This window comes from Vibrio rhodolitus, from assembly GCF_003350325.1.
Taxonomy (GTDB): Bacteria; Pseudomonadota; Gammaproteobacteria; order Enterobacterales; family Vibrionaceae; genus Vibrio; species Vibrio rhodolitus.
The window spans coordinates 171,853-287,195 of sequence record NZ_QLYZ01000003.1 but is presented as its reverse complement, the minus strand read 5'-3'; the positions used below and the strand labels follow the sequence as shown (position 1 = coordinate 287,195).

The window sequence follows — 115,343 nt, the reverse complement described above, 5'->3', positions numbered from 1 at the left end:
CCGCACTAGAAAGCAAACTCGGAGTAAAACTACTCACTCGCAGCAGTCGCGACCATGCATTGACGCCTGCGGGGGCGCAATACTACGAAACTTGCGTATTGATCCTTAACGAACTGGATGAAGCGGAAGCTAAAGCACGCTCCGAAGTGGCTTTACCACAGGGTACCATCCGTATTGCTGCCCCTATCGCTTTCGGACGTTTAGTGATTGCCCCAATCATTGCGGAGTTCTTCGAACGCTATCCAGATATCCAAGTTGATCTCTCTCTGAGCGACAAACACATCGATATGATTAGCGAAGGTATTGATGTTGCCATCCGAGCGAAACAGTTAGAAGATTCCTCATTGGTGGCTCGACATCTATTTGAGAACCGCATGTTGCTTATAGCAAGCCCTGAATATCTCGCTAAATGGGGAGAACCAAGCAAACCTGATCAACTTAAACTGCACAACTGCTTGGTCTATTCTCGTCTGCAATCGCTCAACGTCTGGCATTTTGAACGCCAAGGCAAAACCTACTCCGTGCCAGTCAGTGGCAATTTTAAGAGTGATAATGGTGACGTGTTGCTGGAAGTGGCATTAAACCATATGGGGATTGTACAGATGCCGATTTGGATGGTTGAGCAACACCTAGCCGACGGGCGACTTAAACAAGTATTAGCAGACTACAATGGGCAAAATTTACCTTTCAACGCCATCTACCCTCGTAGCCGATATGTGCCACTTAAAGTGCGCTGTTTTATTGATTTCTTAAAGGAAAAACTCACCAACAATTGAGCCTTTCAATCTCTGCGATATACGGGTCTTTTATAGCCTTATAGAATGGTGCATAATTGCGTGATTTCGCTCTTGTCCCTTGTTGCAAGCGGTTCTCTTTTGTCTAAATTCACCTAGAATTTAAACAAGGATCGACAACGCAATTGCAGGATCGGATGAAGAAGCAGCTCACTATCGCGATTTTAAGTGCCTTGGCATGCTCATCAGCATACGCCAGTTGGGGTAAGGTCACCGCAACCTTTGACACCTTAACCGATACCATCACAGATGGTGCCAAAGACGCTTGGGACAGCACCAAAGAGTTTTCTCAACAAGCCTGGCAAGACCTGTCTGAATGGTCCGCTGATGCCATTGATACCATCGGTGAATGGACCGATGCCAGCGTCGCAAAGAGCAAAGAGTGGCTCAGCGCCGCAGAGAAAAAAATTGATGAACTGATCCAAGGCGATACACCTGAAGAGGCGCGCCAAGCTATCGACTTAATGGCAGAAACCGCTTTGGTAAAACTGTTTAACCAAGATGCCAGTGCCAAGACTCTCTTTGATCAAGCCTATGGCTATGCCGTGTTTGACTCACGTAAATTTTCACTCATGTTCCATACCAATGCCGGATCTGGTGTCGCGGTCGAGCGCCAAAGCGATAAGCGCACTTACATGCGTATGTTTGGTCTTGGTGTTGCGCTTGGTATTGGTGGTAAGTTCTACCAACAAGTGGTCTTGTTTGATACCCAACGTGATTTTGATAACTTCGTTGAAAAAGGCTGGGAAGCCGCCAGCGAAGCGTCTGTTGTGGCAGGAGATGAAGGCGAAGAGCTCAGCGCGCACTTTAATGGCGGAGTGGCGGTTTATCAGCTTGATCCCAAAGGCTTACTGATTGATGCCAATATCTCAGGCTCGAAATATTGGGTTAATGAGGAGCTGACCAACTCTCAAGCTCCGAAAACCATCAGCCCCTAATAGTTATAAGCCTCGTTTTAGGTATAACGTCGGTTAGATTTACCAGCCAAGGTTAAATTGGCTGGTAAGTGTCTTTTAGTTGAATCAAACACTCAAAATGCTGTGCGAGTTGATTCGCTAAGTCTGTAGCATTCTCTCGCACAAAGTAGCCATTAACCTCTGAAAACGTCCCTTGGTATGAGCCATCGAATTTCTCAAACTTATCAATGTGAATTGCCTCGTAGACAAACTGCGTCAGGGTGAAATTACCGGTTGAGATAATCACATCATCATCCACAACAATAAATTTCAAATGCACATCTTGGTTGAAATAATACTCACATGGCACAGCTTGTTTGAGGCTGGCGATAAACGATTTAAAGCTTTTCGGGTTTGCAGGGACGCGCGTTTTCTCCGCTTTTCCGGCAACTAAAACCGTATGGTCTGGGTAACGAGTACCGTTGGGCTGCTCTTGGTGCGTCTCATCAATATAAGTTTGAGAAAGCAGCTTTACCTTAACCGCCCCTCGTGTTGATGCAATCGCCTGCTTCAACTCGGCATCAAAGGTGTTGATATGCTGCGCGCACAGTAACACCCGCCTTTTCGCAGAGGCAATCTTGTGTCTAATGCGATCTTCAATCTCTTGATTAGAATGGGCAAAAAAAGGCGCGGTAAAGAAAAACTGCTCCTTGCCTGATACCAAGCGCCCCTCAATTGGATTAAACGGCTGGCGGTAATGGGAATAGTCACGCTCCTTTTGCAAATCAACATCGCTAATCTGCTTGGAATGCTCAATTAGGCGGCGATAAAAGGCTCGACTGTAGACAAGATCATCGGCAGTGTTTTTGACAATCAAACACAGCTCTTCTTTCAATGTATCTCTTAACGCCAAGTTAGATGAAGTCAGCACGCTAAAACTGCTGCCATCGCGCATCTCAATCAGCATACTTTTGATATGCAGACTAAATGGCACCCTGCCACGAGAAAAGCGATTCACCCTTGGTGAGCGCAAATAGACATGTTCAAACTGATGTAAGCTGTAATCACCGCTCTGTTGTAGGTAACGATAAATCCGCTCTGCAAAGTCATATTTACTGCGCGACTCACCAATATGTGGGCAATCCTCATCAGTAAAATAGGAATTAAACCCCTCGCAACGAGCAGGCTGAGTATCATAGCCTTCAAGCGGTATGGAAATCACATTTACTTTGACGCCTTGCTTGGCAAGCCTTCGCACCTGATTGGCAAACTGAAGGTTATTGAACAGATAGTTGGCTAAGGTGATCTCAGTAATATCCCCTTTCCGCCGCTCTAAAAAACTAACCAGTTGGCGAAAAATATTAGGGCTCGAACCCTCCGCATAAAATTCGTAGCGACGCTTCGATTGATTACGATGAAGTCCATCAAATATAAGATGCGCAGAGTTGTCCATATTGCCCTTCACTTAACGAAAACGTATTGAAGCCATTATGCGCAGCTCACCATAGGCAATAAAAGCCAATCCATGCTTTTAGCTAGATTATTGTTTTAGCGTGTGATTAGCCTCATAACTCACCCTGTTTACCTAAGTTTGAGCAGACACAAAAAAGGCCAGTAACTAACGTTACTGACCTTTTCAATCGACTTCAAAAATCGCAGTTTAGTGAATAAAGGCGATAAAGCCTTGCAGGATCACTAAGTTGACAATATCGATAAAGAAAGCACCAACAATTGGCACTACCATAAAGGCTTGTGGCGATGGACCATGGCGGTTAACGATAGAGCCCATGTTCATTACAGCCGTTGGCGTTGCGCCCAAACCAAAACCACAGTGACCACTTGCCATCACTGCCGCATCGTAGTTTCTGCCCATCAATGTGAAGGTCACAAAGTAAGAGAACAGCGCTAGAATAACCGACTGAATCACCAAAATGATCAGGAATGGGATCGCAAGATCGAAGATGTTCCACAGTTTGAGGCTCATTAGCGCCATTGCCAAGAACAGCGACAGAGACACTGTACCCAATACATCTACCGTTTCCAGATCCAGCTTGCGTACCTTGGTCACTTCTAAAATATTCGTGATCACCACACCGATAAACAGCGCATAAACGAAGTCAGGGATCATCAACCATTTAATGCCAAGTGAGCTCACAAAGCCTTCAAGATAACCAGCACCAGTTACACACAGCATGATTAAAGCCAAACCTTCAATCACTTTACGAGCGGTTACGCGGTCTTCTTCGTCTTCGTTGTAGTTCACCAATTCAGGGAACTCTTTATGGCTTTGGCTGGTACTGCCGTAAAAAGACACTAGCTTGCGCTTTTCAATCAAACGCTGCGCCACTGGGCTACCGATAATACCACCCGCAATCAGGCCGAATGTAGCAGAAGCCATCGCGATCTCTAGAACGTTATCTAAACCGTACACATCTTGGAATGTTTGCGACCATGCCGCGCCCGTACCGTGACCACCAGAAAGCGTAATTGAGCCGGCAATCAAGCCCATGAGCGGGTCTAAGCCCAGAATACTCGCCAGCGAAACACCAACGACGTTTTGGATCAAAATATAAACCGACGCAATCGCCAAAAACAGGAACACTTTCGCGCCGCCTTTGACTAATTGGGTGTAGTTAGCCGCCAAACCAACCGTGGCGAAAAACATCAACATAAAGGTGTTTTGTAGCGGCAAATCGAATGTCAGTTCTACACCGCTAAAATGCATCATGGTGATCGCACAAGCGACAATCAAACCACCAACAATGGGTTCAGGAATATTGAATTTTTTAAGAATAGGTAACTTTGAATTGATAAATTGACCTAAAAACAATACACAAATCGCGACTAAAAATGACTCCTGTGGGCCAACAGATATAACCTGACTCATAAATCCTCTTGTTCCTTTTCTCACAATTAGAGCTTCGAACTCAAACTGTGAGTTATTTCTCTAATAATCAGGTTGCCTGTTACAGAGTTACATTACCAGAATCAATCAGCTATAAATTCTCACTTAACAAGAATTAAATACATATTAGGCGCTTATAATTTTCACATAACGAGAAAATCAATTTTCAACTGGCACTTGACAAGTGCAACTAAATGACTATTTTTCGTGATCATCAAGCAGAAAAAATGCACAAATCTCAACGATTTGCTCATAAACCAAACTGAAAATTATAAAAATTCGCCATCGAAATAGAGGCAAAATTAGCGTTTTGAAACTGGTTTACACAAAACAAAAAACCAAGCCGTTGATAGCTTGGTCTTTTAGTTAGAGTTCAAATCGTTACTAAATGCTAGCGACGATTGAAACGACCTCTTGACGAGCGCGCTTTAAACGCAGATGCTGCTTTAGCTTGTGATAGCTGAATTGACTCAACCGTCAATTCCATTGGTTCACGTGGCTTTAAACCATGTGGGAAGGTACGTGCGCGTGGTGGCAGGTTGTACTCATATTCTGACGCTTTAGGCATACGCTTAAAACGGTACAGGTAGAAGTTCTCAACGCGCTCTCTTGCCCATTCTGTTTTCTTCAAATACTTCACACTACTTGCGACACTTGGCTTAGTGTTAAAGCAGTTCATGCGCATCGCGGCATCAAGAATTTCCCAACCATAGTGATCCACTAATTGCTGGATCATGTCTTCAATTTTAAGACCATGTAGCGGGTTATTCTTTTGTAGTTCGATTCTTAGTTCATCTGACATCATAGGTTCAGTCATAAAACTTTCCTTTTTGTTGGGGGCTGAACAAAGGCTCAACCTCCCGAAATCAATTTGATAGGGTCGCTATGTCGCTGCGACCAGAGATATTATGCTGCGCTAAGCATTTTTTGCTGATGGTCCATGTACTCATCAAAAGTACCATGGAAGCTCACAAGCTGGTTGTCTTTTACATCAATAATCGATGTTGCCAGCGACGAAACAAATTCACGGTCATGGCTCACAAAAATCAGCGTGCCTTGGTAGTTTTTCAGCGCGCTGTTTAGCGCTTCAATCGCTTCCATGTCCATGTGGTTCGTTGGTTCATCCATGATCAGTACGTTAATATCTTGCATCATCAACTTACCAAACAATAGACGGTTTTTCTCACCACCTGAGCAATTTTTCGCTTTCTTATTGGCATCATCAGCGGTAAACAACAAACGACCAAGAATCGCACGCACCATCAAATCATTGTGCTTAACTGTGCGCCACTGTGAAATCCACTCAAAGATAGTTAGGTCATTATCAAAATCAGCGGTGCTGTCTTGTGGACAGTAACCAATCGACGCATTCTCAGACCATTTCACCACACCTTGAGTCTGTTCAAGCTCGCCAACTAGGCAGCGTAATAAGGTGGTTTTACCGACACCGTTTTCACCGATGATCGCTAAACGCGTACCCGCTTCCAGCAGCAAATTACCACCCGAGAACAGGGTTTCACCATCAAAGCCATGACCTAGCTCTTGCAGTTCTAGCGCCAAACGATGCAGCTTTTTACCTTCACCAAAGTCAATCGATGGGCTAATACGGCTACTTGCTTTTACTTCATCAAGCTGGATTTTATCCATACGCTTAGCGCGTGAGCTTGCCAGTTTTGCTTTTGATGCGTTGGCACCGAAACGGTTAACAAACTCTTGCAGCTCACTAATCTCTGCCGCTTTCTTTGCGTTTGAAGCAAGTAATTGCTCACGGCGTAGACCCGATGCTTCCAGGAAGTACTCATAGTTACCCGGGTAAATGCGCAGCTCACCATAGTCGATGTCTGCCATGTGGGTACAAACCGAGTTAAGGAAGTGGCGGTCGTGCGAGATAATGATCATCGTACATTTACGCTGATTAAGCTCTTCTGCCAGCCAGTTGATGGTATGGATATCCAAGTTGTTGGTTGGTTCGTCCAGCAGCAGAATATCAGGGTTAGCAAACAGCGCCTGCGCCAATAGCACACGCAGTTTCCAACCCGGTGCTACTTGCTGCATTAAGCCGAAGTGGAATTCTTCTTCAATACCCGCTTGCAGTAGGATATCGCCTGCGCGAGCCTCTGCGGTGTAACCATCCATCTCAGCAAATTCGCTTTCAAGTTCCGCTACTTTCATGCCATCTTCTTCACTCATTTCAGGCAAAGAGTAGATGCGGTCACGCTCTTGTTTGACTTCCCACAGTTTGCGGTCACCCATGATCACAGCGTCAATCACGCTGTACTGTTCAAAGGCGAACTGATCTTGGCTCAAAACGCCCAGTTTTAGTCCTGGTGTAATCGAAACGTTTCCTGAGCTTGGCATCAACGCGCCACTTAGGATCTTCATAAACGTCGACTTACCGCAACCATTGGCGCCAATCAGACCATAGCGGTTGCCATTGCCGAATTTCGCCGAAATATTTTCAAATAGCGGCTCAGCACCAAACTGCATGGTGATGTTATTTGTACTAATCACAACTGTATCCTCGAGGTAAATTTGCCTTCAACAACAAGCTCTTAATTCACTTTCGAGATACTGTTTGAAAAGGTCTATTTGAGTGGGTGCGCTATTCTATAGCTAAAGGTGATAGAGATCACTAAAAAGCGCATCACAAGGCTGACAAGCGTGGGCTGCAATAACGTTCAATAATTCCCCAACCGCTTCGCTTACTCTTGCTTTTAACAAGAGGAGATACGTTATGTTAAGCCAGCTCATCGCGATGATGATCTTTGCCATCGTCGGCGCGGTTACCCCAGGACCGGTTAACCTAATTGCCACCAGCACCGCAATGAACCAAGGGATGCGCACCGCGCTACTTTATGTCACTGGGGCATCAGTTGCCTACGCGTTAGTAGTGTTTTTATCAGGCTCTCTGATGCATTCAATCACCGCAGCCTTACCTAAGCTACAGTTGGTGATGCAATCGTTAGGTAGTGTATTTATTCTCTACCTCGCCTATAAGATCTTCACTGCACCGGCAGCTAATATGCGTACTGAGAACGACAAACTGGCAGGTTTTTGGAGCGGCGCGGTCACGCAGATCATTAATCCAAAAGCGTGGTTAGTTGCCATCTCTGGTGTCAGCTTGTATGTGATTGGTCAACACAACCAAGACTGGATGCTGACCTCATTTACCACCATCTCGCTATTTGCTTGCCTATTAGGCGTTGGCTTATGGGCTGCGCTGGGACGCTTGTTAACTAATTTTTTACAAAACTCGACGAACCAGCTGCAATTTAATAAAGTAATGGCAGGTTTATTAGCCGCGTCCGTAAGCATGATTTGGCTGTAGCTTACCTGCGTTTATCAGAGTGATTCTTTTGGCAAAAGACGCCTTGTAAGGAAAGAAACAGCGAGTTACAAAGGATTATGAAAGCAGACAACACCGTCACGTTTAAAAAAAGTACCCTACTGCCGTGGATCGAGTTGCGAATCGCCGATCAAAGTAACGCCTGTTACGAAGCCCACTCACACGATGAGTTCTCGTTTGGCATTATTGATAGCGGCAATGCCAGCTACTTCAATCAGCAGCGGAGCAACCAAATCCGTCAAGGCGATGTTGTCACTATCAATCCGGTTGATATCCATTCCTGCAACCCTGAGCAAAGCGCAGATGGCGCAAGCAAATGGTCATATCGGATGTTATTTGTCGATGCCTTAGAGATGGCGAAATTCCAGCGCGAAGTCCTACCTAAACAAGATTTTGATTACACGCCTTTTAAAGCTGACTTCGAACGCTCAGCGCAGTTTGCTAAGCAATTTAACCAATTATTCGCCTCGCTCCACAGCGAGGAAACACCATTAGAAGCGCAGACGCAGTTTTTGCAGTTCGTAGAGCTTTGCTTTGCCCAGCCATCAACTCGTATTCCATCCCCAACGAGCGCTAACCTAAAACTTGCCCATGAGATGCTATTAGATGATGTCACCAACAGCCATCAACTAGATGACCTTGCGCAGCAAGTGGGATTGAGTCGTTATCAATTGGTGCGCGCGTTTAAACAACAATACGGCTTACCGCCACACGCCTACTTAATGAATGAGAAAATTAAGCGCTCAAAGCATATGCTCAAGCGAGGAGATACAATATCAGAGGTGGCACTTGAACTGGGCTTCTCTGATCAAGCGCACTTTCAGCGCCACTTTAAGCGTAAGCTCTGCGTGACGCCAAAATTCTATCAATCGCACTTTATTGATTAAGCCAAAAATGAACTAGCAAAGCTCACTTGAAGCGCGCCAACCAGCTTCATCTGACAATGCTGCGGGTTTAGCCGCAGTCCACTTGTCTATCACTAATGACGCAATCAAGTCTCCTTCAACATTCACCGCGGTGCGGAAGGTATCTAACGGGCGTTCAATAATGAGCAAAATCGCAATCGCTTCAAGCGGGATACCCGCAGCCAGCAACACCATTTGCATGCCAGACATAGAGCCTGAAGGCATGCCAGGCGCACCGATTGATGACACCATCGCCATAATGAAAATCATCACCAAGCCCGAGGTGGTCAAATCCACGCCAAATAACTGAGCTAAGAATATCGCCGCCACACCTTCAAACAGCGCGGTACCATCCATATTCATTACCGCGCCAAGAGGCAGTACCATACTGCTGGTGCTTTGCGATACACCGAGTTCATTCTCTGCGGTTTGCATTGAGAGTGGCAATGTTGCTGAACTAGATGAAGTTGCAAACGCCATCGCCATTGGTGCTGATAACGCTTTAAACAAACGGCGAATACTGATGCCGGTAGCAAGTTTTGCGATACTTGGTAGCACAATGGCACCGTGAATTACGGTGAGTACAAACACGAGGAGCGCAAACATCAACAACTGCTGAAATAAGCCATCGTTCCCCGCAACCGAAAACTCAAACACAATCGAAAATACCGCCAGCGGTGCTAAGCGAACAATTGCACTCACGGCTTTGTTGACTCCGCTATTAAGCCCAGACAGCACCTCAAACAAAGGGTGTTTTTCTGGCAAAGCAGAAAGTAGAGCTACCCCAAGGATTATCGAAAACACCACAATCGCCAGCAGATTACCTTGTGCTAGCGCAGCAACAGGGTTAACCAACGCCATATCAAGCAATTTGCTCGCAATTGCACCGCCACCAGCGGCATCTGAGCTAATTAGTGTGACTCCTTCTGCCACTTCTACCGGTGCAGCTAATGGTTGCCAAGCTGGCAGCAGCAATGCCGAGCCAAGCCCTAAACCTATCGCCAAAACGCTGGTGAAGCTATAAAACATAATCGTGGTATAGCCAATCTTCTTTAAGCGCATGGTTGAGCCGATACTAGTAATGCCTTGCAGTAGAGACAGCATCACCACAATACCCACCACCATTTTGAGTAGCCCCAAGTAGAGCGTTTTACCGAGAGTAATGAACTCAAACCAAGCTTGGTTTGCGACATCACCACCGTTAGTGAACAAGTTCGAGGCGAGCCAAGCTGCCAAAGCTGCAACGACCAACTGAAGTGGTAAAGATGAGCGTAATTTATTCCACATGGTTGTTTGTTCCGAAGTTATGTTGTTCCGGATGGAACGAGAAAGCAGAGAGCTGACAACTCAACTCTCTTTAAGATCAATGCAAACTGATTTACCCAAACAACTTGAAGGTCGCGTCAATATAGCCAGCCGCTTTAAACGACCATTAATGCCCACGCCACTTCAAGAACCAAGAGTATAACGATTACGAAATATTGTGTTTGTAGAAAGAATTCAACGAACCTTTGACACGTTTAAGTACCACCAACGCCGTCACTCGACCCCAGCCGAACAAAATGCGCTGATGAAGGCGGAAGATGGTGTCATACAAATTACGAACCAGACGACCTCGCAAAACAAGTTTGTTGTTTAGTAGCGCACCAACCGCATAGTCATGCCCTACCGCAATCACCATACCACCATCATGAAAGACAAATGGCTTAATCGTCTTACCTTTTAGCAGGCGCTTAAGCTGCGTAGCAAGATGCCCTGCCGCCTGATTGGCAGCCTGCGCGCGTGGCGGCACAAAACTACCATCCGCTTGTGGACACTCTGCGCTGTCACCAATCACAAACACGGCATCATCAAGCGTTGTGCGCAAGGTCGCATCAACTTTGAGTTGGTTTAAGCGGTTGGTTTCCAAACCATCAAGCTGACTTAGCCAAGGCGCGCATTTAATGCCAGCCGCCCAAAGTTGCAGATCCGAACCAATCACTTCGCCCTCAGAAGTGATCAACTTGCCTTGCTCAGCTCGGTTAATACGCACATTGGTGCGAACATTAACGCCAAGTTTGGTCAACGCCTTAAGCACCTTAGCAGACATGCACTCAGGACCAGCTGGCAATACGCGCTCAGCCGCTTCAATCAAAGTGATATTAAGTTTATTGTTCTGGCGATAGCGGGCTAATTTCGCGCTCACTTTGGCAAGCTCTGCCGCCAGTTCAACGCCAGTTGCCCCTGCGCCTACAATCGAAACATGCTGCTCACCATGGCGTCTTAAAAGCGGATTGATCTGATCCCAAGCCTGTTTTGCTTGCTCAGCCGAATCAAGGAACAAACAATGCTCGCCCACACCTTGGGTTTTAAAGTCATTACTCACTGCACCGACAGCGATAACCAGGTAGTCGTAACTTAGGTTCGAGCTCTCACCGTCAACATTGCGGATTTGAATGGTTTTATCTTGGCGATTTAAGGATGTCATTGCCGCTTGTACATACTCATATTGGTTGCAATATGAGTGTTGCAAATAACTAACAGCATCGAGCTCATCATCAAAAGTACCCGCAGCAATCTCATGCAAACGCGGTTTCCAATAGTGGTGGCTCGCTGGTTCAACTAAAACCACTTGGTGTTGATTACGACGCGCAAAACTCTTCCCAAGACGGGTAACTAACTCAAGACCTGCCGCACCGCCTCCGACAACAACGATTTTTGACATCGTACTCTCCCCATTCTGTCTACACAGATAAAATAGAATGCGCCCCGAAAATACGCAGGGTCGCTAAATTTGAATGAGGGCATTATATTGATGACGTAGAAAATGATAATCGACTAAAATTACAAATAACTATTACGCATTTGTAATAATAAGCGGAGCTCAAATTTGGTTTATTCTCAGAGATAGAGAATTATTACTGCTGCAGCCAAAGGTTTTTTGTTGCCTATTTCTGTCTAAATCGCCAAAGTAGCGGCAGATCTCTTAATGATGCATTTTCAATCATGTTTAATAAATATAACCATTTGATGTCCGAACAATCCAAAGGCGTTTCGGCATCTATTTTATGCTCGCTGCTGTTTGCCTTAATCCCGGCGTACGTTCAACTGCAACCAGATATGGCGCCGAGTCTAATTGCTGGCGGTGACAGTCATTGGTTGGCGGTACAACGTATTTTCTGGAGTACCTTGCTGTTTGGTGCGCTGCTTTTGCTTACCAAGCGCTTACCTTTGCTTATCGAGGCGTTAAAAGAGCGCAAACAGTGGGGCAGATACCTACTCTCTGCCATTTTGGTCGCACCGCAATATTGGCTGTTTGTGTGGGCACCCGCTAACGGCGAGACGTTAAACCTTGCACTGGGTTACTTCACCCTGCCGATAGTAATGGTTTTGGTGGGGCGTTTTGTTTATCAAGAGAGCCTGACTCGGCTACAAAAAGTAGCGTGTCTATTCGCACTGCTCGGCACCATTTGGGCCTACGCACTTTCATCCGGTGTCTCTTGGGTAGTACTTGTAGTGGCGCTGGGTTACCCGCTCTATTTTATCAACCGCAAATCAATTCCACTGGCAGCCGATGTTGGCTTGGCGGTTGACCATATTATCCTGCTGCCCTTTGCCATCGCGGGTATGTTCTTCCTCTACCCAGTCGAATATTTCTTACATTTACCAGTAAGTACTTACTTCTACTATGTTGGTTTGGCTGTCGTGGCGGTAACGCCAATGCTGCTCTATTTATACGCTTATTCTAAGCTCACCGTGTCGCTATTTGGTCTGCTAGGTTATGTCGAGCCGACGTTTATTTTTATTGTTGGTTTACTGATTGGTGACACCATTGCGCTAAACGAAATGCCAACCTATCTATTTATCATTTTTGCGCTGGTTGCTCTGGTTGCCGATGGCTATAAACGCATGAGAAGTAGCCGTGCCTTACGTACATAAATGGGAAAAATAGAAATAACCGGTGCTTATAAACAGCGCCACTAATGCCTCAAAACACGCTGACTTATTTCACTTAATCATCCCTTCCCTCGCCGACCGTTCTGGAGCGGCGAGGAAAAATCCAATTTACATCACACCGTACGATTTGATCAAAATCATGTTTGCTTTCAAAGGGTAGATTTCTACCACTTTAGGGTAAAAAACTACCTTTTGACCATTTACCGAATGCTGAATATTAGCGCTGAAATTTAAGTAGGACGTTATTCATGATCAGCAGTAAATGGCTTGAACTTTACCAATACCTCAATAGCCACATCGCTTCCCTTCCATCAATCGAAACCATTGAGCCAAAGCTCAACGACCGCTTGATGTTTCTCTCAGCTCAATTTGCCAAAGCGGATGAAAAACCTGATCACAATAAAACCGATTGGCTCGAGCATGAAAGCTTTACGCTGGTACTCAGTGAGCAGTTAGAAAACCTTGAGCTTGCGAAACCTCAAGTGCAGTTTCTGTTTGAAACCCTTATGGCAGCTCAGATGTGCCAGCTTGCCATGGTCGTGACCAACCAATTTAAGTCGCAGCTGACTGAAGATGATTTTAAAACCAAATGTGGTTTGGTCTATCAGCAGCTTGGTGACTATGAGATGGCAAAGTCGATGCTTGAAGAAGCGATTGCCATTAACGCTCACAACCCAATGCTGCACTGTCACCTTGGCTTCAACCACCTTTTCACTGGCGAAAGTGACATCGCGGTTGAACACTTTAAACAAGCCATAGAGATCGACCCTAAGTTTGTCGGCGGTTACCAAAACCTTGCCGGTCTTTACTATCAAGAAAGCAATTTTGAACTGGCAGCCGAATACGCAGAGCAAGCTTTTGCCTGCGATAAATCGTTAGTCTCCACCTACATTACGGCTGTCAGTTCATACCTCGCATTGGGCAACAAAGAAAAAGCCGAGCAGTGGATCAACGCTGCTTTTGAACACCAAGTGTCATCAATTGAACTGGTGCGTTTAGCGGGCATTTCTGCCCACCAGAACGGTCGCTTAGAAGAAGCCCTTGAAGCGCTAAACCACTACCTCACAATTAACCCATCGAGCTATGACGTGATTAGCATTCGTGCCCGCGTTAAAGCAGAGCTTGGTCTCTATGGTGAGCTTGAAGATGACATCAAACAGCTACTGATTTTTGAACCTCACGACGAGTGGTGCCTAGAGCAATTGTTCCTGTGTTATTTCCATGCAGAGCAATGGGCTGATGCACAGCTTGTGATGGTCGACCTTAACCGCTTAGCCGGTCACTACAAAATTACCTACCGCGAGCAGCTCAACACCATCAACAAGAAACTGAGCCTCGATGTAGTCGAAATTAAATAAAAATAAATCTGGGAGTTAATGTGAAAGATCAAGTTGAATCAGGCGTAGCCGATACGTCTCGGCGCGATTTTCTCAAGTTAGGTGGCGTTGCAGCAGCAACTGCGACCATAGGTGCCGCGGCAGGTGCTGGCTTTGTACTAGGTCGCGATCCTGACGCTAACGTGGGTTGGGGTCGTACCGAGTCAGGTCATGATATGTACTTCAACCGCGAACCGTTTCGCGTTGATGTGGCTCCAACTATGGAAGTGGCTGGCGAGCTTATTCGCCCAGAGTGGAGTGATTTCCTTTTCCACCGCACTCGCGTACTTGGCGCTGAAATGAAAAAAGGTTGGATTCCAACCAAAGACTGGCGTGATATTCCTAACGAACGTGTACGTGAATACTACTCACGTTACCCAGAGCGTTGGGACGACATGTACCAATCGTTTGAAGAGAAAGCGGAGCACTCACAAAACTTTGAGCGTCACCGTTCACGCTTCGCGATTGGCTGGGCATACTCAGCAGCTTACATGCGCGGTGTGTACAGTGACTTCCCACCAAAACCACAAGGTCACCCAGACGAAGTGGACTTCCAGTGGGTTAAACGCACTAAGCAAGAATTTAAATCTCCAAAACACGCTTCTGAGCTAATCAAGAAGATGGCGTTTAAATTCGGCATGAGCATCGTGGGTATCACTAAGCTCGATCCGAACTTCGTGTTTAAAAACACCATGCGCGGCATGCCAGATTGGGATGAAAGCATTCCGAAACACTGGAAGAACGTGATCATCTTCGGTACGCCAATGAACTGGGACCCAATGTACGCCGCAATCGGCTACTCAACCTCATACGATGGCTACTTCCGTGCCAAAAACGCGGCGGGTTTGATGGCAGCCTTCCTTGGTGAGCTTGGCTATGCGGCTCGTCCACAATGGCCAGGTTCAGACTATGAAATCGTTGTACCACCACTGGCTATCCAAGCAGGTATGGGTGAAGCGGCGCGTAACGGTATTTTGCTTACGCCTGAGCTTGGTCCAAACATTCGTTTGGCCGCGGTGATCACTGAGCTTGATCTGGAAGCGGATAAACCGATCGACACCAAGGTTAAGCACTTCTGTGAAGAATGTAAGATCTGTGCCGACTCTTGCCCAAGTGGCTCAATCAGTAAAGCCGATAAGCCGGATGATATCGTGCGCGGTTACCGCAAGTTTGCCTTTAACCAAGACAGCTGCTGGACCATGTGGCGTCAAGGTCCAACTGAAACGGCAATGGGTTGTCGTGTTTGTATTGCTGTGTGTCCTTACACGCGTAAAAACAACTGGATCCACGCGCTGGTGAAAGAAACCGACCCACGCGATCCAACCGGCATGACGCGTAAAACACTGCTCGCGATGCAACACAACTTCTTCTACTACCCAGAAGCAGAAGCCTACCACGGCGACTGGAATGGCGGTCGCTTTGCTGGCTACCACCAACCGCCAGAGTGGATGCGCAGCGAGAACTACCTCGCGGTAGAGAAAACTTGGGAATACGACGGTAACTGGGAGGGATTCTAATGTTTCCACAATCGACTGTACTCGACCCGCTATTTTGGATGGCATTTGGCGCGCTGCAAGTGCTGGTGTTTGCTGGCGCAAACCAATGGGCTAAACAGTTCCAACTCGGCATGAACTGGTGGAAATGGGCATTGGTTGGCGGTTGGTGGGCATCACTGGTGCTAACCGTCGCGGGCGCCTTTACCCTACTGGGTGAAAACGAAGGTATGGCAGGCTGGTACTTCCTCGGCTTCGTTGGCACAGGCTTAATCATTGGTGGTGCTATCTTGCTACGAGTGCTTATCGCACTTAAGCCAAAGACAGCAAACTAATCGGTGTTTTAGAATAAGTTAAGGAGCAAGCCACAAGGTCAGTATTCACTTGTGGCTTGTTATACCAATCAGCATAAGTCTTTGATCATTCTTGCTGATTAAAATCGCTGATAACGTTGTTGCAGATTTTGTAATTAGAATAACTAGTTAGCGGCAATCTGCGCCTAGTTCTAAGCGATTTTCCTTGCGCAATTTTCTGACCACTTACTTATCCTGTTTGGTATTAGTTTTATGGCTGAACGAAAACAAAAAACAAATCGAAATAAAAACCTAGAGAAGATCGCCAGCATCGCATCTATTTTGCTGCTGATTTTGGCTTGGTACTTGGGCGGTCTACGCACCAACAACTCACAAGCGCAATTCTTTCAACACATTTCCACTGCGGGCAGTGAACTGGTTGAAGTCTCACCTAACTTGTACCAGCTTGTTGGTGCTGATGGCGACAAAGCACAAGCTAAATGGGTCAGTTTTGGCTCTGGCGTAGGCTATGGCGGCGAACTGACCGTTGGCGCTGTGTTTACTCCATCAGGCGAAGTGGAAACGATCTCGCTGCTTTCATCCAAAGAGACCTCGTCATACTTTGACAAAGTAGTAGAAGAAAAACTGCCAGAGAACCTGTTAGGTCAGCGCGTGAAAACCTCACTGCATGTCGATGCGGTTACCGGCGCAACACTGACCTCTGAGGCTTATATTACTGCCGTAGACCAAGCTGCGGATCCAGTGCGCGAGGCGCTGTATGGCTACCGCCTATCAGAGCAAGCGTCTGCATTGAGTTACTTCAAGTGGTTAGATGCAGCGGCGTTGGTGTTCTTTGCTTTAGCAGTGTGGGTGAACCGTACCCGCTCTGAGCACAAAGTGAAGTTCAATATCGCTATTCTTGGTGGCTCAACCATCTTGTTTGGCTTCCACTCTGCTTCGCTTTACTCGGCTTCTATTATGGGCGGCGCGATTTATGGCTCATGGATTTCTGGTGTGGCTAACTACACGCCGTTTATCTTGCTCGCTCTAAGTATCGGCTACATTTTTTACTACAATCGCAATATCTACTGCGAAAGCTTGTGCCCATTCGGTGCGGTACAAAAATGTTTAGCCAAAGTGGGTAACGCCAAATCCTCGCCTATCCGTAACGAGCTATTTATCTGGTTTCCACGCGTCTTACTGTTAGTCACGCTTTGCCTTGGCGCGTACTTCCGCAGCCCAGCCGCGTTTGTCTATGAACCATTTGGTATTGCCTTTGGCATGATTGGTGGCATGTACCTATTTGTGCTGACGGTGATGATCATCTTAACCTCGCTAGTAGTGCGTCGCCCTTGGTGTCAGAGCCTTTGCCCAGTCAATGCCATGACAGACTTCTTGGTGTTTAACAAGAGCTGGTTCAAGCAGTCTCGTGCGAAAAAGAGCAAAGTCCGTCGCCCGATGAAACAGGACAAGGAGTAACCCATGAGAAAACATATCTCTCTTGCTTTTTACTGTTTAGCCTCGGTGGTGATTGTGCTGCAGCTTGCCACCAGCTTTGTTAGCCTAACTAGTGAACAAAGCCAGCAACAATTACTGCATAGTGTGACCAAGCCAGTAGAAAAACCTGTGGTTGTAGTAGAAAGTAAGCCGCAAGTTGACTTTAAGCAGATGGCGCAAGATATGGAAAGCGAACAGTACTAACCATATCGCCTCATCAATAACTAGAAGAATAAAATCAGGAGCTTAGTGTTACCGTTAACATTAAGCTCCTTCGTGCTATCTATGAGTTGTAAAAGTATTCCCCTTGAGCGCATGCGCTCTGAATCCGGATTAACCAATCCCTATATTTACCGTATTTCTGAGCTTTACCAAGCGCGCAGTTTGGACGATGTTTCATGCCATCATCGGCTTAACTTCAGCGCGTTGATTTACATAACTGAAGGTGAAGGTCAGCACTATATTGATCACCAGTTGCATCGCATCAAAGCGGGCACGCTGATTTCCTTGGGTAAGAACCAGATCCACGCCTTTGCCAAAACCCGCACTGTCGACGGATTTGTGGTGCCGTTTAACTGCACCTTTCTTGCTGAACACAAGCAAGACCCTTACTTTGATTCGATTATTGCCGCACTCGTGCATGTAAACTGCACCCACGATATTGGCGAAGATATTGATGCCCTCTTTCGTGTCATGGTCAGTGAGTTTTACTCTGACTCTGAGTTTCGTGCTGAGATCATTCGCAATCTGCTGCGCACTATCTTACTCAAATCAATTGTGCCGCTTTACAAGCAAAACGCTCAGCAAATGCAAAACCTCGGCGCCAGCGATTTTTACCGCCTAAAGAACTACATTGATGAGCACTTTAGCCAGCGCCCATCCGTCGCCGAAATGGCGCTGGTGCTAGGCAAAAGCGTCAAGCAATTAGACAAGCTTGCTAAAGATAACGCCGGTATTAGCGTCAAAGAACTGCTCGATGAGCGCGTTTTAATTGAAGCCAAGCGCCAACTGGCATTTAGCCAATACGCGATTGCGGATATCGCCGCTGATCTTGGTTTTAATGAAGCGACTAATATGACGAAGTTTTTTAAGCGTCATACCGGGGTAAGCCCAAAGGATTTTAGGCAGTTGTGTCGGATGGGGTTGAGGAATCAGTAAGGGGCTTTGGATGCGGGATGCGGGATGCGGGATGCCAATATTTGTCATCCTCGCGAAAGTGAGGATCTTGCTTTTTAATTTTCTGACCTTGATATTGCGGAATGTCCCGCTTAAAAGCCTGTCGCTCTCTTTTCCCTTACTGTAAGCGGTCCAGTTACTCTTTGTCTTACCAAAGAGTAACCAGAAAGGCGCTTTTGTATCTCTGACTTTGTCCGGCCGGTTTTAGGCGTTCCCGACGCCGAAAACCTAAAAATGCTGTCCTGCATTTTTGCCTAGGGTGATAGTTATCTTTAACCAATTGAAAACATCTGGGCGAAGAATATTTAAACTCAGCTCTGCCCCATTATTGGTTTGACCTTTTACTCATTCATTCCTTTTCACGTTTTTTGCAATACTAAAAGTTATCCATTCTTCTCAATTCTATTGGCTGTTAATCCCCTAGATGTAATACGAGGTGAAATTCACTATTTTAATGACTCGCTTCACCTTTTACGATGCTTGGTCAACTCTTAAATGCAAAGATATTGTTTATACGCAACCTTATTAGTACGATACTCTGATTTTTTAAAGGTTATAAACGATTTATAACATTTAATATATTTCGTCAGAGAGAAAAATATGGCAGTAAAACTCGAAAAACTAATAATTTCTAACTTTCGATCTATTGGTTCAACACCGGTTGGTATAGATCTAGACGACATTGTTATTCTTGTTGGAGGTAATAACTTCGGTAAGAGCACAATATTAAAGGCTTACCAAATAGCAGTTAATAACGAAAAGATCGGTAAGGAAGATTTCCACAATCAAATTACGAATGATCCTGATGCGAAACCTACTATCGAATTACATATGATCTGTGATGGCGACGATAGACCAAGCAAAAATTTTAGAGAAATTATTCAAGGCGATTCATGTAGAGTTAAAGAAAAATACGTTTGGGAGGCAGTTAACACAGCACCTACACGATTAGGTTTTCGAGTAGACCTAGATAGATATCCGAATGTAAATGAAGACCCTACGCCACATCGACCATGGGCTAGCGACAATGCATCACGTAAGAAGAGACCAAAAGCACACTTGATTGGAACATTTGATAATCCCGACGATCAAAATGAATCAATTAAAAAAATTCTACTCGATGTGGTACTTGAAGAAAAAATTCGAAGCTTTAAGCCTACAGAAAAGCTTTCTGATTTCGATACATTACATGACCAGTTTAATGAACTAAAAAAAGAGTTTGTTGCGTCAACTAGAGACGAAATATCAAATATTGCTAAAGAGATTACGGAGTATGCTTCTAAAATTGTTCCAGATCATAAGTTTGAAATTAATCTGTCGGACTCTGAAATCGAAGGTACAAATCTAAAGCTATTTGACGCGAAAGAAATTGATATTACGTTTGGTAAAGGCGAGCAAATGTTTCCGGTCGCTAATCATGGAAGCGGGGCAAGAAGGACCTTATTGTGGTCTGTTCTAAAGAAAATTGCAGATCTTGGCTTTGAATCTAGTACCGGCAAAGCAAAACCTAAGGCTCTCGGTGAAATTAAATCCCATCTACTACTCTTAGATGAACCTGAGTTGAGCTTACACCCTAGTGCTTGCCGAGATACTCGTGACATGCTCTATGACGTAGCAGAGCGCTATGATAATTGGCAGGTAATGATAACTACTCATTCTCCTTGCTTTATTGACCTAACTCGAGACCATACAAAGATTATCCGAGTAGAGAGTCAGGGAGAAAATATAGTCGCCACTACGATATTCAAACCTAATGACGTTAATTTTAGCAAAGACGAAATTGAATCGTTAAAATTGCTTAATATGTTAAATCCCGATTCTATGGAGTTTTTTTTCGGTGGCCGCGTTCTACTGGTCGAAGGTGATACTGAATACACGGCATTTGGTAAAGTCATAAGCGACTTAAAAGCTGAAGGGAACAGCTCTTTAGACGATCTACTCATTGTTAGGTGTGGTGGTAAAGTACAAGTGGCAATGTTCATGAAAATACTTAACCATTTCAATAAAAAGTATTATGTCTTGCATGATATTGATTGCAAAGAAATTATTAAAAATCGCTGGATGAAAAACGCTCAAGGTGTTAAAGAAAAGAGACGCAGAAAGGAGGTAAATCCTGCATGGTCGAATAATTCAAAGATTTTAGATCAAATGACTGAGTTTAGTACAGTCTTTGCTTCTGTTATTGATTTTGAAACCGCGTATTTTGATTTTGGCATAGATGGCGGGAAGCCAGAAAATGCTATTAATATGCTTAAGGACGCGGAGATGTATGAGACTGTGAAAAACTTGCTTCTCGCAATTGTAAATGATGATGACGCGTTACTGCCTCAGAGCACGGTTAAATGGGATCGTCTCGAAGTGATTTCGGATAAGTTTGACACATACGCTCGAAGCAACCCTGAAGTAATACCAAATATCGATTGATCTATAGCTTTAACATATATTAATAACAAAGGCTCCGTTTGGAGCCTTTATATCTAACGTTTTGAAATCGATAATTCTTGCTAGCCTTAATAGCCTTGTACACGTGACGAGTTCTAACTCTAGCTGGATTTATAAAAGCGCAATTCCGACTAAGATTTCTTGTAGTGTTACATGCAGGCCTGAAACAGTAAATAGGGTCAGATCTAGTCTTTTGTCTACCAATAACGAATCACAAGATCTACCCCACAACAGAGCCAAATGACTCCACTACCCTAGGTAAAAATGCAGGAGGCATTTTTAGGTTTTCGGCGTCGGGAACGCCTAAAACCGGCCGGGCAGCGCGTGCATTTCAAAAGCGCCTTTCTGATTACTCTTTGGCAAGACAAAGAGTAATTGGACCGCTTACACAAAGCTCAAAAGGATCACTCCAGTTTTAAGCGGGACATACCCACCCACTAACTCAACAAGCCACTGAATTTAAACAAAAAGATTCCCGCCTACGCGGAAATGACAAAGTTTGAGTTTATCATTCAAAAGCGTACAAATAGCAAATCACCATGGCAAGACAAAGAGTAATTGGACCGCTTACACAAAGCTCAAAAAGATCGTTTCAGTTTTAAGCGGGACATACCTTCCCAACTAATCCACCAACTCAAAAATAACAACGATATGGATTAGATCGATATAAAAAACAACGAATTGTGTTAACTTAATTCATCACGCTGTTCAAAGGATGAATTGAGTTGAAAAGATGGATGACGTTGCTGATCAGTGTCTTATTGCTGGTTGGCTGTGAATCAAGCGCAGAGTTTAGCCCCAAGGTTGCCACCTACCACGTAGGCTTTGATAATACTTCGGAGTTGGCGGCATTTTTCCAACCGCCAACTAATACGCCTGCGCAGTATTCTGGCTTTTACCCGCTTGGCACAGGGCACGATGCGCTACTGACACGCCTTGCGATGATCGAGTCCGCTTCAAGCTCTCTTGACCTTCAGTACTACATTTTCCGAGATGATGAGACCAGCCAATTGCTTATCTGGCGCGTGTTTGAAGCAGCCGAACGAGGGGTAAAAGTCAGGCTACTGCTTGATGATATGCAAAGCCGTAAAGACAGCACCATCGCCTATTTGAACAATCATCCCAATATTGAAATTCGTCTGTTTAACCCACATCAGCACCGTTATTTACGGATGTTGTCATGGGTAACCGAAGGTGATCGCCTCAATCGTCGCATGCACAACAAATCCCTCACCGCTGATGGCGTGGTCTCGGTAGTGGGCGGGCGTAATATTGGCAATGAATATTTTTCATTCCGCTCTGATGTCGAGTTTGGTGATTTCGATTTGCTGCTCTACGGTCCGGTCGTAGAGCAAACTCAAGTCCAGTTCGATCATTACTGGAACAGTGAGTTCGCCGTCCCTATCGCCTGGCTGCATAAAATTGATGGCGCACTAAACCAGCAAGACATCGAGCAATGGCGAAAAACATCAAGAGTTGAGCATGAGTTCACCAGTGACGAGTACAGTTTTGAGACGCTACCGCTGTATCAAAACATTATGCATAAGCAAGTTACTCTCAATTGGGGTGACGCGGTTTTATTGTACGATTTACCTAAAAAAATCGACAACGGACAAAGCCAACTTATTGATGGTCTTGCGCAGCTACTTGCCAACGTAAACCACTCGGCAATTATTGTTTCGCCATACTTTGTGCCAACAGAAGCCGGTACGAAAGCGCTAATCAAAGCAGCCCAAAGAGGCAAAAAAATCACCATTCTTACCAACTCTCTTGCGTCTAACGATGTGTTTGCGGTGCACGGTTGGTATGCTAAATACCGTGAAGAATTAGTCAAAGGTGGTATCGAGCTTTGGGAGATGAAAGCCAACGCTAAAATCGAGCACAAATGGAGTGTCACGGGCAGCAGTCGCTCGAGTCTGCACGCTAAAGTGATGTTACTTGATGAGCAGAAGATGTTTGTTGGCTCAATGAATATGGACCCGCGCTCGGCTGAGCTTAATACTGAAATGGCAGTTGTATTTGACCACTCTGAGTATGTCCAAACGGCTCAACAAGGGCTGTTGGAACTACTAAAAACGAGCGCGTATAAATTAGAGCTGCAAGACGATGAGCTAGTATGGCGCGACTACCAAACCCATCAGCTATTCGATAGCGAACCCGATGCGGGTTGGTTATTGCGCAGCGGCGCGTGGTTAAGTGGGTTGCTGCCTATCGAGAGTTTTCTGTAGGTTGATAAGCAAACTCATTGCCTTAGAACATGTCTTACAACATACCTAGAAACATCATCCAGCCGGTGATTTGCTACACTCAATTGATACGTTTTAGTCTCGCGCTATCAATGAGTTAATTTATGGATCCATTAACGCAAGGTGTACTAGGAGCCGCTTTAAGCCAATCGGCCAGCAACAAGAATCATCTGTTGGTTGCTGGCGCTTTAGGTCTGCTTGCGGGAATGGCGCCAGACTTAGATGTGTTGATCCAATCATCCAATGACCCATTACTGTTTCTAGAATATCATCGCCGATTTACTCACTCACTGCTGTTTATCCCATTCGGTAGCTTACTCTGTGGATTGGTTTTGCACCCTCTAATCGCCAAACGGCAGAGGTTTTCATTTAAACAAAGCTGGCTCTACTGCGCGCTCGGTTACTCGACTCATGCCCTGCTCGACGCGTGCACGACTTATGGCACACAGCTTTTATGGCCTCTATCCACTGAGCGATTTGCGTGGAACACCATCTCCGTGATTGATCCACTCTTCACCTTGCCACTGCTGATCTTACTGTTTTTCGCCACATTAAAACGCACGCCTTGGTTGGCACGGATTGCTTTTGCTTGGGCATTGCTGTATCCCTCTTTAGGTATGATTCAGCGAGATCGCGCAGAAGCGGCTGGATGGCACTTAGCCGAGCAGCGGCAACACACACCGGCTCGGCTTGAAGCCAAGCCTAGCTTTGGCAATATTCTGTTGTGGAAAGTAGTTTACGAAACCGAGCATCGCTACTTTGTTGATGCGGTCAGAGTGGGTACATCCGTCAAAACTTATCCGGGCGAATCTATCACTAGGCTCAAAATAAGCAGAGATTTACCTTGGCTCACGCCTGATTCGCAACAAGCGAAAGATATCGAGCGTTTTCGCCGTTTTTCTGATGATTATTTGGCTCAAGACCCAAACGATGCAATGCGGATTGTCGATGTGCGATATTCCATGCTCCCCAATCAAATTAACCCGCTGTGGGGCATTACCCTTTACCCCTCGGCCGATAAAACGCAGCACGCTAAATACACCACCCATAGAGACAATAGCCCGGTCAATCGAGAAGCTTTCCTCTCCATGTTGCTTGGTGAGTAACAAGCTTAACTCGTCACTTTTAGAAAAATCGCGCAAGGTGCCAGCAAGAATAAAATGTGCCACAAGTCACATTTCATCATCCTGCCTTCCGCTTTCTTTGCGTAAATAAATCCATTTGATGTACATGGCTTCGCCCTAGTGAATGACACAAGATAGCAACCATAGAGAGGCAGCCATTTAGCGCTGCATCCAATCAAACGAACAACGCAAATGGGTAGGAAATCATATGTCTTTCAACAATCTTAAAAACAACGCAAATATGGAAAAAATTCAAACATTAAACACTAAGAACAAGTTGCTCGTCGGTGGTTGCGCTGCTGCGGTTATCTTAGCCGCAACCTTGTTATTTGGCGGCGGCGAGACTGGTATTCTCAGCTCCAGTTTTCCAACCGATGGCAGTAGAGAGGAGCAATGTGAGTTTTTTACTGAGTATCAAAACGCCTTTTATCAAGCCGCTATCGATGGCATGAATGCAGATGACATTAAACAGTTAATGCGAAAAGACACTAAGTCATTGGAAGAAATAAAAAACATTAGCTCCACTGTCGAAAAAGAGTTCTATAAGCAAAAAACAAAAATCATTGAGGGTCGCGCACTGTCTAATTTGACCGACAGCCTGCAAGAAGATCGTCTGACTGAAAGCGAACTTGCGCAAAAGCTGGCGAAATCGCGAGAGCGTGCACTAAAAAGATGTTTGGCGTTATAAGCTTCAACCTAAACAGCCCATGTCGTAGATGGACATACCTAATGTCGCCGTTACCACTCGCTGTCTAACACTCACCTCACTAATATCTAGCGCAATAATTAGTGAGGTGATTATGTTTCGTATTTTATTATCTAGTTTCTTTCTTGTTCTGCTCTACCCCACCGCGATTGACCTCTATCTAGTAGGGCTCCCGCAAATAGCCGCTGACTTAAAAGCCAGTGAGTCGCAGCTACATATGGCATTTTCAATTTATCTAGCGGGTATGGCTGCCACCATGCTGTTTGCTGGCAAGATTTCCGATGTGATTGGACGTAAACCTATAGCGATAATTGGTTCTGCGATATTTATTGCTGCATCGTTTTTTGCGGGTATGGCACAAGATGCTGGCATCTTTTTGGCCGCTCGTTTCGCCCAAGGCATTGGTGCAGGAGCCTGTTATGTGGTGGCATTCGCCATCTTACGCGATAGTTTGGAAGACCAACTTAGAGCAAAAATACTCTCCATGCTCAATGGTATCACCTGCATTATTCCTGTGATTGCTCCGGTAATTGGTCACCTGATCATGCTCAAGTTCCCATGGCAAACACTCTTTACTACCATGGCATGGATGGGCATTGCTGTCTGTTTGCTTTCAGCTTTGATCTTTAAAGAAACCAGAAGCAAAACACCAAAAGGTCATCAATCCACTTCGCCAGCAGGTCAAGAATCACTACTCAACCTTTTCTTTATTAGTCGACTAGTCATTGCCGCACTAGGAGTGACGACGATTCTAACCTATGTCAATGTGTCACCGATGATTCTAATGGGAGAGCTCGGCCTCGATCGCGCTGGTTACTCGTCAGTGATGGCCGGTACTGCCTTAATTAGTATGCTGACGTCGTTCTCAGCACCATTTGCTCTAAATTACTTTAAACAACAAACCTTGATGATTAGCTCGCAAGTTTTGTTATTTGTATCGGCAGTTCTACTTGCAACGATAACGCTCGAACCACTCATCACAATTTTGAGTTATGGGCTGATTTGCGCCGGCTTCTCTATCGGTTTTGGTGTCACAATGAGTCAAGCTCTCAGCCAATTCTCACAAAATGCAGGCGTTGCCAGTGCTTTACTTGGCATCGCTCAAGTCTGTTGCTCGGCAATATATATTTGGTTTATGGGGATAGTTGGCGTTAATGCACTGAATATGTTGGTTTTTGCTCTAGCAATTGGTAGCACATTCAGTTTGGCTCTAATACTATTAAACTCTAAACTCACTGACGAAAACCATTATGAAGAAGTCTCTAGCCCGTCTTGATTTGAATTTGTTGTTCACCTTACAGCTGCTGCTTCAAGAGCAAAGCGTTTCCAAGGCGGCTAAGAAGCTCAATCTAACTCCGTCAACAGTGAGCAAATCGCTCAATAAACTGCGCGACTGGTTTGACGATCCGCTGTTTGTTAAGACACCTAAAGGCTTAACGCCTACACCATTGGCGCAAAGTATGGAGCAAGACCTAGCTGATTGGCTGCAAATAGGTAGCCAAATTGCAGAAAAGCGCAGCGATATCGCAGCAAAAGGCGTTCGTTTTAACCTCTGTATTGAATCCCCTTTAGTGTTGACGATTTTATCTGATTTACTACTCGCGATTCATCAACGCTATCCAGATGCTAAGGTCAAAACCAGCAACTGGGACTACGACTCCATAGATGCGATTGTGCTTGGTGAAATGGATATTGGATTTACTGGCAGAGAAAGTCATCCGCTTTCAAAAGAGTCCTTGGATCTCTTACCCTACTTTATCGATTTTGAAGTGCTTTCTAGCGACTTGCCCGTGGTGTATTTACGCAAAGATCACCCTGCACTTAAGCAAGAGTGGAACCTTGCGGCATTTTTAAGTTATCCGCATATCAATATTACTTGGGAAAAAAGCGAGAAATGGGCGCTAGATGATGTGTTGACAGAACTAGGGTTACAACGTGACGTCTCGTTGACTATGTCCAGCTTTGAGCAATCACTCTTTATGGCAGCACAACCTGGGCATAACATGCTGACTACTGCACCGAAATATGCACTAAATTACGTCAAAAACCTTCACCCCGATTTAGTATGTCTGCCGATTCCTATCGACTCTCCATTGCAAGAAAAGCTCGCCACACCATTCACTATGATTTGGCATAAACGTAATGCCTATAACCCTAAACTGATCTGGTTAAAAGAGACCATTAAAACGCTCTACGCTAAAGTTCACTGAATAACGACGAACTGGATCAATACAACTGCACAATAGAAGGGTTGAAAAATTGATCGGATGATTAAAACACTGACTTTATATAATGACATTGTAACAACTGGTAACGCCCGAAAAGGTTATTCGCACATCATATCGTTTGCAACATCAAGTATTTTCTCACAAAGTTGTATCTCTCGCCTCTCCGTTTACTTTTGGTTACCGAAAGGGTGCAAAACTATTAATAGACGATTTTATTAACAGACAAATATACTGCGATTCCTGTTATTACCTTAGGAATACTGTGTGGATACCGATTCAAGTCGATTGTGTAACTCCTTATTAACTCTGTGTTACCAAAGGAGGTACCAACAATGATTGAACCTCTAATTACCCTTCTGTTTGGCATTCTATTTATCTTGGCAATTATTGCCGCAAACGGCTATTTCGTTGCTCAAGAGTTTGCCTATATGGCGGTCGATAGAACCAGACTCGCCACTTTCGCCGCCTCTGGCGATGCCGCCGCTAAACGCGCCCTTTCCGTCACTAAACGCACCAGCTTTATGCTGTCAGGTGCGCAGCTTGGCATTACTGTTACTGGTCTTGTGCTAGGCTTTGTCGCTGAGCCTTTGGTCGGCCGTTCACTTGGCGTGTTACTGCAAAACTTTGGCATTGAGCTTGAAACCGGTATCGCAGTTGGTACGGTGGCAACATTAGTCATCGCCATGGTGGTACAAATGATCCTGGGTGAGCTTTACCCAAAAAACCTTGCCATCGCCAACGCTGAGCCAATGTCTCGCATGCTATCTCGCTCTACGCTGATTTACATGTCTGTATTTGGCTGGTTTATCAGCTTCTTCGACAAATCTGCCAACTTGCTATTGCGTGCGGTGCGTATCGAGCCCGTGCATGATTTAGACGTCAGCGCATCAGAAGAAGATCTGCACCATATCATCGCCAACTCTCGCAACAGCGGTGATTTACCCGTGGAACTCTCGTTCATGATGGACCGAATCCTCGACTTCCCAGCGCGCGACGTTGAACACGCAATGGTGCCTCGTTCACAAGTCGATTGGGTTGAGCCAGAGACAACACTTACCGAGCTTTTGTCGCTGATGGCACAAGCTCATACTCGCTACCCGGTAATCAATGACGATGATGCGCCAGTGGGTGTCGTGCACCTTGCTGATGTGCTAAATAAAATCGAAACTGGGCATGCTGATGCGACCGTTTCATCGGTCATGCGCCCTGCGACCGTCTTACCGACTTTGATGAGACTGCCTGACGCCCTAGACCAGCTCGTAACATCGACCAACCAATTGGCTTGTGTTATCGATGAATACGGCGGTTTTGCTGGGGTGTTGACCATCGAAGATTTGGCGATGGAAATCGTTGGTGAAATCACTGACGAACACGATATGGACAATAGCAATGCCGTCGTATCGGAAGGTGACAAAGTCTGGTTAATGACTGGCAATGTTCACCTTGATGAAGTGAAGCGTGCGATTGGGTACGATCTACCAAGACGTGATGTAGAAACCATTGCTGGGATGCTGATTGCCGAAAAAGGCGCACTGCCTGTTAATGGCGAAATGATCACCGTCGCGCTGCCAATCGATCCTTCGGAACTCGCTTCTGGCGAACCACTATTGCGTCACTTAGAGGTAAGCGTGCTGCGCATCGAACGACACGTGCCAACGGATGTGCGTGTAAAACTGGTAGAGAAATCAATCTTGGAGAAGAAAAAATGAACGACCCATTGATTGTTTCTGTTATCACTTTCGCGCTGATTGTTTTAAGTGGTTTCTTCGTCATCATCGAGTTCGCTTTATTGGGTGCTCGTCGACATCGCCTTGAAGAAATGGCGGTTGAAAGTCGCTCTGCGCGCGCGGCACTACGAGGCATGAACGACCTAACGCTAATGCTGGCCGGTGCGCAGCTCGGTATTACTTTCTGTACCTTTGCATTAGGCGCAGTCACCAAACCTGCTGTTGATCAATGGGTAGGCCCGGTCTTTATTGCGGTTGGCATGCCAGAATGGCTAGCAGATGGCGCAGCTTTTGGCTTTGCTCTGTTTGTCGTGACCTTCCTTCACTTAGTTGTTGGCGAAATGGCGCCAAAATCATGGTCGATTGCGCATCCTGAGAAATCAGCGCTGGCTATCGGTATTGTCGCGAGAGCCTATGTTTGGCCGCTGCGTCCATTACTTAACTGGATTAACAGTATCGCCAACCGTTTGGTGAAAGCCTCAGGTGTTGAACCGGTGGAAAGCGCGGCTGTTGGCGGGCAAGACATTGATACCATTCGCCAGTTGGTGGAGCATTCTGGCAACGTTGGCACGCTGCAACCAAAAATCCAAAAGCAGCTTTCTGGTCTTATCGATCTTAGCTCGATTCAGATTGAATCTTTGGTTACTAAAGGTCAGGTGATGGCGCATGTCGACAAAAATGCTACCGTGGCAGACGTGCGTGCAGCCGCGATGGAATCAGGTCACTTGCGTATTCTCGTGTTTGGTAACAGTGGACTAAAACCTTTAGTTGTCCATGTGCGTGATACGTTACTCGAGCCAGCGGATCGACCAGCTCGTGAAGTAGCACGTAATGCTTATGTGCTCGACTCTAAAACACCGGTCTACGAAGCACTCGCCCGCATGCGCGAAGCCAGTGTCCAGCTAGCGGTCGTGAGTAAAGATGAAAAAATGGTCGGTGTGGTAACACTTGCCGACATTTTAAAGCGTGTTCTACCGACAACTTCAGTAAACTAAGTTGATAAGCTTATCAACCGCACTACTCATCCCCAAGTAACTTAAAGTGCTTGGGGGTGCAAGTTAACAACGCTGCCATTGGGCGGCGTTTTTTATCGCCAGACGAAGAGAACCACCATGATTGCTGTTATTTTTGAAGTTCAAGTTGCTGAGGGCAAAACCTCACAATACCTCGACATTGCCAATGAAATTAGACCGCTTCTCACTGAGATTGATGGATTTATCTCGATAGAGCGTTTTCAGAGTTTAACTGACCAAACAAAGGTGCTATCGCTGTCATTCTGGCGTGACGAAGCTGCAATTGAAGCATGGCGCAATTTAGAAGCGCATCGTTTTGCTCAAGCTCAAGGTCGCGGCGGTGTATTTGAAAATTACCGTTTACGAGTCGCTGGGGTGATTCGTGACTATGGCATGAGCGAACGAGAACAAGCGCCACAAGATAGCCTACAAGCACACGCTTAAGGCACCAATATGCTTCGCAAACTCTAAAATAAAGCGGGGAAATCATTGCGTATCTTAGCCCTGTATCAGTAAGGTGAGCCGACACGCTCACCGAACGACACTAGTAAGTTATTACGATCAGATGGAAATAAAACACATCCCATTAGAGTCTGCACTTCCCATCAGACACGCCGTTCTATGGCCAAGTAAACCACCAACATTTTGCCAAGTTGACGGCGATGAAACTGCCCTTCATTACGGCGCTTTTGTCGATGACAAACTCGTCTCTGTTGCTTCTATTTATCTCACCGGAAACAAGGCAAGATTGCGCAAATTCGCCACTCTACCAGACTATCAAGGGCAAGGGATCGGCACGCAAATGATTGAGCATATCCTCTCGCAATTAGCGCTAACAGAGATTGAATATTTTTGGTGTGACGCCCGAGCATCAGCACTGGGTTTTTACCGTAAGTTTGGGCTGATGCAGGAAGGTGAAGAGTTCTACAAATCCGAAATCGCTTATTACAAAGTGTCGCTGCACATACCGCCAAAGCCACTCAAGCCAAAGGGATAATTATGTATATCAAACAAGCATCACAACTGACTGACACTAAAGCAACAAAGGGCACATTGTGCCCTTTGCTTAAACTTGCTCGTTTGGATGCCCCCACATTAGCGGCTGAGCGTAAGGTCCTTTGATGCTTGATGTCGATTCACCAATACCATCTAACGCACCTTTAGTCAGTTCACGGGCAAACCAACATTCTAGTGGTGCTTGAGTGCGTACTGGTGGTAGCACTTTATGTGGTGTGTTGTAGCGATTACCGTAGTGGAACGGTTCGCCCATCACAAAGATCACGTCTGCATCCAACTGCTTTTCTGCTTCTTCCATTAAACGCGTCGCGTAACCTTTTCCTTGATACTCAGGCAGCACCGCAAGAGGTGCTAATACATAGCATTTCAAGTGTGGCGCAGCATCAACCGTGATTGGTGTATAACAAGCGTGTGCCACGCCGTCATAAACGATTGAAAAGCTGCCGTCGACAATTAAATCATCGGCAAACTGTGCATAAAGTTTAGCGTGGCGTTCATCGTAAAGACCACCAGCAGCAGCGAATGCTGCAAATTGAATTTGGTAAGGTGTTTTCATGGGTTTAATCCTCATTTATCTATTTCAAACTAGTTGACCGACCATTCGGTCAGCTAGTTGGTTCAAAAAAATCACGCTAATGATGCGTGATACATATCTTGCAATTAGGTTATTAGTTATCGTTCAAAGGCAACTTGAAGGTCTCTGAACGACAATCCATCAGCAATACTTCTTAATGAATTCCTGCTTTACTGCTTCAAGAGGGAAATCATCATTGAGCAAATAATTAAGTGCGATACCATCGATTTCCGCGACAAACATGCGGCTAATGACTGCGGGTTGCTGGTGACCAAGGTATTCAAACACCTCTTCTACTCCAGCACGCAAACCATCCATTCGCTCATCAATCAAATCAATCAACAATGCTCGTGTGGTCGGCTGCACCATTACATTGAAGTTAAACTGGTAAATGGCTCTATGTTCCGGCACGGCCATACCCGTAAAAATCGCTTCAATTAACGTTTCTAAACGCGCTTTTGGCTCTTTTACCGCAAGATAGCTATCGTCTGTTTCATCAATGATTTTACTGATGTAATTGAATACTTCTCTAAGCAATTCATTCTTATTTTTGAAATGGTGGAAAACGAGACCTTTTGACACTTCAGCTTCTTCACAAATTGCTGAAACTGATGTCTTTTCAAACCCATTCTTAGCAAACAGCTTTAAAGCCACTGTGATGATTTGGTCTTTTTTATCCATCTTCTCACCCTTCTCAAACAGACTGACCAACTGGTCAGTGGTGCGCAGTTTAATGATCTTTGCACTAAACTGTCAAACAGTATTTCGCAACTTAAGATCCAATAAGCTTGGCAATCGAAATTGAGACCATGCGTCTTATTTACCAAGTGTAAAGTAAATTGACCACTCACTTCGTTTCTTTTTTGCGCTAAGTCGTTGTTAGTGATGTGATCTAGATCTACTATCTTTGTAAGCAAATGTAACTAAGCAATTCTGCATCAATCTCAAACGTCGACAACACAGACGAACAATCGAGTTGGGTTATAACAATGAGTGAAAATTCCGCCCCTTCCCATTTTTTCCGCAATCTTACTATTATGGTGATCATCGCGGCGATCCTAGCAACAGCTGGCTATTTCTATGTTCAGCACCAGAAAAATTACCCAAGTACAGATGATGCCTATGTGCATGCCAATGTGATTTACATTGCCCCTCAAGTCAGCGGCAAAGTGCTTAACGTCAATGTCTCTAACTATCAAGCAGTGACTCAAGGTGATCTGCTTTACCAAATTGACCCAGCACCTTTCCAAGCTAAGCTCGATGAAGCGCAAGCCGCTTATGAAGTCGCAATTCAAAGTAATGCCGCCACTGATGATGCTATCTTAGCTGCCAGTGCCAATGTAAAAAGCACCCTTGCCCTTCTTGCGGATGCACAATCTACTTATCGCCGCATTGAAAACCTTGTCAAAAAACAATTGCTGCCAGCACAACAACTGGACGATGCCAAAGCCAAACTCTCTAGCGCTGAAGAGAACGTAATTGCCGCACGCGCCAATATGTCGCAGCTGATTAAAGCGCAAGGTGCACAAGGTGAAGCTGCGCCTGAAGTAAAACGCGCAGCAGCAGCGCTTAGCCAAGCAAGCCTGTCACTCTCATACACCAATATCTTTGCCCCTAGAGACGGTCACTTAGGCAAACTCAGCGCTCACGCCGGCAGTATTGTTTCTCCAGGTCAAGCGTTAGTGCCACTGGTTGAAAGCAATACTTTCTGGGTCCAAGCCAACTTTAAAGAAACCCAGTTAGAGCGCATCACAACTGAGATGCCAGCGACGATCGAACTAGACCTTTATCCTGATGCTGAATACCACGGCACAGTCAAAGCAATCTCGCCAGCTAGTGGCTCCTCGTTCTCACTGCTACCACCAGAGAACGCAACGGGGAACTGGGTAAAAATCCCCCAGCGTTTTCCTATTTTGATCCAACTTACTGATGAATCTGAACATCCAGATTTCCCGCTTCGCGTTGGTGCTAGTGCAACTGTGACAGTTGATACCGTAACTCACGCTAACGCAGCCCCTGCACCAGCTAGCCAGCAAGAGCAATAGTATGGCGGAAGTAGCACACATGGCGACCTCAGGAGATGAAGAAGCCAATGTCATGAGCGAGGGGACAAGGAAACTGGTGACCCTTGCGGTCATGCTTTCTGCCATTATGGTGCTCCTTGATATGACCATCGCTAACGTCGCCCTGCCACATATGATGGGCGCGTTGGGGGTGACATCGGATCAAGTCACTTGGGTTCTCACCTCTTACTCTATGGCGGAAGCGATCTTTATTCCTCTGGCGAGCTTTCTGGCGCTTAAGTTTGGTATCCGCCGCTTACTGCTGCTCTCGGTTTCGGGTTTTGTGATCACCTCAGCGCTGTGTGGGCAAGCCGATACTATCGCAGAGATGGTGACTTTCCGCATCATGCAAGGCGCATTCGGTGCTTCGGTAATTCCACTATCACAATCGATTATGGTGCAGATTTACCCGAAAAATCAGCGCGGTAAAGCGATGGCATTGTTTAGTGTGGGCGTACTGCTAGGTCCGATCCTTGGTCCTACCCTCGGCGGCATCATCACCGAGAATATGGATTGGCGATGGATCTTCTACGTTAACTTACCAATCGGTGCCATCTGTTTAACGCTGCTGTATTTCTTCGTCAAACTTGATGGACGTGGCGAGAGTAAAATTGACTGGCCACTAGTGATAGCCATGACTATCGGTATTGGTTTGCTGCAAATGGTGCTCGATAGAGGTAACGAAGAGTCTTGGTTCCAATCCAACGAGATCCTACTGGCGGCGATCATCAGTGGTATCGCGATCATCTTTTTCGTTGGGCGCTCGATTATGACCAAGGGTGATATTGCCCCGATATGGCTACTGCGCGATCGCAACTTAGCCATGTCTTGTATCGTTATGGCGGGCTTCTCGATGGGGATGTTTGGCATCACTCAATTGCAGCCAATGATGCTGGAGCAGCTGCTCAATTATCCAGTAGAAACCACGGGCTTTATGATGGCACCACGCGGGCTGACTTCGGCAATTGTGCTGTTAGTCATGGCGCGTTACATGGACCGCATTGATGCGCGTGTACTGATAGTGATTGGTCTTTCGCTCAATGCTGCTGGCACCTATTTGATGACCCAGTACTCAATGGACATCAATATCTACTGGATCTTATTGCCAAGTATTATCCAAGGTGCAGGCATGGGACTGGTATTTGCGCCGCTCAGCCAACTGGCTTACGCCACGTTGGCGCCGAAAGACACCATTGGCGGTGCGGTGGTGTTTAACTTGTGTCGAACTATCGGTGGCTCTTTTGGTATTTCGATAGTAAATACTTACTTTTCTCGCATTCAACAGAAAGAGTGGAACGAGCTAGGCGGTGCACTTTCGCCAACGAACCCAGCCCTACAGCAAGCGGCACACGCGCAAGGCACGACGATTACCGATCCAAGCTTTTTGGTGCAAATCCAAAACTTGCTGCATCAGCAATCAACCCTAACCGCGTTTGTCTACACCTTCGGCTTCTTGCTGTTCTCGTATTTGTGTTTGATTCCTCTGTTGGCGCTATTCAAACCAAAGCCGAAAATGGATGTTTAATTGACCGTGCTAATAGAGCATAACTAGTAGACCATGCTTGGTAGATCTAGCTAAATAGCCACACAATGTGGCTATTTTTATACACCATCGTGAGACTCGATTATCTTCTGCATGCAAAAGTTTCTCTTGTATCACACACTTTTGACCCAAACCTTGTGTAGTCACTAAATATAAATGGTACTGTACCGAACAGTATCAATTTTAAGGTCTAGGTTTATGCGTGCTTCCACTCAAGAAAAACGAACTCGAATCATTGAAGTAGCCACTGAACTGTTTATCGAACAAGGCTATAAAGACACCGCACTGGATCAAGTCGTGGCAATTTGTGGTGGGTCTAAGCAAACCCTGTATCGTTACTTCACCAATAAAGAAGGTTTGTTTGTTGAGGTGCTAAAGCACAATACTAAAACCACTTTAGAGTCAGCATTTCAGCTATCAGATAAGCAGCAACAGTCAGTGCGGCAAACACTTGAAGAATTCGCCATTGAATACCTCAAGGGTATTTGCTCAAACCCAATCTTAGGTCTGTATCGCATCATTTCCGCTGACTTTAACAAACATGAATCGGTGCCACATCAGTTCTGGTTTAATGGTCCGGTGAGCATTCGCCAATACCTGATTGAGTATCTCAAGTCAGACTTGGTATTGAGCCAACTTGAGTTCGATGATGTTGATTTGGCTTGTGATCAACTATTGGGTTTGATCAAGTTAGACTACCAAAATATGGCTTTGATTGGGCTTGAGTTGCCTGATGATGCAATACTTGAAAAGCACTGCCAACAAGCGGTCAGCGCATTTCTAACCTTGTATAGCAAGTGAGCGCTTCATTACGTTAGCAGTGGTTAGTTTGTTTTTTTGATATGCAAGGGGGAGCGCCAATAACGCTCCCCCCCTTTACTATTAACCGTTGATTAGTATTAACTGTTAATTGCCGCTTGTTTGGCTCGTTTAGCGACGATCTTTTTGCCGATCAAGAGCACTGGCGCTAAGGCAAATATTGAAAAAATAAACACAATTAGCGAGTTGTTTAAGGCCAACGTTGTCGCTTGCTCTTTGACGACCATACTCATCTGACTCATACCCAATGACGACGACGGAATATGCCCGTTGGTTAAAATCGCGCTACTTAACGCCTGCTCATAGTTGGCAAAGGCATTACTTGAGCCGGCAAAAGTCCGACCAATTTCACCGGATGCCTGCGCGCTATGATTTTGGATAACTCGCGAGAAAAACGCACCACCGATGACCCCGCCAAAGGTTCTGAACAAGTAGAAGTTCGCGATCCCTTCCAGTCGCTGTTGCGGTTTGAAGTGCAGCAAAACTGCAATGGTCACCGAGACATTGAGCAGACCAATACCAAAGCCACGCAGCAGCATTGGGATTAGCAATGCATCTGTTCCAGCATAACTTGGTAGCTGACTGAAATCGTACACCGAGAGCAAAATCATCAGCACGCCAAACGGGACAAAGGCATCAGCCAGTGGTCTTTTAAAATAGAACACCAAGACACTCAGCAGCATACCAATTAGCATGGTGATAAACGCCGGAAGTTGCCAGTAGCCCGCGTTAAGGCTGTTATACGCCAGCGCCATCTTAAGGAAATTACTAAATAGCGCGGTACTCGCCATCACCGCAAAGCCGGCTAAAAAGGCGTTGTACATAAAGACATTGGTTTTCAGATCACTATGCACCTGCATCGAAGCAGTATTGAGCGTGCGCGTTCTGAGCAATATAAACACTGCCGCTAGCACTAACGCCGAGGCAACCACAACCCAATTTGCAAACCAGTTAGAATCAAGCCAGTTATAATGCGAGCCACGCATGAGCAGAAATACGCTTAACGCAGCAGTGACAGCCAGCACAAAGTAAACAGAGAGTGTCGATTTCAATTTTTCGGCTATCGCCACCTCGCCGAGAGGAAAGCATGCGGTGACAACCAACGCGGAAAAAAGTAACCAAGCTGAAACCACACAAAATAGCGACCAATGGTAATGCTCAACCACTTGCGCCATTAGCCACGGATAAACACCCATTGGCAATAGCGTGGAGAAGAGCAAAGTAAAAGCGATGATGGCTGGCAGCAGTTTTTGCTCATACCGTTCTAACAAATAGAGATTGATCACCACCAGCAGCACGCTCATCGCAAAGCCATTGCAAAGCCATAGAAAGGCAAACAACCCTTCGCTTACGCCATGCCAATAGAACACTGAGCTCACCGCCAAACATACCGCTAAAGCTATACTCAACACGTTTTGACTTGGGATGCGTCGCACAAGAAGAGGCGTAAACATAAAACCTAAAATCTGAGCGATCATAAAGCCGATTTTAACTCGCTCGACTTCATCCAATGAAAGGCCAACAGACGCCGCCATATGGGATGAAAGTTCACTAAACATCGCTGAGTTAACGCCATAAGCGGCGATAACTAACGTCGCGAGCAACAGTAGGGGTAAACGCGCCTTCATCATGCTTAACCTTGTTGGGCAGTATCAATCGACACTTGTGCAGATAACCCTGGGTAAATGCGCTGCTTTAACTCAGTTGGGATATCAAGAGTAATCTTAACCGGCACGCGCTGAACCACTTTGACAAAGTTACCGGTCGCATTTTGTGGTGGCAGCAAGCTAAATTGCGCGCCTGTTGCTGGCGTTATTGAGCTTACCTCGCCACTGATCACCGTATCCGGATACATATCTAACACCACATCAACATGCTGCCCTGGCATCACGTGTTCCAATTGTGTCTCTTTGTAGTTCGCTTCAATCCATACATAGTCAGGCACCATCACAATTAAGCCCATGCCCGGTTGCACAAACTTACCCACTTGCACTTGTCTGTCAGCAACAAACCCATCAAAAGGTGCTTTCACTACGGTACGTTCAAGCGCGATATTCACCAGTTTGAGTTTCGCTTCAGCTTGCTTGTGTTGCGCTAGCAGTTGTTGATGCTCTGTGCGCAGCGCATCGAGTTGTTTCTTCTCTGCCGCTAAGCTCAATTTCGCCGTTTCAAGATTGCTATTGGCTTCTACCGCGCGCGTCTTTTGCGCCTCAAATTGATTGCGACTTACTGACTGCTTCGCCACTAAATTAGAGAGACGCTGATACTCAGAGTTTTGGTGCTGAGCATTGGCTTGTGCGCTGGTGATCTTCTGCTTAGCTTGCTCAATTTTAACCAACTGCATCTCGGTTTTAGTTTGGTTGGCTTCTAGCGCTGCATTCGCCACTTCAAGTGCCGACTTTGCAATCTCTCGATTTGCAATAAAGTCCTCATCATCAATCGCAAATAGCGCGTCACCCTTTTTCACCCATTGGTTGTCGGCAACAAAGATCTTACTCACCTGTCCGCCAACTTCTGGGGAAATTGCCGTTACATCTGAATGAATATAAGCGTTGTCGGTGGTAACCACATTCGGTGAGTAGATGTGAATGGCAAGCGCTGCCGCAGAGCCAATGATTAGTGCCAAAGCAATCAGCTTTTTGTTCATGTTCGAAACCCTACTTAACTGGAACGTACAAACTGTACTGTACGGTACAGTATTAGTAAAGAGACAAATGGATCTTTTTTCTCAGCATGGATCTTTGTGTTTTACGGGCAACGCTTTCCATCAAGCTAGGAGTAGAACAATCAGCTAAAACGAGCCACATGTTTAACCGCTTTAAGGCAAACACCAGTGCCAAAAAAGCAGCAGTCTGCAAGATAGGAAAGCCAGAAAGATAGAAACGAAAAAGCTCTGCAACCGAGACTAATCAGGTACAGAACTTTTGATGGTTTTAAGCAAAAAGTGGTAAATGGAATCGTTGCTATTCGAAGCCGTTATTAATCGAAATAGCGGCTCAGCAAATTACTTCATCATTTCCAGAATGATGGCGACTGAGTTATCTGCGGTGGCTTTTTTCATCTCTTCGTATGTTAGAGCCGCAGAGCCATCAGCTTTGTCAGAGATGGTACGGATCACCACATATGGGATCTCGAACTGGTCCGCAACTTGCGCCAATGCCGCCCCTTCCATCTCCACTGCTTTGGCTTGGAATTCTTGATATAGGTAAGCCACTTTCGCTTTATCAGCAATAAATTGGTCACCAGAGACAATCGTACCTGTCGTGACTAACTCTTTGCCCAATACTGTTTGTGCTGATTGCAGTGCATGTTTTACCAGTGCTGGTGAAGGCAGGAACTCACGGCTATCAAAGCCATCTAGCAAACCCATCGGCGCGCCGAATATTGTTAAGTCCACATCGTGCTGCACCAACGCAGTCGAGATCACCACATCCATTGGCTCCAGCTCTGGCGCACTTGCCCCAGCAATACCAGTAAAGATAATTGAATCGACCCCAAACTCGGTTGCCAATAACGTCGTGGTAAGTGCAGCATTCACTTTGCCCACACCTGATTTTGTCACAACCACGGATTTGCCGTTTAACTTACCGACATGGAACAGATGTTTACCGATAGTCTTCTCTTCAACATGGGTCAGCTTTGGTAGCAAGCCTTCGATTTCAACATCCATGGCACCGACAATCGCAGTGCGCTCTGTAGCAGCGCTAGTAGTAAAAGAAACAACGGTTAATAACAGGGCAAAAAAGCGAAACATAAAATAATCTCCTAAATAGGGCGCGAATCATACTTTACAAATCACTCAATAACAAACGATTGCGCAATCGTTTGCCTTCAAAAAAATCACTCAGTGAGAATTGGTGAATATCACAGCAAGAATGCCCGGTATCTTCACTTCTCGCCTGCGACTTACTGGTGCATTGCCGTTAACACTCACAGTTCAGAATTTATGCTTTAAAGAAAAGTTTCCCAGCAATGCTTGCCACTTTATATCCTTAGACAAAAAGCACATCTGTAAAAAAGGCACTATATTTTATCCAGCAAAGCTTAACTTCTGTTCTTAACAGCTCTTCTTAAAAACTGTTGTTAACTTCTAAGCTCATTAGCCATAAGGATTTGATATGCCACTCCATAAGAAATCCACCCTGTCTGGGTCCGTTCTTGATGATGTTTACTCTGCCAAAGATCTTTCCGTTGTTATGCCCAAATATCGTATTCCCGATAACGAACAGATGGCAACTCATGCCTATCAAGTGGTGCATGATGAACTGATGCTCGATGGCAACTCGCGACAAAACTTAGCCACTTTTTGCCAAACATGGGTCGAAGATGAAGTGCATACGCTGATGAACGAATGCATCGACAAAAACATGATTGATAAAGATGAGTACCCGCAAACCGCAGAGATCGAATCTCGCTGCGTGCACATGTTGGCTGATCTTTGGCACTCACCTGATGCAGAGAACCCGATGGGCTGCTCTACAACCGGTTCAAGTGAAGCCGCCATGCTCGGTGGTATGGCATTAAAGTGGGCATGGCGCGAAAAAATGAAAGCGCAAGGTAAGCCGACCGACAAGCCCAACCTCGTGTGCGGGCCTGTGCAAGTGTGCTGGCATAAATTCGCTCGCTATTGGGACATCGAATTAAGAGAGATCCCAATGCAAGGCGACCGATTGATCATGACGCCAGAAGAAGTGGTCAAACGTTGTGATGAGAATACCATCGGCGTTGTGCCAACCCTTGGTGTGACCTTTACTTGCCAATATGAGCCAGTAAAAGCCGTGCATGAAGCGCTGGATCGCTTACAAGAGGAAACGGGGTTAGATATTCCTATTCATGTTGATGGCGCGAGCGGTGCTTTCCTTGCACCATTTTGCCAACCAGAGCTGGAATGGGATTTTCGCCTACCGCGAGTAAAATCAATCAATGCTTCTGGGCACAAATTTGGTCTTGCTCCACTTGGTGTTGGCTGGGTAGTGTGGCGAGATGCTGACGCGCTTCATCCCGATCTTATCTTTAACGTCAACTACTTGGGCGGCAATATGCCAACCTTTGCGCTCAATTTCTCACGCCCCGGCGGGCAAATTGTCGCGCAGTATTACAACTTCCTCCGTCTTGGACGCGAGGGCTATACCAAAATCCATAATGCTTGCTACGAAACGGCGCAGTACCTTGCCAACGAAATCGAGCAAATGGGACCATTTGAAATCATCTACGATGGACGAGGCGGCATACCAGCTTTGAGTTGGACGCTAAAAGCAGGTGCTAATCCGGGCTTTAATCTCTATGACTTATCTGACCGCATTCGCTCGCGTGGCTGGCAAATTGCCGCGTACGCCATGCCGGCTGATCGTGAAGATTTGGTCATTATGCGAATTTTGGTTCGTCATGGATTTAGCCGCGATCTCGGGGATTTACTAATCCAAGATCTCAAACATTGCGTCGATTTCTTCAAAGATCACCCCGTGGTAAACGGCAGTGATGCTGACGAGTCGAGCAATTTCAATCATGGTTAATCTCTAACCAATGGTCAGGCGAGCGATACGCTCTGCCTGACGCTTCTCAATAAGGTGGGAATATGGAATTTCTATTTCATTATTTAGCCGATAACCCGTTTGTCTTTCTCTTCCTTTCGCTGGCAATTGGTTACCCATTAGGCAGCATTAGCCTAAAAGGTGTCAGCCTAGGCACGACCGCCGGCACCTTGGTGGTCGGGGTGTTACTCGCACTGGCTTCATTCTCAATTTACGATCTTAAAATCGCCGAGCCAGGTCTGGTCTCCGATATTTTCCTGATGATGTTTATGTACGCGATTGGCATGAAAGTGGGTCCGCAGTTCTTCTCAGGGCTCGCTCGTGGCGGCATTGATTTTGTTGTGATTGGACTTATCGTGGTGTTCAGTAACTTCGCGATTGTCATACTGGGCGCTAAGTTGCTCGACCTCGAACCTGGCTATGCGGCGGGGATCATTTCCGGAAGCTATACGGTCACGGCAGTAATGGGGGTCGCTCAATCAGCGATTGATTCTGGCGCGTTTAAAATCCCGGAGGGGATGAGCGCCGATCATATTAGCGCCAATATCGCCGCTGGTTATGCGATTAGCTATGTCTTATCGACGGTGCTTATCATTCTCTTGATCAAATACTTACCCGCGATGTTCGGCATTGATCCAGTCAAAGCTGGTAAAGATGCAGAAGCGGAATTTTCCACTGGCGAAAGTAACGAAAAGCTCCCTAGCACCTTTGGCTTTTCAGATACTGGCGTCTTACCCATCGACGTTCGCGCCTATCAAGTCAGCCATGAAGAGTTAGTCGGGCAAACCATTAGCGAGCTGTTTAAGCAGTTTCCTGATGCAGCCATTCTTAAAGTGGTGCGCGGTGATGAGGTAATTGATGCCGCCGATAACCCCAAACTACAAATGGGCGACATCATCGGTATTCGTGGCGAGTATCGCGTGCTGATTGCCGAAGGGGAAACCGATATCGGTAATGAAGTGGATGAGCCGCGCGCACGTAATGTTGATATCGAAGTTGCCGATATTCATGTCGGCAAATCGATACACGCAGGCAAAGCGTTAGCTGAGTTACACGCTGATGTAGGATTTGGGGTTTACTTTAAAGCGCTGTTTAGACAAGGGCATCAACTGCCATTGTTACCACAAACCCGAGTAGAGGTTGGTGATGTGGTTCGCGTGGCGGGCTCAAAATGGTGTGTCGACCAAACCGCCAAACAGCTCAATAGTGTCGCGATTGTCGAAAGCACGGTGACCGAGACTTTCTATCTCGCGCTAGCACTGCTCATTGGTTATGTTTGTGGTCACTTTAGTGTCAGCATTATGGGTATCCCTTTTGCACTTGGCACCTCTGCGGGCTGTATGCTAACGGGGATAATCTTCTCTTTCCTTCGCACGCGTAACCCGACCTTTGGCGGACCGATGAGTGAAGGGGCACGAAGCTTTCTGCAAGATATTGGTCTGAATCTATTTGTTGCTGTGCTCGCCGCCAATGTTGGCCCGAAAATCCTTGCCTCCTTTCAAGGTACGATAGTGATTAAAATCGCGCTATTGGGCGTAACAGCGGCATTAGTGCCTCCCCTACTCGCTTGGCTCTACGGCTTGTACATTAGAAAGATGAACCCAGCGATTCTTGCAGGTGCGTGTGCCGGAGGACGTAACAGCACACCAGCGATGAAAGGCGCGCAAGATGCCAGCCAAAGCGATATGCCAGCCATCGGCTACCCAGTCCCTTATGCGTTAACCTCAGTGTTAGTGCTGATCCTTGGTTATATTGCGATGGTGATAAGTTAGCGATAAGTTCATTAGATGAGTTTTTTGTTTTGATTTGCTCTCTGGTGTTTACTCGCCAGAGAGCGTTTATTGGTGTTTGGTATTGCTGTATGTACCGCTTAATACACCTGATGCTAATTTGATTCTACGAAAAGCGGTCCAATTACTCTATGTCATACCGCAGTAGGAGATCAGTGTTGCGATTTTGAGCACAAAACTCCAACATTGTCATTCTCGCGCGCGCGGGAATCTCGCTTTTAAGTCTCCTTGTAAGCTTTAGTTTGCTTGGTATGTACCGCTTAACACTGACTATCACTGTAGAATGATTATCGGTAGTTGTTGTTATTGCTGTATGTACCGCTTAAAACACCAGATGCTAATTTGATTCTACGGAAAGCGGTCCAGTTACTCTTTGTCTTACCAAAGAGTAACCAGAAAGGCGCTTTGGTATCTTTGATGCGGTCCGGTCGGTTTTAGGCGTTCCCGACGCCGAAAACCTAAAAATGCGTCCTGCATTTTTACCTATTGTAGGGGTTATTTTGGCTGGAGCATTTTTGGGCATTAATAAGTCACAGTGATTGCTAAATTAATAAAAGATACAACTAACTCAAGTAAGGAAAACTTCAATAGGCAAAAACAAAACCCAACCTTGCTAAATTCAGCTCCTAAAGCACCATACTTTCATATCATCCTCATTACATATCTTATCGGCTCAACCTGCATAAAATTCAGAGTGTTACTAACATATCGCAAAGTTATTTGAGCCTTAAGTTTACTCTGGTTCTAAAAGTTATCTTGCCGCTAATAAAGCGCGGGCGAAGTGTGAAATGCGCTCAAGTACGCCGGATAAAAATCCATAAGGTAGAGCAGGAAACTGACGAGAAAAACAGCACTATCGTCAGTCGCGTCTGGTCGGCTTCCTGATTAGCGATGTTGCAGGGAGAGCTCGATCACTTACCTGTAAGACCCAAGGAACCCGCTATGAGTAAAACCATTTCACCCTATAAAACCTGTCTTGATGAAGGTAATGCCTACTGGATGGCAAAGATCGCCAAAGAAGTTTATCACTGCGTATCTGCAAACGACTCTACCCCATGCCGAGAAACCATTCTTGCCAGCTTGCTTGAGCAAGACCCTGAGTTTGTCGATGTCTACCCGCAAAATCACAACAGCGCACAAGCAGCACTGATTGAGCATAAAAAGTATCTGTGCCTTGCTTTTCGCGGTACCGATGAAGTTGCCGATTGGCTAGATAACCTCAATGCCTTTTCCACCCCTCAGCTATTTGGTGAGTTTCATCGCGGCTTCTGGCAATCGTTAGAGGATGTGTGGCAACCACTCGATGACAAAATGCGCCAACTCCAAAAACAGCAGCCACGCCCGCTGTTTATTACTGGTCATAGTTTAGGTGGCGCGATGGCAACAATGGCGGCAGCAAAATTGATCCATGAGGATAAGCCATTTATTAGCGTTTATACCTTTGGTCAACCGCGCGCATTGACCCGCCAAACCGCACAGATCTTTAATATGGAGTGTAAATCGCGCTATTTCCGTTTCCATAACAACAACGATATTGTCACTCGTGTTCCTGCCCGTTTGATGGGCTATAGCCATGTTGGAAGTTACCTGTACATCACTGAGGATGAACAGATCCACCAAGAATCCGGCTTTTGGTTTCGCTTTGTCGATAGCATCGAGGGCGTGATTGATGATCTCAAGGAGGCGGGTTTCGATGGCATTAAAGATCATGATATGGACAACTATTTAAGGGCAATTGAGAAGTGGGATTTTGGGGAGTAATTCTGTTCGGTATTTTTTGAGCTTGGATCGCTTTCTGGCTATCACTGGAGAGCGATTATCGGTAGTTGTTGGTATTGCTGTATGTACCGCTTAAAACACCGGAGGCTATTTTGATTCTACGGCAAGCGGTCCAATTACTCTTTGTCTTGCCAAAGAGTAATCAGAAAATCGCTTTTGTTTCTCTGTTGCTGTCCGGTCGGTTTTAGGCGTTCCCGACGCCGAAAACCTAAAAATGCGTCCTGCATTTTTACCTAGGGTTGAGGTTGTTTTGGCTAGAGCATTTTTGGGCAGAGACGTAACCATAAAAAAACTTTTGCCAAGCAAAAGGCAAGGGGCACTAGAACTGATATACCACACCAACACCTAGCTTCCAGCCAATGTCATTTTGAATTAACGGACTCTCACTGGCGTGATGTTCAAACTCTAATTTGGAAATACCCAGTAAGCTGTCCGTAATATCATATAGCGCTATTACGCCAGTCTCGTATACCCAAGTACTGTCTGCTTCAAACTCGGCGAGTCCTGACGCACTCGACTCACTGGCTGAAACATTATAGATATGCTGAGAAAGCTTGTTGTCGCGATAATTCACCTGCACAAAAGGGGATACGGTAAGTTGCTGCAGGGGTGTCTCGAAGGCTCGCCCTAGGTGTAACTGAACCTCATAGCCATCGTGCTTATTGCTTACATCGTGAAGATAGGTAATTCGAGCGCCAACAGTACCAAGCGTAACACCAACTTCCGCACTGCTATCACGATCATCAATACCACTTGGGATATCATCAAAGTCATCAGACACTTCTGAGAGCCTTATGTTACCTGAGATCCCTAGCCAAGGAAGAATTGAGTAGTTGGCAAGACTGCCGTCAATGAAGCCATAGTCACTGTTATGAAATAAGTATGGATCAACACCAACCCGCGCCCCTTGATCGGAAAATACGGACTGCCCAGAAGTGACTCCCGCCCCTACAAAGCTAAAGTTCTTATATTTAGCTTGAGAATAAACTGCACCTGAGCTTAATAATAAGCCTAATCCAATTATCACACTGGTTGATGTTTTCATATCGTTTCTCCTATACGCTATTTAGAAGAACCGATGAGAAAGAGTTTTATTGCAGACGGTTTGAATTTTGACTTCAATCTCTGACATTCGTTTAGCAGAGTGATTACTCAAAATCGGGATATTTTATTTGTGCCGCTTAACACTGACTATCACTGGAGAGTGATTGTTGGTAGTTGATAGTTGGTGTTTGGTATTGCTGTATGTACCGCTTAAAACACCGGAGGCTACTTTGATTCTACGAAAAGCGGTCCAATTACTCTTTGTCTTGCCAAAGAGTAATCAGAAGTCGCTCTTGTTTCTCTGACGCTAACCGGTCGGTTTTAGGCGTTCCCGACGCCGAAAACCTAAAAATGCGTCCTGCATTTTTACCTATTACTGAGGTTATTTTGGCTAAAGCGTTTTGAACAACACCTTGCCAGTGGTTATCCTAAATTAGTAAAAAGAGGATTAATTTAGGTATGAAAAAGTCGGGTAGGCAAAACGCTAGACACAACCCTGTAGTTTTCGAAGGCAATTTACTAACCACCGATGAACTAGTGAAACAATTGACTGGCGAAACTCTGAACGCTAGTTACTTTAAAGATCATTTGAAAAGTCGTTATCTGTAAATAAAAATGGCTCGGCAGCATTCAAGCTACCGAGCCATTACCATTACTGGCTTATCTATGCAACTGAACCCGTTCTAGTTGTTGGCTCTTTCTCTTTCGAGTTGACTTCAGGAGTCATTGCAACGTCAACTACATTCAACATATCTTTTTCTTTCTGCTCGATTTTATTTCTTTCTTTAGCATTTAAGTGTCGTAACAGTGGACTGACTAAAGGCACGTTATCTAAACGATTAATCGCGTCGGCTAATTTTGAACTTTTGTCAATCGCATCAATAATCGGATGATCTGAGTTGTTATAATCAGATATTAACTTACCCGGGTTTTCGCTGTTAACTTGAAGCAAGTTGAAAAGCAATTTAGTTCTTAACTCACCACTAGTGTCATCTTCGCCAATTGCGTCAATCTGATTTGACAAGCCTTCAAATGTTCGGCTCGAAACTTCTTTATGTGTGTACTCTTCAATTAGTCGTTTACTAAGCTTATAGCTCTTGTTTGATGAGTAAGCGACCCATAGGATGGGAGCGTAAACAGGTAACATCATAGAGTAAATCATCGGAGCATCTTGAATAACAGAAGCAAACTGCTCACTCAAAAATATTACTCGAACCATACTGAATGCAACTGGCAACAAAGAACATATTATCAACCAGCGAATAGCTTTATTGAACGAACCCTCATGTTTATCTAATTGTTCTTTTTCAACTTTAATTTTGTCGATATATGCACCAGAAAGACCAGCCGTAAGCGCATCGGGAAGAAGTGATTTTATCTGTTCAATAATTGAACTATATTGCTTTTCACTTTTAGATATGAACGACTCCAACCCTTCTTGGTATTGACCTTCAATAGAGTCTAGTTTTTCATTGTATCTTTGCTCTACGCTCGAAACTTCTTCGTGCAACGATGCAACATCATTTTTGATTTTAGAATAAGCATCTTTAAGTTCTTCTTTTAAGCCACCTTGTTCTACTTCTTCACCGTTGTCATCTTCATATGTAAAGCCAAAGACTTCACCATGAAGGGTGTCAAATTCACTTTTCTGTTTAGTTGCATTACTCAGCAAAGATTTCAACTTACTTGCAACCAATTCAGTATTGGTTACTTGTTCGGATAACGACTCAACTTTCACCGCCAAGCGATCTTTCTCAGTAATTAAACGATTAAGCTCCTGTAGAGCTTCATCAATTTCTGCTTTAGATTCTAAGTATTGTTGATGGTATTGAGCTATTGATTCTGATTTATCAAAAGCAGTAGACCCATGCTCTTTGATAGTTGCCAGATTCGAGTCTGATTCATCTTTCAATGAAATGACAAGTTCATAAGCATCTTCAACACTTTTGTAAATGGCATCAATCTCACCCAAGCGTTCTTCAGCTTTGTTTTTTACTTCGGTGGCTTTGTTCCTAGCTCCCAAAGCTTTGGAATAATGCTCTGGTGCGCTCTGCTCTAGCAACTCAAGCTGTTGATCAGTCTTTTCTAATTTTGCTTTAAGAGCATTCATCTCTGTCCAGAGATACTCTTTCTCTTTATTTAGCTTTTCTGTTAGTCGTTCTTCTGTAGTCAAAAACAAAGCTATTACCCACCTTATGCCACCACGTTAGTATTGATGTATTTTCCATCAATTCACGTTTAAAATCAAAAGCATGAACAAATGAGCACCAAGAACTAAGACCACGTTCGCTTTAGGCAAGGTGATAGACCCGTTTTTCTTTCTCAAATTTTTGCATATCGTCAATACTCCCAAAATATCTCCAAAACGGAGATGAAAATGAAACTTAGACCACACCAATCACATACCCTAGATGTTCATTTGCAGAAACAAATACTTTAGCCGTTAAAAGCTATTGAAAAAGCACTCAAAACCACTGCCAAGGTAATCAATCGTAAACTCAGTTCATTACTGACACGTGTACACGTTAGTCTGTTTGCACCGAGAGAAGCCACCTTACAACTACTACAACTAATGGGGTCGCGTCTTGCCTTTCGTTTCATTAGTTAAATTATTGTAAATACTGAAATTGAAGAATGAGGCAGATTTCGAGTTAACTGATTGTGGGGCAAAAATGCAGGACGCATTTTTAGGTTTTCGGTGTCGGGAACACCGCTAGCCTAACTACTTGATGATTCTACTAGGCAACAAGCGAGCAAATCCTCTGAGCATAGATAACTATGTGATGAGGTTTGTGAGTGCCAGTTAACGACGTAGCATCTTCAAGTAGGACGGGTAAAAACCGGCCGGGCAGCAAGCGCAATACAAGAGCGCCTTTCTGATTACTCTTTGGCAAGACAAAGAGTAATTGGACCGCTTATGAATAAGCTAATGAAATCCTCATGAGTAATAAGCGGGACATACCACCACTCCAACTGACATAAAAAAACCGCGATACTCGCGGTTTTCCCATTAACCAAGAATCACTTCCACACCATGCCCTTGCAAATAGTGCAAATCACTCTCCGGTAAACGGTTATCTGTCAGCAAAATCGAAATTTGGTTGGTGTGACCAATCGTAGATGGATAAATCTGACCAAACTTACTTGAGTCCGTCAGAATGATATTACGGCGGCTTTTCGCCAAAATCGTTGCTGCAATATCTGCGCGCATCATATCGCGGCTGGTAAAGCCGGTATCTTGATGAAACCCATCTACACCTAAAAATGCGGTACTAAAATGGATATTCTCGATACACAGTTTGGTCAGCGGACCAACCAGGCTCTCACCTTGATGTTGATAGACACCACCAAGCAAAATGATGTTCGCCGAAGTATTGCGGATTAAATGGGCAATGTATGCAGACGGAGTAATAATGGTCACATCACCGCGCTCTGCCAATGTGCGCGCCAACAAGGCATTAGCACTGCCCCCTTCGATCAACACGGTTTCATTCGCTTTAACCAAGTCTGCCGCTTTGTTGGCTAGTGCTTGCTTAATATCAAATCGCACTTCTAAACGGCTATCGATATCATCACTTTGCAAAGCCATTGCAGCGCCATGAACGCGTTTGAGGTAACCCTCTTGCTCAAGAAAGTTAAGGTCTTGGCGAATGGTCACTCCCGAGACACCAATCAAATCTGACAGTTCGGTTACCTGAACGCGCTTGCGCTCATTCACTATCTGTAGAATTTCATTTTGTCTTGGGTTCATAACAATCACTCGGGAAAAGAAAAAAGAGGCACCAGTATAATGCCTCTTTCTTTCATTTGAAACTCAAGTGAAACTTCAATTACAACTTATGTTCCGTACGTGCAATGATGTCGTCTTGCGCATCTGGTGATAGCGCGGTGAAGAAAGCTGAGTAGCCTGCCACTCGCACAACGAGATCACGATATTGCTCTGGGTTCTTCTTAGCCGCTAACAAGGTCTCACGAGAAACGATGTTGTACTGCACATGCCAGCCTTTGTGGTGGTTGAAGAAGGTACGAATCAACATAGAAAGCTTGAGCTTATCCCCTTCAGAAGCAACTGCTGCCGGGCTTAATTTCTGGTTAAGCAGCACGCCACCAAGGATTTTATTCGCTTGGATCTTACCCACTGAGTTGTACACTGCCGTTGGACCTAAACGGTCTGAGCCAGACGACGGGCTTGCCCCCTCTGCCAATGGCGTTTTCGCTTTGCGACCGTCTGGCGTTGCCATGGTTGAAGCACCAAATGGGACGTTTGCTGAGATACTTGATGTACCGGCGTAGTAACCGCCACCAATTGGACCGCGCCCATGACGCGTATTAACGAACTGCTCTAGCTCATCAATGTACACTTGGTACGCGTCTGCCAGTAGTTGGTCTACTGCGTCATCATCGTTACCGTATTTTGGTGCAAAGTTGATAAGACGTTGGCGAAGCTGTTCGTTCTCCATGCCGTCGAAATCTTCTGCCAATGCTTTTGCCAGCTGTGGTTGGGTGATTTGCGCATCATCGAAAACAAGGTGTTTGATTGCTGCTAGGCTGTTACCCAAGTTGGCGATACCAACTTGCAAGCCAGATACCCAGTCGTATTTCGCACCGCCTTCTTTCACGGTTTTACCGCGAGCCAAACAGTCATCCACCAGCGTTGAACAGAAGATGTCTTGTGCTTGCTGTTCAAGCACGCTGTCGACTACGGTATCAATCTCAATCGATTTGCGGGTGTAGTAGCGGATTTGCTCTGCCCAAGAAGCCGTCACTTGCTCAAAGTTGTCAAAGTTGCCTTTTGCTAATGACTTATCGTGTGGCAAGAAAGCTTTACCCGTTGTTGCATCCACACCTTCGTTAAGTGCCGCGAGCAGGATACGAGCGAAGTTAATAAAGCTCATGCCCGTGCAACGATAACCCCATTTGCCCGGAACCGCAGTCTCGATACAGCCGATAGAGGCGTAGTTGTAAGCGTCTTCTTTCTCTACGCCAAGCTTGATGAATTCAGGAATAACAATCTCATCGTTGTTGAACGCTGGCATACCGAATCCGCATTTAATCACTTCGATACAACCCATTAAGAACTCTTGGTTCAAACCTTCGTGGTAACGCACACTCAAGTTAGGTTGCGTCGAACGCAGTTGACCACAAGATTCCAGAATCGCCCAAGAAAGAGGATTCACTGCGTCTTCTGGCTCCCCCTTTTCATTCAACTTCTGACCGCCGATACAGACGTTTTGGTAGAGAGGAGAACCTGCCGATGCTTTTGAGTGCGCGCCAGAGCGAATCTTGTTTACTTCAAGCAGCTTCAACCAGCAGCTTTGTAAAAGCTCTAGTGCAAAGTCTTTTTCAATCGCACCGTTTTCGATATCGCGAACATAAAATTCGTTTAGGAATTGGTCCATACGACCGAAAGAAACCGAGTGACCATTCGATTCGATTTGTAGCATCAACTGAACAAAGTAGCTCAATTGCAGTGCTTGCCAGAAGTTTTCTGGTGCGTGGCTTGCTACATGACGACAGTTTGCAGCAATGCTTTCTAATTCAGCTTTGCGTAGGGGGCGCGTCTCTTCTAGCGCCATTTTTGCCGCCAATTCAGCGTAGCTCACCATGTGATCTTGAATCGCAAGCAGCACGATTTCGACTGATTTGTAGAACTGCTCTTTCTTCAAGCCTTCAAAGGTCGAAACATCATTGTTAGCACGGTGCTGACGAACATCCTCTAGCAAACCGTTCATGCCTAGCTTCAAGATTTTCTCGTTATCCACCGCAAGGTGCGCGTCACCCGAAGTCATGTTGCCTTCGGCTTTAATGATGGTGCTGGCTAAGATTTCTTGCTGCTCATCAGTAAACAAACCATAACAACGGTCTTGAACAGTTTTACCGCGCCAATACGGTGTGATGCTGTGGATGCTTTGCTTATCTTCTTCAGTAACAGCAAAGCCTGCACCAGGACGGTCGGCTAGCTCATCAATTTCCGCTTCAATCCAACGCACTGTGTATTCTGGGAAAATAGGCGCAGCGCGTACTTTGCTCGCTTGGTTACCGACGATCAACTCATCGTGTTTAATCCAAATCGTACGAGTGCGTAAGTGCTCTTGCAGTGCTAGCGCACGTTGGACAATCACAGGTTTGTCTTCGTTTGCTTGATAAGCACGAGTGTATGCCTCTGCACGCTCGGTACAGACAGGTGGCGTTACGATATTTACCAGTGCCGATTTGTGCGCTTTGATACGCTCAGGAAGGTAATTCAGGTCCATAGTTAACCTCTTACAATCACGTTAAGTTGGGTGTTTTCGCTTGCGTATTGCATGGCGCTTTCTAGCAGTTCTGGTTTGTTTAATGGCTTGTCAGAACACTCGTAAGGCATATCGAGCAAACGGTATTTATTGATGCCGAGCGTGTGGTACGGCAGCAAGTGAAGTTCTTGGCAGCTTTCTAGTGAAGCCGCAAAATCGATGATGTCTTTCAACTCTTCGATGGTGTCATTGAACCCCGGCACAACGGGAACGCGAATCACAATGCGTTTCGCGATAGGTGCCAGTTTTCGGAAATTGTCTTTGATGCGTTTTAGTGAACCTTTCGCCCAGCTAAGAAACTTTTCTTCATCAGTGTGTTTTAAATCCGCCAACCAGCAATCAATATGCGGCGCGGCTTTTTCGACGTTCTTCCACGGCACATGCATGCACGATTCAATAGCGGTAGAGACTTGGTTGTCATGCAGACGCTGTGCGAGCTCTGCTACCAAATCGGCTTGCATGAGTGGCTCACCACCGGAGAAGGTCACACCACCTTGGCTTTGGTCGTAGAAAGGTTTGTCTTTCATCAAGGTGTCGAACAACATGTCTAATTTCGCCTCTTCACCGCAGACAGTCAGTGCTTGCGTAGGACAGACGTCTCGCAGCGCGATCAGTTGGTCTTCTTTGATGGCTTTGCGATTGATGATGATCTGGTTGTCGATGCGTTGAATACCATCGCTCACCGTTTCACTATCCGCTCTGGATTGAGTTGTGGCTTGATAAGCAGAAACGCACAGCTGGCAACCTTCCATACAGCTTCGCTGATCAAACAGCAGTGAATGCTTTTCGCTGCGGCTTTCTGGGTTTTGACACCAAGGGCAAGACAAGCTGCATCCTTTAAGAAAAAGAATGGAACGAATGCCATCGCCATCATGGGTAGAGAATCGTTGAATATTGAAATACATCTCTGCTTGCCTCTTGGTCTGTGCTACCGCTGTTTTCTTAATCTGGTTCTTGCTGGTTAAGTCTTATAAACGGCTTTTGTTTGTGCGTACTGAAAGCTTCACTTGAGTGTTCATAAGTTTCACTTAACTTTCATTTAATGAAATTATTATAGTTTCAAATGAAATTTCAATTGATCAAAATCAAGATCTCGTTCGATTGTCAGATCTATAGTGATCCCATCATCAAAACCAAGATTTTGTTTAAGGTAGAAACCATGATTGAACTTTATTTAGATACTGCTGATGTGGCAGAAGTAAAACGCTTTAACCAGTGCCTACCGCTAAAAGGCGTGACGACAAACCCAAGCATTCTGGCGAAGTCAAAACAGGGACTGAATGAAACCCTAGCAGGCATGCAAGAAGCACTTGGTGGTACACCTCGCTTTCACGCGCAAGTCGTGAGTTCAACTGTCGAAGGTATGGTGGCAGAAGCGCGCCAACTGAATGAATTGCCTTACGATATGGTGGTAAAAGTGCCAGCAACAGAAACCGGCTTAGCTGCAATTAAGCTAATGAAAAAAGAGGGAATTCAGGTTCTTGCTACGGCTATCTATTCAGCTCAACAAGGGTTCCTTGCAGCACTGTGCGGTGCAGACTACCTAGCACCTTACGTAAACCGCATTGATGCGATGAACGGCAACGGTGTTGAAGTGGTCGCGGATCTTCAATTGTTGCTCGATCAAAACCAACTACCAGCGAAGATTTTGGCAGCCAGCTTCAAGAACACTCAACAAGCGATGGAGGTGATGAAACTGGGCATCGAAGCGATTACGCTACCGACCGATGTGGCAGCGCAAATGTTCGCGCACCCAGCAGTAAAACCTGCTGTTGAACAGTTCGATAAAGACTGGAAAGAAACCTTTGGCAACAAGCTTTCATTTGAAAGTTAATTGCACTACAACTTACAAAAGCGAGATTCCCGCATTCGCGAGAATGACAATGTTTTAGTTCAGCGCTTAACTAGGTAAAAATGCAGGACGCATTGTTAGGTTTTCGGTGTCAGGAACGCCTAAAACCGACCGCACAACAACTGCGCACAAGAACGCCTTTCTGGTTACTCTTTGGCAAGGCAAAGAGTAACTGGACCGCTTACGAGTATGCCAAGAAGATGCCCATAAGCAATAAGCGGGACATACCAAATATGCCGCCACTAAATAGCTATAAAAACGAGAGATTCCCGCATATTCAAGAACGGCAATGTTCTAGTTCAGCACTTAACTAGGTAAAAATGCAGGACGCATTTTTAGGTTTTCGGCGTCGGGAACGCCTAAAACCGACCGGACAGCGAGCGTAATACAAAAGCGCCTTTCTGGTTACTCTTTGGCAAGACAAAGAGTAACTGGACCGCTTACAAGGAAGCCAAGAAGAGACGCATAAGCAATAAGCGGGACATACAGCAATACTCAGCCGAGAGTATGTTGACACTAAAAAACAAACTCCAACTTAACTCAACGTCACCTCAACCTCCCCATAACTTCTGATCTTCTCAAGCCACTGATTAACCAACTCATCCTCAGGAAGTTCGGCTTCAACGCTGTATTCACGCCCAATCTCGGTCGCTTTGCCTTTACCAAAATTATGATACGGCAGCACTTCCACCTTCTGAATATTTGCCATCGACTCGCCAAGGTGCGCGATTGCAGCGAAGTGTTGTTCGGAGAGGTTATAGCCAGGGATGATCGGGCAGCGTAAAATCACCTGTGCGCCAATCTCGTTTAACAGCTTAAGGTTGGCATCGACTAGCTTACGCGTCATACCGGTAAGTTGTTTATGTAGCGTGTCGCCAGTCGCCTTATAGTCAAACAAAAACAGATCCACATACGGGGCAATGTCGCGGTAATGGTCTGCTTTAGACGCACCATTGGTTTCAATGCAAACATGAATACCATGCTGCTTGCACTTTTTCGCCAGCGCTAAACAGAAATCAAACTGCTTTAACGCCTCGCCACCAGACAGCGTAATGCCGCCGCCTGATTTATCAAAGTAGACTTTGTCTTTAATCACTTCGGCAAATACTGCATCGACTGACATTTCTCTGCCGTAGATTTTTAGCGCGTCCTGCATACAGGCATCAACGCACAACCCACACGCTTGGCAAGCGTCAAAGTCGACTAAATGCAGCCCTTGCTCGGTAAAACTGTGAACACCATTAGGGCAGACTTGCTCACAGCTGCGACAACCAATGCATTTTTGCGCATTAAAGGCTAACTGCTTTTTACCACTCAGTGATTCAGGGTTATGACACCACAAGCACTTCATTTGACAGCCTTTCATAAACACAGCGGTGCGCACGCCCGGACCATCATTGACACTGAATTTTTGAATATCAAATACAATACCCAGTGGTTGGGTGGCAGTGGTCGCCGTGGTTTGATTGGTAGCAGGGTTGGTTGGCATAGCGAGCCTCAATGAAATCAAAGCGAGAAAAAGAGGGTGACCCAAAAAGCCTAGTCACCCCAATTCTAGTGTTATTTATTCGAGAGTTAGTCGTTAAGCGTGCGGTTTAAGATTTCTAGCTGCACGTCTTTATCGAGGTTAACGAACTTGGCACTAAAACCACCGACACGAACGACTAAGTTCGGGTATTTCTCTGGGTTGTGGTAGGCATCTTCTAGCTCCCCTTTACCGACAACACTGACCATGATCTGTGGACCGCCTTGCTCAAAGTAGCCATCAAGCAGCGCTTCAACAATCATGCGCTTGTTTTGGTACATGTTTTTGCTGAACTTCATGTTCTGTACTGAGCCGGCGTGAACTTCAGCTTTAAGCTTCACTAATGAGTTCAGCATCGCTGTTGGACCATTCTTATCGGCACCACTTTGCGGGTTATTGGCATTACTCATGTAAACGCCACGGTGACGACCATCGGCAGAAGCACTGGTTGCACGTCCCCACTCAGTGTTCACTTGGTTATTGATGATCACCACTAGGTAACTGTCCATGCCTACTTTGGCTGCCGAATCCTTAATGCCGTTACAGATGTATTCGTGCATCTCGACGGCAATGTCATCCACATAGGCATCGTCGTTACCAAACTTTGGCGCATTGATTAAGTCATACTTCATGCGGTCATAACCGTCGAAGTTAACCTTAAGCGCTTGAATCAGATCGGTGTAACTGTATTTGTTATCTTCAAAGATAACTTTCTTGATCGCCGCCAATGAGTCATACGCATTGGTGTTACCGTAAGTTTCGTTGGTGCCGCCAAGCTTATACACCCCGCCATCTAATAGCGCTTTGCTGCGACCGATACAGTCATCCGTCAAGATACTAGTAAACAAGAAACCGACTTCTTGGTTCATCACCTTGTACGAGAATGATTGTGCATTTGAGGTCAGTTCGATGTAGTAATCGAGCAAGTCTTTGTAGTTTTGCATTACATCATCAAAGCAAGTGATTTGCTCTGGCTGTAGCAGGGCTGTGCCACCGCTTTTATCCTGTCCATCCCAGAAATCGGTACCGCCAGTCAGGGCGATATTGAGAATCTTTAGAATATTGATACAGGTATTTGGCGTGCCGACACTTTTGCCTGACAAGACAAACTCACCACAGCCAAACGGCACATAATGCTCAGCATCGCTTTGCGAGATCTGCATCGAGTTCATTACCGCAGGCACGTTAACGTCATCGTTGTACAAAATTGGGTAAGTTAAGCCTTCACCAATCGCATCGAGCGCATCTTGGTAAACCGCTTGATTCATGCCTTTGTAGATACGTAAGGTAAATTGTGGCTCAGTATCTTTATTCTCACGCACCGCTTGAATGGCAAGTTTGCAGTAAACATCGGCATTGTCTGGGTTACGACGACCTAAACCACCGACCACAACACGGCCGTTAACCGTGGTTTTACGCGCTTCAATTAAGCGATAGTGAGAGCGAATGTAGTTGATCGCTTGGCGTTCAGTAATGCGCCCAGCCTCAAGATCGCCCACCAGCAAATCACCAAGGTAATCATCCATACGACCGAAGTTCACCACCCCAGAACACAAGCTGTAAAGCCATGAAAGCTGAATACCTTGCAAGAAAGTTTGTGGCTTATCGGTGCGAATCGCATTTAACGCATCAATCAAATCATTCATCTGATGCTTGCGCGTTAGATCGCTCGTACGCTCTAACTCTTGTGCGCAAAGCTTGATATGAAAATCAATCACGCGCTCGACAATATCGAAGCAGCCTAAAAACGCCGTATGTAGTGAAATTGCCTTTTCATCACCTACCTGTTTCGCGGCTGCTAATTGGTCTTTGATGCGCGCACGCATGCCGTTGATGCCATTGTCGATCAAGGTGTTGTAATCAAGGTACATACCGCTCAAACGTGCAGTCGCAATCGCTGGGTAATTAACGTCAACAAACTTACCTAGCGTGGTTTTGGTTAACGTTTGGCGGAAGTAGATAGAGCGTGTATCGCGATCTTGCCAGTAGCTAAGTAGCTCGTCGACGCGAGCATGATCGCTCTCATCAAGCTCACTTTTAAACGCTTCTAGTTTGTCAAAGTTACAGTAGTGACCGACACCGCCTACCGAGGTCACGCTACCAAAACCGATTGGCAAAGCATCTAAACGTCCCACCACGCAGTCTTCTGCTTCTAGTTGTCTAAATAGAACTGGGTAAAGCTCTGACAAACAGGCAACTTCACGCTGATAAACGTTACTTTCATTATGATGGGCACGAGTGTACGCCTCCATGATATTTAGCTGCACACTGGCAGGCTTCTCACATGGGATCTTCTTGTTTACATCAACTTGGCTTGGGTTGTTCTCGATTTTGGATGACATGGTAGGGCTCCTCGTTATCTTTATGAGCTAACCATAAATCCACACTTAAAATATGTAAATACAAATAATATGACTTTTCCAAAAATGATGATCTTGATCATGGGTTACAAAAACGAACTAATCGCTTTGTTTTCTTACCCTAATTTCTGCTAACATCCTCAGCATTAATGGTTCAGCCGCGAAAAACATCTGGTTTATATGTGTTAACAGGTCTGTTTTTTGCTGGCTATAACCCACTATTTGTAAAGTTATAAGTTGCGTTATGAAGTACGTTGAAGTTTATCAGGCAATCAAAAGCGACATCGTCAGCGGTCTTTACCCTGCTTGGTCTCAGCTCGATGGCGAGCACGCGTTATCCAGTCAGTTTGGGGTTAGTCGCCCTACTCTTAGAAAGGCGATCGACAAACTTAAGCAGGAGTCATTTCTTCACTCAAGACAAGGCTCTGGCATCTTTGTAAACCCACCAGAGTTCTATCAAGACAACAACTTAACCAGTATTTCTGAGCGTATAAACAAAGATACCGACCTGAAAAATATTGTGTTGCAGTTCGCCTCAGTCAAGGCAGACCAAGCCTTAGCAGACAAGTTCCGCATTGAGGTTGGCGCAAAGCTGCATCACTTTAAGCGTATGCGCATTATCAACGGTGAGCCTGCAATTTTAGAAGAAACCTGGATGCCAAAAAGCTTGTTCCCAGATTTTAGCGAAAGCCATTGTGAACAGTCAGTTCTGACCTATATCGAACAGCAAGCAGGGCATAATATCAGCCACGACGCGAAAACCATTTCAGGAAAAATCCTTAACGAGCAAGAAGCATTTTTACTTCGCGTTGAGCCAAACCACCTCTGTTTATCGATAAAACACAATGTCTATTTGCTCCATTCGGTATTGGCGCAATACACAATAGAAACCTTAGTTTCCAATGACTTAACCACAGTTTCTATTCGATAATCAAAACCTTAGCGCAGCTATGCGAGATGTATAGCTGTGCTTTTTTATCAACGTACCCATCCTCGTATCTCTCTTCTTAATTCTTCCCTTTTATCTCATTTCTCACCTCTCAATTCTTCTTTCCCCCTGCTCTCTCTTCTAATTTCTCAACTCTCCCCTCTCATCTATCTCGCTTCTCAACTCTCAGTTCTCTCTACTCTCCCTACAACTTGACAGTACAAGTTAAAACGTGAGCTTGCTCAAACCCGAACCACTGAACATTCGTTACCCACCTCACACTTCCCTACAAATAAGCCTTAACTCGGTCAATATACTGATTTAGATCAATCTTAACTAACAAATGCATCACTAAGATTTACTTAAATTTGTAAATACATAAATTCAAACCCTACACAAAGAGATCCACACTATGATGAATGAGATCCTCAATACGCAGCTAATCAAACTCGATTTGACTGCTACCGACAAAGAATCGGTATTTAATGAGCTAGCGCAAGTGCTTGTCGATGCGGGAAAAGTGTCTGACCACCAGCAATTTGTAAAAGATGTATGGGCACGTGAAGAAACCGGCAACACAGGTTTTGAAGATGGCATTGCGCTGCCACACGCTAAAAGTTCAGCTGTAATGTCACCGGCTATTGCAGTCGGCATCAGCAAGCACGGCATCGAATATGGCGCAGAAGATGGTCAACCATCGAATCTGTTCTTTATGATTGCTTCACCAGAGAAGGCCAGCAATTTCCATGTTGAAGTATTAGCTGAGCTTTCTTCTAAAATCGTTGAACCCACTTTTCTAGAAAACCTGCGTAATGCACAAACCAACGAAGAAGCACTTGCACTACTGACCGCAGAAGAAAAAGTCGAACCCGTGCAAGCGTCAGCAAGCAAAGGCTTTATTATCGGTGTCACTGGCTGCCCGGTTGGCGTGGCGCATACTTACCTTGCGGCTGAAGGCATTGAAAATGCCGCGGCTGAAATGGGCTATGAGTGCAAAGTGGAAACCAACGGCTCAGTGGGCGTGAAAAACGTACCAACGGCTGAAGAAATTGAACGTGCTGATGCGATTGTGGTGGCATGTGACAAACAAGTCGACCTTAACCGCTTTAAAGGTAAACGCGTGGTGATCACCGGGGTTAAAAAAGCGATTAAGGAATCGAAATCTTTAATTGAACAAGCACTGGAAGCGCCTTTATATGAAGGTGACGGTAAAACAAGCTCAGCGCAGGCGACAACCAGCCCAGGTGGCAGCGGGAAAGATCTCTACAAATACTTGATGAATGGTGTATCACACATGATCCCGTTCGTTGTGGTAGGCGGTATCTTGATCGCGCTATCACTAGCGATTGGCGGTGAACCAACACCGGGTGGTCTTGCGATTCCTCAAGGCAGCTTCTGGAATAAGATCCTCGATGTCGGTGTGGTTGGTTTCACCTTGATGATCCCCATTCTTGCGGGTTATATCGCTTACGCAATTGCCGACCGCCCAGGTCTTGCTCCGGGCATGATTGGCGGCTGGATTGCCAACAACGGCTCTTTCTACAATGCGGATGCGGGTACTGGCTTTATTGGCGCGATTATCGCGGGTCTATTAGTCGGTTACTTCGTTAAGTGGATTGTTAGCTTTAACTACTCGAAGATGATTCAGCCACTAGTACCAATTATGATCGCACCAATCGCTGGCTCACTGTTTATTGCTGCTGTCTTTATCTTTGTTATCGGCGCGCCTATCGCTGACATCATGGAAACCATGAACAACGTACTTGCAAACCTGTCTACCGGTAACGTGATTCTTATCGGTTTGGTGATTGGTTTGATGCAAGGTTTCGACATGGGTGGTCCATTTGGTAAGGTGGCGTTCCTATTCAGTGTGGGTCTTATTGCTGAAGGTCAAACCCAATTTATGGGCGCGCAAGCCGCTGCAATTCCTGTAGCACCACTAGGCATGGCACTTGCTGCATTTGTAGGTAGCCGCATGAAGCTATTTGAAGGTGAAGAAGTCGAAAACGCCAAAGCAGCGACAGCAATGGGCATGGTCGGTATCTCTGAAGGTGCAATTCCATTTGCCGCGCGTGACCCATTTACCGTTATCCCTGCGAACATGATCGGCTCTGCTGTCGCGTGTGTGCTTGGCTTTATGTTCGGTCTAACTTGTAGTGTTGCGCACGGTGGTCCTATCGTGGTTCTACTGGGTGCATTCAACAAACCATTACTGGCACTACTTGCTATGGCAATTGGTGTAGTAACCACTGCCGCGGTTGCTATCGCTCTTAAAAAGGTGCGTTACAACAAGGCAAAAAAAGAGCAAGCGGTTCAACTAGCCACTAACTAGTCCCAAATCGCTAAGCTCAACGCAGAATCTGCGAATGAAAGATCAAAGCCAGCTCCCCCGCTGGCTTTTTTCTTGAATAGCGCAAAGCAAACTAAAAACTCTATCTTCAACCAAATCTAAAAAGTCTTTCCTAAAATCTGCTACTTATCATCTAAGTTCAATCGACTATCCTAAATACAGCCCATTTATAGGAGAACGGCGATGTCTATTTACTACTCGGTCCTTGAAGTAACCCCAACCAAGCAAGATTGGGTTCCTGCCTATGTTGAAAACTCAAATCGTTTGGTTGAAAAGCATGGTGGTAAATATATCGCTCGAACCAGTGTTCACGAGAGCCTCGAGGGTGATAGAGAAAATCCAGCACTGCGCATTATCATTCAATGGCCATCTCGCCAAGCCGCGCTTGATTTCATGCAAGACCCTGAATATGCCCCGCACCTTGCTGGACGTAGTGCAGGCTCAATCAGCCACCACACGCTAATTGAAGGTGTTGACGCGCTGGCGTAACGACCGTTTTTAATCTTTATAGGAATTTGATTATGCAGAAAGTTATCCTGATCACTGGTGCAACAGACGGCATCGGTTTTGTTACCGCGACAATGCTGGTTGAGCAAGGTCATCATGTCATTGTACACGGTCGTAATCCTGCCAAGATTGAACAGGCAGTCGCTAAGCTCTCCGCAATCTCTGCTGATGCGCAAGTTGAATCGATAGCCGCGGATCTCTCAGATCTAAAATCAGTTAGCGACATGATTGCCGAGGTTTGTGAACGCTTTGGTAAAATTGATGTACTTATCAACAATGCTGGCGTTTACAGCACGCCACACACGATAACCAAAGAAGGTTTAGACGTGCGATTTGTGGTCAATACCCTCGCGCCTTACTACCTAACCAAAGAGTTACTGCCTCTACTTGGTAAGACAGGTCGCGTGGTCAACTTATCTTCTGCGGCGCAAGCACCTGTTAACCTTGCTGCATTGGAAGGTGAAAAAACGTTAGGTGATGGTGATGCTTACGCGCAAAGTAAACTTGCCCTAACCATGTGGTCTCGTGCGCTCGGTTTAGCCAATCAAAGCAGCGGTCCAATGATTGTCTCGGTAAACCCGAAATCCTTCTTGGGTAGCAAAATGGTTAAAGATGCTTATGGTATTGCTGGCGGAGATCTACGTCTTGGCGCAGATATCTTAGTAAGAGCAGCGCTCTCTGACGAGTTTGCCGATGCGCATGGTAAATACTACGACAATGACATTGAGGCATTCGCGCAGCCACATAGCCAAGCCCTTGACGATCAGAAAGTCGCTGACGTAATTAGCACCATCGAAGGCTTAATTACTCGTTTAGCCTAGCCGCTTAAAAATACTCGACAATCACAACACCTAGCTTCGGCTGGGTGTTTTTATTTTGAGAAATCGTCGCCTCTCCATCACAACTTTCAGCTTTCGATACGCCAATTATCAATAAAAACTAAAAAGTCATTCCATTTTAATGCTAATTATCAACACAAAATTCAGTTGATACACTTCAACCATCGAAACAGCCAAGCAAGATTGGCAACTAGCAAGTTCTCGCTGAGATGACTCTATTCTCATCCAGCGCCATAAGCGGAGAAACACCATGAACTATGAGGGCAAAGTATATCGACCATGGATTGAAGCACGCAGCATCTTGATTCAAGTAACACTAGGATGCAGCATCAACACCTGCACCTTCTGCAGTATGTTCGATGATAAACGCTTTAAAGTGCGCGATATTGAAGATGTATTTAAAGACATCGAAGAGGCACGCCGAATCTACCCCCATGTAGAATCGATTTTCCTTATCGACGGCAATGTAATGGCGGCGCGTACCGATTATCTGCTCAAAGTGCTCGATAAGCTGCGCTCGACCTTCCCTGAGAACAAGCGAATCTCACTCTACAGTGGCTTAAATGACTTCCGCCGTAAAACCCCTGCGGAGCTAAAAGAGTTGGTTGATGCCGGCTTAAACATGGCTTATTCAGGGTTGGAATCTGGCGATCGTTTGATCTTAGAACAGATCAAAAAACGCATGTCACCAGAGCAAGCGATTGAAGGGATGGCGATGGCAAAAGAAGCGGGCATTGAGATGTTGCTGTCGTTCATCTTTGGCTTAGGTGGGCGTGATCGCTCAGAAGAACACATTATCGCGACCACCGATATCTTAAACATTATGCAGCCTGAACATATTGCCCCAATGGCGCTAGCCGTTCAGCCTGGTACCGAAATGGAGCGCGATGTTCAAGCTGGGCGCTTTATCATGCCAAGCCAAATGCAGGTGCTTGAAGAAGAGAAATACCTGCTTGAAAACCTCAATATCGATACCTTCTATTGGGGCGACCATGGCAATAACTTGATTCAACATAAAGGCTACTTGCTTGATTCACGCGATTGGTTCCTTGCCAATGTTAACGGGGCAATCAAAAACAACCCGATGGCAAAAGATAATGTGATTCAGACCTTCTCTTGGTAGTCATGCTGCTAAAACAATCCCTTCATTTGAAGGGATTGTTTTAATTCTACTTATTCTCCCAATAAGGTGGATTGCCATAAAAGTCGGCAAAGTAGTCGATAAATGCACGTACTTTGGGGGCCATTAAGCGCGAGCTTGGATAAAGAGCCCAAATAGCCGCATTCGAAGTCAGTGGGTAGTCTTGCAGTATTTGCACCAGTTTGCCGCTCGCTATCTCTTGGTAAACGCTCCATTTAGAGTTGATTGAGATACCAAGCCCATCGCTGGTCGCATCACGCATCGCATCACCATTATCAACCCGGATACTGCCTTTCGCTTTGATGGCAACTACGCCCTGCGGGGTTTCAAATGACCAGTGATCCATCCCCATAAGCAGTACGCAATTATGCTCGACTAACTCACTTGGGTGCTGTGGCGTACCATACTTTGCGAGGTACTCTGGTGATGCGCAGACAATGCGTGGGTCGCCTGCAATCTTCTTCGCAACTAAACTTGAGTCTTTCAACTCCGAGATACGAATCGCCACATCAAACCCACCTTCAACCAGATCCAATACTGAATCAGAAAAGCGCAAATCAACACTTAACTCAGGGTAAGCTTGAAGGAAGTTTTTTAATGCTGGCATCAAATGCATACGCCCAAAAGAGGCAGGCGTTGTCACACGCAGCGTGCCACTTGGTGAGGCTTGACCGACGCCTATTGCACCTTTTGCAGCGTCGACACTGGCGAGCACATCTTCGGCATGCGGGAGAAAAGCTTCCCCTTCTTGAGTCAGCGAGACTTTACGTGTGGTGCGATGCACTAAACGCACACCCAAGCCTTCTTCCAGTTTATTAATGTGGGCACTTGCCACTGCCGGTGATAAACCTAGCTCTTGCCCCGCCATACTAATGTTGTGAGTTGAAGCCAAGCGCACAAATAACTTCAAGTGCTCAATATTCATAACAGTCCTTATTACGTCCTAACTGCAAATATATGCTTTGCTTAGCATAAGCTAATTCTTACCTTTTAACGAAGCTCTTCTACCACCAAATCAATAAAGCGGCGCACTTTGGTCGACATATGTTTGCGGCTTGGGTAGACCAAGCACATCTCAATGCGATGCACAGGTAAGTCGGTAAATAACTCCACTAACTCTCCACTATTGATCCCATCCATCACCAGCGCTTCTGGCAGTCGGCAGATACCTTGCCCGAGCAAACAAAGACTGAGCTCCATTTCTGGGCTATTGGTGGTCAGCACGCCGGTTACATCCACTTTAAGTAAACTGCCGTCGCCATCAATATAGCTCCAAACATAGGGCTGCTTGTGGTTGCTATAACAGAGCAACTTATGTCGCGTCAGTTCTGAGGGATGTTTCGGCGTGCCAAATTGTTTCAGATATTGTGGTGAAGCAACTGTTCGAGTACACGAGCGCTGCACCAAGCGGCTGATCAAACTCGAATCCTCAGCGCTGGCAGAGGAGCGCAATACCACATCATAGCCATCGCCAATCAGATCGACGCGGTGGTCACTGGCAAACACTTCCACTTTTACTTTTGGGTAAAGCTGCATGTATTTCGCCAGTACTGGGCTTAGTTGACTGGCACCAAAGTTAACCGGACAGCTTATTTTTAGCGTGCCTTTCGGCTCTTCTTGCTTACCGCTGATGGCTTGTTCTAGCTCTTGAGCGCTTTCAATTAGCTGCTTAGCTTGCTGAAAGTAGTGCTGCCCTTCAGGCGTTAAACTCAGGGTGCGCGTGGTGCGGTGCAGTAAACGCACGCCAAGTCGCTCTTCCAGCTTGTTAATCTCTTTACTGATAAAAGAGGTGGAATGCCCGGTCACGTTAGCCGCATTGGTAAAGCTTCCTTGCTCAACAACGGTGGTAAATATCACCATGCCATCGAGTAAGTTGGTTGCAGAAACCATGTTGTCCTCAATTTATTAAGAGTCATATGGAAATAATAATTACACATTTACCCTATTAATCAAAATATGGAATCAAACTAAACTACATCCATCAACCGAATTGAGGAAAAGACGATGAAAGTATTAGCATTTGGCGCAAGCAACAACAAAAATTCAATCAACCAACAACTGGCTCATTACGCTGCAAAACAAGTACCAAATGCAGAAATCACCATGTTGGATATCCACCAGTTCGAAATGCCAATCTTCAGCGACGAGCGTGAAAAAGAGCTAGGTCAACCTGAGCAGGCGAAACAGTTCTTTAAAGCGATTGGTGAAGCAGATCTTATCGTGATTTCATTTGCTGAGCACAATGGCTCTTACACTGCGGCGTACAAAAACGTGTTTGATTGGACGTCACGTATTGATATGAAAGTGTTCCAAGGCAAACCAGTGATCATGCTAGCGACTTCACCAGGTCCTGGCGGCGCAGGTAGCGTACTCGCGGCAGCATCTGGCTCTGCGCCTTACTTCGCCGCTGACGTTAAAGCAAGCATCTCGCTACCAAGCTTTTACGACAACTTCGATATGGAAACAGCGCAAGTAACGTCTGAAGAGTTTAATCGCCAACTACTAGACGCTATCGAAACGCTATAAGCCAGTTAGCCGATAGAAGACAAAAAGCGACATAAGATCGAAAAGCCAGAGGCACTTGTTGTCACTGGCTTTTTGCGATCAGCGCTAAGCGTTATCTCAGCAATAAGTATTTGGGGAAGCTTTTCTTGGTCGCGACGATATATAGGCGAAAGACAATGATAAACGCAATACACACAATGGTGTTTAAGTCTGCGTTAAGTCCAAAATGAGAAAACGCGACAAACAGGCTACAGCCAATAATTACCGGCGTGGCGTAAAACTCGGTGTTATTAAACATAGTCGGGCGATTAACAATGATGTCGCGCACCACCCCACCAAACACTGCGGTAATCGTACCCATAGTGATCGCCACATAAGCGGCATAATCTTGGTGGATCATTTTCTTAGTGACCAAGATAGAAAATATCGAAATACCAATCGCATCAAGTACTAAGATAAGCCGCTCGGCTTTGAGTTTTCTTAGTTGCGGCGCAATAAAAAATCCCACCAGTGAGCTGGCAAGCGCCGCCCAAAAATAGGAAGGGTATTGAATCCAAAACACTTGGTCGGTTGAGAGGATCACATCTCGCACCGTGCCGCCGCCAAGCGCGGTTACCCAGCCAAGAACCAAGATGCTAATAATATCTTTGCCTTTGTTTACTTCGCTTATCACTGCGCTCAATGCAAAAGCACAAATACAAATGATTTCAATCGTATGTACAAACATAGGCAACCCAAACACTTATCAATAAAAAAGGTCAATGGCACGCACCATTGACCTTTGTTCTAGCTAACTCGCCGCAGTGCGCGGCAAGCCATTATCCTAACGACCACTATGGTCAAATGAACGTGTATCTTCTGCGCTGCAGTTGGTCGAGCCATTTTTATCTAGAAACTCAATCGCGCGTCTGAAGTCTTCGATCAGCAAATTCGCCAAGTCGATGGTTAAACCTTGTTTTGCCAAAATACGTTGAACCACAATGTGTTGTGCATTTTCTGGCAAACTGTAAGCCGGCACTAACCAGCCACGAGTGCGCAAGCGGTCTGCAACGTCATACAAGGTGTAATCAACCGCTAGATTAGGTTTCAAACGCCAAGCGATTGCCGGAATACCATGCTCGCGATTACCATCAAACAAGAACTCAAACAGCTCGAATTTGTTTAACTCTTGGACCAAGTATTCACACACATCATAGCTTGCGGAGTGAATACGTTGGTAACCTTCAAAACCTAAGCGTAGGAAGTTGTAGTATTGCGCGATAATTTGCCCTGCAGGGCGCGAGAAATTGAGCGCGAAGGTTGGCATATCGCCACCTAAGTAATTGACGTGGAAAACCAAACCTTCTGGCAAATCTTGTTTAGTGCGCCAGATAATCCAGCCCACACCAACTGGAGACAAACCAAATTTATGACCCGAAGTGCTGATTGATTTCACGCGCTCTAAACGAAAATCCCATGCATCAATATTAGGGGCGCAGAAAGGTGCCAACATCGCGCCGCTCGCACCATCTACGTGGATATCAATAGAGATGCCGGTTTGGCGCTCATAGTCATCCAAAGCATCAGCAAGCGGTTTAACTTGCTCATAGAGACCTGTGAAGGTTTGCCCAAAAGTCGGCACCACCATGATGGTGTTTTCATCCACCATGCTGAGCATATCTTCGGCGGTGAGGCAGTAGTGGTTCTCTGCCATTGGCATTTGGCGCATTTCTACGCCCCAGTAGCGCGCAAATTTTTCCCAGCACACCTGCACCGGACCGCACACCATGTTTGGCTTTTCGATGGAAAGCCCTTGTTCGCGGCGTTTATCAAACCAACGCCAAAGTGCTGCAAGTCCGCCCAACATACACGCTTCGCTAGAACCTGTGGTCGATGTACCGACAGTAGTGGTTGAGTTCGGAGCATTCCACAAGTCAGCTAACATATGCACGCAGCGTCCTTCAATCGCAGCCGATTGCGGGTACTCATCTTTGTCGATCATGTTTTTGTCGATGGAAAGATCCATCAACTTATGCACTTCCTCTTCTTCCCATGTTTGGCAAAAAGTGGCTAAGTTTTGTCTTGCGTTGCCATCAAGATAAAGCTCATCGCGGATCATCTGATAAATCACTGCCGGAGCTTGTTCTTGTTGTGGCAGTTTGGTCGCTGCCGCGACATTGCGAATACTATCTGACGCAAAGATTGGATCGTTGTCTCGAGTTACATCATGAAGTGCCATTGTCTTCTTCCTCGCTTAATGTTGCTGACTGCTAAACAAGTTCCATCCCATGGTTTGGGCAACTTGTTTGATCATTTGTTGGCCGCGCACGCTATTACCAAACGGATCTAAGCGTGGAGAGAATGCTGCCAGTGCCCCCACATTTGGGATCACGGTCAGCAAGCCGCCGCCTACCCCACTTTTGCTTGGAAGACCTACATCATACGCCCAGTCACCCGACGTATCATAAAGGCCCTCCATCATCATCTCAGCCAGAATGTGGGGAATGTTCTCTGGTTGGATAAGTTGTTTTCCTGAGCTTGGATTAAGCCCGCCATTAGCAAGCGTTGCGCCGACTCTCGCCAGCTCTAAGGTATTGAACAGCGTTGAACATTGGCGCGTATAGACATCACAGGCTTGCATCGGCTCGGAGTAAATACAGCCTGAAGATTCAAGCAATAACGCAATCGCACGATTATGGGTATTGGTGCTCTGCTCTGACTGGTTCACCGCTTGGGAAAGCTCGATATTGCTGTTAGCTAATTGGGATTGAAACGCCAATATCTGCTGCCAGCGGTCCTCACAGTTGTAAGCTTCCACCATACTAACGGTGGCAATCGCTCCGGCATTAACCAGTGGCGTTAACGGCTTACCTTGGTGAAGCTCCAACGCCAACACTGAGTTAAATGGCATGCCTGTTGGCTCCGCGCCAACTTTACTGTGCAAATCTTCCGCGCCTGATTGCTCAAGCACTAACGCTAAGGTCATCACTTTAGAGATGGATTCAATGGCAAATTTAAAATCCGCATCTTGCAGAACAATTTCATCGCCGTGCACCGAAACAAAGGCTAGCCCTGCCAAGTCGGAAGGGACGGAAGCCAAGTACGGAATGTAAGAGGCATTTTCACCATCAGTATTGTCTGCACTGCTTACCAAAGCTTGCTGCATCACCTTTTCTAACTGTTCGTGATTGAACGAATTGGCTTGTGATTGAGAAACAAATGACATCGCTACTTCTCCCCAATTATTAACGCAAAGTATGTGTAATTTTGTCTGAAGGGTTGATCACCCCAGGGTGTGTATCTTCAATTTCCCATGTGAATGGTGCGAAATCAGTCACCGCTGGATCTTTCCAGTGCGGTTTGCGCGCTTTGTAGATCGCAAACGGTACGGAAACAAACGCCACGGTTAGCACCAACAAAATACCTACGTAAGCTTGTGGACTACCAACGGCAATTTGGCTTGGTGGAATGAACGAGAACACAAAGGCAATCAATGAACCAATAAAGCCCAGCCCAGCAATCAGCCACATACCTGTGTTGCCACCAGGGATACGGTAAGGACGAGGGCGGTTAGGTTGGGTGTAGCGAAGATGAATTGCCGCGGCAAACATCAACAAGTACATGATGAGGTAAAGCACTACAGTTAGCTGACTAAGTATTTGATAAGCCGCTTGCACTGATGGCAGTACTACAAACACAGTGGAAATCATGGTCACCAATAGCGCTTGCGCCATCATGATATGTGTCGCCATACCGTGTTTATTGGTGTATTGCCAAAAGCGAGGTAAGTAACCGCCTTTTGCGACCACTAGCAGACCTGATGAAGGACCAGCAACCCAACCGACCACCATCGCTAGCACGCCAAGTGCAAGACAGGTTGCCATTATTGGCGATGCCCAGCTAATACCTGCCCAAGCGAACATTTCGTTGTAAGCCACAAGAAGGCTCTGGGTTAGGCTGATGTCTTGTTGTGGGATCACAAACGCGATCGCCAAGGTGCCCAAAACAAACACGCTGACAGTACCGATTGCGGCAATCATGATCGCAAGTGGGTAGTTACGCGAAGCATTGTCGACTTCTTTTACATGCAGCGCATTCATTTCCATACCCGCATAGAAAAGGAAAATACTGGCTGCGAGCACGACATTGTGGAAGTTAGAGAAATCTGGGATCACCTCGCTCCAAGAGAGCGCAATTTGTGGTGTTTGACCTGAGAAGAACAGATATGAAAAGCCCAACACAATTAAGATAATGCCAGGGATCACGGTACCAATTAACCCACCCCATTTGGCGACTTTGGCAAATGCCTCAGTGCCACGCAACGCGATAATGGTTGCCAGCCAGTAGATAGCCAGCACGATGCCAAGCACGAAGAATTTGTTTTGCGCCAGCGCTTGGTCCCAAGCTTGATCAGGACCCACAAAAGCCAGTGACACAGAACCAAAGGTTAAAGCGGTTGGGAACCAGACAGTCACCTCAATCCACAACATAAACATTGCCACTAAGGCGAGGCGTGGACCAAATGCTTCACCGACCCAGCGGAAGACACCGCCTTTTTCGGACCAACCAGTGGCGAGTTCTGCTGCAACAAGTGAAACCGGGATCAGAAAGACAACAGCAGCAAAGATATAATAGAAAATAGAACTTAAGCCATATTCCGCCTCTGCGGGTAAGCCTCTTAAACTGACGACAGCAACAATATTAAGCATTGCTAGAGCGAATACACTGATCCGCCCGTTAGGGTGTTTTTCGGTATTAGCCATATTAACCAACCTTATAATTACAGGGTAAAAATCAAGTGGGTTAGGTACTACGAGTGGGCGTATAACCGTCTAATTTTGGCGTGTTATATGGAGACAGGAGAAACCTAATGCGAGGAAAGTAACACTAGGATGACGGGCTGCATAGAATCTAAAAACAGCATTTAATGTTGCAAAACTGAGGCTTGTTTCAAATTGTAAATGGTGAGATTAGACGCATATTCGCTTTTGGCACGACTCCATGCTCATCGCCAGCGCTGACAATACCGACACAGTTAACACTGCACCACAGCTACAAAGTGCTAAGCAGAAAAAATGGCTATTCTTTAAACATAAATTACAGAGGAAAGTCAGTTTTTTATTGAGAGCTGCCAGTCAGATTGATTCAGCTTGCTAACAAGAGTAGTTATAGCGACCTCAAATCATGGCTGTGATAACACGCTAATACTGTCGGAGACTCACTTGGAACATATCAATCAATTACTCGACGCTATGTCGCCGCTACTCGATCAATATGGCTATCTGGCGTTAATTGTCAGTATCTTTCTTGAAGGTGTAGGCGTGCCTATGCCGGGTCAGTCGCTGATGATCGCAGCGTCAATCCTTGCTTCACGCGGCGTAATGAACCTGTATATGGTGATGTTAGTTTCTTGGCTTGCGTGTTTTATCGGTAACACTTGCGGTTACTTATTGGGGTATTACTTTGAAACTTGGCTGGATAAAAAAGGCTATATTTCCGGTGATAAATTTCACAAACTGCAAAACTACATTCAGAAATACGGCCCCGCCTGCTTGGTTGTTAGCCGCTTTATCGAAGGGCTCAAACAGTTTATGCCGCTGGCATGTGGCATTGCCAAAATGCCCAAGCACGAGTTTTTAATTGGCAATGCTATTGCATCTACAGTATGGGTGGTGGTGTTTAGCTTGCTGACCAACTTCGCCTTCGCCCATCTACATCAACTCGCCACCTTCTATACCAATCATCAAATCCTAGTCTGGTGTGCCGTCGCATTGCTGTTTACCGCGTTAGTAATGCTGATCTTACGTCGCCGTAAGCAGCAATAGTCTCTTAGTAATCTCGAACGTGCTTATTACACAAAAAAGCACAGAGAGCAGCAGCAGATAAACGTTCTGGGGGTACAGGAGCGGGCGACTATCTACTACTACTTTCTCTGCTCTCTTTATGGTGCTATTGTCCCTTACTATAGGGAAAAGAAATAGTGAGCAATTTAAATTACCCTGTTCCGTATTTAAGCCAATTTGCGATCTTGAAAAGCTTAAGTCAGTAAAAATGAGTTATTTCAGGAACAAGCGTGGGAAAATCTTGCTCCATTTAGAGAGAATTTCATCATGTCTGATTTAAATTTGCTGCGTTATTACACTCGTCTTACGCCACTTGGCGTTGACCAAGAGATTAAAGTCGCGCTGGCTGACGTAGCCAATACCTTATTTACCAGTACGCGTCATGCGCGCAACTTACTCGGTGATATGCATAAAGAGGGTTGGCTCAGTTGGGAGCCTAAAGTGGGTCGTAATCAACGTTCTAGTTTAAGACTTAACATCGACTTAAAAGATCTTAAATTGCAGTTGGCGACCAAACGAGTCGAACAAGGCAAATATGAAAAAGCCCTTTCAATTCTCGACAATGATGAGCGCGCTTTTGGCTTATTGCTGCAATCTACCTCTGGTGCCTCAATTCGTGAAGGTCGCTTGCATATCCAGCTCACCTACAAACGCCCGTTCGAAAAGCTCGTTCCTCATCAGTTGCATCGTTCTAGCGAGCGCTATCTAATTCGACAAATATACTGCTGCTTAGTCAGCAGCAACTTTGATGGTGAACTTCAACCGCAACTCGCCCATCACTGGCAACATGATGAACAAGCGCTTGAGTGGACGTTTTACCTGCGACCTGCCCTCACCTTCCACAACGGTGCGCCAATTAACGCGCAAAGTGTCGCTGACTTATTTAATCGTCTGGTTGAGTTGGATCACTACCACCCCGATCTTTCCCATCTTGAAAGCGTCACAGCGCCAATGGATCATAAAGTGGTGTTTCGATTATCGCAGCCCGACCAAGGCTTTGGTGGACTACTCTCCGGTATAAAGTTCTCGATTCAACCCCTTGCTCAAGTAGAGCAAAGCCACCAAGGTCCGGTGGTGGGCAGTGGTGTATTTGAAGTGATTGAGCACTCCAATACTAAGCTATGTTTACAAGCTTTCGAGCAATATTACGCTTGCCGCGCATTAACGGATTTGGTCACTATCTGGCAGCTTGATGAACAAGAGCTGAAGCAGAAAAAGCTAGAAAATGAGCAGGCAAATGACCCCAGCAGCCAACCGTGTCATTACTACCTGACCTCAGAACACGATACCACTTCCGATTCGGTTCAGCACACGCGCATTGAAGATGGCTGCATGTTTTTACTGTTTAACCAGCGCAGTAGCAACGCCCTTTCTAATGATCAGCAATGTTATCTTTCAAGTTTAATTACCCCTGAAAGCACTCATCAGCAATTGGAAAACTCGCGTAATACCTTTGGTAGTGAACACGCCTATAACCTGCTGCCGCAATGGCACAAGGTGATTCGCCCTATTGCGGAATCTGTATCCCTCCCTAAGACGCTATCTATTGCCGTATATGATTATCATGCGCTGGTAAATTGCGCCTACGCCATTGCTGAACAATTGGCAAAACTGGATATTGATGTCGCTGTCAATGTGTACTCATTTCGAGAGCTCAACCACTTATCTGAAAGCCACCAGCTCAAAGAAGAGCTGATTGTGCACAACATTAACCTTGATGATAACCGCCATGCCTCGGCGTTTAGTAGCCTGTTTCACAACCCCATTTTGCAAGCCAGTATTGGCGATCGAGCGCAAAAATGGCTGTGTGAATCGCTCAAGCATCTGCGTCAAGAAACGCCGCTAGAAAACTACTTGTTGGCACTTGAGCCGATTGCTTCATCCTTGATCAATCAGTATCTACTCCTGCCAATCTTCCACCATCGGCAAACATTGCGTTTCCACGGAGTACTTAAAGACGTCGCCCTAACCAACTGGGGCTGGCCAGATATCCGTAACGTTTGGTCGGCAGACTAGCTCTGCCTGCAGATCTAACCCACTTATCAAACTGGAAAAGCTAAAGAAAGCCCCGCACGTCGCTTCTGCTCAGCACCTCTACAGGTGCTGATGTTATGACGGATTATCTTGGAGAGAAACGCAAAAATGCATCGGTCAACATTTGAAACAGCGTATCAACACTTGGCTTTTGTTGGATATGGTCGAATAAACTGGTATGCACCTTTGCTTCAATTTGAGCAGGATGCTGGCAGATTTGATTACAGGTAATGACGGGCTCGACAAGTTTACTCACGTCCGCATCAATAATGATGCACGCTTGAGAAAGCACCACACGACCACCGCCTTTTTTAAGTAAAACGCGCTGCGCCGTACCAACGATTTTTTGCCCGCCAATATTCAGGTTGTAGTCACCATCGCAGTAGGAGTTCGGCGTAGCATGCACTTCAACCTGCATGCCCAACGCCTTAAAAAACTCTATCAATACATTGCATAGCTGCAGATACGCCGCTTTGATGTCGTACGGCTTCTCTTCAGGTAAAGAGTAGATATGAGAAAGATTAATGATCCCCGGCAACTGCGGTACTGGCGCACCACCGGTTTTGCGCGCAGTAAGCTGCCAGCCTTGATTGGCGAGCGCGTCATTGAGCCTATCGCTCTCTGGCCATTTCTTACCGGAAGGCAAAACTAAGGTTGGTGTTTTGGCTTGCCAGAGCAGTAAAACCTGATCCAACCGCTCTTCTTTCACCTGCTCGATTAACTGGTGTTCTTTTTCAAACAGAGCATGCGCATCAATCGCCGCATAACGGATTATTTTATTCTTATTTGCCATTTTGCATCCTGTGAAATTATCAGCTTATTCGACAGAGAAAATTAGACCTACTTACAAATTCGCTCACAAATCATTATATACAGCTACACCGCTTAGCACTAAACTTATGAAAGAAAAGTAATTTGCATGATAAGAAAGTGTTAGAATTAAAAACTAATACCAAGCGCGTAAACCCGTCTAAATTGTTTTTTGGGAGAACAGGATGTCATCAAAGAGCATTAAAAACGTTATTTTTGATTTAGGTAACGTCATCGTACGTTGGTCACCCGTCGAAATCGTTCGCCTCACTTTTGGCGATTCACCAAGAGTAACCGCACTGACCAAACAAATTTTCCAATCACAGATCTGGCAAGCCGCCAATCGCGGTGAGCTCAGTGAAACCGAAGTGCAAAGTGCTTTAATGAAAGAGTTTGGTCTTTCAGCGCTACAAGCCGAAAAGCTGTGCTATTACGTCAAGCAAACGCAATTGATCCTGTTTGGATCGGTTGAGTTGGTTAAGCAAGTTAAAGATGCCGGTTATAACGTCTATGCGCTCTCTGATAACGTGCATGAGATTGTTGCTTATCTAAAACAACAATACGACTTCTGGCAGCTGTTTGATGGCGTCGTGATCTCTGCCGATGTCGGTTGTCTCAAACCAAGCCCTGATATTTATCACGCGCTACTAGAACAATACCAACTTGAGGCAGCAGAGTGCCTATTTATCGATGATATGCCATACAATGTCGAAGGTGCGCAAGCTGTTGGTATGTCGGCACTGCAATTTGAGAGTGCAGAGCAATGCATACAAGACCTAACACGTCTTGGCGTGCTAAATGACGAAGAATGATCGAGCAGAAGGCGTTTAATTTCGAGCAAGTTCACAGCTTAATCGCAATGTTTATAAAATAGGGCTTTACCTCAAGTTGGGTTGAGGTTTTACAGTTGCAACCAATGTTAACTCCCATCAAGGATGACTTTATGAAAACATTGGTTTTATTCTCCAGTGCCGATCACCAAGGCAATACGGCTAAGGTGATCGAGCGCGTAGCGTCACTGGCAACGCTTGAGGTTGTCAATATCGATAAATTAACCATCACTGGCTATAACTACGCCAATCAATACCCCGAAGATGACTTCTACCCCTTGGTTGAAAAGATGTTAGCAGCCGACAATATTGTGCTCGCTTCTCCCAATTACTGGCATGCCCCAACCGCACCGATGAAAGCTCTGATTGACCGAATCACTGAGCTAACCGATGTCGATGCACTCAAACCAAAGGGGCGCGCATTAGCCGGAAAAAATGGCTTGGTGCTGACCAGTTCCGCCGTCAGTGAAATCTGTCCGATTTACGATCAAATCTTTGCCCGCTTCTTTGAGTATTTCGATATGCCTTATGCTGGCAAATTGCATGCAGATTGTAGTGATGGCATCAAAATCGATCAGCAGCAATTGCAAGATTTTCTTCACATACTCAACCGCCAGTCTGCCGTTGTCAGCTAGTAGGGAGAGGTGATCAGAATGAAAGTATTGATAGCAGGTTCTTCCGGCTACGTCGGTCGCCACGTCACACGTTTTTTCATCAGCATGGGCGCAGCGGTCTACCGCTTCCAGCATAACTTCCACACCAAGCCACATGGGGACAACTGGCTACAAGGTAAAGATGAGCAGCATGCGCATAGCTTTGATGTCGTGATCAATTGTGCGCGTCCACATTGGTCTAAATACACCGCAGAACAAATCGTGATTGTGGAGCAAAAACTGCTATCAACACTCGATCAGTTTGCCAAACCCAACGCAATCAAACTGCATACTTCCGGAATTTGGCTATTTGGCAACGCTACGCCCGCACAGCTACAACGTGGGGACTTAGCGCCGATTGCAATGGTCGCACTGGATAAAATGACCATTGAAAAAGCCCTCGCTAACCACTGGCAAGTGGTTTACTTACCCAGCTTGGTCTATGGTGGCGAACACTGTCAGCTAGAGCGAATTATTGCCGAGAAGAAGACGTCGGGGTTTCACGTAGCACTGCCAAGTACTGGGCTCAATAGCTATGTGCATGTTGAAGATATCGCTGAATTTTACTTCCAGCTTGCGATGCAATCAGAATCCCAACCATTCTATTTTATTGCCGAGCCACAGATGTACAGCCCGTTTGAGTTTGCCGAACTGCTGCAACAATTTGGCAGGATCAAGCGCATCAATAAGATCTCTTGGCTCGACTTTGAAGTGGCATTTGGCAAAGATGCACTCGCGATTGAAAAGCTGCATTTAGCCATCGTCCCTGACGCAAAATTTAAACCACGCCATTGCTTAATGCACCACCTAAGCACACACTCATTAACCGCAGAACACAGTCAATAAACTACTATGAACTCATCTATTCAACACTACTTATCACACCTTGCTATCCCGCCGGATTTAGACGGCTTAGCACGCGTCAATTACATGGTCAAAAAGCACTTAAGCTTATTTGCTTTTAGCAGTACCAATGTCGTACTCGAGCGGGATTTGCCACTGGATATTGACGCGATTGTTGAGCGCTTAGTGGAGCGCAAGCAAGGTGGTTATTGCTTTGAACACAACAAGCTTATGCAATTCGCGCTAGAACATCTTGGCTATCAAGTGCGCCCAATCCTCGCCCGCGTGTTACTTAACGGTAACGAATATAACCGCCGCTCGCATCGCTTTACTTTGCTCACTTGGCAAGGGAAAAACTATATCGTCGATGTCGGTTTCGGTATTGGTTCACCTCAAGAAGCTATGGTATTAGAAAGCCGTGATTATCACTGGCAAGATTCTCATGTACGCCTGCGAGCGATTGAAGGACAAGATTATCGCGTTGAGAAAATGGAGGACGACGGCATCGTTACTTTTTACCGTTTTGACTTAAGCGAAGCCACCGAAGATGATTGTGAAGCCAGTCATTACTACACCCATAAGTTTCCCCAGAGCAACTTTGTTAACAACCTAGTGATCTCAAAAATTCATGCCAACAAGCGACAACTTGTGAGACGTTTAGAAGTGTTTGAATACGATGATCTCAATGGCAGTGAAACGTCAACTGCGATTACCTCAGCAGAGCAAATGCATCAGGTAATTAGCCAGCAGCTAGAACTCAATTTTAGCCTGCAAGATGCTAAACAAGTCTTTGAACATCAATTGCAAAGAGCGGAATAGGCGGGATGCGGGATGCGGGATGCGGGATGCGGGAAATTGTGAATACACTGTAATTTCTTGCTAGTCGATTTATACCTATTCTCGCAAAGGCATAACTTAACTTCCCGATTAATTGGCAATATAACGCGGGGCTGGTTACTCTGGCTGAATGTGTTCATCATAGATTTGGGAAACCTAATGCCAGAGCTAAAACCCGCGCCAACTTTGCCTGACTTTCAAGATTACGTTGCGCAACTTGAAGTAGAGCGTCACTTTGCTGATCAGCCCGTACTAGAGAAATGCCTATTGCTTGGTGAAGAAATGGGCGAGCTATTTAAAGCGGTTCGCAAAACACAAGGGATAGCACTCGATCCGCAGTCAAAAGTCGGCGAAGTTAGCGATGAGCTTGCCGATATTTTTATTTACCTTTGCTCTATCGCCAATCGCTATGAGATCGATTTAGAGCAAGCTTTTCTCGCCAAAGAAAAGAAAAACAAACTGCGCAATTGGCAACAATATTAGATGATTAAGGACTCGTGATGTGGCAAACAATAAAGTTCACCGTACTGAGTAACATCGTGGTTGTGGCACTGATTGCGCTGCTTGAGACAACCACCGGAGTGCTTGGTATTCGCTTTATCTCCGATTATGCGTTTTATACCGCAATGATCTTATGGGGGATCGGCGGGTTGCTTTACCTTTACCCACCAGAACGTGGCGTATCCTCCAGAGACAAAGCAGAAGTTGTTGCGTCATCAATGGTAGATAGCACACAAGCCGATGCCATTGATGATATGCGCCAAGATGAAAACACCCAGTTATTCATCAAGTTTTTTGTCGCCGGTTGCCTACCAATGCTACTCTGCGTGCTTGCCAACTCTCTCACTTAATCATGCCATGAATTTAGCCTTGTTTGACTTTGACGGAACCATTACCAACCAAGATGCGTTCACTGAGTTTCTATTTTTTGCCACGCCAAAGGCACGAACGCTGGCAGGTTTGATGGTTACATCACCCGTAATCGCACTATACAAACTGGGAATTCTGCCAGCACGCTATACGCGCCCGGTGCTGGCAAAAGTGGCGTTTTGCCACCGTACCGTTGAGGAAGTGAATGCACTCGGTGCTCGGTTTGTGAGTGAGTATTTACCTAGCGTAATAAGACCTGAAGCACTGGTCGCCCTTAAGTGGCACCAAAGCCAAGGTGACAAAATCTATCTTGTTTCAGCGTCACTTAGCCCTTATCTCGATATCTGGTGTCAGCAACATGGCATCGAGGTGGTATGTAGCCGTTTGGCTGAAAAGCACAAACGCTACACAGGCGGCTATTTAGATGGCGACTGTAGCCTTGATAACAAAGTACGTTTACTGAAAAAACGTCTTACTGCTGAGCAACTTTGCCTTACCCAGTTTGACAAAATCTACGCCTATGGCGATACCTATGAAGATATTCCAATGTTAGAACTTGCCGACGAAAAGTTCTTCAATTGGCAGAAAGTCACTGACACGCAGCAAATACGAGAGCAGCTCGCCAAGTAGATGGCTGAGAGAGTGACCAACACATCGAGCAAACCAATGAGGCGCTATGAACAACCTATTTTCCCATATTCCGCCATTTCTTGAGAACGAGCTGTTTAGTGATATTGTCACCTCTGAGCAGGTGCGCATTGAGCGTATCGTCTCTTATGGACAAAGCTCGCCAGAACAAGGTTGGTACGATCAAGATGAACATGAGTGGGTGATGGTGTTAACTGGCTTTGGCATCGTTGAATATGACACAGGTGAGATTTTCGAACTTAAGCAAGGCGACTACCTAGCCATTCCAGCCCAGCAAAAACATCGTGTTAAAGCCACATCAGAAAAAGAGCCAACCGTCTGGCTTGCGGTATTTTACCCCGCCTAAACAGTAAGTTAATTGCTCAATTTTACTTGGACAAATTTCAACCTGCATCGCATAAATCACCCGCTTGGTTGTGACTAACAACCCGATTCGCCACACTCAACGCATCTTTGTATTTCGCATTAGAATGATTTGAGGTGTTGTATGATGCGTGGGCTAGTCGTTATCTCCAGCTTAGTTGTGGTTGCTATGGTCATGGTGTTGACCAAACCAAGTGATGAAGGTTTGGAACTCGCACAGTGCGATATCACCCCCATCATTGATACCGAAGTCAGCTTTATTGTCGATAAAGAAGTGCTCAACAAACACGATGAAGCCTCGGTGAGAGACTTTCTCGCCAAGTCGATTCAGCACTCCAACCTGATTTTGAGTAATTCGTGCATCCCAACCACACGTTCACTGGGAGAAATAACCTACATCGAGCTTGATAAAAGCAACATCAGCGATATTTACACTCTACACAAGCAGCTCGAAATCCAAATGGGTATCGACGATTTAGACCAATCCTACCCTGCAGCCAACCAATTCTATGGCTTTGTCTTTACTCGACAAACGGCTGACTATATTGGCTATGCGGGTGAGGCAGAAGTGAACTTAAGCCGCAAATTCTTCGCCATGACGTTCAACAATGGTTTGCATCTAGTCGAACACGAAATCGGGCACCTTTCATGGGCACAACACAAAGAAGGTCACCCGCATAATCTTGGCGTCTGGCTAGAATCAACCATCTTGCCTGAATTTCATCACCTACTAAAACCGTATGCGCGCGGTTATAAATGCGGGACTGCCGGCACAATTATGAGCTATGAAGAGATCAGGCTACCAATATACTCAAGCCCAAATATCTTTAACCAAGGAAAAGCGTGTGGCGATCCTGAAACAGCAGACAACGCAAGAGCAATGACCGAGCACGCCTACCGAATCGCGCAAGCGATGGCAAAAGAAGCCAGCTAGCAATGGTGCTGGGTGACAAGATTTAGACGGGTTGGATACCGATAAACCACCAAGGAAGGACAGCTATGGAACAGCTACAACAGCAACTTGATCAAGCAGGGATCAAACACCGAGAAGTGACTCGATACTCAACCCGCGTGCTATTAGGAACATTTACCAACAACGTAACGGTTATCTACGATATAGAAAAAGGCAGTTACCGAATAAAGACTAACTGGTTGCTGCTGACCATCGTTTACTCAATCTTGGTGTTTAACTGTGTGCACAGTTATCTCTATTCTGGGCTGTTTCTATCTGCCGCGTTAGCGATCATGGCGATGTTAGGGTTTGTTTCAGTATGGATAACCGAAGTGCGCGCACTGCCTGTTAAACAGGTGATAAGCCAGCTCAATCAGTCGCTAATCTCTGCAGACAACTAAGCCAAATTCTGGCTGTGATATGACACTAAAATCAAAAGCACAATGCTTGACCGAGCATTAATAACAAGCTGATTTGTATAAGTTTAATCCTATTTTTGCAATCAATTTTCGATCATTTTGATAAGCGACTCCTAAATTTTTAAATCAAAATAAGTCGCCTAAAAACTCCGATACCCGACATGATGCGGATCAATTTCGCTATCGCTTTCGCGGTTAATATTCCCTCAGTTTGTTTTAAAATTAGACTGAAGGAAAAAACATGAACATGTTTAAAATCCCGGAGAGTATTTACTTTGGCGAAAATGCCATGGACGCTCTCAAAACCCTACAAGGTCGCAAAGCCATTATCGTCACTGGCGGTAGCTCAATAAAGAAGTTTGGCTTTATCGCCCAAACGCAGGCGCTCCTTGGCGAAGCTGGTATCGACTCATTAGTTTTTGACGGTGTTGAACCTAACCCATCGGTACAAACCGTGGTAAAAGGCGCGCAAGCGATGCGTGAGTTCGAACCAGATTGGATCATCGCCATTGGTGGCGGCTCTGCACTGGATGCAGCAAAAATCATGTGGTGTTTCTATGAGCATCCGCAATTGGGGTTTGAAGATATTATCCCAGTAGGTTCAATGCCTGCGCTGCGCAACAAAGCCAAATTCGTCGCGATTCCATCAACCAGCGGCACTGCTTCTGAAATTACGGCATTCTCTGTAATTACCGACCTAGAAAATCACATCAAATACCCTATTGTTTCATCGCATATCGTGCCTGACGTAGCGATTGTTGACCCTGCCCTACCCGCTAAAATGCCACCGCACATTACCGCTAATACTGGCATGGATGTGATGGCGCATGCGCTTGAAGCGTTTGTCTCAACGGTTGCCAACGACTACTCCGATCCATTGGCGATGCGCGCGGTAAAACTGGTGTTGGAAAACATTGAAACAGCCTACAAGCAAGGTGATGACATGACTGCGCGTGACAACATGCACAACGCATCAACCCTAGCGGGTATGGCGTTCTCCAATGTTTCGCTTGGTTTGGTACACTCACTGGCGCACAAAATCGGTGGTGAGTTTGGCGTAACCCACGGTTTAGCCAACGCGATCTTGATGCCTTACATCATTGAATATAACAAGCAATCAACCAACAAATACGCTGAGATTGAGCGCTACCTCGGTATTGAGGCGATTGAACATGAGCTGCGTGCGCTGAACGCAAAACTAGATATTCCACTGACGTTTAAAGAAGTAACTGAAGTAGAAATCACTGAAGAGGCATTTTTAGCTGTGCTGGATCGCATGAGCCAAAACGCCTTCGATGATCCGTGCACTCTAACCAACCCAGGCACGCCAAACCCAGCAGATGTGAAAGAAATTTACCGCCGCGCTTATTTTGGCGAATAGTTTCTTGAACACTTCATTTCTTACCAAACTTCCCTTACTCACTACCTAGGTAGTGATGTTTGCCCCGCTCCGCGGGGCTTTTTTTCATTCGTGCGGCAATGCTCTGATTGATCATTTTTGGCGCATCAAAGCTACAGCTAAACCAGAGCCAATAAAGGTTAGTCCGCCACCAACATTAAGTGCTGAGACCACGCGTGGCTTTTGCTTTAGCCAGTTTGCCAATTGAGAAGAAAAGACGCCCATCAGGCTAAACCCTACCGCTGTGAGCAGTGCGAACCACACCCCATAGCCGACCATTTGCACGGTTACTGAACCAAGCTGAGGGTTAACAAACTGAGGAATAAACGCAAGAACGAATAACCCGGGCTTAGGGTTTAAAGCAGCAGAAAGAAAACCCGTGGTATATATCGTTTTAAGTGATTGTGGCTCGGCTTGTTCAAGGTTAAACAAGCTTTTTGAGCGCAGCACTTTTACCCCAAGCCAAATTAAATATGCAGCACCGACAGACTTGACCACATAAAAGGCGACTTCAGAGGTTTGAATCAACAGCGTTAAGCCAAATGTGGCAGCAAAGACGTGAAACAAAATACCGCTACCAGACGAACATCCCGACACCCAAGCAGCCAACTTACCTTGGCTCAACCCGCGAGCAATCGCCAAAAGATTATCCGGTCCTGGAGAGATCACCAGCAGTAAACAGGCTAAGGTATAAGGAATAAAAATATCCAATGGAAACATAATGACTCCCTGTCGTTAATATGAAATAACTCTAATAACCCTACCTGATCCGTGGCAGTGAATACGAGTCATTATTGACCAAATTTTCCACTATCTAGCACACAATCTGTGTCACTTTTCCAAATCCAACCAAAGAAAAACCCACCAAAGGTGGGTTTCAGTTACTAGAGCATTCGCGCGGGTACCAATCTATTTGGCGAATGAAGCAACTCGCTGACCAAACAACCGCGCGGTTTCTAGATCACCCTTACATGGCGCTTCCTCTGGCGAAGCATCTGCGGGGCTTTGTGCCAACAAGCCAGAAAATGCCCCGAGATAATTTACATCATCGCGCTGAGCCGCTTTTGTATTAGCCGGCATAAGACCGGTACCAATCCAGACCATGCCATGCTGCATAGCGAGTGTCATTAGGTAAGAGATGGTCACACCTTTGTCACCATTCATTGATGCGGAATTAGTAAAACCTGCCGCAAACTTATCTTTCCAGTCCATGCTAAACCAACGCTTACTCGACGCATCAGCAAACTTTTTAAACTGCCACGATACCATACCCATATAGGTTGGAGAGCCAAACACAATTGCACTAGCATTGTCCAATTGCTGCCATTGCTCTTCTGTAAGCTCGCCATTTTCATCGATTTTGACTAATACTGCATTGGCACCTTCAGCCACTGCGTGTGCTTGTTTTTCGGTATGCCCATAACCACTGTGGTAAACGACTGCAACTGACATGATCTTCCTCCAATCTGAACGGGGTCAAATTAGAGTGTAGACGGGTTTGTGCCCCTCACAAGATAAGCCGATTCGCAACCTAATAATTAATGCTGATAAACAAAAAGCGCGTTACCCACTTAAAGTAACGCGCTTTTCTCTAATTAGTTGAATGTGCTATCGACTAGCTCGCAGCAACACCACTAGCTGGCATTGCGTCACGGCGCTTAATCACAAAACGTAGACGCAATAGCATCAGAATTGCGGCAACCGTTAAGCCTGTCAAAATACCAACCCAGAAGCCCTTCTCGCCCATTGCTGGCACAACGTAGTCTGTTAAGCCGAGCACAACCCCCATTGGTAGTGCCAAGCCCCAGTATGAGGCAATCGCCAAAAACATCGGGATCTTAGTGTCTTTGTAACCACGTAGTGCGCCGTTGGCAGAGGTTTGCAGCGCATCACTAAATTGATACATCGCAGTAAACACTAGCAAAGTCGCAGCCGTCGCACTGATAGCAGGATCGGTGGTGTACAGACGAATAATCCACTCAGGGAACAGCAAAAATACTGCAACAGAAATCAGTGAGACTAAAGCGGCAACCAAAATACCGATTTTGCTGCGCTCAACTGCACTTAGTTCATCACGCTCACCTAAGGAGTGTCCAACGCGAATGGTAATACCAAACGAGATACTCATCGGAATCACATAAGTTAAGCTTGAGATGTTTAGCGCGATCTGCGCCGCCGCCACGTTCTCAGCGCCAATGCGACCAATCAACAGTGCAATTACCGCAAAAATACTGCCACATACCGCAATGTTCATACCAATCGGCAAGCCTAGCTTGAGCAGGTTGAACATCTCTTTAGCGCGTGGTTTAACATCAGAAAACGAGATGATTTTCTTGTAGTGATGATGACCGCGAATATATGAATAAAGCAAACCTGACATTACCCAGTAGACCAAACTGGTTGCCCAGCCACAGCCCACAGCTCCCATTTCAGGGAAGCCCAATTTGCCGTAGATCAGCACATAGTTAACTGGGATGTTAAGCAGTAAACCAATCACCGAGATAACCATTGGCACTTTGGTGTTGTTCATCCCTTCACAGAAGCCGTTTAAGGTATAAAACAGCGCAATACCAGGCACGCCAAACGCCAGCGCAAAGGCGTAATCGCTCGCAATAGGAATGATTTCAGAGGCAACGCCAATCCATTCTAGGATGGGTTTAGCGCTGACCAAATAGCCAATCAGCAGCACACTCGAAAGCAGTGCCAGCCAAACCATTTGGAAGAATTCAACGGAGATGCTCGAAAAATCACGCGCACCACGGTGATAAGCCACCACAGGAGTTAGCGCCATGATCACGCCGCGAAGCAATAGCAAAACTGGGATCCAAAGGCTACCGCCAAGAGCTATCGCAGCAAGATCAGCAGGGCTGACTTGACCCGCCATAGTGGTATCAACAAACCCCATCGCTTGAGTAGCAATTTGCGTCAAAATGATAGGAATAGACAGATGCATCAAAGCACCCGATTCACGAGTAAAACGAGAAAAAGGACTAAGTGTCGTTTGCATGGATGTTCACAAACACCAATATAAATGCACCAGTGATGGCAGGATAGCGAGTGTGCATTTTAGGGTGTGCCCGTTAGGCGGCGATAATATAAACAGCTATCCAAAAACGGTCAAGCGTCACGTTTCACGATAAAAGCAACTCACTTCATGATGGTCAAACGATTGCTTGAGTAAGGCGATATTGACAACAAGAAATAGTTATTTTTTGCTTCGTAATTAAGCAATGTTGATATAGGATGCGCAGCCCAATTATTTACGAGCATGACAACTGTGGGAATCATTCCTTCAAACGCCCTCTACACCGACCTTTCTGGTTACTACGATTTAATGTGTGCCGACATCGACTACAAAGCGCAAAGTCACTATGTGAACCGTCTACACCAACTGTTTGGTAATGAAGGAAAAAGACACTTAGATTTGGCTTGTGGAACAGGTCCGCATATTCGTCACTTGATTGACTTTGGTTACCAAAGCAGCGGTCTTGATCTAAACCAGCCAATGCTCGAACTTGCAAAGCTGCGCTGTCCTGAAGCTGAATTTATTTTGCACAATATGTGTGAATTTACCGTCGAGCAGCCACTGGATCTGATCACCTGTTTTCTTTACTCGATTCACTACAGTGACGGTATCGAGAACTTGAAAAAATGCATCGCCGCTGCGCATGCGGCACTGGCGCCAGGTGGTATGTTCTGCTTTAACTCTGTCAACCGCAACAAGATTGATAACCGCTCTTTTGTTCGCCATAGCGCGCAACATGAAGGTAGTGAGTTTACTTTTAGCTCTGGCTGGAAATACAGCGGCGAAGGTGAGCAGCAGTTCCTCACTCTGAGCATCGAAAAGCACTCTGAAGATGAAAAGCAGTTATGGAATGACGAACACCCAATGGTGGCCGTGAACTACGAAGAGTTAAGCGCACTGCTTGAGCCATACTTTGAAGTGCATATCTTCGAGCATGACTACGAAAAGATCCTGCCTTGGGATGGTCAATCAGGTAACGCATTTTTCGCATGCGTAAAGCGCAGCTAAACCCAACCCGTAAAGTTGCGATAAAAAAGCCCGCCGAAAGGCGGGCTGGTCAACACGATCAATCGAGATTGGTTCTAGAAAAACCCAGGGCATAGAGCGCAGGAATAACCAGTAACACAACAGGCAATGAAAATAGCAAACCATAACCAAGTGTTAATGACATTGGTCCCATAAATACATCGGTTCCTCCTAAACCATAAGCCAAAGGCAATAAACCCACTACGGTGGTGATTGATGTCATCACAATTGGACGTAGTCGACTCACAGCCGCTTCGGCTATCGCAACATGAATATGCGTGCCAATGCTTCTCAACTCGTTAATGCGATTAATTAACACTAACGAATTGTTGACGACTACCCCCGTCATACCAAGTACACCGATCAAACCAAATAAAGACAAAGGCTGCATGTGAATCACTAAAGCCATCAATGAAGCCATAACAGCAAACGGAATCACCACCATCACCAGTAGCGGCTGCACTAGCGAGTTGAACATCACCGCTAAAACAAAATAGATGGCAATCATCGCGGCTGGAAACACCACCATAAAACCGCTCATCGTCTCATTAGTGCTTTCTGCTTCACCACCCACATCAATAGTGACAGAAGAGGAATAGTGTCCAGCTAAATCGCGAAGCAACTCATTAGAAAGCGTGACAGGGCTGATACTGTCATCTGATAGAGAAGCCGAAACGGTCACCTCTCGTTCGCCATTGTAGTGCTTAATCAGACGTGGAATTTCTATCTGTTCGATTGTCGCAACTCGGCTTAATGGTACCTGTTGACCATCAGCTGTGTATATTTTGGTACTGCTGAGTCTATCGATATCACGATACTGCTCGTCTAAAACCACACGAATATCAACTTCTTGATCGCCCAACCACGTTGATGTCACGCTGGTACCATCAAAACTGGTGCGCAAGGCATCGGATAAATCAGCAACGGTAAGATTGTATTTTGCTAACCAATGATATTGCGGAACAACATTTAACTGCGGATCTTTCAGAGACCCACTGTGATTAACGTTAATCACTCCTGGATAATCATCTAGCCACGACATTACTGATTCAACCGCGTGGTCGCGCTCAGCTTCAGTACCACCGAGCACTCTAATTTCAACCGGCTCTCCGGGAGGTGGACCACCAGCATCAATAGAAAACTTGATGAAAATATCTTCTGACCATTCACCTATGTTCTGGTTCAGTGATGCGATGATTTGCTCCGCAGAACGTTCGCGCTGATCGTAATTTGTTAAGGTCAAAATCCCACCAGAAACTGGAGAGCCATACTCCATCTGATAACTGACCAGTTCTGACTCTGGCAATGATGCGATTGCTTGTTCTATCTTACGGTGAGCTTCACGCACCTTATTTAGTGGTGTACCCGCTTTAACTTCGGTATACACATCAATGTATTTGCCTGCTTCGGTTGGAAAAATATCCAACTTCAACTGATAAACAAATAGACCAGACACAACACACAGCGCTATCGCGATAGAAATCACCGTTTTTCTATATCTTAAACAACGCTCAAGCAGTAATGCATAGCGCTTAGATAACCATTGAAACTTATCTTCTTGCTCTTTTTTCTGCTCTAATTCTTTTGCGGTAGAGAGGTGGGCAGGCAGCGTTAACGTACATTCAATAAATGAGAACAGCAGCGCCGCGATGACCGTCACCGGAATAACCGCCACCACTTTCCCCATCGTGCCCGGAATAAATAACATTGGGATAAAGACAAGTGCTGTCGTCACCAAACTGGCAATCAGCGGTTTAATCACTTTTAGCGTCCCTGAAACTGCAGCTTCAACGCCTTTTTTCCCAGCTTCTTTCTCTTGAAATATACTCTCTGCGATGATTACTGAGTCATCAACAATAATACCAATGACCAGCAATAGAGCCGCTAACGTAATGCTGTCTAGATTTAAGCCAAAAATGGGCAAAATGATCATCACACCGAACACGCAAAACGGTATGGAAACAGATACCCAAAAAGCCACTCTACGTTGCAATATCAAGCTTAATACTAGCAATACCAGCACCAGACCAATGGCACCATTTGTTGCCACAATTGAGAACTTGTCACTCATATCTTGACCAAGATCGAGCCCAGTAGCAAAAACAAACTGATCACCAACTCGTGCCGCTTCTTGGTCGAGTAACGCTTGAATATTGGCGATAGTCGCTACGACATCAGCACTGCTTGAAATTGAGAACGTAATTGCTGGTTTACCATTCATGACTGGCATTTCAGTCGCGCGTGCGAACGTATCAACCACTTCAGCCACATCAGAAACACGTATGATCTGACCAGAATCAAGTGCCTTAATTACAATACTGGCAATATCCTCGCTTAACGCTACCTTGGTCATGGTGACAATTTTTTGCTCTTGACTCCAAGACTCTACAACACCGCCCGATTGAGACAAATTATGTTGCTCTATCGCTTTGCTCACATCAGCAAACGTGACTTGATAACGACGTGCTTTTTGCGGATCTCCCTTTACCCAAAACTCACGTTCATTAAAACCAGCTAAAGTAATGGTTCCTACTCCACCCAAGCTATTGATTTTCTTTTCCAACTGATAAGCATAATTCTGCAGTGAAGACTCATCAAAATTGCTGTCTGATAAACTGACGCCAAAACGGTAAACATCAAGCAGCGAGGTTTTTTCTTGAGTAACCACTGGTGGCGCATCAATGTCTTTCGGCAAATTCCCTACACGGTCGACGGCTTGTTGGATATCACGAAGTACAACTGTTGCGTCTTCACCCGGCAAATATTCCACTTCAATCAATGAACGACCTTCAGAAGATTGCGAAGCAAAATAAGCAATACCATCAACTGAACGCAATTCTTTTTCTAACGGATTAGTAATGTTCAGCTCGATATCTTGCGCGGTTGCTCCAGGATATGAAGTTTCGATGGTGGCAGTATCCATCGTAACTTCAGGATACTCTTGCAACTTAAGTTGTGTTAAGGACATGGTGCCGGTAAATAGCACCATGACAGTGATCACTCGCGCGAGGAACTGACGATTAGCAAAGTAAGCTAAAAAACGCATTATTTCGCCTCACTCATTTTAAGCTTGTCTAAATTCAGCAATGAAATGTCGGTGGAGACATAGACCGACATCCCCGGTTTAAACAAAGCGCCATGATTTTCAATTTCCACCAATATTGGATAAGTCTGCGATTGGCTGTGCATTTCAACACCAATACGCTGAACTTGAGCTTCGAGCTTTAAATCTGGGTTACTTTCCGACCACACAACCACCGGTTGCTGTACTGAAAATTCATCAAGATCATATTCACTCGCCATAAAAGATAAGGTGACTTTGTCAATATTCGTGATTTCGTAAAGCAGTTCTCCTTCATTGACCCAAGCGCCAATTTGCGTTGGCTTATTGGTGATGTATCCCGAAAGTTTTGCTTGCACTTGGGTATCAGCCAAATCTTGTAAACACTGCTGATATTCAATTTTCGCAACATCGACGGATGCTTTGGCACTTAAAAATGCCGCTCTTGCGCTATCTAGCTCCCCGACCGATAAGCTATTTTTCTGACTCAATGCCTGATAACGCTGATAAGTCGCTTTACGCAAGGTCAGATCCGCCTCTGCCAGCGCCACATTGGCTTTGGCTTTATCAACACTAAACTGAAAGTCGTTGGACTTAATCTGGGCAAGAACTTGATCTTGTTGTACCTGATCGCCTACCTCTAAGTTGGCAATTTCTACAACGCCGCTGACTTCAGCCACGACACTGTGCCTATTTAATCCCTGTACATGTCCGATAAGGTCTGTTGCTTGAACTGTAGTGACAGTTAACAGGCTTGCGAGCGCGATAATTGTCTTATTCATTGTTGTACTCCACATTTAGATAGCGACATTGTGGAGACCAATTTGTCGAATTAAAGTCGAAGCCGGATGACAACGTTAGCTAAGCCGCTCCTTTCGAATTAATTGATATCAAGTCAAGATGTTGATAAAAACCAAGCACACACCGATCCATTCGACATAAATTCGACAAAAAAATCATTACAATTTGTCTAGATACCTCGGTATCGAAACGACAGCTTTGTTATTTCAAATCAAAAGTCATTTCGAATAAAAGACAACGCAAAGTAACAACGATGCTGAGTCAAACAAACGCTAATAGAAATGGGCGTATTAGGATCCAAAAATGCTGAAACAAAGCCGAATTTTAGTGGTAGAAGACAACATTGAACTGCAAGGCACGATTGCTGATTTTCTTGAAATAAAAGAAGCAGTCACCGACTTTGCCACCGATGGAGAGCAAGGGTTTAATCTCGCGAGCCAACATGAGTTTGATGTCATCATCTTGGATGTCATGCTTCCCAAGTTAGATGGCATGCAAGTTGCCAAAAAACTGCGCCAAAATGGTATTACTACCCCTATTCTAATGTTAACCGCTTTAAACGGTCAGCAAGACTTACTCAACAGCTTTGACTCTGGCGCCGATGATTTTGTGACCAAACCTTTTCAATTTCTCGAATTAGAAGCTCGATTGAGTGCTTTAATCAAAAGAAACAAAGGGCTAGTTGCCAAAAAAACGCTCCAGTATGGTCAAATCATCATTGATGAGAAAACCCACACCGCAACAAGAGATGGAAAAGCGCTCAACCTTTCTCCGATTCTGTTTCAGATTCTCCGAGCCCTCGTGATAGCACAAGGTGAAATCGTCTCGCGAGATAATATGATTTACCTGCTCTGGGGGGATGAAGTCCCAGACAAAGACGTTTTACGCAGCCATATTTACCTACTTCGCAATGTGCTGGATAAGCCATTTGAATTTTCAATGTTAAAAACGGTACCTAAGTATGGTTTTCAATTGGTGTTACCCACCCAACAATCGACGTAGACACGAGTTAGCACAATCATGATACTTTTCTCTAAGCTAGGAAACTCCATTGAGGATGTCAGAATCCGTGCGATGCGCACTTTTGCCTTGATCGCATTGGTTTCCTCATTTTTCGTCTTTTTCGCTTTCTCGATTCGACTCGTTTGGCAAGAAGAAGCACAAATGGAGGAGCACTTAAAATCGTTCAAGGGCGTCGCTGAAGAGTTCTACAAACTTTCACCAAAGACCAGTTTGGCTTTGTCGGAGCACGTCACCGTCTATTACGGTGAAGCTGATTTTACCGATCAATTACAGAGAATCAGCCCCATCCCTGTCGATAGCGTCAATCGTCTACGTTACGAATTCAAAATCAGCGATGATCAATTATTGCACGCAGGCATTGTCGCCTATCATTTTGATTTTGAATATCAAGGTGAAACCATTCCTACGTACATTACTATAAGTTCTTTTAATATGGACTTGTGGGACGATAGTTGGTTTGGGTTAATGCTCATCTCCACGCTACTGATGATCTTTCTAATCGTGGTATTACGCTTCACCCTCAAACGCGTGGTCGACCAAATCATGTCACCAATTTCAGAATTGAGTAGCCAACTGCGCAATCATCAATCCGAACAGTTTGTGATTCCGCCACACTCCGTCGATGAACTCACTCAGCTCACCGCGCACCTCAATAGCTATTCCAAGATGAAAGACCGCTTAGCCAAGCAAGAGTTGATGTTTGCCAAGTACGCCAGTCATGAACTGAAAACACCAATCGCCATTATCTTGAGTGCCGCAGAGTTACAAGCGATGAAACCTCAAGATAGTGAGTTTCAAGCAAAGCAGCGTGAGCGTATTTTGAACTCGACCAAGGGAATGAGAAATACCGTCGAAGCGCTGCTTAATATCGTCAAGCAAGAGAATGCCTCCACCGAAAAATCATTAACACCGATTGTTTCCTCTTCCATCGATCTAGAAAAATACCAAGCGATGGTTGCCGAGGGTGTAACCCTAAGTTTGGAAGTCGCCCCAAACACTCAGTTGAATATGCCTATGACATTGGTCGAAATGGTACTGAAAAACTATGTTGAAAACGCAATTCGCTTTACCTCATCGGGAGAGATTCACGTAAAAATAACGTCTGATGAGATTTCTGTTACTGATACGGGCAGCGGATTGACTGAGCAAGGTAAAACAGAACATGGTCTGGGACTGATCATTGTTGAGCGCATCGGGAAAAGCTACGGTTGGAGCTCGACACTTGAGAACCGAAGTGACAACAGCGATAAACCCAATCGCAGTGGTTGCATTGCACGATTACAAAAAAACACCGTAACCTGACAGAAAGACAACGCATAAAAAAGCCCGCCGAAATGGCGGGCTGGTCAAACCGTATTAAACACAACGGTGAATATGATACTTTCCAACGATGTTAATAATCAGCAAGTGACGCTAATTAAATTGAATAGTAGCGGTTTAATACTTATTCCAAATCCCCTTGGATACGACCAAAACAATATCACGGTTACCCATAAGGCTATTGACCCACGCTCGGGGGAACATGATCTCAGCCGTTAGGAGCCTATCAATCAGTTAAACGCACGCGCTAATGTGCCAACACCATGATACTGATAAACTTTTGCTTTGTTACAAACAAAGGCTGACTCACCTGCGGCAAGGGTAACGAGATCACTGCCACAACTAAGCGTTGCTTGACCTTCAATACAGAAAATAATCTCTGCACCGCGAACATATTGCGCTTTATCCTCGGCATCGAGCGCGATGATTTCAAAACCGAAATCATCCACCGGGATCGGATAACCGAGCTTATTACCACTGCAAAATGGTGCCAGCTTGATTTCGTCAGAAGCAATAGAGTGGAACTGAGTATTAGCAATAAGCTCTGCTACATCCATATACTTAGGCGTCAAACCGGCACGCAGTACGTTGTCAGAGTTCGCCATAATTTCTAAGCCAGTACCTTTGACATACGCGTGCGGCGTTTCAGCATGGAGGAACATCGCTTCACCTGGTTCAAGCTCCACCACATTTAACAGCAGCGGTGAAAACAGACCGATATCATCGCCATACTCTTGGCTAAAGTCTTGAATGAGTTCAAACGCTTCACGTGCTAGTGCCGTTTTAGCGGGCAGTTCGACTCGCGCCACAAGCTCAGCGATCGCTTGCTGCTTACGCTCACCGGTAAGGTTCATCACCACAGAGAAAAACTCTGCTAAACCTTGCTCGTTCGGCAAAGCACTCAGCGCATCAACTTCATCACGCAAGGAATCAATCCCCGCTTGCTGAAACAGCGCCACAATCTCTGCAACAGGACGAAAACCATTCATCGCTTTGTAAAACGTTAACGCGTAAACCAACTCGGGTTTGTGGTTAGCATCTTTGTAATTGCGGTTCGCCGCACTTAACTCAATGCCTTGCTGGTTCTCTTTCACAAAGCCTGCCATCGCTTTCGCTTTACTAGGGTGAACTTGTACCGAAAGCGGTTTTGCCGCAGACAATACTTTAAACAGATAAGGCAGTTCACCAAAACGCTCCGCCGTATACTCGCCTAAAACGCCATGTGGATCTTGCGCGATAATCTCAGACAAAAGCTCACCGCTGCCGGCTACTTTTGAGCAACCATTTGGGTGTGCACCCATCCAGATTTCAGCTTGAGGTTGATTGTCAGGGTTAGCAATACCAAACAACTCACCCATCGCCGTTTTACTACCCCAAACATAATTTTGAATTACGTTATCGAGTTTAAATAGTGTTGTCGTCATCGTTGAATCTCTTGCGAGCGAATGGAGGTGAAATAAAAAAGCTCAGCACATCTATGAGGCAATGTGCTGAGCAAAACCCGTAATTAGAACTTCACTAGGAATGACTTCGCTTGACATGATTTCAAAGTGCCAAAGCTCGTCTCAACTTGAGGTTGTGCTAGAGGCTTCTCATCCATGCTCACTTCTTGCCATGCGCTTACCGCTTGAGTGAAGCAAACACCATCTTCTAACTCACCCGTTTCTGCTGGGTTGTAAACACGAATCACAAGACCTTGCTCATCTTCCGCTTTCTTCAGCACGCTCAATACCGCGCCACGTTGCTCTTTTTCAAGCAAGCTGTATGTAAGTGGCTTGTCTTGTTCACCCACGTTTAGCTTCATCGCGTTGTATGGGATCTTGTTGTAGCACTGAATTGGAGTGACGTTGTCACGAGATTCAGCCATGATGTTCGCACTGATGTGATCACCTTGGTAACCAAACAGACTGAAGTTACACACTAGCTTGCCACGGGTTTGCGAGTCAGGCGTTGGGATCTTAATACCTGAAGGGCGACCAGGACGCAGCAGCAGCTCTTCTTTACCCAGCGTGCCAACACCACGTAGCAATGTTAGAGCAAAAGTATCACGCTCTTCGTTGTTCTTGCTTGAAATGATTTCAAACTCACGCAGACCATTGGTCATCAGCGCCATACCGCCAGCCGAGTTCTCAACCGCAGCAAAGTTCATAAGCTGGTAAACCGGCACTGGCGCTTCTTTCCAGCCCTCTTGTTCCCAAACTTCCATCGCAGGATCGTTGGTTGGGCGAGTGATCAAGCCAAACTGGTTATCCGCTACCACAGTTTCAGAGACAAATGGCGTTGGGATAAGCACACGTACACGGTGATCATCAGCTTGGTTATCCAACTCCATGCGAACTTCAATACGGCGGCTACCTTGTTTTAGTACCACTTGACAATCAACATCTAGGAAACCATTTTGACCCGCACGCTCTTCACGCTCTTGCAGATTTGCAGGGACAGACATGCGTAGCTTAATGTTCGCAACCGATTGGAAGCCTTCGTGTTTGATCTCTGTTTGCACCTCAAACTCATCTGAGTAGAGTAGCCATTCTTTACGTGATGGAGAGTAATCGTATTCGTCGCCATCATCAGAGCCATCTTCGATACGCAGCGCTTGGTCGTAAGTGTGTAGCGTCTCTTTGTCGAAAATCGTTAGCGTACCGTTGGCGTTGACATTGATGCGGTAGAAGTCGTTCTCTAGAACATGTTCACCCTGCTCTGCCACTTTTTGCGTGCCTTTGCTGTGCGCTTCAATGTGCAATGTTGTGAAGCCCATTGCTGGTACTGTATGTTTAAATTGGATGTCATATTCAATGAACGGGTCGTAGTTACCGTAATGAACGATCTGACGGTCAATCTTACCTGGGTCAATCACACGTTGGTCTTGAATGAAGTACTCAATCGCGTTGCCGTTATCATCAAACAGATTAAATTCATTAGCACGTAGCGTAATCGTGGTATTGATCACCTCTTCACGCGCATATGGAGATAGGTTGAACAGCGCTAGCTTGTCACAGCCTTCACGCGCTGGCATGTGGTCAACAATCTTACGTTTGTAGAAGTTGATTAGGTTGGTCGCCATATCATCCGCAAGGATGTAGCGGTTTAGGATCTCAGCGTGTACTTTGTCTGAGCAGCAGCAACCAATCGAGTCATGAGCGTGGTTCTTCATGCTCTCTTTCCACATTTTCTCGATCAAACCGTGGTGGTATTCAAAGCCTAGGCTCCAAGCAATAGAAGCTAGCGGCTCTAGAATGTTAACGATCTTATTCTCAACTTCTGCGTGGATCAGTTTGATGTCCATACGAGTTGAAGAAATCGTACGGTGAACACGCATGTATTTACCGTCGTTAAACTCACCTTTTACTGTATCCAATTGATCGCGCAGCGCTTCAATACGCTCAAACACTTCTTCATAACGGCTCATCACAAACTCGCGATCAGGGTAGATTTCGCGCAGCTTATCCATCACTTCAAAAATGTCTTTTTGAATTGGCATTTGGTCGTGACCGTTTGGCAACAGAATGTCTTTCGTCACTGACGGCTTTTCAAGCACAGGGAAGTATTTGTCTAGGCGGTCACGCAGACCTTTTTCATCCTGAGGTAAGTACTTACCAATCGCATAGCCCAGTGGTAACACTTGTGCTGTCACTTCACTGCCATCATTCGATTGCCATACAAATTCGGTTTTATCTGTACCGTGACGCTCTGAACAGCCGCGCCAGAACATTGCACGATTGATACCAAAGCCGTTGTAAATCATAGGTAGCTGCGAGCTCATTGAGAATGAATCTGGTAGGTAACCAATCTTCATTACTTCACCAAACTCTAGGCAGTCACGAATACCGTAAAGCATATTACGTACAATTGACTCGCCAGACACTTGCATCGTATCCGTTTGCGAATACCAAGGACCGATGATCAGTTTGCCCGCTTCAACTAGGGCTTTAACGCGCTCTTTGTTCTCTGGTTTGATCGCGAAGTAATCTTCTAGTACCGCGGTTTGACCATCGAGTACGTAGTATTTGTATGCAGGGTCATTTTCTAGACGCTGCATGATCTCTTCCATGTTGTTTACCAGAAGAATGCGTGACTCTTCAGTAGTGAAATACCATTCACGATCCCAGTGCATGTGTGGAGTAATATGAACGCGTGATGTAGTCATAACTGTATTACCTATTGAGCGATTTACTTAAGCAGTAAAGAGACTCGAAATTTGAAAATATGGGGATTAAATCTTGTTACTTACTTGTTTAGGGCACAGCTAACCTGTGCCCTGTGCTATTTAGCGTTAGTTTGAAGTCGCAGCCTGAGCGTCAAATTGACCCTTTTTTACTGCGTGTGCTCGCCAGCCGATTAGCATTGCAGTCGAAATCGCCGTACCAATTAGAGCAGCACCTAGCCAGATTGCGCCGGCACCGAATGCACCGATTTCAGGGCTGTAATCCAGTAGGAATAGCGACACGATGCCCGCACCTGGCGCTTGCAGACCGATACCAGCCGCACCTACGATGGCACCACAAACTGCAGAACCCACTAGGAATGAACCGATTACGCGTACTGGATCTTCAATCGCCATTGGAATCGCACCTTCAGTGATACCTGCAAGACCTAGTAGCCAAGTTGACTTACCCGTTTCAATCTCAAAGTCTTTAAACAGACGTGGACGAAGCATAGTCGAGAATGTCACTGTAAATGCCGAAACCATTTTCACTGAAGCAAAGATTGCATACGGCGCAAAGTTACCGTTCGCCATCGCACCCACACAGAATAGGTAAGCAGCTTTGTTAATTGGACCACCAAGGTCAGACGATACAAACAGACCGATTACCGCACCTAGGATGATGGCATTAGTGCCAGATAAACCATTTAGGAAATCAGTTAGCCCTTGGTTAAGCCATGCCACAGGTTTACCCACCACGAACAGCATCAATGAACCAACGATCAAGGTGCCAAGTACTGGGTAGAGGTAGAAGGTTAAGAAACCATTAAATGCAGGGCTAACACGAATGTTCTCTTTCACCCAGCGCATGAAGTAGCCTGCTAGCAAACCACCAGCAACACCACCAAGGAAACCTGCACCGATTAAGTTCGCTGCAAGACCCGCTGCAAAACCAGGACCTAATGCCGGTTTGTCAGCCAAAGAGTAAGCCGTGTATGCCGCTAATACCGGTACCATGAGTACGCCGAGTAGACCGCCACCAAGCTTACGGTACATGTTCAACCAGCTGCCCGCCTCGTTATATAGCGCAAGCATTTCTGGGTTGATACGTGAAAGCAGAACCGCGATCGCCAGCACCGTACCACCCGCCACGATCAGTGGCACAGCAAACGAAATACCAGAGAGCAGCGCTTGTTTAACATCGGTTTTCCAAGAGTTACGTTTCTTCGGCGCATCCGTTGCTACGGCACGCTCGGCACCAGAGCCATTTTTCGCCGCTTCCAACGCTTCATTAAGAATACGCTCAGCGTGTTTAATCGGCTCAGCAACTGGCACTTCAACGCGAGGAATACCGTTAAAACGCTCTAGCTCTTTGATTGCCACTTCTGCCGCAAATACACAAGCATCAGCTTTATTCAGTTGCTCAGCCGTTAAGCGATCTTCAATACCATTGGCACCTTGTTTTTCAACATGCACGTTGATACCAAGCTTCTTACCCGCTTTTTCTAGGTATTCCGCAGCCATATAAGTATGAGCAATACCAGCAGGACAAGCAGTCACACAAACAACGGTTGGCGCATTTGTATCTAAGTTGTCTTGTTCTTCAACCACTTCGTCAGGCTTATTGAACAGCGCCAGAAGTTCATCTGTGGTGGTCGCATTCAGCACAGCTTCACGTACGTCATCGTCAACCAAGGTTGTAGTGAGCTCTGTGAGCAGGTGCATGTGCGTAGAGCCTGCTTCAGCATTTGGAATCGCAATTAGGAAGATCAGATTAACGTCTTCATCTTCGTCCAAGCCTTTCCACTTTAAATCTTGTTTTAGTGTCGCTACCGCGAAGGAAGCTTCTTTTACTGCATCTGTCTTACCATGAGGTACAGCAAGACCTTCACCTAAAGCGGTTGGTCCTTGTTCTTCACGCGCAAATACCGCATCTAGGTATTGTTGTTTATCGTGCAGTTTGCCTTGTTGATCTAATTGTTCAGCCAGCGCACGGATCGCTTCGTCACGACTGGTAAAAGTCGTTTGTAGGTTAATCAGCGATGGGTGGGTTAGAGAGGTCAGATTCATAACGTTTGTCCCATTGTCACATTATTCATTGTTGTCCGTACAACAATGAGACCAATGATACCTATTAAATACAAATGATCTGCGATCTGGATCTCACTTGAATCAATATATGTATTATTGTTGTATTATTTACTTTCAAATTATACCAAACAACTACTTGTCATATTGAATCGAATTCGTATGATACGTTTAAATATAGCGTATATAAGTGCTGTTCCATCAAATCAAGTCGTAGCGGGACAGTGTAAGAGAGGTAGCCATGGCAAGATTGCCTATGTATCGACAAATAGCAGACGCCATTCGTGGCAAGATCAGCTCAGGTGAATATAAAGTCGGTAATGCCCTTCCTACTGAGGCACAATTACGAGAAGAGTTTTCCGTTAGCCGTGTGACCGTGCGCCAAGCGATTAAATTGCTGGTTGAAAGTGGCGAGCTAGAGAGCAAGCAAGGTAGCGGAACCTACGTGAAAGAAAACAAGGTGAATTACGACATCTATCAGCAAAGTAGCTTTGCTGAAAAATGGTCACACCTCGATTCTGTTACTCGCAGTGATGTACTGGCATTTGAGATCCGCAGTGCCTCACTCACCATGGCAGAACACCTTAATATCTGTGAAGGCGACCGCGTCTTCTACGTTAAACGCGTGCGCTACGTTGATGAGAATCCAATAACGGTTGAAGAAACTTGGCTACCAACCGAAATGTTCCCAGATCTCACCTACCAAGTGATGCAAGGTTCAAAATACGAGTTTATTGAAAATCAAAAAGGCATGGTGATTGATCGCAGTGAACAGGAAATCATCCCTGTGTTGCCACCTAGTGACATTGCCGAGCTCCTTGGTATTGACCCAGCGCAACCGATCATAGAGAAACGTACCCGCAGCCATTTAATCGATGATACAATTTTCGAATACAGTCGAAACTACTTTAAATCAAGCGATTACAAATTTACGTTGGTAGCAAAACGTCATCGTTCATAGCGAATTTCAAGCCAGTATTTTCTTAAAGCACTGACCTTGAAAACTCTCTCTTGAACGCGCGTGCTTAAACGCAAGCAACTCGAATTTGTTGGCAAGGATAGGAAATGAACTCAGGTCTGAAATCTGTTTTATGTTTTGGTGACTCAAACACGTGGGGCTACATGCCCATCAAAGGCGGTCGCTACCCAGCCGAGCTACGCTGGACGTCGCTATTAGAGCAACAACTCCCAGCAGACTGGCAAGTGATCAGCGAAGGCTTGCCAGGCAGAACCACCGGTTTTCATGAATCGATTCACAGCCCTCACTCCGGTCTCGGCTACTTCCTACCTTGCTTAGAGAAATACCAACCAGAAGTGGTGGTGATCATGCTTGGCACCAACGACTTGCAAAGCCACCTAGGCTTATCCGCCGAAGCGATCTCTTGTGGTGCGGCGCAACTGGTTAAACAAGCCCAGCACTTTGCCAGCCACAACCAAGATGTCGCGACCAATATCGTATTGGTTTGCCCGCCGCCTATTTTTGAAGTTGGTTTCGCTGCCACAGGGTTTAGCGGCGGCGCTGAGAAGTCGCAACAATTTGCCGAGCACTATCAACAAAGAGCCCAAGAGCTTGGCTGCTATTATTTAGATGCAGGTAAATGGGTGTCATCGAGTGCAACGGAAGGGGTACATTGGCATGAGGATCAGCCCGCCAAGTTTGCCGAAGGTTTATACCAGACGATCAAACATCTGTTTGCTTAATCACCATCAAACCACGATAACTGGCAGCGACGAATCATAGGAACCGGATGAAAGTACTTCAGGACTTCAGTGTCTTTATCGAAACCGCGCGCCAAGCGAGCATCACCCAAGCTGCGAATACGCTGGCGATCACGCCTGCGGCGGTAAGTGCCACAATAAAACGCCTTGAAGCGCAATTTGGTTGTGCGCTGTTTATTCGCTCGACACGCAGTATTCGCCTGACGCCTGAAGGTCAATTAATGCTAGAAAAATGCCAGCAAGCCGTGACTGCGATTGAATCTGGGGTTGAGTCAGTAAAGCGCGATCCAAACCAAATCACTGGGCACCTGCGTTTAGCAATGCCATCAGATCTTGGTCGCAATATCATCATTCCGTTGCTTGATGAATTTATGGAGCAACACCCAACTCTTTCGGTCTCACTTGAGCTTAGCGATAGTTTGATTGATCTCTACACTCGCCCGATCGATGCTTCACTGCGCTATGGCACGCCGCCAGACTCAACCATGGTTGCCCTACCGATCAGTCCAGACAACGATCGCATCGCTTGCGCCTCGCCTGAGTACCTTGCCAAATATGGCACACCGACTCACCCGTCAGAACTTGTTAATCACAACTGCATTAACTTCATTACGCTAGTGAAGTACCACACCAAGTGGCGCTTTACCAAACAAGGGGAAATGTGTGAAGTGGTCGCCACAGGCAACCGTTTTGCCAACGACGGTGATGCCGTCAGACGCTGGATGATCTCCGGAAAAGGAATTGGCTATAAATCGCGAATTGATTCAATCCCAGATATTGAAAACGGCAGCCTCGTACCCTTATTTGAAGATTGGCAAGGCGATGCGATTCCTCTCAACCTCGTAGTAACAGACAAACGCCAGCTTACACCTGCGCTTTACCTGCTGCGTGACTTCTTACGCGAGCAACTATCCACTTAAATATAGCAAATAGTTTGTCCTCACAAGCTCTCACGCTTGGGGGCAATTACGCAACTCGCTGCGCTTAAAGCGCCTACCAACACAAATTTTGTACGATTTTTGTCGAATCAGTTCACAAAATCATCAGTGATTACTTTTTATTGAGAAATCTAACTGCTAATTTATCTTCAAAATAATGAAGATTAAAAATTATGTCAGTTCAATATATTAGTAAAGAAGGTGCGGCAATCATGAATGTCGCCCAATACCTGATGACGACCAACGAGGGCGATAGGCTTAGAACGATCGATTCGCTCTCGGAAGAGTTTTCGGTTTCAGTCGGCTTTATTCAAAAAGCGCTCACCACCATTGAGCAGCGCGGCGCAGTGGTGCTCTCGAAGCAAGGGCGCAATGGCACCTTTATCAGCCAATTAAATTACCAAGAATTAGTCAGCTGCGCAGGAATTAGCAATGTGGTTTGTGCCATGCCGCTGCCTTATACCCGCCACTATGAAGGCTTAGCCAGTGGTTTGAAAGCGCAACTAGGTGGACTACCACTCTATTTTGCCCATATGCGCGGTGCAAGTGTACGTGCTGAATGTTTAAAAAATGGCACTTATGATGTGGCGATAATGTCGAAGTTAGCAGCGAAACAGCTGGCTTCTGGTTTAGTAACTGCGATCGATTTAGGCGCACATTCTTACTCTCACGAGCATAGATTAATTTATCGCCAAGGTGAGTTTGAGCAAATTAAACGAGTGGGTGTAGACCCTGATTCACCAGACCAAAAAATTCTGACGAGTCAGGCGTTTGAAGATAAACAGATTGAGATTGTTGAAATTCACTACGGGGAAAGTTTAACCCACCTAACTAATGGCGACATTGATGCCGTAGTGTGGTTATCCGAAGCAATCGATATGGAAACCTATGGATTAGCAGAGCAGTCTCTCAGTCATTTACCTGCCTGCCGAGAAGCATCAGAGGCCGTCATGCTAGTAAATGGCAACGAGCAGCACATCACCATACTGCTGCGCAAACTACTCAAACTGACACCTCTGCTCGAACATCAGCAAGCAGTGGTAAAAGGTGAACTTACACCAAGTTATTAAAGGTGATTTATGAAAGATCGGCTCGATTTACTTCAACAAGCCAACGTGATCAGTGCCCAAGCCTACCAAGGCTGTTTGCGGGTACTCGCCATTATTGATGAGCAATTGGGCATCTCACACGACAGTGAGCAGTACCAAATGGCGATTACCCATTTAGCGCGAGCCTCTGATCGAATTTGGCAACATGAGGCTGTGAGCGAAGGTTTAGATCAAGAGGTGTTAGATGAAATCATCGCCGATGAGAGTTACCCACGCACTCTGAAACTGCATCACCAAGTGATTGATGCTATGGGGCTTTCAACCCTACCAGACAGCGAAGAAGGCTTTATGCTGGCGAACGTTTTTGCCTTGATACAAGTATCTCTAGAGGACGCATAATGATGATTGATGCTACGGGTTACACCTACTGCCATGAACATTTGCACATTGATTTGTCACCACAAAAACACACGCTCGACTGTCGTTTGGACCAATACGAGTTACTGTGTGAAGAGATGCGTGAAGTGCAAAAACGTGGCGTGCGTAACATCGTAGAGGTGACCAATTCTTTTATGGGGCGAAATCCTCAATTTATTGAAAATTTAATTGACGATACCGGCATCAATGTATTGCTCTCGACAGGCTTTTACATCGAGGGCTTCTTCCCAGAGCACTTGTATAGCATGAGCGTAAAGCAAATCGCTCAAGGCATGATAGATGAGATCGAAGTTGGCATCGAAGGCTCAAGCCTCAAAGCCAGTGTCATTGGTGAGATTGGCAGCAGTGAAGCAGCCTTTAGCCTGACAGAGCAAAAGGTGTTTCAAGCTGCAGCGATTGCCCATTTAGAAACCGGTCGCCCCATCTCAACCCATCAATCAATGAGCACCATGGGTAAACAGCAGATCGAGCTACTCAAACAATGTGGAGTGGAGATGCAAAGCGTCACCATCGGTCATTGCGATCTGCGCGATAACTTTGACCATATTCTGTGGATGCTCGATCAAGGCTGTTATGTGCAGTTCGATACGATTGGTAAAAACAGCTATTACCCCGACAGTAAACGCGCCGAGAGCATTGCCACGCTATGCCAGCGCGGCTATGAGCAGCAAATCATGTTGTCGATGGACATTACCCGTCGCTCTCATCTGAAAGCCAATGGAGGCTTAGGATTTAGTTACCTAATCGATGAATTTGTTCCCTTGCTAAAACAGCATGGGGTCAGTGATCACCAAATAAGCACCTTACTACAAACCAACCCTACCCGCTTATTTGGCTAAGTGAGCGCATGCGCTCGAAATATAAGGATAGAACATGAAAAAAATCGCCATTGCTGGTTTGCAGCGTGAGCAAATCAAACAACAGATTGAGCAGACGATGCCTGACACGTTCGAATGTCACATTCTGACCGATATGGATGCGGCAATGAAGGTGAAATCAGGCGAAATGGATTACTTCATTGGCTGTTGTAATACAGGAGCCGGTGGTGCGCTTGCGATGGCGATTGCCATTATTGGCTTTGGTCAAAGCTGCACTATCGCTAAACCATCCATTCAAGCTAAACCAGAAGAAGTTCAACAATTTATCGACAAAGGTTGTGTGGCATTCGGCTTATCAATTGAGCACATTGAACACGCAGTCCCCATGCTCACCAAACTACTTGCAGAGAAGTAAGGAGTAATAAATGGATATTATGCACATTGGACTCATTGCCGCATTGTGTGCAATGACAGCCCTGATCGCCAACATGAGTGCTGCGGTTTTCCACGACGGTATTCGCCCTGTTCTACCACAACTTTTTGAAGGCAATATGACTCGCCGCGACGCAGGCTCGGTTGCCTTTGGTCTGTCGATTGGTTTTGTTGCTTCGGTCGGTATCTCATTCACTCTCTCAACAGGGTTACTTAACCCTTGGCTACTCTTTCTACCGACCGACATTTTGGGCGTGATGATCGCCAACCGTTGGCTCGCCGCTTTAGCCGGTGGAATGTGGGGTGTGCTGGTTGTTACTTCTCTTGCTGGAGTTAACGCGGTTCTAACTGGTCTGCCGATTGATGCACTAGGTGCACTTGGAGAGCTCGGCACACCAGTAATGTCAGCATTTGCTCTGTTCCCACTATTGGCAATCTTCTATCAGTTTGGTTGGAAAGCGGGCGCAATTGCCGCAGGCGTAATTTTGCTATCTCGCTTAATGATCATGAAGTTTACTGGCATCTACCCAGAATCGATTCAGATCTTCGTTGGTATGATGATGTTGGTTTTCTTTGCCGTGCGTAAAGACTTAGCTGACCGCAAAGCAGGCATTCAGCCACCAGATATGTCAGGTCTGCACAGCATCTTTGAAGAGCGTACCAAGCGAATTGTTAAGCACTTACCGTTTCTAGCTGTCACTGGTGCATTGATTGCAGCAGTGTCTAACGGCGGTATTTTCGCAGGCTCTGAAGTGTCTATTTACTCACTGGCTGACGCGCTCAAACTTACTGACCCAGAAGCGCGCGATGCTGCGATGCAACAAGTGGCGCTGTCTGAATTTATGCGCGGCTTAGGCTTTGTACCGTTAATCGCAACAACTGCCCTAGCAACTGGTGTCTATGGCGTGGTGGGGATGACCTTTGTATTTGTAGTTGGTTACCTCGCACCAAATATGGCAGTGGCTGCCGTACTCGGCGCTGTGACTATCTGTATCGAAGTTTACTTGCTGCGTGGTATTGGTCGCTTCTTAGAGCAGTTCCCATCGATTCGTAACGCGTCAGACAACATTCGTAACTCAATGAATACCTTGATGGAATTTGCCCTACTCATCGGTGGTGTACTGGCAGTAATGAAAATGGGTTCAACCACAGGTTTCACCATCTTCGCTATGCTGTTCTACCTCAACGAAGTGATGGGACGTCCTGTACTTAAGATTGCTGCACCAGCTGTCGCTGCAATTCTAACCGGCGTTATTTTGAATCTACTCCACGTACTTGGATTATTCGCAATTTAACAACGAAAAGCAGAGCTGATCTTCAGCTTATATCACTCACACACTGATGAAGATTATTTAGCGTGCGCTGCAGCAGTGTCAGTGCAGGATCAGCTCATTCCTAATAAGGGGAGAAAATGTTTTTACAAGCCTTAGAAAAGCAAAATCCCGACTTAATAGAAGCCGCGTTAAGCTTATTTAAACAAGGTCAATTGATGCCTGACACAACGGTAATCGATGTTGATCAACTAATTGAAAATGCGATGAAAATGCGCGAGAGCGCGGATAAGTACGGGATCAAATTATTTGCCATGACCAAACAATTTGGTCGCAACCCTCACTTAGCCAAAATATTAATTGAGCAGTGCCATTTCGACGGCATTGTCTGCGTCGATTTTAAAGAAGCACGCTTGATGGCAAAACACGGTTTGCCTATCGCCAATGTCGGACATTTAGTGCAGCCGCCGACCAATATGATTGAAACCTTGGTCAGCGAAATTAAGCCGCAAGTGATCACCGTATATAGCTTAGATAAAGCCAAACAGATCTCTGATGCGGCGGTTCGTAGCAGCCGTCAACAAGGTTTATTGCTGAAGTTTTTCCATCAGCGTGATCAACTTTATACCAACCAAGAATCTGGCTTTCCACTAGAAGATCTCGCGGCAGTTGTGGCAGAAATTCAAGCCATGCCAAATGTGTATATTGAAGGCGTGACGCACTTTCCGTGCTTTCTCTTTGACCAAACAAGCGGAGCTATGCTGCCAACGCCAAACTTAACCACCTTAGTAGAAGCTAAAGTGGCTTTAAACGCCTTGGGTATCGAGTGCCGACAGGTTAATGCTCCATCGGCAACCTGTGTTGAAACCATGCCGTTACTTGCCGAGTTTGGCTGCACGCACGGCGAGCCCGGTCACTCTTTGACAGGCACCATGCCATCGAATGTAAGCCTGCCTCAAGCTGAGAAAATCGCCATGCTCTATTTGAGTGAGGTTTCTCATCACTACGGGCAAGACAGCTACTGTTTTGCAGGCGGCTACTACCGCCGTGGCGGACTAGAAAATGGCTTGGTTTACCATGAGGGTAAGCGCCACCCTGTTAGTATTTACAACGACGATCGCGACAGTATTGATTACCACTTACGCGTAGCAGGGCTATTTCCTGTCGGCTCACCTGTGGTAATGGCGTACCGCACACAAGTGTTTGTCACGCGTAGTGATGTGGCGCTGGTATCTGGTATTGCAACTGGCAAACCTCGCGTAATGGCGCTCTACGACTCGCTTGGCAATCAACTTGGCTCCCCCGCACTCGAGTCACAACAGATCGACACAAAAGAGGCGCATTATGGCTAGATTTATCGTGGTGGTTCTTGATGGGTTCGGTATTGGTGAAATGCCTGATGTGGCAGAGGTACGCCCGCAAGATTGCGGTGCCAACACTGCGCACAAATTGCTGTCGCACTTTCCGCTTAAGCGCCTGCCGACGCTGGAAAAACTGGGGCTACAAAATGTAGTCGCTAATCCAGCATCAGTGATGGAGGCAAACCCACAGGCAAATACTGGCTGTGCGGAGCTTGCGCACCAAGGCGGCGATACCTTTATGGGGCACCAGGAAATCATGGGGACCTTACCCAAACCACCACTGGTTCAGCCATTTCAACACGCACTTGAGGTAATCGAGAAAGCCTTGCAGCAGCAAGGGTATGATGTGGAGCGTATTACGCGCCAAGGTCTATCGCTGCTTCAAGTTGAGCGCGGGGTGATCATTGGTGATAACCTCGAAGCCGATCTGGGACAAGTGTATAACCTCACCTGTAACTTCAATATCGTCCCCTTGGCTAAACTACTCGAAATTGCCGCTATCGTACGCAAAAACAACCCCGTTAGTCGCAATATTGCTTTTGGTGGTGATATTGATTTTGAGGGCGACACCAGCAGCATGCAGCGCATCTTCAATGCCATTGAAGTAAAAACTGATCACAGCGGCGTACCTACTTATATTGGTATCAATGCACCAGACAGTGGCGCTTATGAAAAGGGCTTTCAAGTTGTCCATCTTGGCTTTGGGGTCGATGCTAATACACAAGCACCTTATTTGCTCCACCAGCAAGGCGTCAAAACTTGGCTATATGGCAAAGTTGCCGACATCGTGCAAAACCCGCACGGGCAATCCTATTTGTCTGTCGTTGATACCGACGAAGTCTTTCGTTTGCTCAATCAGGACTTATCGCAACATAGCGAAGGCTTTTTTTGCGCCAATATCCAAGAAACCGATCTCTCAGGGCATCAGCAAGACCCTAAGCAGTATTGGCGCGTTTTAGAGCGTGCGGATCTCGGGCTCAGTAAGGTGATTGAGCAGATGAGCGAGCAAGATGTTTTGATCGTTATGGCAGATCATGGCAATGATCCGTTTATCGGTCACACCAAGCACACCCGCGAGAAAGTACCTCTGCTAGCAGTGAAACAAAACCACAGCGCACTCCTGCTAGGTCAGCGAACTACGCTGTCAGATGTCGGAGCGACCGCTTGCGCCTTCTTTTCTGCCGAGCCGCCAGAAAACGGTCAACCGATCGAGTGTTTACACAACGAGTTTTAGCCCAAACAACGGTGCTTCCTGCGCACATTAACGTTGATTGGTATATCGCACAGCCTCTTAACCAACCTCCCCCTTTCGTTAAGAGGCTTTTTTACATCTCTCGCTGATAGTTGGTGCATGCTCCAAACTACTGAACTTGCACCGGTGAGCAGATTTCAACCAAATAGCCATTAAGATCGCTGACATACGCAGTGGTCTGCCCCCACGGCATCTCTTCAACGTCTTGAACTAACGTTGCACCAGCTTTTAACGCCTGACTAAGCTGCTGCGCAACTTGCTCAGTTTCAAAGGCAATTTCAAATGTCGGCGCATTCGGATTCGGTTTTACCGCACCTTTACCCAGCTGGCTCATCAGCTCTAGCGAGCTAAACGAAAGCGTAGTTTCGCCGGTATTAAGCGCACCGTAGTCGCCGCTTGGGTGCAAAAATTCAATATCAAAGCCAAATGCTGCTCGATAAAACTCTAACGTCGCCTGTACGTTTTCAACATACAAAATAGTGTATTTCAGTTTCATGCTGTTCCCCCATTCACTCGCTTAATTTTATATTGCGCCACTGCGTGCTTTTTAGCTGCCACAACGAGTCTGATTTGCGACACTGAAAAGCAAAATAATGGCTAGTGAGCGCGGGCGATTATGGTTACTCTTATTCTCTATTCACCACTAAGGATTGATATCTTGAAACTGGAAGCCATTCATCACGTTGCCATCATCTGCTCAGACTACTTAAAATCAAAGCACTTCTATGTTGAGTTGCTGGGTCTTGAGATCATCGCAGAGAACTACCGCCAAGCGCGCGACTCGTACAAGCTGGATTTAGCGCTGCCAAACGGGAATCAACTTGAACTATTTTCATTTCCCAATCCACCAGCGCGCCCAAGCAACCCCGAAGCGCAAGGCTTACGCCACTTAGCTTTTGTGGTTGAGTCCGTTGAACAAAGCGCGCAATATTTAACGCAGCACGGTGTTGAAGTAGAACCGATTCGCATAGATGAGTTCACCGGCAAAGCATTCACCTTTTTCAAAGATCCCGACGGCTTACCGCTGGAGCTGTACCAAAAGTGACCTTGGCACTCTTTGCCTAAACCTACCAACTTCAACCTCAGCATAAGAAAACGGGTGTATAAGACTATACTTACACCCAATGATCTTCACTCGCTCATTCAGCTTAAGAATGTGATGTAAACCATATTATTGATGATCAAATTTAGATCCAACTTGATGAAATTTTGATGATGTGAAAACCTTACCACATTAAAACATGAAAACCTTTTCACACATTAAGGGTAGAACAGATGAACAACAAAATTGCAGTGAGTTTACTCAATGCTTTGGGTGGAAAAGAGAACATCCGAGCGCTTGAGCATTGCGCGACTCGTTTACGCGTAGTGGTGAAAGATGACGCTAAAGTTGACGCAGATGCGATCAAAAAGACCGCTAAAGTAGCAGGTTACTTCCTGCAATCGGGTCAGCACCAAGTGATCTTAGGCACGGGTCTAGTGAACGCCGTTCACGGTGAAATGACCAAACTGGTTGATGGTGAGCTAGAAAGCACCAAAGGTGCAGCGTATGAAAATATGAGCCCGTTCCAAAAGGCACTGCGCGCACTGGCTGACGTCTTCATCCCGCTAATTCCAGTACTGGTTGCAACGGGTCTGTTCATGGGTCTGCGCGGCTTTGTACAACAACTGGGCGTTACTTTCTCACCTGATGTTCTGACTATGACGCAAGTTGTAACAGACACAGTATTTATCTTCTTGCCTGCTCTTGTTGTATGGTCTGCTTTCCAGCGTTTTGGCGGCACGCCAGTGGTCGGTATGGTGCTAGGTCTTATGTTGATCGCGCCAATGCTGCCAAACGCATGGGCGGTTGCATCAGGTGATGCAGAGAGATTGTCACTGGGTATCTTCCAAGTACAAGGCTTCCAAGGCACCATCATTCCTGCTCTTATCGTCGGTATCTTTGGTGCAAGCCTAGAGCGTTGGATCAAGTCTTGGATGCCATCGGTAGTGGCACTGGTATTCACGCCATTTTTGACCATCACTATCGGTATGTTGGCGGGTCTTTTGATCATTGGTCCTATCTTCAACGTGGTTGAACACGGCGTAATGGTCTCTTCTGAAACGATTGTGAACCTACCATTTGGTATCGGTGGCGCTATCTTTGGTGCATTCCAACAAGTTCTGACGGTAACGGGTCTACATCACAGCCTAATGGTGGTAGAGCTAAACTTCCTATCAACATTGAAAGTAAACCCACTTAACGCGTTGATCACTGCTTCAATGGCAGGTCAAGCAGGTGCTGCCATTGCTTACACCATGTCACTAAAAGACAAAGAACAGAAAGCGCTTAACTACTCATCAATCGCACCATGTTTCTTCGGTATCACTGAGCCATTGCTATTTGGTATCACGCTGACTAACAGCAAGGTATTTGCATCAGGCATGATTGGCGGTGCTATCGCTGGTGCATTCGCAACCATGATGCACATCGCGCCTTCAGTAATGGGTGTGACGTACTTGCCAGCTATCCCTGCTTACCTTGGTAACGGCTTGATGATGTACATCGCCATGATTGTTATCGGTATGGGCTCAGCAATGATCGCAACCAAAATTCTGCTCAAAACTTCAAAAGCTTAACTATCAAGGGAGCCCAGCAATGGGCTCTCTTTACTTATATGAATACACTACTAAATCAAGCGAATGCAGTTTTAGCAAGCGCGACCACAGCAACCAATGACCATTGGCGTCCAAAGTTTCACATCACGCCGCCGGCAGGGCTGCTAAACGACCCAAATGGCTTTATTCAGTTTGATGGTCAATACCACCTGTTTTATCAATGGCACCCTTTCGCTTGCCAGCACGGTTCTAAATTCTGGGCACACTGCACCAGTGACGATCTTATTCAATGGGAACTAAAACCAACCGCACTTGCACCAGATGCCAGCTACGACAAAAATGGGTGTTACTCAGGTAGTGCTTTTGTACTTAATGATGAGCTGCACCTGTTCTACACTGGCAACCTCAAAGATGAAGCCAACCAACGCATATCAACTCAATGCTTGGCAAAACCGAGCAATAGCAAGCTAGAGAGCTACGAAAAGCTTGGTCCTGTGATTGATGGGCAACCACAAGGCTTCACCGCGCACTTTCGCGATCCAAAGATCTGGCAACATAACGAGCGCTGGTACTGCGTATTGGGCGCGCAAACAGAACAACTGACCGGACAAGTGCTGCTTTACTCTTCTGACGATGCAAAGCAGTGGCAATATCTGGCGCCCATCGCTGGTGATGGCATCAATGGACTGACTGAGTTTGGCTACATGTTTGAGTGCCCAGATCTGTTTGCCCTTGATGGTCAAGATGTCTTAATTGGCTGCCCACAAGGCATCCAGCCGCAAGGGATGAATTTCCATAACCGTCATAACAACGGTTACTTTGTCGGTCAGTTAGATTATGCAACCACTCAATACACCCATGGTGAGTTCCTGCCACTTGATCGCGGCTTTGAATTCTATGCACCGCAAACGACCCTTGCCGATGATGGTCGTCGCTTGCTAAGTGCATGGCTAGGCATCCCCGATGAAGATGATCAACCAACGGTGGAACATAACTGGATTCACGCCTTATCGCTCGTTCGCTCTTTGCACCTAGTCGATGGCAAAGTTCAGCAGCGTCCGGTGGAAGAGCACAAACAATTGCGCCGTAGCCAACAGCAGTGGGCTGAACAAAGCCTCAACACAGAACAATCGCTGAGCTTTAGCAGCGAAAACTGCTTCGAGCTCGCACTCAAGGCTGAGCAAATTGACGGCGTGTTAGCGCTACGTTTAGCTGAAGTGGGTGAGCACTTTGTTGAAATCAGCTTCGATAGCGCAACTGGGGTACTCAAAGTCGACCGCAGTCATGCTCTTCACCAAGATGGCAGCCGTGAATGTCTATTGAGTACTCGCGACAGCTTAGAGCTACAGATCTTCTTTGACCGTTCGATTCTGGAAATTTTCGTCAACAATGGCGAAGAAGTCTTCTCCGGTCGCGTATTTCCTGCTCAGGCGGCATCAAACACCACTGTGACATCGACTAAGTCGTGTATAATCAAGGATCTTATTCGATACGACTACTAGGGAACACCGCCCTAAAGAAAAGGACACGGGACATGCCAACCATCAAAGAAATCGCGCAATTAGCAGAATCTTCTATCTCTAGCGTGTCCCGGGTCATTAACAATTCTGGTTATGTCGGTGAAGAAGCGCGTAAGCGTATTCAAAAAGTGCTCGATGAAACGGGCTACCGACCTAACGCGCTTGCCAAAGCTCTGCACTCTAAACGCAGCCAAACCATCGGCGTGATCTTGCCAAAAATCAATGCGACCTCTTCAGGTGAAAACATTGCCGGTATTGACCAATACTATGCCGACAAAGGTTATTCCATCATCCTAGGCAACACCAACCACTCTGTAGATAAAGAAATTGAGTTTTTGGATCTGTTCGCCGAAAAACAGGTGGACGGCATCATCTTGATCGCGACCACTATCACCCCTGAGCACGAAACCAAAATTAAGAAACTGCGCGTGCCTTTAGTTGTGATGGGACAAACCGCCACCGATGGCTCACCAAGCGTGCTATTTGATGAGATCTCAGCGGCAAAAGATATGATGGCGCATTTGGTTGCGCTTAACCACCAGCGCATCGCGTTTATTGGTGTGTCTGAGCTGGATATCTCGGTGGGTCAAAAGCGTAAACAAGGTTACTTAGAATCACTCGCGGCACACGGCATGCAAGCAAAGCCTGAGTGGATGAGCATTGGTGACTTCTCAGTAGAGAGTGGTTATAAGGCGTGCGAAACCATTTTCACCAATAGCCAAACTAAGCCAGATAGCATCTTTGCGGTGAATGATAAAATGGCAATCGGCGCGATTAACTACCTGTTAGAAAATGGCTATCGCGTACCGCAAGACATCAGTGTGTGTGGCGTGGGCGGCGGGGCAATGTCGGCTTACTACAACCCGAAGATCACCTCATTAGTGTATGACTTTCACGAGTCTGGGCGCATGGCTGCGGAGCTGCTGCACGGCTTGATTGAAAAGACCCAAACCATCGCCAAAAACCACATCAGTTTTGTGCCATACTCGTTGGCTCAACGTGATAGCACTCAACAGAAAAGTACTGAGCAGAAATAGCCACCAATAAGTCAGCACCAAAAATACAAAAAGCCAGTCACTCAACTGGCTTTGATTTGGCTGATACCTACATCTTACGGATCTGCGCTATCTCATCAGCATCAATAGCTAAAGATTCAAGAAACTTCTGATGCTCCTGTGGCTCCATCTCTTCAAACTTCTGGTGCCACTTCACCATGTCTGCTTCGGTAAAACCAGCTGCTTGCATAATTTCGACCCAACGTTGTTTATTCACGCTCTTGTCCTCTCTTACATTTGGTTCTTGCAGCAGGGCAACAATCGCGCTTTGCTGCGCGCGTAATGTTTGGATCTCTCGCTCTAACTCTTCAAAGTGATGTTTCAAGATAGTCGCTTGAGATTGCCCCTGTTTGTCCAACAAAGTGCGAATACTGGCTAACGGCAAGCCATAAGAGCGATAAGAGGAGATGGCTTTTAACCGTGCAATCTCTTTGTCGCCATACCAGCGATAGCCATTTTCACTGCGCAATGTAGGCAGCAATAACTGCTCTTTTTCGTAGTACAAAATCGTGGTGCGCGAAATCCCGCACTCTCTCGCCAGTTGAGTGACCGTTAACATATTCTTGCCTCTTTGTGGTTCAGGCGGCATCTTCAACCCTCGACTGATAGACGGGTCAACACGTTTTTTTCATTAGGCTCTTTTCACCATTAAGCGTGACCGAGTAAACGGAAATTCCAGTTCTCAACTTCACCGGTGGCAATGCGCTGCAGCACTTTGTCACGCCAACTCTTTGAAAGCCTTTCCTGCGCTTTAAGCTGCTCAAGACCTTCTGGATTCAAAGGGGCACCAAAATAGCGCTCACACACCGCTAAGATAGAGAGCGGATTCGCCACTCGTTCAATCAATACTAGCGGCGCATCAACACTCACCACACCAGGCTGTATCACGCGATATAACCAGCCACAGCGACTCACATCTTGCATATCCACAGAGAAATTCTCAACGCCCCAGCGCTGGCTTAACTTCATGCAAGGTGAACGCGGCTGGCTCACTTCAATAATCGCCTCCCCCCACTGGTAGCGATCGCCAATACAAACATCGGCTTCAGACATACCCAAAGTACTGATGTTTTCGCCCATACCTGGCGCCTGCCACGTATGCTCACTGCGGTATTTGCTCGCCCAATATTGATAGTGCTCGGCAGGATATTGATGCAACGCACGCTCTACACCACCATGAAATTTCGTCTCGGCGCATTCGTCGCCTTCCAAACCGGTCGCCGACAAATAGATCTCGCCCGTGATTGGTGATTTGTCTATCGCGGTTGTCATACCAAAACGCTCGGCAACTTTCCCCGTATAGACTCCGGATAACTTGTACTGTTGAGACACGTGACTGCTCTCCCTGTATTGATTAGCTG

100 protein-coding genes and 1 pseudogene (1 of these 101 running past the window's edge) are annotated in these 115,343 nt (G+C 45.9%); 65 read left to right on the top strand and 36 right to left on the bottom strand.

Features of this window, described 5'->3' with window-relative positions; translation table 11 throughout:
* Together DPF93_RS04855 and DPF93_RS04850 are read left to right on the top strand one after the other, a co-directional pair.
* Positions 1-776: the 3' portion of a LysR family transcriptional regulator gene (locus tag DPF93_RS04855; RefSeq protein WP_114765082.1), read on the top strand. Its footprint begins 112 nt before the window's first position; 776 of the gene's 888 nt are visible here — the last part of the coding sequence; the start codon falls outside the window, past its left edge; its stop codon occupies positions 774-776.
* A 155-nt stretch (positions 777-931) separates the two neighbouring features.
* Positions 932-1,732, top strand: coding sequence for a lipid-binding SYLF domain-containing protein (locus tag DPF93_RS04850; protein ID WP_114765081.1), 801 nt, complete (start codon positions 932-934; stop codon positions 1,730-1,732).
* A gap of 52 nt (positions 1,733-1,784) precedes the next feature.
* Here the strand turns inward: DPF93_RS04850 and DPF93_RS04845 are convergent, their stop codons facing one another.
* The 4 genes from DPF93_RS04845 to DPF93_RS04830 all read right to left on the bottom strand — a co-directional run bounded on the left by DPF93_RS04845 (position 1,785) and on the right by DPF93_RS04830 (position 7,106).
* Positions 1,785-3,143 (bottom strand): phospholipase D-like domain-containing protein, encoded by a 1,359-nt coding sequence (locus DPF93_RS04845; protein ID WP_114765080.1) that lies wholly within the window; start codon positions 3,141-3,143, stop codon positions 1,785-1,787.
* A gap of 207 nt (positions 3,144-3,350) precedes the next feature.
* On the bottom strand, positions 3,351-4,577 hold the full coding sequence (gene gltS, locus DPF93_RS04840; RefSeq protein WP_114765079.1) for a sodium/glutamate symporter: 1,227 nt from the start codon (positions 4,575-4,577) through the stop codon (positions 3,351-3,353).
* A gap of 409 nt (positions 4,578-4,986) precedes the next feature.
* Positions 4,987-5,397 (bottom strand): VF530 family protein, encoded by a 411-nt coding sequence (locus DPF93_RS04835; protein ID WP_114765165.1) that lies wholly within the window; start codon positions 5,395-5,397, stop codon positions 4,987-4,989.
* Between the two features lie 104 nt (positions 5,398-5,501).
* Entirely contained in the window at positions 5,502-7,106 is a 1,605-nt protein-coding gene (locus tag DPF93_RS04830; protein ID WP_114765078.1) for an ABC-F family ATPase, read from the bottom strand.
* A 223-nt stretch (positions 7,107-7,329) separates the two neighbouring features.
* Between DPF93_RS04830 and DPF93_RS04825 the strand changes: the two genes are divergently transcribed.
* Positions 7,330-7,923: a LysE family translocator gene (locus DPF93_RS04825; RefSeq protein ID WP_114765077.1), complete on the top strand. Its 594-nt coding sequence runs from the start codon at positions 7,330-7,332 to the stop codon at positions 7,921-7,923.
* Positions 7,924-8,000: 77 nt separating this feature from the next.
* Positions 8,001-8,828 carry an AraC family transcriptional regulator gene (locus tag DPF93_RS04820; protein ID WP_114765076.1) on the top strand — a complete coding sequence of 276 codons (828 nt, stop codon included), beginning with the start codon at positions 8,001-8,003 and terminating at the stop codon, positions 8,826-8,828.
* Between the two features lie 12 nt (positions 8,829-8,840).
* Here the strand turns inward: DPF93_RS04820 and DPF93_RS04815 are convergent, their stop codons facing one another.
* Complete coding sequence (locus tag DPF93_RS04815) at positions 8,841-10,133, bottom strand: dicarboxylate/amino acid:cation symporter (protein ID WP_114765075.1); 1,293 nt, start codon at positions 10,131-10,133, stop codon at positions 8,841-8,843.
* A gap of 184 nt (positions 10,134-10,317) precedes the next feature.
* Positions 10,318-11,550, bottom strand: coding sequence for an NAD(P)/FAD-dependent oxidoreductase (locus DPF93_RS04810; protein WP_114765074.1), 1,233 nt, complete (start codon positions 11,548-11,550; stop codon positions 10,318-10,320).
* 281 nt (positions 11,551-11,831) lie between these two features.
* Here DPF93_RS04810 and rarD point away from each other — a divergent pair, with 281 nt between their 5' ends.
* From rarD to DPF93_RS04725, 17 genes are all read left to right on the top strand, one after another.
* On the top strand, positions 11,832-12,764 hold the full coding sequence (rarD, locus tag DPF93_RS04805) for an EamA family transporter RarD (protein WP_114765073.1): 933 nt from the start codon (positions 11,832-11,834) through the stop codon (positions 12,762-12,764).
* A 266-nt stretch (positions 12,765-13,030) separates the two neighbouring features.
* Positions 13,031-14,140, top strand: coding sequence for a tetratricopeptide repeat protein (locus tag DPF93_RS04800; RefSeq protein WP_114765072.1), 1,110 nt, complete (start codon positions 13,031-13,033; stop codon positions 14,138-14,140).
* 20 nt (positions 14,141-14,160) lie between these two features.
* Complete coding sequence (locus DPF93_RS04795) at positions 14,161-15,675, top strand: 4Fe-4S dicluster domain-containing protein (RefSeq protein WP_114765071.1); 1,515 nt, start codon at positions 14,161-14,163, stop codon at positions 15,673-15,675.
* Complete coding sequence (locus DPF93_RS04790) at positions 15,675-15,986, top strand: hypothetical protein (protein WP_075650808.1); 312 nt, start codon at positions 15,675-15,677, stop codon at positions 15,984-15,986. Before DPF93_RS04795 ends, DPF93_RS04790 begins: the two co-directional genes overlap by 1 nt.
* A 231-nt stretch (positions 15,987-16,217) precedes the next feature.
* Positions 16,218-17,423 carry an FMN-binding protein gene (locus DPF93_RS04785; RefSeq protein ID WP_244204677.1) on the top strand — a complete coding sequence of 402 codons (1,206 nt, stop codon included), beginning with the start codon at positions 16,218-16,220 and terminating at the stop codon, positions 17,421-17,423.
* Positions 17,424-17,426: 3 nt separating this feature from the next.
* The gene (locus DPF93_RS04780) at positions 17,427-17,645 is read left to right on the top strand and encodes a hypothetical protein (protein ID WP_075650812.1); all 219 of its coding nucleotides are present in this window, start codon (positions 17,427-17,429) and stop codon (positions 17,643-17,645) included.
* A gap of 81 nt (positions 17,646-17,726) precedes the next feature.
* Entirely contained in the window at positions 17,727-18,599 is an 873-nt protein-coding gene (locus DPF93_RS04775) for a helix-turn-helix transcriptional regulator (RefSeq protein ID WP_114765164.1), read from the top strand.
* 618 nt (positions 18,600-19,217) lie between these two features.
* A complete protein-coding gene (locus DPF93_RS04770; protein ID WP_114765069.1) occupies positions 19,218-21,041 on the top strand; it encodes an ATP-dependent nuclease in 1,824 nt (607 codons plus the stop codon).
* A gap of 755 nt (positions 21,042-21,796) precedes the next feature.
* Complete coding sequence (locus tag DPF93_RS04765; protein WP_114765068.1) at positions 21,797-23,287, top strand: phospholipase D family protein; 1,491 nt, start codon at positions 21,797-21,799, stop codon at positions 23,285-23,287.
* Between the two features lie 122 nt (positions 23,288-23,409).
* Complete coding sequence (locus DPF93_RS04760; RefSeq protein WP_114765067.1) at positions 23,410-24,411, top strand: metal-dependent hydrolase; 1,002 nt, start codon at positions 23,410-23,412, stop codon at positions 24,409-24,411.
* A gap of 226 nt (positions 24,412-24,637) precedes the next feature.
* Complete coding sequence (locus DPF93_RS04755) at positions 24,638-25,117, top strand: hypothetical protein (protein WP_114765066.1); 480 nt, start codon at positions 24,638-24,640, stop codon at positions 25,115-25,117.
* 112 nt (positions 25,118-25,229) lie between these two features.
* Positions 25,230-26,411 (top strand): MFS transporter, encoded by a 1,182-nt coding sequence (locus DPF93_RS04750; RefSeq protein WP_114765065.1) that lies wholly within the window; start codon positions 25,230-25,232, stop codon positions 26,409-26,411.
* Entirely contained in the window at positions 26,386-27,345 is a 960-nt protein-coding gene (gene yidZ, locus DPF93_RS04745; RefSeq protein ID WP_114765064.1) for an HTH-type transcriptional regulator YidZ, read from the top strand. The genes DPF93_RS04750 and yidZ overlap by 26 nt, the downstream gene beginning before the upstream one ends.
* Before the next feature lie 350 nt (positions 27,346-27,695).
* Positions 27,696-29,072: a hemolysin family protein gene (locus DPF93_RS04740; protein WP_114765063.1), complete on the top strand. Its 1,377-nt coding sequence runs from the start codon at positions 27,696-27,698 to the stop codon at positions 29,070-29,072.
* Positions 29,069-30,085, top strand: coding sequence for a hemolysin family protein (locus DPF93_RS04735; protein WP_114765062.1), 1,017 nt, complete (start codon positions 29,069-29,071; stop codon positions 30,083-30,085). Before DPF93_RS04740 ends, DPF93_RS04735 begins: the two co-directional genes overlap by 4 nt.
* A 117-nt stretch (positions 30,086-30,202) precedes the next feature.
* A complete protein-coding gene (locus tag DPF93_RS04730) occupies positions 30,203-30,547 on the top strand; it encodes an antibiotic biosynthesis monooxygenase family protein (RefSeq protein ID WP_114765061.1) in 345 nt (114 codons plus the stop codon).
* A 121-nt stretch (positions 30,548-30,668) separates the two neighbouring features.
* Entirely contained in the window at positions 30,669-31,100 is a 432-nt protein-coding gene (locus tag DPF93_RS04725) for a GNAT family N-acetyltransferase (protein ID WP_114765060.1), read from the top strand.
* Positions 31,101-31,169: 69 nt separating this feature from the next.
* Here the strand turns inward: DPF93_RS04725 and DPF93_RS04720 are convergent, their stop codons facing one another.
* Together DPF93_RS04720 and DPF93_RS04715 are read right to left on the bottom strand one after the other, a co-directional pair.
* Positions 31,170-31,676 (bottom strand): GNAT family N-acetyltransferase, encoded by a 507-nt coding sequence (locus DPF93_RS04720; RefSeq protein ID WP_114765059.1) that lies wholly within the window; start codon positions 31,674-31,676, stop codon positions 31,170-31,172.
* Between the two features lie 159 nt (positions 31,677-31,835).
* On the bottom strand, positions 31,836-32,375 hold the full coding sequence (locus DPF93_RS04715) for a TetR/AcrR family transcriptional regulator (RefSeq protein WP_114765058.1): 540 nt from the start codon (positions 32,373-32,375) through the stop codon (positions 31,836-31,838).
* Positions 32,376-32,683: 308 nt separating this feature from the next.
* Here DPF93_RS04715 and DPF93_RS04710 point away from each other — a divergent pair, with 308 nt between their 5' ends.
* The 3 genes from DPF93_RS04710 (at position 32,684) to DPF93_RS04700 (ending at position 36,101) form a co-directional block, all read left to right on the top strand.
* On the top strand, positions 32,684-33,739 hold the full coding sequence (locus tag DPF93_RS04710) for an HlyD family secretion protein (RefSeq protein ID WP_114765057.1): 1,056 nt from the start codon (positions 32,684-32,686) through the stop codon (positions 33,737-33,739).
* A 1-nt stretch (position 33,740) separates the two neighbouring features.
* Positions 33,741-35,282 carry a DHA2 family efflux MFS transporter permease subunit gene (locus DPF93_RS04705; RefSeq protein WP_114765056.1) on the top strand — a complete coding sequence of 514 codons (1,542 nt, stop codon included), beginning with the start codon at positions 33,741-33,743 and terminating at the stop codon, positions 35,280-35,282.
* A 216-nt stretch (positions 35,283-35,498) separates the two neighbouring features.
* On the top strand, positions 35,499-36,101 hold the full coding sequence (locus DPF93_RS04700) for a TetR/AcrR family transcriptional regulator (RefSeq protein WP_114765055.1): 603 nt from the start codon (positions 35,499-35,501) through the stop codon (positions 36,099-36,101).
* 98 nt (positions 36,102-36,199) lie between these two features.
* Here DPF93_RS04700 and DPF93_RS04695 read toward each other — a convergent pair whose 3' ends face one another.
* The 3 genes from DPF93_RS04695 to DPF93_RS04685 all read right to left on the bottom strand — a co-directional run bounded on the left by DPF93_RS04695 (position 36,200) and on the right by DPF93_RS04685 (position 39,873).
* Entirely contained in the window at positions 36,200-37,747 is a 1,548-nt protein-coding gene (locus DPF93_RS04695) for an MFS transporter (protein ID WP_114765163.1), read from the bottom strand.
* 5 nt (positions 37,748-37,752) lie between these two features.
* Entirely contained in the window at positions 37,753-38,766 is a 1,014-nt protein-coding gene (locus tag DPF93_RS04690) for an HlyD family secretion protein (RefSeq protein ID WP_114765054.1), read from the bottom strand.
* A 357-nt stretch (positions 38,767-39,123) separates the two neighbouring features.
* On the bottom strand, positions 39,124-39,873 hold the full coding sequence (locus DPF93_RS04685; RefSeq protein WP_114765053.1) for a 5'-methylthioadenosine/adenosylhomocysteine nucleosidase: 750 nt from the start codon (positions 39,871-39,873) through the stop codon (positions 39,124-39,126).
* Positions 39,874-40,237: 364 nt separating this feature from the next.
* Between DPF93_RS04685 and gad (DPF93_RS04680) the strand changes: the two genes are divergently transcribed.
* From gad (DPF93_RS04680) to DPF93_RS04670, 3 genes are all read left to right on the top strand, one after another.
* Positions 40,238-41,632: a glutamate decarboxylase gene (gene gad / locus DPF93_RS04680; protein ID WP_114765052.1), complete on the top strand. Its 1,395-nt coding sequence runs from the start codon at positions 40,238-40,240 to the stop codon at positions 41,630-41,632.
* Positions 41,633-41,694: 62 nt separating this feature from the next.
* Positions 41,695-43,422, top strand: coding sequence for an aspartate:alanine exchanger family transporter (locus tag DPF93_RS04675; protein WP_114765051.1), 1,728 nt, complete (start codon positions 41,695-41,697; stop codon positions 43,420-43,422).
* Between the two features lie 960 nt (positions 43,423-44,382).
* Positions 44,383-45,201, top strand: a complete 819-nt coding sequence (locus tag DPF93_RS04670; protein ID WP_244204675.1) for a lipase family protein — start codon at positions 44,383-44,385, stop codon at positions 45,199-45,201.
* A gap of 337 nt (positions 45,202-45,538) precedes the next feature.
* On the opposite strand, the gene DPF93_RS04665 is transcribed toward DPF93_RS04670, so the two are convergent.
* The gene (locus tag DPF93_RS04665) at positions 45,539-46,264 is read right to left on the bottom strand and encodes a MipA/OmpV family protein (RefSeq protein WP_114765049.1); all 726 of its coding nucleotides are present in this window, start codon (positions 46,262-46,264) and stop codon (positions 45,539-45,541) included.
* 506 nt (positions 46,265-46,770) lie between these two features.
* On the opposite strand from DPF93_RS04665, the pseudogene DPF93_RS04660 reads away from it, so the two are divergent.
* A pseudogene (locus DPF93_RS04660) lies at positions 46,771-46,872 on the top strand (carboxypeptidase); the annotation flags it as partial.
* Positions 46,873-46,927: 55 nt separating this feature from the next.
* On the opposite strand, the gene DPF93_RS04655 reads toward DPF93_RS04660, so the two are convergent.
* The 4 genes from DPF93_RS04655 to DPF93_RS04640 all read right to left on the bottom strand — a co-directional run bounded on the left by DPF93_RS04655 (position 46,928) and on the right by DPF93_RS04640 (position 53,461).
* Positions 46,928-48,436 carry a hypothetical protein gene (locus DPF93_RS04655; RefSeq protein ID WP_123777514.1) on the bottom strand — a complete coding sequence of 503 codons (1,509 nt, stop codon included), beginning with the start codon at positions 48,434-48,436 and terminating at the stop codon, positions 46,928-46,930.
* A gap of 837 nt (positions 48,437-49,273) precedes the next feature.
* Positions 49,274-50,014: a DeoR/GlpR family DNA-binding transcription regulator gene (locus DPF93_RS04650; RefSeq protein ID WP_114765162.1), complete on the bottom strand. Its 741-nt coding sequence runs from the start codon at positions 50,012-50,014 to the stop codon at positions 49,274-49,276.
* A 79-nt stretch (positions 50,015-50,093) separates the two neighbouring features.
* Positions 50,094-52,517, bottom strand: a complete 2,424-nt coding sequence (locus DPF93_RS04645; RefSeq protein ID WP_114765047.1) for a formate C-acetyltransferase/glycerol dehydratase family glycyl radical enzyme — start codon at positions 52,515-52,517, stop codon at positions 50,094-50,096.
* Between the two features lie 2 nt (positions 52,518-52,519).
* Positions 52,520-53,461 carry a glycyl-radical enzyme activating protein gene (locus DPF93_RS04640; protein WP_114765046.1) on the bottom strand — a complete coding sequence of 314 codons (942 nt, stop codon included), beginning with the start codon at positions 53,459-53,461 and terminating at the stop codon, positions 52,520-52,522.
* A gap of 254 nt (positions 53,462-53,715) precedes the next feature.
* Between DPF93_RS04640 and DPF93_RS04635 the strand changes: the two genes are divergently transcribed.
* On the top strand, positions 53,716-54,390 hold the full coding sequence (locus DPF93_RS04635; RefSeq protein ID WP_114765161.1) for a fructose-6-phosphate aldolase: 675 nt from the start codon (positions 53,716-53,718) through the stop codon (positions 54,388-54,390).
* 553 nt (positions 54,391-54,943) lie between these two features.
* Here the strand turns inward: DPF93_RS04635 and DPF93_RS04630 are convergent.
* Positions 54,944-55,897, bottom strand: coding sequence for a glycyl-radical enzyme activating protein (locus tag DPF93_RS04630; RefSeq protein WP_114765045.1), 954 nt, complete (start codon positions 55,895-55,897; stop codon positions 54,944-54,946).
* Between the two features lie 86 nt (positions 55,898-55,983).
* Positions 55,984-58,275, bottom strand: a complete 2,292-nt coding sequence (locus DPF93_RS04625) for a pyruvate formate lyase family protein (protein WP_114765044.1) — start codon at positions 58,273-58,275, stop codon at positions 55,984-55,986.
* 262 nt (positions 58,276-58,537) lie between these two features.
* Here DPF93_RS04625 and DPF93_RS04620 point away from each other — a divergent pair, with 262 nt between their 5' ends.
* The 5 genes from DPF93_RS04620 (at position 58,538) to DPF93_RS04600 (ending at position 64,040) form a co-directional block, all read left to right on the top strand.
* Positions 58,538-59,224 carry a GntR family transcriptional regulator gene (locus DPF93_RS04620; protein WP_114765043.1) on the top strand — a complete coding sequence of 229 codons (687 nt, stop codon included), beginning with the start codon at positions 58,538-58,540 and terminating at the stop codon, positions 59,222-59,224.
* Positions 59,225-59,633: 409 nt separating this feature from the next.
* A complete protein-coding gene (locus tag DPF93_RS04615) occupies positions 59,634-61,553 on the top strand; it encodes a PTS fructose transporter subunit IIABC (protein WP_114765042.1) in 1,920 nt (639 codons plus the stop codon).
* Between the two features lie 201 nt (positions 61,554-61,754).
* The gene (locus DPF93_RS04610; RefSeq protein ID WP_114765041.1) at positions 61,755-62,060 is read left to right on the top strand and encodes a DUF1330 domain-containing protein; all 306 of its coding nucleotides are present in this window, start codon (positions 61,755-61,757) and stop codon (positions 62,058-62,060) included.
* 32 nt (positions 62,061-62,092) lie between these two features.
* Positions 62,093-62,899, top strand: coding sequence for an SDR family NAD(P)-dependent oxidoreductase (locus DPF93_RS04605; RefSeq protein WP_114765040.1), 807 nt, complete (start codon positions 62,093-62,095; stop codon positions 62,897-62,899).
* A 268-nt stretch (positions 62,900-63,167) separates the two neighbouring features.
* Positions 63,168-64,040, top strand: coding sequence for a B12-binding domain-containing radical SAM protein (locus tag DPF93_RS04600; RefSeq protein WP_114765039.1), 873 nt, complete (start codon positions 63,168-63,170; stop codon positions 64,038-64,040).
* Between the two features lie 46 nt (positions 64,041-64,086).
* On the opposite strand, the gene DPF93_RS04595 is transcribed toward DPF93_RS04600, so the two are convergent.
* Both DPF93_RS04595 and DPF93_RS04590 read right to left on the bottom strand, forming a co-directional pair.
* A complete protein-coding gene (locus DPF93_RS04595; protein ID WP_114765038.1) occupies positions 64,087-64,983 on the bottom strand; it encodes a LysR family transcriptional regulator in 897 nt (298 codons plus the stop codon).
* 65 nt (positions 64,984-65,048) lie between these two features.
* Positions 65,049-65,948 (bottom strand): LysR family transcriptional regulator, encoded by a 900-nt coding sequence (locus DPF93_RS04590; RefSeq protein WP_114765037.1) that lies wholly within the window; start codon positions 65,946-65,948, stop codon positions 65,049-65,051.
* A gap of 114 nt (positions 65,949-66,062) precedes the next feature.
* Here DPF93_RS04590 and DPF93_RS04585 point away from each other — a divergent pair, with 114 nt between their 5' ends.
* Positions 66,063-66,584: an NADPH-dependent FMN reductase gene (locus DPF93_RS04585; protein ID WP_114765036.1), complete on the top strand. Its 522-nt coding sequence runs from the start codon at positions 66,063-66,065 to the stop codon at positions 66,582-66,584.
* 91 nt (positions 66,585-66,675) lie between these two features.
* Here DPF93_RS04585 and DPF93_RS04580 read toward each other — a convergent pair whose 3' ends face one another.
* From DPF93_RS04580 to gadC, 4 genes are all read right to left on the bottom strand, one after another.
* Positions 66,676-67,290, bottom strand: a complete 615-nt coding sequence (locus DPF93_RS04580) for a trimeric intracellular cation channel family protein (RefSeq protein WP_114765035.1) — start codon at positions 67,288-67,290, stop codon at positions 66,676-66,678.
* Positions 67,291-67,386: 96 nt separating this feature from the next.
* On the bottom strand, positions 67,387-68,781 hold the full coding sequence (gad, locus tag DPF93_RS04575) for a glutamate decarboxylase (RefSeq protein WP_114765034.1): 1,395 nt from the start codon (positions 68,779-68,781) through the stop codon (positions 67,387-67,389).
* 15 nt (positions 68,782-68,796) lie between these two features.
* On the bottom strand, positions 68,797-69,768 hold the full coding sequence (gene glsA, locus DPF93_RS04570) for a glutaminase A (RefSeq protein WP_114765033.1): 972 nt from the start codon (positions 69,766-69,768) through the stop codon (positions 68,797-68,799).
* Positions 69,769-69,787: 19 nt separating this feature from the next.
* Entirely contained in the window at positions 69,788-71,305 is a 1,518-nt protein-coding gene (gene gadC, locus DPF93_RS04565; protein ID WP_114765032.1) for a glutamine/gamma-aminobutyrate antiporter GadC, read from the bottom strand.
* A 459-nt stretch (positions 71,306-71,764) separates the two neighbouring features.
* On the opposite strand from gadC, the gene DPF93_RS04560 reads away from it, so the two are divergent.
* A complete protein-coding gene (locus DPF93_RS04560; protein WP_114765031.1) occupies positions 71,765-72,367 on the top strand; it encodes a DedA family protein in 603 nt (200 codons plus the stop codon).
* A 285-nt stretch (positions 72,368-72,652) separates the two neighbouring features.
* Positions 72,653-74,401 carry an SgrR family transcriptional regulator gene (locus tag DPF93_RS04555; protein ID WP_114765030.1) on the top strand — a complete coding sequence of 583 codons (1,749 nt, stop codon included), beginning with the start codon at positions 72,653-72,655 and terminating at the stop codon, positions 74,399-74,401.
* A 103-nt stretch (positions 74,402-74,504) separates the two neighbouring features.
* On the opposite strand, the gene DPF93_RS04550 is transcribed toward DPF93_RS04555, so the two are convergent.
* The gene (locus tag DPF93_RS04550) at positions 74,505-75,212 is read right to left on the bottom strand and encodes a lipoate--protein ligase family protein (RefSeq protein WP_114765029.1); all 708 of its coding nucleotides are present in this window, start codon (positions 75,210-75,212) and stop codon (positions 74,505-74,507) included.
* A gap of 202 nt (positions 75,213-75,414) precedes the next feature.
* Between DPF93_RS04550 and DPF93_RS04545 the strand changes: the two genes are divergently transcribed.
* The 11 genes from DPF93_RS04545 (at position 75,415) to DPF93_RS04495 (ending at position 83,025) form a co-directional block, all read left to right on the top strand.
* Positions 75,415-76,041 carry an HAD family hydrolase gene (locus DPF93_RS04545; RefSeq protein ID WP_114765028.1) on the top strand — a complete coding sequence of 209 codons (627 nt, stop codon included), beginning with the start codon at positions 75,415-75,417 and terminating at the stop codon, positions 76,039-76,041.
* A 131-nt stretch (positions 76,042-76,172) separates the two neighbouring features.
* A complete protein-coding gene (locus DPF93_RS04540) occupies positions 76,173-76,694 on the top strand; it encodes a flavodoxin family protein (protein WP_114765027.1) in 522 nt (173 codons plus the stop codon).
* 18 nt (positions 76,695-76,712) lie between these two features.
* On the top strand, positions 76,713-77,558 hold the full coding sequence (locus tag DPF93_RS04535; RefSeq protein WP_114765026.1) for an NAD-dependent epimerase/dehydratase family protein: 846 nt from the start codon (positions 76,713-76,715) through the stop codon (positions 77,556-77,558).
* A 6-nt stretch (positions 77,559-77,564) separates the two neighbouring features.
* Positions 77,565-78,374 carry an arylamine N-acetyltransferase family protein gene (locus tag DPF93_RS04530; RefSeq protein WP_114765025.1) on the top strand — a complete coding sequence of 270 codons (810 nt, stop codon included), beginning with the start codon at positions 77,565-77,567 and terminating at the stop codon, positions 78,372-78,374.
* A gap of 177 nt (positions 78,375-78,551) precedes the next feature.
* Positions 78,552-78,875 (top strand): MazG nucleotide pyrophosphohydrolase domain-containing protein, encoded by a 324-nt coding sequence (locus tag DPF93_RS04525; protein WP_114765024.1) that lies wholly within the window; start codon positions 78,552-78,554, stop codon positions 78,873-78,875.
* Between the two features lie 17 nt (positions 78,876-78,892).
* The gene (locus tag DPF93_RS04520) at positions 78,893-79,243 is read left to right on the top strand and encodes a hypothetical protein (protein ID WP_114765023.1); all 351 of its coding nucleotides are present in this window, start codon (positions 78,893-78,895) and stop codon (positions 79,241-79,243) included.
* Positions 79,244-79,250: 7 nt separating this feature from the next.
* Positions 79,251-79,892: an HAD family hydrolase gene (locus DPF93_RS04515; protein ID WP_114765022.1), complete on the top strand. Its 642-nt coding sequence runs from the start codon at positions 79,251-79,253 to the stop codon at positions 79,890-79,892.
* A 46-nt stretch (positions 79,893-79,938) separates the two neighbouring features.
* Positions 79,939-80,256, top strand: a complete 318-nt coding sequence (locus DPF93_RS04510) for a cupin domain-containing protein (RefSeq protein WP_114765021.1) — start codon at positions 79,939-79,941, stop codon at positions 80,254-80,256.
* 141 nt (positions 80,257-80,397) lie between these two features.
* Entirely contained in the window at positions 80,398-81,207 is an 810-nt protein-coding gene (locus DPF93_RS04505; RefSeq protein ID WP_114765020.1) for a hypothetical protein, read from the top strand.
* 65 nt (positions 81,208-81,272) lie between these two features.
* A complete protein-coding gene (locus DPF93_RS04500; protein ID WP_114765019.1) occupies positions 81,273-81,626 on the top strand; it encodes a hypothetical protein in 354 nt (117 codons plus the stop codon).
* A gap of 259 nt (positions 81,627-81,885) precedes the next feature.
* The gene (locus DPF93_RS04495) at positions 81,886-83,025 is read left to right on the top strand and encodes an iron-containing alcohol dehydrogenase (protein WP_114765018.1); all 1,140 of its coding nucleotides are present in this window, start codon (positions 81,886-81,888) and stop codon (positions 83,023-83,025) included.
* Positions 83,026-83,136: 111 nt separating this feature from the next.
* On the opposite strand, the gene DPF93_RS04490 is transcribed toward DPF93_RS04495, so the two are convergent.
* The 3 genes from DPF93_RS04490 to DPF93_RS04480 all read right to left on the bottom strand — a co-directional run bounded on the left by DPF93_RS04490 (position 83,137) and on the right by DPF93_RS04480 (position 86,050).
* Complete coding sequence (locus DPF93_RS04490) at positions 83,137-83,763, bottom strand: LysE family translocator (RefSeq protein WP_114765017.1); 627 nt, start codon at positions 83,761-83,763, stop codon at positions 83,137-83,139.
* A gap of 189 nt (positions 83,764-83,952) precedes the next feature.
* Complete coding sequence (locus DPF93_RS04485) at positions 83,953-84,495, bottom strand: flavodoxin family protein (protein WP_208638761.1); 543 nt, start codon at positions 84,493-84,495, stop codon at positions 83,953-83,955.
* A gap of 163 nt (positions 84,496-84,658) precedes the next feature.
* Positions 84,659-86,050, bottom strand: coding sequence for an MATE family efflux transporter (locus DPF93_RS04480; protein ID WP_114765015.1), 1,392 nt, complete (start codon positions 86,048-86,050; stop codon positions 84,659-84,661).
* Between the two features lie 279 nt (positions 86,051-86,329).
* On the opposite strand from DPF93_RS04480, the gene DPF93_RS04475 reads away from it, so the two are divergent.
* Positions 86,330-87,076: a class I SAM-dependent DNA methyltransferase gene (locus tag DPF93_RS04475; RefSeq protein ID WP_208638766.1), complete on the top strand. Its 747-nt coding sequence runs from the start codon at positions 86,330-86,332 to the stop codon at positions 87,074-87,076.
* A 58-nt stretch (positions 87,077-87,134) separates the two neighbouring features.
* Here DPF93_RS04475 and DPF93_RS04470 read toward each other — a convergent pair whose 3' ends face one another.
* Together DPF93_RS04470 and DPF93_RS04465 are read right to left on the bottom strand one after the other, a co-directional pair.
* A complete protein-coding gene (locus DPF93_RS04470) occupies positions 87,135-90,140 on the bottom strand; it encodes an efflux RND transporter permease subunit (RefSeq protein ID WP_114765013.1) in 3,006 nt (1,001 codons plus the stop codon).
* Positions 90,140-90,937, bottom strand: coding sequence for an efflux RND transporter periplasmic adaptor subunit (locus DPF93_RS04465; RefSeq protein ID WP_114765012.1), 798 nt, complete (start codon positions 90,935-90,937; stop codon positions 90,140-90,142). The genes DPF93_RS04470 and DPF93_RS04465 overlap by 1 nt, the downstream gene beginning before the upstream one ends.
* A 322-nt stretch (positions 90,938-91,259) precedes the next feature.
* Between DPF93_RS04465 and DPF93_RS04460 the strand changes: the two genes are divergently transcribed.
* Positions 91,260-91,958: a response regulator transcription factor gene (locus tag DPF93_RS04460; protein WP_114765011.1), complete on the top strand. Its 699-nt coding sequence runs from the start codon at positions 91,260-91,262 to the stop codon at positions 91,956-91,958.
* A 72-nt stretch (positions 91,959-92,030) separates the two neighbouring features.
* Complete coding sequence (locus tag DPF93_RS04455) at positions 92,031-93,281, top strand: sensor histidine kinase (RefSeq protein WP_114765010.1); 1,251 nt, start codon at positions 92,031-92,033, stop codon at positions 93,279-93,281.
* Between the two features lie 248 nt (positions 93,282-93,529).
* Here DPF93_RS04455 and manA read toward each other — a convergent pair whose 3' ends face one another.
* The 3 genes from manA to mngA all read right to left on the bottom strand — a co-directional run bounded on the left by manA (position 93,530) and on the right by mngA (position 99,513).
* Positions 93,530-94,723, bottom strand: coding sequence for a mannose-6-phosphate isomerase, class I (gene manA / locus DPF93_RS04450; protein ID WP_114765009.1), 1,194 nt, complete (start codon positions 94,721-94,723; stop codon positions 93,530-93,532).
* Between the two features lie 83 nt (positions 94,724-94,806).
* Positions 94,807-97,446: a mannosylglycerate hydrolase gene (mngB, locus tag DPF93_RS04445; protein ID WP_114765008.1), complete on the bottom strand. Its 2,640-nt coding sequence runs from the start codon at positions 97,444-97,446 to the stop codon at positions 94,807-94,809.
* Positions 97,447-97,572: 126 nt separating this feature from the next.
* Positions 97,573-99,513, bottom strand: a complete 1,941-nt coding sequence (gene mngA / locus DPF93_RS04440) for a PTS 2-O-a-mannosyl-D-glycerate transporter subunit IIABC (protein ID WP_114765007.1) — start codon at positions 99,511-99,513, stop codon at positions 97,573-97,575.
* Between the two features lie 259 nt (positions 99,514-99,772).
* On the opposite strand from mngA, the gene DPF93_RS04435 reads away from it, so the two are divergent.
* The 10 genes from DPF93_RS04435 (at position 99,773) to DPF93_RS04390 (ending at position 108,791) form a co-directional block, all read left to right on the top strand.
* Positions 99,773-100,492 carry a GntR family transcriptional regulator gene (locus DPF93_RS04435; RefSeq protein WP_075649140.1) on the top strand — a complete coding sequence of 240 codons (720 nt, stop codon included), beginning with the start codon at positions 99,773-99,775 and terminating at the stop codon, positions 100,490-100,492.
* Positions 100,493-100,596: 104 nt separating this feature from the next.
* Positions 100,597-101,232 carry an SGNH/GDSL hydrolase family protein gene (locus DPF93_RS04430; RefSeq protein WP_114765006.1) on the top strand — a complete coding sequence of 212 codons (636 nt, stop codon included), beginning with the start codon at positions 100,597-100,599 and terminating at the stop codon, positions 101,230-101,232.
* A gap of 47 nt (positions 101,233-101,279) precedes the next feature.
* Positions 101,280-102,170: a LysR family transcriptional regulator gene (locus tag DPF93_RS04425; protein WP_114765005.1), complete on the top strand. Its 891-nt coding sequence runs from the start codon at positions 101,280-101,282 to the stop codon at positions 102,168-102,170.
* 191 nt (positions 102,171-102,361) lie between these two features.
* The gene (yhfZ, locus tag DPF93_RS04420; RefSeq protein ID WP_114765004.1) at positions 102,362-103,258 is read left to right on the top strand and encodes a GntR family transcriptional regulator YhfZ; all 897 of its coding nucleotides are present in this window, start codon (positions 102,362-102,364) and stop codon (positions 103,256-103,258) included.
* 9 nt (positions 103,259-103,267) lie between these two features.
* The gene (locus tag DPF93_RS04415; protein WP_114765003.1) at positions 103,268-103,636 is read left to right on the top strand and encodes a hypothetical protein; all 369 of its coding nucleotides are present in this window, start codon (positions 103,268-103,270) and stop codon (positions 103,634-103,636) included.
* A gap of 2 nt (positions 103,637-103,638) precedes the next feature.
* On the top strand, positions 103,639-104,514 hold the full coding sequence (locus tag DPF93_RS04410) for a phosphotriesterase family protein (protein ID WP_114765160.1): 876 nt from the start codon (positions 103,639-103,641) through the stop codon (positions 104,512-104,514).
* Between the two features lie 34 nt (positions 104,515-104,548).
* Positions 104,549-104,908, top strand: a complete 360-nt coding sequence (locus DPF93_RS04405; protein WP_114765002.1) for a DUF2620 domain-containing protein — start codon at positions 104,549-104,551, stop codon at positions 104,906-104,908.
* 10 nt (positions 104,909-104,918) lie between these two features.
* Entirely contained in the window at positions 104,919-106,220 is a 1,302-nt protein-coding gene (locus tag DPF93_RS04400; RefSeq protein WP_114765001.1) for a YhfT family protein, read from the top strand.
* 116 nt (positions 106,221-106,336) lie between these two features.
* Positions 106,337-107,548: a YhfX family PLP-dependent enzyme gene (locus DPF93_RS04395; protein WP_114765000.1), complete on the top strand. Its 1,212-nt coding sequence runs from the start codon at positions 106,337-106,339 to the stop codon at positions 107,546-107,548.
* A complete protein-coding gene (locus DPF93_RS04390; protein WP_114764999.1) occupies positions 107,541-108,791 on the top strand; it encodes a phosphopentomutase in 1,251 nt (416 codons plus the stop codon). The genes DPF93_RS04395 and DPF93_RS04390 overlap by 8 nt, the downstream gene beginning before the upstream one ends.
* Before the next feature lie 127 nt (positions 108,792-108,918).
* Here the strand turns inward: DPF93_RS04390 and DPF93_RS04385 are convergent, their stop codons facing one another.
* A complete protein-coding gene (locus DPF93_RS04385; protein ID WP_114764998.1) occupies positions 108,919-109,305 on the bottom strand; it encodes a VOC family protein in 387 nt (128 codons plus the stop codon).
* 162 nt (positions 109,306-109,467) lie between these two features.
* Here DPF93_RS04385 and gloA2 point away from each other — a divergent pair, with 162 nt between their 5' ends.
* From gloA2 to DPF93_RS04365, 4 genes are all read left to right on the top strand, one after another.
* A complete protein-coding gene (gloA2, locus tag DPF93_RS04380; protein WP_114764997.1) occupies positions 109,468-109,854 on the top strand; it encodes an SMU1112c/YaeR family gloxylase I-like metalloprotein in 387 nt (128 codons plus the stop codon).
* Positions 109,855-110,084: 230 nt separating this feature from the next.
* Positions 110,085-111,428 carry a PTS transporter subunit EIIC gene (locus DPF93_RS04375; RefSeq protein WP_114764996.1) on the top strand — a complete coding sequence of 448 codons (1,344 nt, stop codon included), beginning with the start codon at positions 110,085-110,087 and terminating at the stop codon, positions 111,426-111,428.
* Positions 111,429-111,466: 38 nt separating this feature from the next.
* Positions 111,467-112,909: a glycoside hydrolase family 32 protein gene (locus DPF93_RS04370; protein ID WP_114764995.1), complete on the top strand. Its 1,443-nt coding sequence runs from the start codon at positions 111,467-111,469 to the stop codon at positions 112,907-112,909.
* Between the two features lie 32 nt (positions 112,910-112,941).
* Positions 112,942-113,964, top strand: a complete 1,023-nt coding sequence (locus DPF93_RS04365; RefSeq protein WP_114764994.1) for a LacI family DNA-binding transcriptional regulator — start codon at positions 112,942-112,944, stop codon at positions 113,962-113,964.
* Positions 113,965-114,031: 67 nt separating this feature from the next.
* Here DPF93_RS04365 and DPF93_RS04360 read toward each other — a convergent pair whose 3' ends face one another.
* Entirely contained in the window at positions 114,032-114,541 is a 510-nt protein-coding gene (locus tag DPF93_RS04360; RefSeq protein WP_114764993.1) for a MerR family transcriptional regulator, read from the bottom strand.
* An 89-nt stretch (positions 114,542-114,630) separates the two neighbouring features.
* Positions 114,631-115,254 (bottom strand): MOSC domain-containing protein, encoded by a 624-nt coding sequence (locus DPF93_RS04355; protein ID WP_114765159.1) that lies wholly within the window; start codon positions 115,252-115,254, stop codon positions 114,631-114,633.
* Between the last annotated feature and the right edge of the window lie 89 nt (positions 115,255-115,343).

Coding starts and splice junctions, on each gene's coding strand:
- DPF93_RS04690 (WP_114765054.1), bottom strand. CDS start 38,766: ATGAACAAAAAGCTGATTGCTTTGGCACTAATCATTGGCTCTGCGGCA.
- DPF93_RS04550 (WP_114765029.1), bottom strand. CDS start 75,212: ATGGCAAATAAGAATAAAATAATCCGTTATGCGGCGATTGATGCGCAT.
- DPF93_RS04800 (WP_114765072.1), top strand. CDS start 13,031: ATGATCAGCAGTAAATGGCTTGAACTTTACCAATACCTCAATAGCCAC.
- DPF93_RS04520 (WP_114765023.1), top strand. CDS start 78,893: ATGTGGCAAACAATAAAGTTCACCGTACTGAGTAACATCGTGGTTGTG.
- DPF93_RS04710 (WP_114765057.1), top strand. CDS start 32,684: ATGAGTGAAAATTCCGCCCCTTCCCATTTTTTCCGCAATCTTACTATT.
- DPF93_RS04530 (WP_114765025.1), top strand. CDS start 77,565: ATGAACTCATCTATTCAACACTACTTATCACACCTTGCTATCCCGCCG.
- DPF93_RS04785 (WP_244204677.1), top strand. CDS start 16,218: ATGGCTGAACGAAAACAAAAAACAAATCGAAATAAAAACCTAGAGAAG.
- DPF93_RS04390 (WP_114764999.1), top strand. CDS start 107,541: ATGGCTAGATTTATCGTGGTGGTTCTTGATGGGTTCGGTATTGGTGAA.
- DPF93_RS04725 (WP_114765060.1), top strand. CDS start 30,669: ATGGAAATAAAACACATCCCATTAGAGTCTGCACTTCCCATCAGACAC.
- DPF93_RS04740 (WP_114765063.1), top strand. CDS start 27,696: ATGATTGAACCTCTAATTACCCTTCTGTTTGGCATTCTATTTATCTTG.
- yidZ (WP_114765064.1), top strand. CDS start 26,386: ATGAAGAAGTCTCTAGCCCGTCTTGATTTGAATTTGTTGTTCACCTTA.
- DPF93_RS04750 (WP_114765065.1), top strand. CDS start 25,230: ATGTTTCGTATTTTATTATCTAGTTTCTTTCTTGTTCTGCTCTACCCC.
- DPF93_RS04765 (WP_114765068.1), top strand. CDS start 21,797: ATGACGTTGCTGATCAGTGTCTTATTGCTGGTTGGCTGTGAATCAAGC.
- glsA (WP_114765033.1), bottom strand. CDS start 69,768: ATGTCATTTGTTTCTCAATCACAAGCCAATTCGTTCAATCACGAACAG.
- DPF93_RS04850 (WP_114765081.1), top strand. CDS start 932: ATGAAGAAGCAGCTCACTATCGCGATTTTAAGTGCCTTGGCATGCTCA.
- DPF93_RS04705 (WP_114765056.1), top strand. CDS start 33,741: ATGGCGGAAGTAGCACACATGGCGACCTCAGGAGATGAAGAAGCCAAT.
- DPF93_RS04435 (WP_075649140.1), top strand. CDS start 99,773: ATGGCAAGATTGCCTATGTATCGACAAATAGCAGACGCCATTCGTGGC.
- DPF93_RS04720 (WP_114765059.1), bottom strand. CDS start 31,676: ATGAAAACACCTTACCAAATTCAATTTGCAGCATTCGCTGCTGCTGGT.
- DPF93_RS04490 (WP_114765017.1), bottom strand. CDS start 83,763: ATGTTTCCATTGGATATTTTTATTCCTTATACCTTAGCCTGTTTACTG.
- DPF93_RS04810 (WP_114765074.1), bottom strand. CDS start 11,550: ATGTCAAAAATCGTTGTTGTCGGAGGCGGTGCGGCAGGTCTTGAGTTA.
- DPF93_RS04695 (WP_114765163.1), bottom strand. CDS start 37,747: ATGAAGGCGCGTTTACCCCTACTGTTGCTCGCGACGTTAGTTATCGCC.
- DPF93_RS04485 (WP_208638761.1), bottom strand. CDS start 84,495: ATGTCAGTTGCAGTCGTTTACCACAGTGGTTATGGGCATACCGAAAAA.
- DPF93_RS04600 (WP_114765039.1), top strand. CDS start 63,168: ATGAACTATGAGGGCAAAGTATATCGACCATGGATTGAAGCACGCAGC.
- DPF93_RS04460 (WP_114765011.1), top strand. CDS start 91,260: ATGCTGAAACAAAGCCGAATTTTAGTGGTAGAAGACAACATTGAACTG.
- DPF93_RS04430 (WP_114765006.1), top strand. CDS start 100,597: ATGAACTCAGGTCTGAAATCTGTTTTATGTTTTGGTGACTCAAACACG.
- DPF93_RS04715 (WP_114765058.1), bottom strand. CDS start 32,375: ATGGATAAAAAAGACCAAATCATCACAGTGGCTTTAAAGCTGTTTGCT.
- DPF93_RS04410 (WP_114765160.1), top strand. CDS start 103,639: ATGATTGATGCTACGGGTTACACCTACTGCCATGAACATTTGCACATT.
- DPF93_RS04395 (WP_114765000.1), top strand. CDS start 106,337: ATGTTTTTACAAGCCTTAGAAAAGCAAAATCCCGACTTAATAGAAGCC.
- DPF93_RS04355 (WP_114765159.1), bottom strand. CDS start 115,254: ATGACAACCGCGATAGACAAATCACCAATCACGGGCGAGATCTATTTG.
- gad (WP_114765052.1), top strand. CDS start 40,238: ATGCCACTCCATAAGAAATCCACCCTGTCTGGGTCCGTTCTTGATGAT.
- DPF93_RS04375 (WP_114764996.1), top strand. CDS start 110,085: ATGAACAACAAAATTGCAGTGAGTTTACTCAATGCTTTGGGTGGAAAA.
- DPF93_RS04735 (WP_114765062.1), top strand. CDS start 29,069: ATGAACGACCCATTGATTGTTTCTGTTATCACTTTCGCGCTGATTGTT.
- DPF93_RS04555 (WP_114765030.1), top strand. CDS start 72,653: ATGTCTGATTTAAATTTGCTGCGTTATTACACTCGTCTTACGCCACTT.
- DPF93_RS04360 (WP_114764993.1), bottom strand. CDS start 114,541: ATGTTAACGGTCACTCAACTGGCGAGAGAGTGCGGGATTTCGCGCACC.
- manA (WP_114765009.1), bottom strand. CDS start 94,723: ATGACGACAACACTATTTAAACTCGATAACGTAATTCAAAATTATGTT.
- DPF93_RS04760 (WP_114765067.1), top strand. CDS start 23,410: ATGGATCCATTAACGCAAGGTGTACTAGGAGCCGCTTTAAGCCAATCG.
- DPF93_RS04685 (WP_114765053.1), bottom strand. CDS start 39,873: ATGTTTCGCTTTTTTGCCCTGTTATTAACCGTTGTTTCTTTTACTACT.
- DPF93_RS04675 (WP_114765051.1), top strand. CDS start 41,695: ATGGAATTTCTATTTCATTATTTAGCCGATAACCCGTTTGTCTTTCTC.
- DPF93_RS04670 (WP_244204675.1), top strand. CDS start 44,383: ATGAGTAAAACCATTTCACCCTATAAAACCTGTCTTGATGAAGGTAAT.
- rarD (WP_114765073.1), top strand. CDS start 11,832: ATGTTTAATAAATATAACCATTTGATGTCCGAACAATCCAAAGGCGTT.
- DPF93_RS04495 (WP_114765018.1), top strand. CDS start 81,886: ATGAACATGTTTAAAATCCCGGAGAGTATTTACTTTGGCGAAAATGCC.
- DPF93_RS04500 (WP_114765019.1), top strand. CDS start 81,273: ATGGAACAGCTACAACAGCAACTTGATCAAGCAGGGATCAAACACCGA.
- DPF93_RS04730 (WP_114765061.1), top strand. CDS start 30,203: ATGATTGCTGTTATTTTTGAAGTTCAAGTTGCTGAGGGCAAAACCTCA.
- DPF93_RS04470 (WP_114765013.1), bottom strand. CDS start 90,140: ATGCGTTTTTTAGCTTACTTTGCTAATCGTCAGTTCCTCGCGCGAGTG.
- mngA (WP_114765007.1), bottom strand. CDS start 99,513: ATGAATCTGACCTCTCTAACCCACCCATCGCTGATTAACCTACAAACG.
- DPF93_RS04400 (WP_114765001.1), top strand. CDS start 104,919: ATGGATATTATGCACATTGGACTCATTGCCGCATTGTGTGCAATGACA.
- DPF93_RS04465 (WP_114765012.1), bottom strand. CDS start 90,937: ATGAATAAGACAATTATCGCGCTCGCAAGCCTGTTAACTGTCACTACA.
- DPF93_RS04845 (WP_114765080.1), bottom strand. CDS start 3,143: ATGGACAACTCTGCGCATCTTATATTTGATGGACTTCATCGTAATCAA.
- DPF93_RS04455 (WP_114765010.1), top strand. CDS start 92,031: ATGCGCACTTTTGCCTTGATCGCATTGGTTTCCTCATTTTTCGTCTTT.
- gad (WP_114765034.1), bottom strand. CDS start 68,781: ATGGCACTTCATGATGTAACTCGAGACAACGATCCAATCTTTGCGTCA.
- DPF93_RS04645 (WP_114765047.1), bottom strand. CDS start 52,517: ATGGACCTGAATTACCTTCCTGAGCGTATCAAAGCGCACAAATCGGCA.
- mngB (WP_114765008.1), bottom strand. CDS start 97,446: ATGACTACATCACGCGTTCATATTACTCCACACATGCACTGGGATCGT.
- DPF93_RS04665 (WP_114765049.1), bottom strand. CDS start 46,264: ATGAAAACATCAACCAGTGTGATAATTGGATTAGGCTTATTATTAAGC.
- DPF93_RS04605 (WP_114765040.1), top strand. CDS start 62,093: ATGCAGAAAGTTATCCTGATCACTGGTGCAACAGACGGCATCGGTTTT.
- DPF93_RS04415 (WP_114765003.1), top strand. CDS start 103,268: ATGAAAGATCGGCTCGATTTACTTCAACAAGCCAACGTGATCAGTGCC.
- DPF93_RS04815 (WP_114765075.1), bottom strand. CDS start 10,133: ATGTGGAATAAATTACGCTCATCTTTACCACTTCAGTTGGTCGTTGCA.
- DPF93_RS04835 (WP_114765165.1), bottom strand. CDS start 5,397: ATGTCAGATGAACTAAGAATCGAACTACAAAAGAATAACCCGCTACAT.
- DPF93_RS04590 (WP_114765037.1), bottom strand. CDS start 65,948: ATGGTTTCTGCAACCAACTTACTCGATGGCATGGTGATATTTACCACC.
- DPF93_RS04545 (WP_114765028.1), top strand. CDS start 75,415: ATGTCATCAAAGAGCATTAAAAACGTTATTTTTGATTTAGGTAACGTC.
- DPF93_RS04630 (WP_114765045.1), bottom strand. CDS start 55,897: ATGCCAACCAACCCTGCTACCAATCAAACCACGGCGACCACTGCCACC.
- DPF93_RS04755 (WP_114765066.1), top strand. CDS start 24,638: ATGTCTTTCAACAATCTTAAAAACAACGCAAATATGGAAAAAATTCAA.
- DPF93_RS04650 (WP_114765162.1), bottom strand. CDS start 50,014: ATGAACCCAAGACAAAATGAAATTCTACAGATAGTGAATGAGCGCAAG.
- DPF93_RS04515 (WP_114765022.1), top strand. CDS start 79,251: ATGAATTTAGCCTTGTTTGACTTTGACGGAACCATTACCAACCAAGAT.
- DPF93_RS04820 (WP_114765076.1), top strand. CDS start 8,001: ATGAAAGCAGACAACACCGTCACGTTTAAAAAAAGTACCCTACTGCCG.
- DPF93_RS04370 (WP_114764995.1), top strand. CDS start 111,467: ATGAATACACTACTAAATCAAGCGAATGCAGTTTTAGCAAGCGCGACC.
- DPF93_RS04510 (WP_114765021.1), top strand. CDS start 79,939: ATGAACAACCTATTTTCCCATATTCCGCCATTTCTTGAGAACGAGCTG.
- DPF93_RS04580 (WP_114765035.1), bottom strand. CDS start 67,290: ATGTTTGTACATACGATTGAAATCATTTGTATTTGTGCTTTTGCATTG.
- DPF93_RS04615 (WP_114765042.1), top strand. CDS start 59,634: ATGATGAATGAGATCCTCAATACGCAGCTAATCAAACTCGATTTGACT.
- DPF93_RS04770 (WP_114765069.1), top strand. CDS start 19,218: ATGGCAGTAAAACTCGAAAAACTAATAATTTCTAACTTTCGATCTATT.
- DPF93_RS04625 (WP_114765044.1), bottom strand. CDS start 58,275: ATGTCATCCAAAATCGAGAACAACCCAAGCCAAGTTGATGTAAACAAG.
- DPF93_RS04610 (WP_114765041.1), top strand. CDS start 61,755: ATGTCTATTTACTACTCGGTCCTTGAAGTAACCCCAACCAAGCAAGAT.
- gadC (WP_114765032.1), bottom strand. CDS start 71,305: ATGGCTAATACCGAAAAACACCCTAACGGGCGGATCAGTGTATTCGCT.
- DPF93_RS04700 (WP_114765055.1), top strand. CDS start 35,499: ATGCGTGCTTCCACTCAAGAAAAACGAACTCGAATCATTGAAGTAGCC.
- DPF93_RS04405 (WP_114765002.1), top strand. CDS start 104,549: ATGAAAAAAATCGCCATTGCTGGTTTGCAGCGTGAGCAAATCAAACAA.
- DPF93_RS04585 (WP_114765036.1), top strand. CDS start 66,063: ATGAAAGTATTAGCATTTGGCGCAAGCAACAACAAAAATTCAATCAAC.
- DPF93_RS04525 (WP_114765024.1), top strand. CDS start 78,552: ATGCCAGAGCTAAAACCCGCGCCAACTTTGCCTGACTTTCAAGATTAC.
- DPF93_RS04790 (WP_075650808.1), top strand. CDS start 15,675: ATGTTTCCACAATCGACTGTACTCGACCCGCTATTTTGGATGGCATTT.
- DPF93_RS04540 (WP_114765027.1), top strand. CDS start 76,173: ATGAAAACATTGGTTTTATTCTCCAGTGCCGATCACCAAGGCAATACG.
- DPF93_RS04365 (WP_114764994.1), top strand. CDS start 112,942: ATGCCAACCATCAAAGAAATCGCGCAATTAGCAGAATCTTCTATCTCT.
- DPF93_RS04425 (WP_114765005.1), top strand. CDS start 101,280: ATGAAAGTACTTCAGGACTTCAGTGTCTTTATCGAAACCGCGCGCCAA.
- DPF93_RS04825 (WP_114765077.1), top strand. CDS start 7,330: ATGTTAAGCCAGCTCATCGCGATGATGATCTTTGCCATCGTCGGCGCG.
- DPF93_RS04640 (WP_114765046.1), bottom strand. CDS start 53,461: ATGTATTTCAATATTCAACGATTCTCTACCCATGATGGCGATGGCATT.
- DPF93_RS04385 (WP_114764998.1), bottom strand. CDS start 109,305: ATGAAACTGAAATACACTATTTTGTATGTTGAAAACGTACAGGCGACG.
- DPF93_RS04635 (WP_114765161.1), top strand. CDS start 53,716: ATGATTGAACTTTATTTAGATACTGCTGATGTGGCAGAAGTAAAACGC.
- gltS (WP_114765079.1), bottom strand. CDS start 4,577: ATGAGTCAGGTTATATCTGTTGGCCCACAGGAGTCATTTTTAGTCGCG.
- DPF93_RS04620 (WP_114765043.1), top strand. CDS start 58,538: ATGAAGTACGTTGAAGTTTATCAGGCAATCAAAAGCGACATCGTCAGC.
- DPF93_RS04775 (WP_114765164.1), top strand. CDS start 17,727: ATGAGTTGTAAAAGTATTCCCCTTGAGCGCATGCGCTCTGAATCCGGA.
- DPF93_RS04595 (WP_114765038.1), bottom strand. CDS start 64,983: ATGAATATTGAGCACTTGAAGTTATTTGTGCGCTTGGCTTCAACTCAC.
- DPF93_RS04480 (WP_114765015.1), bottom strand. CDS start 86,050: ATGCAAACGACACTTAGTCCTTTTTCTCGTTTTACTCGTGAATCGGGT.
- yhfZ (WP_114765004.1), top strand. CDS start 102,362: ATGTCAGTTCAATATATTAGTAAAGAAGGTGCGGCAATCATGAATGTC.
- DPF93_RS04535 (WP_114765026.1), top strand. CDS start 76,713: ATGAAAGTATTGATAGCAGGTTCTTCCGGCTACGTCGGTCGCCACGTC.
- DPF93_RS04505 (WP_114765020.1), top strand. CDS start 80,398: ATGATGCGTGGGCTAGTCGTTATCTCCAGCTTAGTTGTGGTTGCTATG.
- DPF93_RS04780 (WP_075650812.1), top strand. CDS start 17,427: ATGAGAAAACATATCTCTCTTGCTTTTTACTGTTTAGCCTCGGTGGTG.